General features: G+C 71.6%; 88 protein-coding genes and 1 pseudogene (1 of these 89 only partly in view). 47 read left to right on the top strand and 42 right to left on the bottom strand.

Annotated features, from left to right (window positions below; translation table 11 throughout):
* Positions 1-244: 244 nt before the first annotated feature.
* Positions 245-1,135 carry a LysR substrate-binding domain-containing protein gene (locus E0493_RS14795; RefSeq protein WP_160937900.1) on the bottom strand — a complete coding sequence of 297 codons (891 nt, stop codon included), beginning with the start codon at positions 1,133-1,135 and terminating at the stop codon, positions 245-247.
* 111 nt (positions 1,136-1,246) lie between these two features.
* On the opposite strand from E0493_RS14795, the gene E0493_RS14790 reads away from it, so the two are divergent.
* Complete coding sequence (locus tag E0493_RS14790; protein WP_160937898.1) at positions 1,247-1,483, top strand: DUF1127 domain-containing protein; 237 nt, start codon at positions 1,247-1,249, stop codon at positions 1,481-1,483.
* A 22-nt stretch (positions 1,484-1,505) separates the two neighbouring features.
* On the opposite strand, the gene E0493_RS14785 is transcribed toward E0493_RS14790, so the two are convergent.
* Positions 1,506-1,835, bottom strand: a complete 330-nt coding sequence (locus tag E0493_RS14785) for a hypothetical protein (RefSeq protein ID WP_160937896.1) — start codon at positions 1,833-1,835, stop codon at positions 1,506-1,508.
* 276 nt (positions 1,836-2,111) lie between these two features.
* Here E0493_RS14785 and serA point away from each other — a divergent pair, with 276 nt between their 5' ends.
* From serA to E0493_RS14765, 4 genes are all read left to right on the top strand, one after another.
* Positions 2,112-3,359 carry a phosphoglycerate dehydrogenase gene (gene serA, locus E0493_RS14780; RefSeq protein WP_160937894.1) on the top strand — a complete coding sequence of 416 codons (1,248 nt, stop codon included), beginning with the start codon at positions 2,112-2,114 and terminating at the stop codon, positions 3,357-3,359.
* A 128-nt stretch (positions 3,360-3,487) separates the two neighbouring features.
* A complete protein-coding gene (locus E0493_RS14775) occupies positions 3,488-3,670 on the top strand; it encodes a CsbD family protein (RefSeq protein WP_160937893.1) in 183 nt (60 codons plus the stop codon).
* A 111-nt stretch (positions 3,671-3,781) separates the two neighbouring features.
* Positions 3,782-4,723: a hypothetical protein gene (locus E0493_RS14770; RefSeq protein ID WP_235913791.1), complete on the top strand. Its 942-nt coding sequence runs from the start codon at positions 3,782-3,784 to the stop codon at positions 4,721-4,723.
* 48 nt (positions 4,724-4,771) lie between these two features.
* Positions 4,772-5,077, top strand: a complete 306-nt coding sequence (locus tag E0493_RS14765; RefSeq protein ID WP_160937891.1) for a CsbD family protein — start codon at positions 4,772-4,774, stop codon at positions 5,075-5,077.
* A gap of 83 nt (positions 5,078-5,160) precedes the next feature.
* On the opposite strand, the gene E0493_RS14760 is transcribed toward E0493_RS14765, so the two are convergent.
* From E0493_RS14760 to E0493_RS14750, 3 genes are read right to left on the bottom strand one after another with little or no spacing between them, the layout of a single operon-like run.
* Complete coding sequence (locus tag E0493_RS14760) at positions 5,161-6,051, bottom strand: polyphosphate kinase 2 family protein (protein WP_160937889.1); 891 nt, start codon at positions 6,049-6,051, stop codon at positions 5,161-5,163.
* 22 nt (positions 6,052-6,073) lie between these two features.
* Positions 6,074-6,544, bottom strand: coding sequence for an OmpA family protein (locus E0493_RS14755; protein WP_160937887.1), 471 nt, complete (start codon positions 6,542-6,544; stop codon positions 6,074-6,076).
* Entirely contained in the window at positions 6,541-7,764 is a 1,224-nt protein-coding gene (locus tag E0493_RS14750; RefSeq protein ID WP_160937886.1) for a cupin domain-containing protein, read from the bottom strand. The genes E0493_RS14755 and E0493_RS14750 overlap by 4 nt, the downstream gene beginning before the upstream one ends.
* Positions 7,765-7,928: 164 nt before the next feature.
* Between E0493_RS14750 and E0493_RS14745 the strand changes: the two genes are divergently transcribed.
* The 3 genes from E0493_RS14745 to E0493_RS14735 all read left to right on the top strand — a co-directional run bounded on the left by E0493_RS14745 (position 7,929) and on the right by E0493_RS14735 (position 14,724).
* Positions 7,929-12,605, top strand: coding sequence for an NAD-glutamate dehydrogenase (locus E0493_RS14745; RefSeq protein ID WP_160937884.1), 4,677 nt, complete (start codon positions 7,929-7,931; stop codon positions 12,603-12,605).
* A 128-nt stretch (positions 12,606-12,733) separates the two neighbouring features.
* The gene (locus tag E0493_RS14740) at positions 12,734-14,140 is read left to right on the top strand and encodes an MFS transporter (protein ID WP_160937882.1); all 1,407 of its coding nucleotides are present in this window, start codon (positions 12,734-12,736) and stop codon (positions 14,138-14,140) included.
* Positions 14,137-14,724 (top strand): histidine phosphatase family protein, encoded by a 588-nt coding sequence (locus E0493_RS14735; RefSeq protein ID WP_160937880.1) that lies wholly within the window; start codon positions 14,137-14,139, stop codon positions 14,722-14,724. The genes E0493_RS14740 and E0493_RS14735 overlap by 4 nt, the downstream gene beginning before the upstream one ends.
* A gap of 326 nt (positions 14,725-15,050) precedes the next feature.
* On the opposite strand, the gene E0493_RS14730 is transcribed toward E0493_RS14735, so the two are convergent.
* The 3 genes from E0493_RS14730 to E0493_RS14720 form a co-directional block, all read right to left on the bottom strand.
* On the bottom strand, positions 15,051-15,533 hold the full coding sequence (locus tag E0493_RS14730) for a PaaI family thioesterase (RefSeq protein WP_160937879.1): 483 nt from the start codon (positions 15,531-15,533) through the stop codon (positions 15,051-15,053).
* Between the two features lie 32 nt (positions 15,534-15,565).
* On the bottom strand, positions 15,566-16,288 hold the full coding sequence (locus E0493_RS14725) for an aspartate/glutamate racemase family protein (protein WP_160937877.1): 723 nt from the start codon (positions 16,286-16,288) through the stop codon (positions 15,566-15,568).
* 145 nt (positions 16,289-16,433) lie between these two features.
* Positions 16,434-17,819, bottom strand: coding sequence for a helix-turn-helix domain-containing protein (locus E0493_RS14720; protein ID WP_160937875.1), 1,386 nt, complete (start codon positions 17,817-17,819; stop codon positions 16,434-16,436).
* A gap of 150 nt (positions 17,820-17,969) precedes the next feature.
* Here E0493_RS14720 and aceA point away from each other — a divergent pair, with 150 nt between their 5' ends.
* From aceA to E0493_RS14675, 9 genes are all read left to right on the top strand, one after another.
* The gene (gene aceA / locus E0493_RS14715) at positions 17,970-19,307 is read left to right on the top strand and encodes an isocitrate lyase (RefSeq protein ID WP_160937873.1); all 1,338 of its coding nucleotides are present in this window, start codon (positions 17,970-17,972) and stop codon (positions 19,305-19,307) included.
* A gap of 26 nt (positions 19,308-19,333) precedes the next feature.
* On the top strand, positions 19,334-19,495 hold the full coding sequence (locus E0493_RS14710) for a hypothetical protein (RefSeq protein ID WP_160937871.1): 162 nt from the start codon (positions 19,334-19,336) through the stop codon (positions 19,493-19,495).
* Between the two features lie 133 nt (positions 19,496-19,628).
* Complete coding sequence (locus E0493_RS14705; RefSeq protein WP_160937869.1) at positions 19,629-20,516, top strand: DMT family transporter; 888 nt, start codon at positions 19,629-19,631, stop codon at positions 20,514-20,516.
* Positions 20,517-20,653: 137 nt separating this feature from the next.
* A complete protein-coding gene (locus tag E0493_RS14700) occupies positions 20,654-22,678 on the top strand; it encodes a DUF2075 domain-containing protein (RefSeq protein ID WP_160937868.1) in 2,025 nt (674 codons plus the stop codon).
* A gap of 87 nt (positions 22,679-22,765) precedes the next feature.
* A complete protein-coding gene (locus E0493_RS14695) occupies positions 22,766-23,536 on the top strand; it encodes an SDR family NAD(P)-dependent oxidoreductase (protein ID WP_160937866.1) in 771 nt (256 codons plus the stop codon).
* Positions 23,537-23,675: 139 nt separating this feature from the next.
* Positions 23,676-24,632, top strand: coding sequence for a sugar-binding protein (locus E0493_RS14690; protein WP_160937864.1), 957 nt, complete (start codon positions 23,676-23,678; stop codon positions 24,630-24,632).
* Between the two features lie 6 nt (positions 24,633-24,638).
* The gene (locus E0493_RS14685; protein WP_160937862.1) at positions 24,639-26,165 is read left to right on the top strand and encodes a sugar ABC transporter ATP-binding protein; all 1,527 of its coding nucleotides are present in this window, start codon (positions 24,639-24,641) and stop codon (positions 26,163-26,165) included.
* A complete protein-coding gene (locus E0493_RS14680; protein ID WP_160937860.1) occupies positions 26,162-27,145 on the top strand; it encodes an ABC transporter permease in 984 nt (327 codons plus the stop codon). The genes E0493_RS14685 and E0493_RS14680 overlap by 4 nt, the downstream gene beginning before the upstream one ends.
* Before the next feature lie 213 nt (positions 27,146-27,358).
* Complete coding sequence (locus tag E0493_RS14675) at positions 27,359-30,037, top strand: FtsK/SpoIIIE family DNA translocase (RefSeq protein ID WP_160937858.1); 2,679 nt, start codon at positions 27,359-27,361, stop codon at positions 30,035-30,037.
* 62 nt (positions 30,038-30,099) lie between these two features.
* Here the strand turns inward: E0493_RS14675 and E0493_RS14670 are convergent, their stop codons facing one another.
* From E0493_RS14670 to E0493_RS14630, 9 genes are all read right to left on the bottom strand, one after another.
* On the bottom strand, positions 30,100-31,218 hold the full coding sequence (locus E0493_RS14670; RefSeq protein ID WP_160937856.1) for a sensor histidine kinase: 1,119 nt from the start codon (positions 31,216-31,218) through the stop codon (positions 30,100-30,102).
* Positions 31,219-31,410: 192 nt separating this feature from the next.
* Positions 31,411-33,144 carry a glucans biosynthesis glucosyltransferase MdoH gene (gene mdoH, locus E0493_RS14665; protein ID WP_160937854.1) on the bottom strand — a complete coding sequence of 578 codons (1,734 nt, stop codon included), beginning with the start codon at positions 33,142-33,144 and terminating at the stop codon, positions 31,411-31,413.
* 221 nt (positions 33,145-33,365) lie between these two features.
* Positions 33,366-34,457 carry a malate/lactate/ureidoglycolate dehydrogenase gene (locus E0493_RS14660; RefSeq protein WP_160937852.1) on the bottom strand — a complete coding sequence of 364 codons (1,092 nt, stop codon included), beginning with the start codon at positions 34,455-34,457 and terminating at the stop codon, positions 33,366-33,368.
* 79 nt (positions 34,458-34,536) lie between these two features.
* Complete coding sequence (locus E0493_RS14655) at positions 34,537-35,295, bottom strand: SDR family oxidoreductase (RefSeq protein WP_160937851.1); 759 nt, start codon at positions 35,293-35,295, stop codon at positions 34,537-34,539.
* Positions 35,292-36,392, bottom strand: coding sequence for an ABC transporter ATP-binding protein (locus tag E0493_RS14650; RefSeq protein WP_160937850.1), 1,101 nt, complete (start codon positions 36,390-36,392; stop codon positions 35,292-35,294). Before E0493_RS14650 ends, E0493_RS14655 begins: the two co-directional genes overlap by 4 nt.
* 78 nt (positions 36,393-36,470) lie before the next feature.
* On the bottom strand, positions 36,471-37,367 hold the full coding sequence (locus tag E0493_RS14645; RefSeq protein WP_160937848.1) for a carbohydrate ABC transporter permease: 897 nt from the start codon (positions 37,365-37,367) through the stop codon (positions 36,471-36,473).
* 1 nt (position 37,368) lies between these two features.
* Positions 37,369-38,304: a carbohydrate ABC transporter permease gene (locus E0493_RS14640; RefSeq protein WP_160937846.1), complete on the bottom strand. Its 936-nt coding sequence runs from the start codon at positions 38,302-38,304 to the stop codon at positions 37,369-37,371.
* A gap of 91 nt (positions 38,305-38,395) precedes the next feature.
* Entirely contained in the window at positions 38,396-39,751 is a 1,356-nt protein-coding gene (locus E0493_RS14635) for an ABC transporter substrate-binding protein (RefSeq protein ID WP_160937844.1), read from the bottom strand.
* Positions 39,752-39,955: 204 nt separating this feature from the next.
* A complete protein-coding gene (locus E0493_RS14630) occupies positions 39,956-41,089 on the bottom strand; it encodes a helix-turn-helix transcriptional regulator (RefSeq protein WP_160937842.1) in 1,134 nt (377 codons plus the stop codon).
* 172 nt (positions 41,090-41,261) lie between these two features.
* On the opposite strand from E0493_RS14630, the gene E0493_RS14625 reads away from it, so the two are divergent.
* Positions 41,262-42,245 (top strand): threonine ammonia-lyase, encoded by a 984-nt coding sequence (locus tag E0493_RS14625; RefSeq protein WP_160937841.1) that lies wholly within the window; start codon positions 41,262-41,264, stop codon positions 42,243-42,245.
* Positions 42,246-42,260: 15 nt separating this feature from the next.
* On the opposite strand, the gene E0493_RS14620 is transcribed toward E0493_RS14625, so the two are convergent.
* On the bottom strand, positions 42,261-44,177 hold the full coding sequence (locus E0493_RS14620) for a sensor histidine kinase (RefSeq protein WP_160937839.1): 1,917 nt from the start codon (positions 44,175-44,177) through the stop codon (positions 42,261-42,263).
* Between the two features lie 140 nt (positions 44,178-44,317).
* Between E0493_RS14620 and E0493_RS14615 the strand changes: the two genes are divergently transcribed.
* Positions 44,318-44,779 carry a hypothetical protein gene (locus tag E0493_RS14615; RefSeq protein ID WP_160937837.1) on the top strand — a complete coding sequence of 154 codons (462 nt, stop codon included), beginning with the start codon at positions 44,318-44,320 and terminating at the stop codon, positions 44,777-44,779.
* 68 nt (positions 44,780-44,847) lie between these two features.
* Here the strand turns inward: E0493_RS14615 and E0493_RS14610 are convergent, their stop codons facing one another.
* The 8 genes from E0493_RS14610 to E0493_RS14575 form a co-directional block, all read right to left on the bottom strand.
* Entirely contained in the window at positions 44,848-46,017 is a 1,170-nt protein-coding gene (locus E0493_RS14610) for a GNAT family N-acetyltransferase (protein ID WP_235913790.1), read from the bottom strand.
* A 251-nt stretch (positions 46,018-46,268) separates the two neighbouring features.
* Positions 46,269-47,201 (bottom strand): DUF697 domain-containing protein, encoded by a 933-nt coding sequence (locus E0493_RS14605; RefSeq protein ID WP_160937836.1) that lies wholly within the window; start codon positions 47,199-47,201, stop codon positions 46,269-46,271.
* A 106-nt stretch (positions 47,202-47,307) separates the two neighbouring features.
* Entirely contained in the window at positions 47,308-48,702 is a 1,395-nt protein-coding gene (locus tag E0493_RS14600; protein WP_202397140.1) for a YcjX family protein, read from the bottom strand.
* Positions 48,703-48,795: 93 nt separating this feature from the next.
* Positions 48,796-50,397: a hypothetical protein gene (locus E0493_RS14595; RefSeq protein WP_160937835.1), complete on the bottom strand. Its 1,602-nt coding sequence runs from the start codon at positions 50,395-50,397 to the stop codon at positions 48,796-48,798.
* 26 nt (positions 50,398-50,423) lie between these two features.
* Positions 50,424-50,882: a GtrA family protein gene (locus tag E0493_RS14590; protein ID WP_160937833.1), complete on the bottom strand. Its 459-nt coding sequence runs from the start codon at positions 50,880-50,882 to the stop codon at positions 50,424-50,426.
* On the bottom strand, positions 50,883-51,917 hold the full coding sequence (locus E0493_RS14585; RefSeq protein WP_160937831.1) for a glycosyltransferase family 2 protein: 1,035 nt from the start codon (positions 51,915-51,917) through the stop codon (positions 50,883-50,885).
* Positions 51,918-52,140: 223 nt separating this feature from the next.
* Positions 52,141-52,614 carry a RidA family protein gene (locus E0493_RS14580; protein WP_160937829.1) on the bottom strand — a complete coding sequence of 158 codons (474 nt, stop codon included), beginning with the start codon at positions 52,612-52,614 and terminating at the stop codon, positions 52,141-52,143.
* Between the two features lie 59 nt (positions 52,615-52,673).
* Positions 52,674-54,197: a TSCPD domain-containing protein gene (locus E0493_RS14575; RefSeq protein ID WP_160937827.1), complete on the bottom strand. Its 1,524-nt coding sequence runs from the start codon at positions 54,195-54,197 to the stop codon at positions 52,674-52,676.
* Positions 54,198-54,417: 220 nt separating this feature from the next.
* On the opposite strand from E0493_RS14575, the gene E0493_RS14570 reads away from it, so the two are divergent.
* From E0493_RS14570 to E0493_RS14540, 7 genes are all read left to right on the top strand, one after another.
* Positions 54,418-54,777: an NADH-ubiquinone oxidoreductase subunit NDUFA12 family protein gene (locus tag E0493_RS14570; protein WP_160937825.1), complete on the top strand. Its 360-nt coding sequence runs from the start codon at positions 54,418-54,420 to the stop codon at positions 54,775-54,777.
* Entirely contained in the window at positions 54,770-55,300 is a 531-nt protein-coding gene (mlaD, locus tag E0493_RS14565; protein WP_367614519.1) for an outer membrane lipid asymmetry maintenance protein MlaD, read from the top strand. Before E0493_RS14570 ends, mlaD begins: the two co-directional genes overlap by 8 nt.
* Complete coding sequence (locus tag E0493_RS14560; RefSeq protein ID WP_160937823.1) at positions 55,297-55,536, top strand: hypothetical protein; 240 nt, start codon at positions 55,297-55,299, stop codon at positions 55,534-55,536. The genes mlaD and E0493_RS14560 overlap by 4 nt, the downstream gene beginning before the upstream one ends.
* A complete protein-coding gene (locus E0493_RS14555; protein ID WP_160937822.1) occupies positions 55,533-55,910 on the top strand; it encodes a DUF2155 domain-containing protein in 378 nt (125 codons plus the stop codon). The genes E0493_RS14560 and E0493_RS14555 overlap by 4 nt, the downstream gene beginning before the upstream one ends.
* Positions 55,911-56,054: 144 nt before the next feature.
* Positions 56,055-56,804 carry a trehalose-phosphatase gene (gene otsB, locus E0493_RS14550; RefSeq protein ID WP_160937820.1) on the top strand — a complete coding sequence of 250 codons (750 nt, stop codon included), beginning with the start codon at positions 56,055-56,057 and terminating at the stop codon, positions 56,802-56,804.
* On the top strand, positions 56,801-58,594 hold the full coding sequence (locus E0493_RS14545; protein ID WP_160937812.1) for a glycoside hydrolase family 15 protein: 1,794 nt from the start codon (positions 56,801-56,803) through the stop codon (positions 58,592-58,594). Before otsB ends, E0493_RS14545 begins: the two co-directional genes overlap by 4 nt.
* Positions 58,582-60,009 (top strand): alpha,alpha-trehalose-phosphate synthase (UDP-forming), encoded by a 1,428-nt coding sequence (locus E0493_RS14540; protein WP_160937914.1) that lies wholly within the window; start codon positions 58,582-58,584, stop codon positions 60,007-60,009. Before E0493_RS14545 ends, E0493_RS14540 begins: the two co-directional genes overlap by 13 nt.
* A gap of 135 nt (positions 60,010-60,144) precedes the next feature.
* On the opposite strand, the gene aat is transcribed toward E0493_RS14540, so the two are convergent.
* The 8 genes from aat to E0493_RS14500 all read right to left on the bottom strand — a co-directional run bounded on the left by aat (position 60,145) and on the right by E0493_RS14500 (position 69,250).
* Positions 60,145-60,795 carry a leucyl/phenylalanyl-tRNA--protein transferase gene (gene aat, locus E0493_RS14535; RefSeq protein WP_160937810.1) on the bottom strand — a complete coding sequence of 217 codons (651 nt, stop codon included), beginning with the start codon at positions 60,793-60,795 and terminating at the stop codon, positions 60,145-60,147.
* A gap of 38 nt (positions 60,796-60,833) precedes the next feature.
* Entirely contained in the window at positions 60,834-61,541 is a 708-nt protein-coding gene (locus tag E0493_RS14530) for a virulence factor family protein (protein WP_160937809.1), read from the bottom strand.
* Positions 61,538-64,180, bottom strand: coding sequence for a bifunctional lysylphosphatidylglycerol flippase/synthetase MprF (gene mprF / locus E0493_RS14525; protein WP_160937808.1), 2,643 nt, complete (start codon positions 64,178-64,180; stop codon positions 61,538-61,540). The genes E0493_RS14530 and mprF overlap by 4 nt, the downstream gene beginning before the upstream one ends.
* A gap of 157 nt (positions 64,181-64,337) precedes the next feature.
* A complete protein-coding gene (gene accC / locus E0493_RS14520; protein WP_160937806.1) occupies positions 64,338-65,681 on the bottom strand; it encodes an acetyl-CoA carboxylase biotin carboxylase subunit in 1,344 nt (447 codons plus the stop codon).
* 12 nt (positions 65,682-65,693) lie between these two features.
* Positions 65,694-66,164 carry an acetyl-CoA carboxylase biotin carboxyl carrier protein gene (gene accB, locus E0493_RS14515; RefSeq protein WP_160937804.1) on the bottom strand — a complete coding sequence of 157 codons (471 nt, stop codon included), beginning with the start codon at positions 66,162-66,164 and terminating at the stop codon, positions 65,694-65,696.
* A 51-nt stretch (positions 66,165-66,215) separates the two neighbouring features.
* Entirely contained in the window at positions 66,216-66,671 is a 456-nt protein-coding gene (gene aroQ, locus E0493_RS14510; RefSeq protein ID WP_160937802.1) for a type II 3-dehydroquinate dehydratase, read from the bottom strand.
* A gap of 156 nt (positions 66,672-66,827) precedes the next feature.
* Positions 66,828-67,160: a four-helix bundle copper-binding protein gene (locus tag E0493_RS14505; RefSeq protein ID WP_160937800.1), complete on the bottom strand. Its 333-nt coding sequence runs from the start codon at positions 67,158-67,160 to the stop codon at positions 66,828-66,830.
* Between the two features lie 116 nt (positions 67,161-67,276).
* Positions 67,277-69,250 (bottom strand): BCCT family transporter, encoded by a 1,974-nt coding sequence (locus E0493_RS14500; protein WP_367614518.1) that lies wholly within the window; start codon positions 69,248-69,250, stop codon positions 67,277-67,279.
* 290 nt (positions 69,251-69,540) lie between these two features.
* Between E0493_RS14500 and E0493_RS14495 the strand changes: the two genes are divergently transcribed.
* The 3 genes from E0493_RS14495 (at position 69,541) to E0493_RS14485 (ending at position 71,460) form a co-directional block, all read left to right on the top strand.
* A complete protein-coding gene (locus E0493_RS14495; protein WP_160937796.1) occupies positions 69,541-70,314 on the top strand; it encodes a hypothetical protein in 774 nt (257 codons plus the stop codon).
* A 134-nt stretch (positions 70,315-70,448) separates the two neighbouring features.
* Positions 70,449-70,661 (top strand): sulfur carrier protein ThiS, encoded by a 213-nt coding sequence (thiS, locus tag E0493_RS23915; protein WP_160937794.1) that lies wholly within the window; start codon positions 70,449-70,451, stop codon positions 70,659-70,661.
* A gap of 4 nt (positions 70,662-70,665) precedes the next feature.
* Complete coding sequence (locus E0493_RS14485; protein ID WP_160937792.1) at positions 70,666-71,460, top strand: thiazole synthase; 795 nt, start codon at positions 70,666-70,668, stop codon at positions 71,458-71,460.
* Between the two features lie 195 nt (positions 71,461-71,655).
* On the opposite strand, the pseudogene E0493_RS14480 reads toward E0493_RS14485, so the two are convergent.
* The 3 genes and pseudogenes from E0493_RS14480 to E0493_RS14470 all read right to left on the bottom strand — a co-directional run.
* A pseudogene (locus E0493_RS14480) lies at positions 71,656-72,027 on the bottom strand (YkvA family protein); the annotation flags it as partial.
* A gap of 157 nt (positions 72,028-72,184) precedes the next feature.
* The gene (locus E0493_RS14475) at positions 72,185-73,759 is read right to left on the bottom strand and encodes a DHA2 family efflux MFS transporter permease subunit (protein ID WP_160937788.1); all 1,575 of its coding nucleotides are present in this window, start codon (positions 73,757-73,759) and stop codon (positions 72,185-72,187) included.
* A gap of 13 nt (positions 73,760-73,772) precedes the next feature.
* Positions 73,773-74,936 (bottom strand): HlyD family secretion protein, encoded by a 1,164-nt coding sequence (locus E0493_RS14470; RefSeq protein ID WP_160937786.1) that lies wholly within the window; start codon positions 74,934-74,936, stop codon positions 73,773-73,775.
* 134 nt (positions 74,937-75,070) lie between these two features.
* Here E0493_RS14470 and E0493_RS14465 point away from each other — a divergent pair, with 134 nt between their 5' ends.
* From E0493_RS14465 to E0493_RS14455, 3 genes are all read left to right on the top strand, one after another.
* Positions 75,071-75,712, top strand: coding sequence for a TetR/AcrR family transcriptional regulator (locus E0493_RS14465; protein ID WP_160937784.1), 642 nt, complete (start codon positions 75,071-75,073; stop codon positions 75,710-75,712).
* A gap of 408 nt (positions 75,713-76,120) precedes the next feature.
* On the top strand, positions 76,121-77,251 hold the full coding sequence (locus tag E0493_RS14460) for a type III PLP-dependent enzyme (protein WP_160937782.1): 1,131 nt from the start codon (positions 76,121-76,123) through the stop codon (positions 77,249-77,251).
* Positions 77,252-77,329: 78 nt separating this feature from the next.
* Entirely contained in the window at positions 77,330-77,794 is a 465-nt protein-coding gene (locus E0493_RS14455; protein WP_160937780.1) for an Lrp/AsnC family transcriptional regulator, read from the top strand.
* A gap of 127 nt (positions 77,795-77,921) precedes the next feature.
* On the opposite strand, the gene E0493_RS14450 is transcribed toward E0493_RS14455, so the two are convergent.
* The 3 genes from E0493_RS14450 to E0493_RS14440 are packed head-to-tail and all read right to left on the bottom strand — an operon-like array spanning position 77,922 to position 80,749.
* On the bottom strand, positions 77,922-78,347 hold the full coding sequence (locus E0493_RS14450) for an AtuA-related protein (protein WP_235913789.1): 426 nt from the start codon (positions 78,345-78,347) through the stop codon (positions 77,922-77,924).
* A complete protein-coding gene (locus tag E0493_RS14445) occupies positions 78,344-79,750 on the bottom strand; it encodes an acyclic terpene utilization AtuA family protein (protein WP_160937778.1) in 1,407 nt (468 codons plus the stop codon). Before E0493_RS14445 ends, E0493_RS14450 begins: the two co-directional genes overlap by 4 nt.
* Before the next feature lie 3 nt (positions 79,751-79,753).
* The gene (locus tag E0493_RS14440) at positions 79,754-80,749 is read right to left on the bottom strand and encodes a Bug family tripartite tricarboxylate transporter substrate binding protein (protein WP_160937777.1); all 996 of its coding nucleotides are present in this window, start codon (positions 80,747-80,749) and stop codon (positions 79,754-79,756) included.
* Between the two features lie 114 nt (positions 80,750-80,863).
* On the opposite strand from E0493_RS14440, the gene E0493_RS14435 reads away from it, so the two are divergent.
* The 3 genes from E0493_RS14435 to E0493_RS14425 all read left to right on the top strand — a co-directional run bounded on the left by E0493_RS14435 (position 80,864) and on the right by E0493_RS14425 (position 82,930).
* On the top strand, positions 80,864-81,772 hold the full coding sequence (locus E0493_RS14435) for a LysR family transcriptional regulator (RefSeq protein ID WP_160937775.1): 909 nt from the start codon (positions 80,864-80,866) through the stop codon (positions 81,770-81,772).
* Between the two features lie 80 nt (positions 81,773-81,852).
* A complete protein-coding gene (locus E0493_RS14430) occupies positions 81,853-82,461 on the top strand; it encodes a cysteine hydrolase family protein (protein ID WP_160937773.1) in 609 nt (202 codons plus the stop codon).
* 175 nt (positions 82,462-82,636) lie between these two features.
* On the top strand, positions 82,637-82,930 hold the full coding sequence (locus tag E0493_RS14425; protein ID WP_160937772.1) for an HU family DNA-binding protein: 294 nt from the start codon (positions 82,637-82,639) through the stop codon (positions 82,928-82,930).
* A gap of 98 nt (positions 82,931-83,028) precedes the next feature.
* On the opposite strand, the gene nikR is transcribed toward E0493_RS14425, so the two are convergent.
* A complete protein-coding gene (gene nikR / locus E0493_RS14420; protein WP_160937771.1) occupies positions 83,029-83,493 on the bottom strand; it encodes a nickel-responsive transcriptional regulator NikR in 465 nt (154 codons plus the stop codon).
* Positions 83,494-83,650: 157 nt separating this feature from the next.
* Here nikR and E0493_RS14415 point away from each other — a divergent pair, with 157 nt between their 5' ends.
* The 6 genes from E0493_RS14415 (at position 83,651) to E0493_RS14390 (ending at position 89,632) form a co-directional block, all read left to right on the top strand.
* Positions 83,651-85,216 (top strand): ABC transporter substrate-binding protein, encoded by a 1,566-nt coding sequence (locus E0493_RS14415; protein WP_202397139.1) that lies wholly within the window; start codon positions 83,651-83,653, stop codon positions 85,214-85,216.
* A 10-nt stretch (positions 85,217-85,226) separates the two neighbouring features.
* On the top strand, positions 85,227-86,237 hold the full coding sequence (locus E0493_RS14410; protein ID WP_160937769.1) for an ABC transporter permease: 1,011 nt from the start codon (positions 85,227-85,229) through the stop codon (positions 86,235-86,237).
* 54 nt (positions 86,238-86,291) lie between these two features.
* On the top strand, positions 86,292-87,104 hold the full coding sequence (locus E0493_RS14405; protein ID WP_160937768.1) for an ABC transporter permease: 813 nt from the start codon (positions 86,292-86,294) through the stop codon (positions 87,102-87,104).
* 6 nt (positions 87,105-87,110) lie between these two features.
* Positions 87,111-87,905, top strand: a complete 795-nt coding sequence (locus E0493_RS14400) for an ATP-binding cassette domain-containing protein (protein ID WP_160937766.1) — start codon at positions 87,111-87,113, stop codon at positions 87,903-87,905.
* Positions 87,899-88,552 (top strand): ATP-binding cassette domain-containing protein, encoded by a 654-nt coding sequence (locus E0493_RS14395; protein ID WP_160937764.1) that lies wholly within the window; start codon positions 87,899-87,901, stop codon positions 88,550-88,552. Before E0493_RS14400 ends, E0493_RS14395 begins: the two co-directional genes overlap by 7 nt.
* A 252-nt stretch (positions 88,553-88,804) precedes the next feature.
* Positions 88,805-89,632 carry an ornithine lipid ester-linked acyl 2-hydroxylase OlsC gene (locus E0493_RS14390; RefSeq protein ID WP_235913788.1) on the top strand — a complete coding sequence of 276 codons (828 nt, stop codon included), beginning with the start codon at positions 88,805-88,807 and terminating at the stop codon, positions 89,630-89,632.
* A 172-nt stretch (positions 89,633-89,804) separates the two neighbouring features.
* Here the strand turns inward: E0493_RS14390 and E0493_RS14385 are convergent, their stop codons facing one another.
* The gene (locus E0493_RS14385; RefSeq protein WP_160937762.1) at positions 89,805-90,260 is read right to left on the bottom strand and encodes a MerR family transcriptional regulator; all 456 of its coding nucleotides are present in this window, start codon (positions 90,258-90,260) and stop codon (positions 89,805-89,807) included.
* A gap of 74 nt (positions 90,261-90,334) precedes the next feature.
* On the opposite strand from E0493_RS14385, the gene E0493_RS14380 reads away from it, so the two are divergent.
* The 6 genes from E0493_RS14380 to E0493_RS14355 form a co-directional block, all read left to right on the top strand.
* Complete coding sequence (locus E0493_RS14380; RefSeq protein WP_160937760.1) at positions 90,335-90,649, top strand: hypothetical protein; 315 nt, start codon at positions 90,335-90,337, stop codon at positions 90,647-90,649.
* A 304-nt stretch (positions 90,650-90,953) separates the two neighbouring features.
* The gene (locus tag E0493_RS14375) at positions 90,954-92,900 is read left to right on the top strand and encodes a PrkA family serine protein kinase (protein WP_160937758.1); all 1,947 of its coding nucleotides are present in this window, start codon (positions 90,954-90,956) and stop codon (positions 92,898-92,900) included.
* A gap of 20 nt (positions 92,901-92,920) precedes the next feature.
* Positions 92,921-94,228, top strand: coding sequence for a YeaH/YhbH family protein (locus tag E0493_RS14370; RefSeq protein ID WP_160937757.1), 1,308 nt, complete (start codon positions 92,921-92,923; stop codon positions 94,226-94,228).
* Positions 94,228-95,754, top strand: coding sequence for a SpoVR family protein (locus E0493_RS14365; RefSeq protein ID WP_160937755.1), 1,527 nt, complete (start codon positions 94,228-94,230; stop codon positions 95,752-95,754). The genes E0493_RS14370 and E0493_RS14365 overlap by 1 nt, the downstream gene beginning before the upstream one ends.
* A gap of 133 nt (positions 95,755-95,887) precedes the next feature.
* On the top strand, positions 95,888-96,850 hold the full coding sequence (locus tag E0493_RS14360) for a PfkB family carbohydrate kinase (RefSeq protein ID WP_160937753.1): 963 nt from the start codon (positions 95,888-95,890) through the stop codon (positions 96,848-96,850).
* A 1-nt stretch (position 96,851) separates the two neighbouring features.
* Positions 96,852-98,016, top strand: the 5' portion of a protein-coding gene (locus E0493_RS14355) for a glycoside hydrolase family 65 protein (protein ID WP_160937752.1). Its footprint extends 1,223 nt past the window's final position; 1,165 of the gene's 2,388 nt are visible here — the first part of the coding sequence; the start codon lies at positions 96,852-96,854; the stop codon falls past the right edge of the window.

Raw genomic sequence — 98,016 nt, 5'->3', positions numbered from 1 at the left:
GAAAACCCGATGCAATTTTCAATCAACATGCCTTCAGGAGCCAAACCCCTGTCAGGCAACCCCCAATCACCGAAAGCGAGACAAGGCGGCGTTTCACCACCAAATCCCTGCTTCGCATCAGCCAATCAGGAGCCGTTCGCCGTTTGGCCTTACCAACCGGCGGCGTGGGGCGGCTTATATGGCCGCTTCCCACACCCGTCAAACCCTTTTTTCCGGCGTTCCGCCTCCGAGACGGAACTCGCCCTCAGCTTGCGGAGGCCGGCAAGCCCCCTGCCTCTCGCCGGAAGCTATCGATGATATGCCGCTCCAATGCGCGGGCGGCCCCGCTGTCGCTGCCCTGCGCCAGCGCGATCTCGAATTCCGGCAAGGGTGGCAGTCCGTCGGAGGCATTCAGCACCCGCAGTCCTTCCGGCAAGGGTCCTGCCAGCCCCACCGTGATGGCCAGCCCCGCCAGCACAACCGCATGCGTGCCCATTTGCGACTTGGAGGTGTAGGTCACGCGCCAGGGCAGGCCCGCACCATCCAGCGCCGCCGTCGCCGCCCGGCGCCAGATGCAGCTTGGCTGCGCCAGCGAAAGGCGCAGCGGCACCTGCCGGTGCACGGAATGCGCCGCCGCGCCGACCCAGTGCAGCGGCCCCCGCCAGAGCGGCAGCCCGGCCTGCCCCCTCTCGTTGCCGGCGGAATAGAGGGTGAGGTCCAGTTCCTCACGTTCCAGCCGTTCCAGCAACTCGGTCGACGGCGCGCAGACCACCTCGATCTCCACCGCCGGGTGGCTTTCGGCGAAGCGCGCCAGGATCTCGGGCAGCCACGTCATGACGTAGTCATCGGGCGAACCGAGGCGCACCGGCCCTGCCACCTCGGCGCTTCGGAAGCTGGCGATGATCTCGTCATGCATGCTGAGCCAGGGCCGGGCACGTTCCAGCAGCCAGGCGCCATGCGACGTCACCGCCAGTCCCCGCGGACCACGCGCCAGCAGCTGGCGGCCAAGGAGTTCTTCCAGCCGCCGCATTTGCATGGAAACCGCCGACTGCGTCCGTCCGACCCTCTGCGCAGCGCGCGTGACACTGGCGCCCTCGGCAATCAGCACGAAGGAGCGCAGCAGGTCTGGATCAAGCCCGGGCGGCAGGGAAAGCATGGCTAAATATCAGCGCCATTGATGCTCACTGTCAAAACAATTCGTTTTTCTTATTTCCCTACCGAACCCATTCTGCGGCCGTTCCAGCTCGCCATTGGAAAGGCACGCCTCATGTCCGCCCTGCTCGGCTCCCCCTCCCCCGCCCGGCCTGCCAGGCTCGCGCACCAGCCCGCCCTGTTCCCGGAAGGCTGGACCGCCGTCCTGCACCACGCCTTGCGCGTGCTGGAGACCCGGCGCGAGCTCGCGTCACTGGACGAGAGGCTCCTGCGCGACATCGGGATGACGCGGGCCGAGGCGGCGCTGGAGGCACGCCGCGCTCCGTGGGACACACAGCGCCAGCGAGGCTGATCTCCCGCGGCGCCACAGGTTGTCAGGCTGCGCGCCGCAGTTCCGGCTCGGCGCGCAACAGCGCGGCGGCCCAACGCGGCCCTTCCGCCAGGAGGCGGTCCAGCTCTGCCGGGGGCAAGCCTTCCACGTGTTCGCGCGCGGTGATCGCCCTGGGATCCCAGCCGGCCATGCCCGCGGGCACCGGCAGCACCATGTCCACCATCTCAAGCGCGCCCCGCGCCGTGCGAAGCAGCCTTGCCGCGGCCTCCAGCCGTACCTCCTCGGCAAGCTGGCCTTGGGCGAGCTGCGCCAAGGCCTTCATCACCGCCTGCCGGCGCGCCGCCGGCGGAAGTCTCATCGACGTGGTCGCCATTTTGGGATCTCCGGATGCCGTCCCCGATTCATGCATGGCGGGGCGGGGTTGTCTTCCCGCGACAGGACCATGGCGGCCCGAAACAGCAAGACAGGATGGAAGCTTTTCCTTTTCGCCTGCCGCATGGGCTCCATGCGCCGCCACGGACTTGCCGGGGGCAGCCCCTGCAGCCTTCGCCCTGAAGCCAAAGCCGGTCCATGCGCCGCCTCCGGAACGCGGGACCGGCCTGCCAGTTTCGCACTTCACGAAACCGCTTCGCACAGGCATTGAACCGCCATGCCGAACGACCGCATCTCCCTCCCCAAAGACCGTATCCGCATCCTTCTGCTCGAAGGCGTGGCGGAAAGCGCCGACGCGCTGTTCGGCGCGGCCGGCTACGCCAGCATCCAGCGCGAGTCGAAGGCGCTTGAGGGCGAGGCGCTGAAGGCGGCGCTACAGGGGGTGCACCTGCTCGGCATTCGCTCGCGCACTCAGCTCACCCGGGAGGTGCTGGAGGCGGCGGACCGGCTGATCGCCGTCGGCTGCTTCTGCATCGGCACCAACCAGGTGGACCTCGGCACCGCCAAGCGGCTCGGCATCCCGGTCTTCAACGCGCCCTTCTCCAACACCCGCTCGGTGGCCGAGCTGGTGATGGGCGAGATCGTCATGCTGCTGCGCCGCATCCCCGACCGCTCCCGCGCCGCGCATGACGGCGGCTGGGACAAGTCGGCCGAGAACAGCCGCGAGGTGCGCGGCAAGACGCTCGGCATCGTCGGCTACGGCAATATCGGCAGCCAGCTCTCGGTGCTGGCCGAGGCCTTCGGCATGCGCGTCATCTATTATGATACTGTGCCCAAGCTGCCGCACGGCAACGCGGTAGCCGCCGCCAGCCTGCACGACCTGCTCGGCGCCGCCGACGTGGTCAGCCTGCACGTGCCCGAGACGACCGAAACCATCGGCCTGATCGGCGCCGCCGAGGTGGCGGCGATGCGGCGCGGCGCCATCCTCATCAACAACGCCCGCGGCCGGGTGCTCGACCTCGATGCCGTGGCCGAGGGGCTGCGCAGCGGCCACCTGCTCGGCGCCGCGGCGGACGTCTTCCCGGAGGAGCCGAAGCGCAACGGCGAGCGCTTCGTGAGCCCCCTGCAGGGCCTGCCCAACGTCATCCTGACCCCGCATATCGGCGGCAGCACCGAGGAGGCGCAGACCCGGATCGGCGAGGAGACCGCCCGCAAGTTGTCCGACTACTCCGATACCGGTGCGACGCTCGGGGCGGTGAACTTCCCCGAGGTGACGCTGCCGGCGCGGCCCAGCGGCACCCGCTTCATGCATGTCCACCGCAACGTGCCGGGCGTGCTGGCGGCGATGAACGAGGTGTTCAGCCGCTTCAGCGTGAACATCAGCGCCCAGTACCTGCAGACCGATCCCGAGATCGGCTACGTCGTGATCGACGCCGACGGCGTTCCCGACCCCGAGGCGGCGCTGGCGGCGCTGCGGCAGATCCCCGGCACCATCCGCGCCCGCCTGCTCTACGAGCGCAGCTGACCTGTGCGGCGGCCACGCAAGCGTGGCCGCAACCCTGACCTTCGCCGACCGTTTTCCCTGCATCCCCCGCATGCCGGGGAAAAGGACGGCAATCTCGCCGTCAAGGCATGAAGCGCAGGAGAAGGTCGATGGACAAGGATCGCGTCGAGGGCGTGGCCAAGCAGGCCAAGGGCGCCGTCAAGGAAGCCTTCGGCAAGGCGACGGGCGACACCAGCACCGAGATGGAAGGCAAGGCGGACAAGGCCGAAGGCAAGGTGCAGAACGCCGCCGGCGGCCTCAAGGACAAGATGCGCGACGCCAGCAAGCCCTGAGCGAACAGCGGCTCCGCCACGGCCGGGCACGGGCCCGGCCGTCAACCCGCGTGTCCGGGTGGGGCCGCCTTGCCGCGGCGCCTTCCCGCGAACTGCCTGAAGGCACTCCGCATGAGCACCGACTTCGCTGCCAACACCCCTGGCCGCAGCGCCTCCGCCGCATCGTTGGCCGTGGCCCCACGCCTGCTCAGCCGCGTTTCCTGGGGCGCCGTCTTCGCCGGCGCCGTGATCGCGGTGGTGGTCGGCGCCGGGCTGAACATCCTGGGCGCTGGCCTGGGCGCCAACCTGGTGGACGCCACCGCGCGCGACACCCCGAGCGCCAGCAGCTTCGGCATCGGCGCGGGCATCTGGATGCTCGTCTCGCACCTGATCGGCCTCGCCTTCGGCGCCTATGCCGCCGCCCGCCTCTCCGGCACCGCTGATCGCACGGATGGCATGCTGCACGGCCTGGCGATGTGGGCCACCGCGGTCCTTGTTGCCGGCTTCCTGGTGGGCAGCGCGGCTGGCAGCGTTGTCAGCACCGCCGCTTCGGGCATCACCGGCATGATCGGCAGCACCGCCCAGGGCCTCGGCAACCTCGCCGGCGCCGCGGCAGGCGAGGCGGCCGACCGCACCGATACAGGCACCATCCAGTCCCTGACGCAGTCGGCGGTCGACCGTGCGCGCGACGCGCTGACCGCCAGCAACGCCGACCCGGCGGCGATGACCAGCGACCAGCGCAAGGCCGAGATCGGTCGGCTGATCGGGCGGCGCATCACCGACGGCAACCTTTCCCAGCAGGACCAGGATCGCCTGGCGGCGCTGGTGGCGGCCGAGAGCGGGATGAGCCCGGATGAGGCGCGGGCGCGCATCGGCCAGGTGGAGCAGCAGGCGCAGCAGGCCGTGCAGCAGGCCGAGCAGCAGGCGCGCGAGGCGGCCGACGCCGCCGCGACCGCCGCCGCCACCGCCGCCTACTGGATCTTCGCCCTGCTGGTGCTGGGCGCCATCGCCGCCGTGCTGGGTGCCCGCGCCGGCACGCGCCGCGCCCTGGCGCCCGACTACGTCGCCCGCTGAGCCTGCCGCCAAAGGCAGCCTTCAACCCAAGCGAAAGGAGTGACAGCCATGAACAGTGATCGCATCGAAGGTTCCATGGAGGATTTCGCGGGCCGTGCCCAGGAGGGCATGGGCGACCTGACGGGCGACCGCGAGCAGAAGGCGCGCGGCGTGGTGCGGCAGATCGCCGGCCGCGCGCAGCACGCCTATGGCGACGCCCGCGACTATGCCCAGCACGCCTATGACGACGCGCGCCACTACGCGCAGGATGCCGGCGAACGGGTGGGCCGCGTGGTCGAGCACCAGCCGCTTACCTCGCTGCTGGTGGTCGGCATCCTCGGCTACATCCTCGGCCTGCTGACGCCCCGGCGCTGAGGCCTCGCAGCCGGCGCCGCGCCTTCGGGCCGGCGCCGGCTGGCGGCCCGAAGGCCTTCTCCGCCCTCAGGCCTTCTCCGCCCTCAGGCCTTCTCCGCCCGCAGGACCTCGCCCGCCGCCTCCAGCCGCTGCAGCCCGGCTTCGTCCAGTTGCGGATAGGCGGGCTTCAGCGCTTCCAGCGCCTCCAGCATCGCTTCCACCACCAGCAGCCGGGTCAGCCACTTGCGGTCGGCCGGCAGCACGTACCATGGCGCATGGGGCGTGGCCGTGCCCCGGATGGCCGCCTCGTAGGCTTCCTGGTAGGCGTCCCAGTGGTTGCGCTCGGCGATGTCGGAAGGATCGAGCTTCCAGTTCTTCGAAGGCGTCTCGATGCGGGCCAGCAGGCGCTTCCGCTGCTCCTTGCGGCTGACATGCAGGAAGAACTTCAGCACCACGTAGCCCTGGCGGCGAAGGTAGCGCTCGAAGGCGCAGATATCCTCCATGCGGTGCGCCCAGAAGTTCTCCGTCACCACTTCGGCCGGCAGCCGCTGGCGGTCCAGCACCTGCGGATGCACCCGCGCGACCAGCACCTCCTCGTACCAGGAGCGGTTGTGGATGCCGATCTGCCCCCGCGCCGGCAGCCGCAGGATGTGCCGGCGCAGGAAGTCCTGATCCAGTTCCTCGGGCCCCGGCGCCTTGAAGGAATGCACCGCGCAGCCCTGCGGGTTCACCCCGGAGAAGACATGCTTGATGGCGCCGTCCTTGCCGGCGGTGTCCATCGCCTGAAAGATCGCCAGCACCGCATGGCGGTCCTGCGCCGCCAGCCGGTCCTGCAGCTCGGCCAGTTGCAGCACCCCTTCGCGCAGCAGGGCCGGCGCATCCGCCTTGGAAAGGCCGTCGCCGCTGCCGCGGGTGGAGAAATCCGCCAGCCGGAAGCCCGCGCCATCCTCGACACGGCAGGCGGCGGCACGGACGCGGGCGATCTCGCGGGACATCGGCGCTTCTCCCAGAAGGTTCTCAAGGCGCGGGGGAGTCGGCGCCCCCGGCCGGCGCCCCCGGCAACACGACGATCACCACGCTGCGCGACTCCCGGTTGGCGGTGCGGTTGCTGAAGCCGGGATTGCGGGCCTCCGCACGGATGCGGTCACGCGCGATGCCGTATTCCACCGACAGCATTTCCGCCACCTCGCGGGCGCGGCGGGCGGCGAGCTGGGTCCTGGTGGTCTGCCCGCCCTCCCGCACCGCATGGCCGAGCACGCAGATGTTGCGCTCCGGCGCCTCCTTGGCCAGCGCCGCCGCCGCCGCCACGGGGGTGCGGGCCGCCTCGCCCGGGCGGGCGCTGCGGGCGGCGAAGGAAATCTCGAAAACGTCGTCCTCCAGCCGCTCGGCGCCCACGCAGTTGAACTCGCGCGGCTGCGCCCCTGCCGGCGGGGCAAGCCCGAGCAGCAGCAGACCGGCAAGCGCCGCCGGCAGCAGGGCATGGGTCATGTCGGGGCCAGCACCCCGGCGCCGGCCAGGCGCCGCAGCAGGGCCTCGGCATCCACCGCCGGATGCGCGGAGCGCAGCTCGGCGGCCGTGCCGTCCGGCCGCGCCAGCAGCCAGTTGGCCGCCTCCGCCTCGGCCGGGGCCAGCGAAACCGCGCCGGCGGGCGCCTTCAGCACCCATTCGGCGCCGCGGCGCACCGCCTTGCTGCCGGGCGCCACCACGCGGAAGGCCTCGCCGCCCTCTTCCGCCGCACCCCCGGGGGCGGTTGGCGCCGCCAGGCCGCGCGCGGCGAGCAGGTCGTTGCCGCCACGCTGGAAGCGGTAGTCCGCCACGAACTTCGCCAGCACATCCATCACCTTGGGGTCCCGCGTCAGTTCCGAAAGGCGCTGGCCGAGCTGGGCCGCGCGGCTGGTCAACGCGAAGCGGGCAGCGGCGGTTCCATCCTGGCGCGGAAGCGGCTTGCGGAACTCCACCTCATAGAGCACCCGTTCCAGCAGGATGTTCATCAGGTCCATCCCCAGTGGCGAATGCACGCCATAGGCGATATGGACGGAGGCCGGCGCCTCGGCCAGGGCGTCGTGGTACCAGCCGCGCGGCAGGTAGAGCAGGTCGCCCGCCTTCACCGTCACCTTGCCGCGCAGCTTGCCGCGGGCGCGGTCGTGATGCTCCTGCGGGAAGCGGAAGACGGGATGGGCGATCGGCCACTCGGCGCGGCCTTCCCAGATGTTCCAGGTCTTCTCGCCCTCGACCTGCACGGCCCAGACGTCATGCGTGTCGAAATGGCTGCCGAAGGCCTTGTGGCTCTGCCAGGAGATGTAGACGTTCGCCTGCGCCTTGCCGAGCCCGGCACTCTCCAGCGCACCGGAGACGGCGGCGAGGCCGGGGGTGAGGCTGTCCACGTCGTTCATCACGATGGAGGCGCCACGGGCGACCCATTGCGCCACCTTGGCGGCCTCGGGCTGCTGCACGGCAGCGCCGTCGCGCCCGGTGGCGCGGCCGCAATACTGCTCGGGCGGCACCGGCGTGCCGTCCAGCACCAGCTTCAGGGATTGGCTGGACCAGATATGCGTCTGGTCCAGCAGGCGGTTGATCTGGCGCCAGGAAAGCACCGAGGCGAACTTCGCCGCGCCGCCCTGCACATGCAGCGGCTGCTTGTCGTGGTACTCGGCGAAGAACTGCTCGGGCGTGACGGGCGCGAGGAGGTCGGCGAGGGTCAGGTTCATGGCGCCGCACGATAGCGCCGGAGCGGCAGCTTGGACACTCCGCCGGCGCACCATGCGGCCGCCGAAACTTTACGCAAGATGCCCTCGGTCAAGGCACAATGCGGCTTGATCCGGACCAGTCGCGACCCGATCCTCTGGCGCAGGATTCAAGAGAGGAGACCGGCATGCCGGATGGCCAAAAGGGCGCGGGCGGCGCCCGGGCGGAACTGCTGCGCGCGACGGCGGAGGCCTTGCGGCGGCAGGCGCCCGGCCTGCCCCCGGCTGCTGCCGGGCTGCTGCACGCCATGGCCGAGGCGTTGCCCACCGCCGAGCTGGCCGCCGAGCCGCCGGAGCGCCTCGCCGCCGCCGCCGCCAGCCTCTTCGCCCTGGCCAGCCAGCGCCGCCCCGGCACCGCCAAGGTACGGCTGCAGCCGCCCGGTCCCGGGCGCGGCGCCGTCGCGGTGGCGGAGATCGTCAGCGACGACATGCCCTTCCTGGTGGACAGCGTGCTGGCCGCCCTCGCCCTGTCCGGCCGCACCGTGCGCCGGCTGCTGCACCCGGTGATGCGCGTGACGCGCGATGCCGAGGGCCGGCTGCTGGACTTCAGCCCCGCCGGCGCGGCCGAGAGCATGATGCATGTCGAGATCGCCCCGGCCACCACCCGCCTGCTCGGCGGCGGCGCCCACGAGGCCGGCTGGGAGGCCACCGAGGCGGCGGTGGAGCGTGCGCTGGCCGAGTTGCGCCTCGCCGTGACGGACTTTCCCGCCATTCTCGGCCGCCTGCACGCCGCCGAGGCCGAGATCGGCTCCGATGCCGGCGGCGCGCAGTCCTTCCTGCGCTGGATGGAGGAGAACTTCGTCTTTCTCGGCCACCGGCTGATCCGCTTCGACGGCACGGGGATGGCGACGGGCGCGGAGGAGCACCTCGGACTGCTGCGCGACGAGTCGCTGCCGGTCTTCGACGCGCTGCGCGACCTCGGCGCCATCCCGCCCGGCATGCTCGCCTCGCTGCGCGGCGGCGGCCCGGTCGCGGTGGCCAAGGCCAACATGCGCGCCCGGGTGCACCGGCCGCAGCATGCCGACGTGGTGGCCACCCGCATCTTCGGCCCCGACGGGCAGGTGACGGGGCTGCGGCTCTTCCTCGGCCTCTTCGCCGCCTCGGCCTACAACCGCAACCCACGCTCGATCCCCTGGCTGGCCGACAAGGTGGCGCGCATCCTCGACATGGCCGGCGTCAACCCGGACAGCCATGACGGCCGGGCGATGCGCAACATCCTCGACACCTGGCCGCGCGACGAGCTGTTCCAGGCCGACGAGGCCGCCATCCTGGACGGCGCGCGGCGCGCGCTCGACCTCTCGATCCGCCCGCGCCCGGCGCTCTACCTCCGGCGCGACCCCTTCGAGCGCTTCGTCTCCGCCATCGCCTGGCTGCCGCGCGACACCTTCGACACCCAGCTGCGCGAGCGGGTCGGCGCCATGCTGGCGCGAGCCTTCAACGGCCGGCTCTCGGCCTTCCACATCGCGCTCGGCGACACGCCGCTGGCGCGCATCCACTACATCATCGGCACCGTGCCCGGCGCGGTCGGGCAGGTGGAGGACGCGGCGCTGGAGGCGGCGGTGGCGCAGGCCGCGCGCTCCTTCACCGACCGGCTGGGCGAGGCGCTGACCGCCGAGCTGGGCGAGGCGCGCGCCGCCACCGCCCTGGCACGCTGGGCCGACGCCTTTCCCGACGCCTATGCCGACCACGTCGCCGCCACCACCGCGGTCGCCGACCTGCACCTGGCGGAGACGGCGCTGGAGGCCGGCCGCCCCGCCGCGCGCATCGAGCGCGTGCCGGGCGCCGAGGCGCGGGCGCTCTGCCTGCGGCTGGTGCATCCCGGCGGGCCGCTGCCGCTGGCCGACGTGCTGCCGCTGTTCGAGAGCCTCGACCTGCGCGCCATCGAGGAGCAGCCCTTCCACCTGCGCGTCGGCGGCGCCACCGAGGCGGTGCTGCACGTCTTCACCCTCGATTCCGGCACGCCCCTCGAGGAGAACCGCTTCCCCGCCCTGCTGGAGGCGCTGGCCGCGCTGCAGGACGGCCGCGCCGAGGTGGACGGCTTCAACCGGCTGGTGCCGCGCGCCGGCCTCGCCTGGCGCGAGGCCTGGCTGCTGCGCGCCCTGTTCCGCTGGCTGAAGCAGGTCGGCTTCGCCTTCGCGCAAGGCTCCGTGGAGGCGGCGCTGATCGCCTATCCCCGCGCGGCGCGCCTGCTGGTGGACCTGTTCAACACCCGCTTCGACCCCGCCCGCGCCGGCCAGGCCGCGCTCGACGAGCCACGCTTCGACGCCGAATGGGCGGCGCTGATGGAGACGGTGGAGGATGCCGATGCCGACCGCATCCTGGCCCGCCTGCGCACCGCGATGGACGCCCTGCTGCGCACCAACTTCTTCCAGCAGAAGCCCTATCTCGCGCTGAAGTTCGACAGCGCGGCGGCCGGCGAGATGCCCCTCCCCCGCCCCTGGCGCGAGATCTTCGTCCATGCCCCGCATATGGAGGGCTGCCACCTGCGCGCCGGGCCGGTGGCGCGCGGCGGCATCCGCTGGTCCGACCGGCGCGAGGACTTCCGCACCGAGATCCTGGGCCTGATGAAGGCGCAGCGGCTGAAGAACGTCGTCATCGTGCCGACCGGCGCCAAGGGCGGCTTCGTGCTGAAGGGCCACGTGCCCCCGGCGAGCGACCGCGAGGCCTTCATGGCCACCGGCATCGCCGCCTACAAGACGCTGATCCGCGGCATGCTGGACATCACCGACAACCTGCAGGGCGAGGTGGTGCTGCCGCCGCCGCAGGTGGTCCGCCGCGACGGGGACGACCCCTACATCGTCGCCGCCGCCGACAAGGGCACCGCCACCTTCAGCGACATCGCCAATGGCCTGGCCAAGGAATACGGCTTCTGGTTGAACGACGCCTTCGCCTCGGGCGGCAGCCAGGGCTACGACCACAAGGCCATGGGCATCACCGCCAAGGGCGCCTGGGTGATGATCGCCCGGCACTTCGCCGAGATGGGCCGCGACATCCAGGCCGAGCCCTTCACCATGGTGGGCGTCGGCGACATGTCGGGCGACGTCTTCGGCAACGGCTTGCTGGTCTCCCGGCAGACGCGGCTGCTGGCGGCCTTCGACCACCGCCACATCTTCATCGACCCCGACCCGGACGCGGCGCGCGCCTATGACGAGCGGGCGCGGCTCTTCGCCCTGCCCCGCTCCTCCTGGGCCGACTACGACGTGCGGCTGGTGAGCGAGGGCGGCGGGGTCTATCCGCGCAACGCCCGCTTCATCCCGCTCTCGCCGCAGGCCCGCGCCCTGCTCGGCATCGAGGCCGAGAAGCCCGACCCGAGCACGGTGATGCAGGCCATCCTGCGCGCCGACGTGGACCTGCTCTATTTCGGCGGCATCGGCACCTACATCAAAGCCTCCACCGAATCCCAGGCCGATGCGGGCGACCGCGCCAACGACGCCATCCGCGTCGATGGCCGCGCGGTGCGCGCCCGCGTCATCGGCGAGGGCGCCAACCTCGCCGTCACCCAGGCCGGACGGATCGAGGCGGCGCGCTTCGGCGCCGAGGGGCGTGGCGTGCGGCTGAACACCGACGCGCTGGACAACTCGGCCGGCGTCTCCACCTCCGACCACGAGGTGAACCTCAAGATCCTGCTGGCCGACGCCATGGCCGAAGGCGCGCTGACCGAGCGCCAGCGCGACGACCTGCTGCGCGCCATGACCGAGGAGGTCGCCGCCCTGGTGCTGCGCGACAACGACCAGCAGTCCCTCGCCGTCACGCTGGAGGCCGAGGCCGGAGCCGAGGCGCTGCCGGCCCAGGCGGCGCTGATGGTGCGGCTGGAGCATGCCGGCCTGCTGGACCGCGCCGTGGCCGGCCTGCCCGACGGCGAAGCCATGGCCGAGCGCATCGCCACCGGCCTTGCCCTCACCCGGCCGGAGCTGGCCGCCCTGCTGCCCTTCGCCAAGCTCTGGCTGAACGAGGCGATCGAGCACAGCGGCCTGCCCGACGATCCGGCGCTGATGCCGCTGCTCGACGCCTATTTCCCGGCGCCCATCCGGCGGGACTTCGCGCCCTTCATCGCCCGGCACCGCCTGCGGCGCGAGCTGCTGGCCACCATCCTGGCCAACGAGATCGCCAACCGGCTCGGCCCGGCAGGCCTCGCCCGCCTCGCGGCCGATGCCGAGCCGGCCGAGGCGGCGCGCGCCGCCATCCTGGCCGAGCGGCTGCTTGACCTCGGCGCGGCGGCCGACGCCGCCGACACGGCCCCCGCCCCGGCGCCGGTGCGGCATGCGGCGCTGCTGGCCATCCGGCACCTGCTGGGCGCCACGGCGCGGGAACTGCTGAGCATGCCGGAGTCGCGCCAGGGCCTCGACCAGGCTCTGGCCGCATTGCAGCCCGGCATCGGGGCGCTGGTGGCAAGCGAGACCGAGGCGGCGCACCCCGTCGCCGAAGGGCTGCCGGAGAAGGTCGCCCGGCTGATGGCGGCGGCGCCGGCGCTGGAGGCCGCGCCGGCCATTGTGCGCCTGGCCAGCCGGGCCGAGGTGGAGCCCCGGCGCGCGGCGGAAGCCTGGCGACGGGCCGGCGAGCGGTTCCACCTGCTGGCGCTGCGCCAGGCCACGACGCAGGCACCGGGCAGCGGCCCCTTCGTCACGCGCGCCAAGGCGGCCCTTCTGGACGACCTCGCCGACCTGCAGGCGCGCCTCGCCACCGCCTGCCTGCGCGGCGCCCTGCCCGAGGCGGAAGGCGCCATCCGCGTGGCGCAGGAGGCGGCGGCCCGGCCCGACCTGGCCGGCGTGACGGTGGCCGTGCGGGAGATCGCGCGCGTCGCCTGAGGGCAAGCTCNGGCCCGACCTGGCCGGCGTGACGGTGGCCGTGCGGGAGATCGCGCGCGTCGCCTGAGGGCAAGCTCCCGGGGGAGAATGAATTCTCCCCCGGACCCTCTCTTCTTTTTCCTGTCAGTTTGGTCGCGCTTCCGGCATGCGCCCGCGCCGGGACGGAACCTGAACACGGACAGAAAAAAGAAGAGGGCTCGGGGGAATTCCTTCCCCCGAACTTTCTTTTGCCGCCTCGCCAGCCCCCGCCTGGCCGGGCACTCTGCCACCCCATGAAGCATCGCCTGCCGCGCAAGGCTTTGGCCTGGGCGCTCTACGACTGGGCCAACAGCGCCTTTCCGACGGTTGTCTCCACCTTCGTCATCGCCGCCTATTTCACCCAGGGCATCGCCGCCAGCCCGGCCGAGGGCCAGGCGCTCTGGGGCTGGATGCAGACGCTGGCCGGCATCGCCATCGCGCTGCTCTCGCCGGTGCTGGGCGCGGTGGCCGATGCGGGCGGGCGCCGGCGCACCATGCTGCTGCTCTGCACCGTGCTGACCGCCATCGCCACGGCGCTGATCTGGTTCGCCCGGCCGGAACCGGCCTATGCCGCCTGGGCGCTGGCCTGCGTCGGCCTCGCCACGGTGGGCTTCGAACTGGGCACGGTGTTCTACAACTCCATGCTGCCGCAGGTGGCGCCGCCCGAGCGGCTCGGCCGCATCTCCGGCCTGGCCTGGGGGCTGGGCTATGCCGGCGGCCTCGCCTGCCTGCTGCTCTGCCTGCTGGTGCTGGTGCGGCCCGATCCCTCGCCCTTCGGGTTGGACCGCGCCAGCGCCGAGCACGTGCGCGCCACGGCGCCGCTGGTCGCCGCCTGGATGCTGGCCTTCGGCTGGCCGGTGCTGATCGCCCTGCCCGATCCGCCGCCGCCGCGCCCGGCCTGGAGCATCGCCGTCCGCAAGGGCCTTGCCGAGATCGGCGGCGTGCTGCGGGGCCTGCCGCGCAACCCGACCCTCGCCCGCTTCCTGCTGGCGCGGCTGTTCTACACGGACGGGCTGAACACCCTCTTCGCCTTCGGCGCCATCTACGCCGCCGGCACCTTCGGCATGGGCTTCGAGGAGATCCTGGTCTTCGGCATCGCGCTCAACGTCACCGCGGGGCTGGGCGCCGCCGGCTTCGGCCTGGCGGAGGACCGCCTGGGCGCGCGGCCCACCATCCTTGTCGCCCTCTTCGCCCTGCTGCTGCTCGGCGGCGCGCTGGTGCTGACCGACAGCCGCCCGGTGTTCTGGGGGCTGGCGCTGGCGCTCGGCCTGTTCCTCGGCCCGGCGCAATCCGCCTCCCGCAGCTACATGGCGCACCTGGCGCCGCCGGGGGAGGTTTCGGCCTATTTCGGCCTCTTCGCCCTTTCGGGACGGGTGACCGGCTTCCTGGGGCCGGCCGCGCTGGCCGCCGTCACGAGCCTGACCAACAATCAGCGCGCCGGCATGGCGACGGTGCTGGCCTTCCTGGCCATCGGCGCCGGCATCCTGCTGACCGTCCGCGAAAGGCATCCCGCATGAGCCGCGTTGTCTTCATCACCCATCCCGAGGTGGCCCTTGACCCCGCCGTGCCGGTGCCGGACTGGACCCTGTCGGAGAAAGGCTTCGCCCGCATGCGGCGGCTGCTGGAACGCCCCTGGATCAGCGGCATCCGGCACATCGCCAGCAGCGCCGAGCGCAAGGCGCGCGATGCGGCCGGGATCCTGGCCGGCCATCTCGGCCTGCCCGTGCGGGTGATCGAGGATCTCGGGGAGAACGACCGCAGCGCCACAGGCTATCTGCCCAAGGCGGAGTTCGAGGCCACGGCCGATGCCTTCTTCGCCTGCCCTGAACGCAGCATCCGTGGCTGGGAACGCGCGGTGGATGCCCAGGCGCGCATTGTCCGCGCCGTGGAGGCAGCGCTCGCCGGAACGGAGGGTGACACCGCCATCCTGGCGCATGGCGGCGTGGGCGCGCTGTTGCTCTGCCACCTCGGCGGCCAGCCGATCAGCCGCGCGGCCGACCAGCCCGGGGAAGGCGGCGGCAACCTGTTCGCCTTCGGGCGGGAAGACCGGCGGCTGATCAGCGGGTGGCAGCGGATGGAGGAAGCAAGGCTGGGGGAATGAGTTCCCCCCCCTCCCCCGGGCCCGCTTCTTTTTCCTCGCCTTTGCCGCGCCGATGGAAAGCAGCCTCGGGGGCGTTGCCCGACGCCGTGCCTCGGACCCCGAGGCTTCCTCGCCTTTTTGCCGGATTTCAGCTCCCGCCAGTGGCGACATCATTCCGGCCAGCCTCGCGGAGGCCCTCGCCGGGACAGTTCCGGCACGGGCGCGTGCCGGCGGCACTGCAAGACTGACGGAAAGGAAAGAAGAGGGGGCTGCGGGGGAGAATTCGTCCTTCCCTGGTTCCGACTTCGAGCGACTTCGAGAACAGACCCTCCTTCCCCCGAATCCCTTCACTTTTCGACCGGGCTGCCCTCGACCGTCTCGCTGCCGGCGCGCCAGCGATGCGTGGAGGCGCCGAAGGCCACCAGCTTGCCGGCGGCGTCGAACACCTCGGTGCGGGCAAAGAAGATGTTGCGCCCGCGCGAGACCAGCTTGCCCTCCGCCACGATCCGCCCGCCCGTCACCTGGCCGGTGAAACGGCAGTCGAGGTCGATCGTCACGGCCTTGCGGGTGTTGCCGGGCACGCTGCACCACAGGCCGGCGAAGGCGGCCGCCTGGTCGATCAGCGACAGGATGACGCCGCCATGCACGATGTCGCTGCGGTTCAGGTGCTGCGGGCCGGTGTCGCAGGCCACGCGGGAGTAGCCATCCCGCCACTCGACCAGCCGGATGCCGAGCAGGTCGTGGTAGGGGGGCGCAGGAAAGGCCAAGTCGGAGGCCAGGTCGGAGGCCGGGTCGGAGGCCGGGTCGGAGGCCGGGTCTTGCTCGCTCATGCACAACTCCCTGCCGGGCAGCGGCGGCGGGGTCAAGATGCCAGCCGGGCGGCCAGCGCGGGCGCAAGGCCGGTTGTGGGCGTCCGGCCGGGGCCGGGCGGAACCGGCAGGGGCTCGGCGGCACCGCGCAGCAGGCAATCCAGGCTGTCCAGTACGGGAACGGGCACACGTGGCGCAAGCTGCGGCGCCAGCCCGGCGAGCCCCGCGCCCCCGAGCACAACCACCCCCGCCCCCTCGGCCGCCGCGGTCCGCGCGGCCGCGGCCAGCAACGCCAGCGCGCGCTCCGGCTCGCGGGCGATCATGTCGCCCGTCGGCGCCACGGCGCGGACCAGCACCTGCTCCGCCGCGTGGCCGCGCGAGCGGGCGAACTCCTCCAGCATCGGCACCCAGGGGGCACCGCCGGTGAGCAGGGCGACGCGCGGCGCCATGCGCAGCGCGATGCGCAGGCTGGCATCGGCCATGCCCGCCACCGGAAGGCCCGCCAGTTCGCGCGCGGCGTCCAGGGCCGGGTCGCCGAAGCAGGCGATGGCGATGGCGTCCACCGCGCCGGCATGCGCGGCGACCTGTTCCAGCACCGCATGGCCGGCAATGGCGGCGGCGGTGCGGCTGGCGATGTAGCGCGCGCCGAAGCGGGCGGTCGCCGACCGGAGCGCAACATGCGCGAGCCCCAGCCGCGGCAGCGCCTCCCGCGCCAGGCGCAGCATGCGCTCGGTCATGGCGGCGTCGGTGTTGCCGTTCAGCAGCAGGATGCGCATGGCATGCTCCGGAAAGGATTTCGCCCGAGGTCCCGCCTTCGCCTCGTGCCTCGCGGCGCCCGGCCGCAGCCGGCGCCACATTGGCAGCAGGAGGATGGGGATTGGGGGAACTCATTCCCCGCGAGCCGCGTTCGGCGCGAGCCGCTCACTTGCTGAACCGCCATGGCGCCGTGCTTTCCTCGTGAGGATCGAGGTTGAGCCGATGCTCCAGTGGCGGAAAGGCTCGGCTGCGGCAATCGGCGCGGTCGCAAAGCCGGCAAGAGAGGCCGATGCCGATGCGCGCCTGCTGATGGTCCAGCCCGTCGCCATAGGCGACCTCGGCGGCGCGGGCGATGTCGCAGCCCATGGCGATGACATGCACGGGCGGCGGCTCGCCCCAGCGCATCGCCGGCCCGGCGACGGTGCGGGCGAAGCAGAGGAAGGTGGCGCCATCCGGCAGTTCCGCGACCTGCACGCGCATGCTGCCGGGCGTGGCGAAGGCGGTGTGCGGAATCCAGCGCGGGCAGGAGCCGCCGAAGCGCGCGAAGGGAAAGCCCGCGGCGGAGAAGCGCTTGTCCACATTCCCTGCCGGATCGGCGCGCAGGAAGAAGAAGGGCACGCCGCGCGCGCCCTCGCGCTGCAAGGTGGAAAGCCGGTGCGCCACCTGCTCGAAGCTGACGCCGAAGCGCGCCGCCAGCAGATCGAGGTCGTGCCGCAAGGCGCGGGCCGCGGCGAGAAAGGCGTCATAGGGCATCAGCAGCGCGGCGGCGGCGTAGTTGAGCAGGCCAAGCCGGATCAGCGAGGCCGCCTCGGCGCTGCTCGGCACGGGCTGGAGCAGCGCCTCCGCGGCCTCGCGCGCTTCCAGCAGCATGAGCTGGAAGGCCATCTGGAAGCCGCGGCTCTCGCGCGGGAGGCTTTCCGAAAGCTCCAGCAGCCGGCTGGATGGATCAAAGCGCCGCAAGCTTCCTTCCAGCGGACCGACGCGCACGCGGACGTGGTGGCGGTGCCGCAGACGCTCGGCGATGGCATGGTTCAGCTCGGCGGGCGCGACGGCGAGCTCGGCCCCGATGGTGTCGGCCACCTGCTCCAGGGACGGAAAGACGTTGGCGCGGTCCTGGAAGAAGTCGCGCGCCTCCTCGGTCGGCAGGAGAATGCGCCGGCCGCTCGGCAGGGCGATGCCGCTGGCATCCTCGCGCGCGACGCGCAGCGCGCGGTAGAGCGCCAGCACGGCGCGCGCGGCGTTGGGGGCGCTGCCGGCCAGCGCCTGGATCTCCTCGTCCGGCGTGGCCTCCAGGCCGAGCAGCGGATCGGCCAGCACCTCCCGCAGGCTGTTCTCGAGCTGGTGCTCCTGCGCGCCGGAGAGGACGGCGAGGTCAACCTGAAGGATGTGGCCGAGCTTGATCAAAAGGGCGGCGGTGACGCCGCGCTGGTCGTGCTCGATCAGGTTCAGGTAGCTGGCGGAGATGCCGAGCCGCGCGGCCAGCGCCTGCTGCGTCAGCCTCTGATCCTGGCGCAGGCGGCGAATGGTGCGGCCGATCAGGGGGCGGGCCATTCTTTACAGCCTTTACAATTTTACGCCCTTCACCGTGAAGAACGCCACCATGTTGCAGCCAGGATCGCAGCATGAAGGCTGAACTTCGCACCGGCAATGTGAATTATTGACGCACGGCCGGATGGCCTCCACGACTTCCAGGAGACAAGCATGCGTCCCTCTCCCCGCCCCTGCTTCGCACCGGATGGCAGTTCCTCCGCCGGCGCGCCCGGGGACCGCTTCGCCGGCATCCGCCGCGACTACACGCCGGCCGATGTCGAGCGGCTGGCCGGGTCCTTCCGGATCCGGCACAGCCTGGCCGAGATGGGTGCGCGCCGGCTGTGGCAGCTCCTGCACAGCGAGCCCTATGTGAACACGCTTGGCGCGCTGACCGGCAACCAGGCGCTGCAGCAGGTGAAGGCCGGGCTGAAGGCGATCTATCTCTCCGGCTGGCAGGTGGCGGCGGACGCCAACTCCGCCGGCGAGATGTACCCGGACCAGTCGCTCTACCCCGTGGATTCCGTGCCCAAGGTGGTGCGGCGCATCAACGCCGCGCTGCGCCGCGCCGACCAGATCGCGCACATGGAAGGCAAGGGCGACGACACCGCCTGGATGGCGCCCATCATCGCCGATGCCGAGGCCGGCTTCGGCGGCGCGCTGAACGCCTACGAGCTGATGCGGGCGATGATCGAGGCCGGCGCCGCCGGCGTGCATTTCGAGGACCAGCTCGCCAGCGAGAAGAAGTGCGGCCATCTCGGCGGCAAGGTGCTGGTGCCGATCAGCCAGCACATCCGCACGCTGAACGCCGCCCGCCTCGCCGCGGACGTGGAGGGCGTGCCGACCGTCCTGCTCTGCCGCACCGACGCCGAGAGCGCGCAGCTGCTCACCGCCGATGTTGACGAGCGCGACCGCCCCTTCATCAGCGGAGAGCGCACGGCGGAAGGCTTCTTCCGCATCAAGCCCGGTGTCGGCAAGGACTACGCGATCGCGCGCGGCCTGGCCTATGCGCCCTATGCCGACCTGTTGTGGTGGGAGACCTCGGATCCCGACCTGGATGACGCCCGCGCCTTCGCCGAGGCCATCCATCGCGAGTTCCCGGGCAAGCTGCTGGCCTATAACTGCTCGCCGAGCTTCAACTGGAAGCGCAAGATGGGCGAGGAGGCTGCCGCGCGGTTCCAGCGCGAGATCGGCGCGATGGGCTACAAGTTCCAGTTCATCACGCTGGCCGGCTTCCACAGCCTCAACCACAGCATGTTCCAGCTCGCGCGCGGCTACCGGGAGCGCGGCATGGCCGCCTATTCCGAGCTGCAGCAGGCCGAGTTCGCCGCCGAGGCCGAGGGCTACACCGCCACGCGCCATCAGCGCGAGGTCGGTGTCGGCTACTTCGACGCCGTCGCCAATGCGGCCTCGGGCGGCACCTCCAGCACCACCGCCATGGCGCACAGCACCGAGACGGCGCAGTTCCACAGTGGCAAGCCCGCCCCCGCCGCCCCGGCGATGGCGAAGTGATCAGCACAAGGTAAGGAGCCCCCAGCATGACCGACGAACACGGTTTCGACGATGGCCTGGTGCATGGCCATTCCTGGGCCACCGAGCCGGCCATCGCGCCGGCGCAGCACGGGCGGAAGGGCCCGCCGGACGCCGAGGCCATCCCGACGCCGAGCACCGCCTTCCATGACGACCACATGCAGGGCTGAACCGGCCGGCTGACGGAGCAGGAAAGGCCGGGGACCTCGCCTCCCCCGGCCTTTTCCTGCGCGCGCCCCCCCTTGGCCCGCCGTCCCGCCCCTGCGACCTTGCCGTTCGGAGCTTGGGACGGCCTGGAGTCGGATGTTCACCGCCTATGCGCAGCTGGGGGCCGCCATGGCCCTTGTCGGGATCAATGTGGCGGTGGCGAAGTTGCTGGCGGTGGCGCTGCCGATCGCCATGATTGCCGGGTTGCGCTGCCTGCTGGCCTGTCTGGTGCTCTGGCCCCTGGCCCGCATGATCGAGGGCCGGGTGCACCCATCCGCCCAGGTGCTGCGCAACCTGGCGGGGCAGGCGGTGCTCGGCACCCTTCTCTACAATGCCGCGCTGCTTTCCGGCCTGCGCCACACCACGGCACTGGAGGCCGGCCTGGTGCTCGCCACCTTGCCGGCGGTGATCGCGCTCGGCTCAGCGGTCTGGCTGCGCGAGCGGCTGCCGCGGCGGCAATGGGCGGCGGCGGCGCTGGCGGTCTTCGGCATGGCGGCGATCACCCTGGCGCGGCTGGCGGGCGGCGAGCAGGCTGAGGGCAGCCTGCTCGGCAATGCGCTGGTCTTTCTCGCCGTCTGTGGCGAGGCCTCCTACGTGCTGCTGGCCAAGCGGATCGCAGGCCGCGTGCCTGTGATCACCGCCAGTTTCTGGATGCAGGCCTTCAGCACCGTCTTCCTGCTGCCGTTCTGGCTGCCGTTTCTGGGCGCCGCCGGAGCGCTCGCCGCGCCCGAACTCGCCGGGTTGCTGGTGTTTCACAGCCTCACCGCCTCGGTGCTCTGCCTGCTGCTCTGGTATGCCGGGCTGAAACGCGCTCCCGCGGGCGTGGCCGGCGTGTTCACCGCGCTGCTGCCGGCCGCCGCCGCGGTGGTGGCGGTCGCCCTGCTCGGGGAGGCCTTCCGGCCGATGCACGCGGTGGGCTTCGCGCTGATGCTCGCCAGCATCGGGCTCGCCACCTGGCCGGGAAAGAAGCGCCTGGGGGAATGAATTCCCCCCAGACCCCCTTCTTTCTTCTTCGAGTTTCTTCGCCAGCGGCCCACGCGTCCTTCAACTGAGAGAAAAAAGAAGGGGGGTTGGGGGGAATTCATTCCCCCGCCCTTTTGCAACCCCTAGGATTGCGCGTCATGCAAAGCTGGGTTTCCACCTCCGGCGCCGCGCTGCTGCGCGATGATGCGGCCGACTGGGCCGCACGGCTGGCTGCCGCGCAGTCGCGGCAGCTGCGGGAGGTGCAGCCGACGCAGCTCGCCTCCTGGCAGGCGCTGATCCATCTCCTGCAGCCGGCGCTGCGCCAGGCGGGCGCTTCCCGCTGGACCGTGCTGCTGGAATACGACCTGCTCCGGCTGGAGAAGCGGATCGATGCCATCCTGCTGACGGACCGCGCCATCCTCGTCATCGAATTCAAGCACAACGCCGCCACCTGGCTGCCGCAGGACGCGGCGCAGGTGGAGGATTACGCGCTGGACGTCTACGACTTTCACGCCGGCAGCCGGGAACACCCCGTGGTGCCCATCCTTGTGGCCAGCGATGCGCCGGCGCGCCCTGCGTCGCTGCCGCTGCTTTGGCATGGCGTGACGCCCGTGCTCCAGAGCAACGCCGCCGGCCTCGCCAGCTTGCTTCAAGACCTCCAGGCCGCCATCCCCGCGCCCGCCCGGCCGCTCGACGCGGCCGTCTGGACGAGCGCGCCCTATCGGCCGGTACCGACCATCGTCGAGGCGGCGCAACGGCTGTTCGACCGGCACGGGGTGGAGGACATCGCCGCCGCCCGCGCCGATGCCGCCAATCTGGGCCGCACCACCGCCGCCATCCGCCGCGCCATCGCCGAGGCGCGCCAGAAGCGGCGCCGCCTGGTGGTCTTCGTCACCGGCATTCCCGGCGCGGGCAAGACGCTGTGCGGGCTGAACCTCGTCTTCGGCGCGGCAGCGGAGGCCGGGGCAGCCTTTCTGACCGGCAACGCGCCGCTCGTCGCCGTGCTGCGCGGCGCGCTCGAGCGGGATGCCGCGGCGCGCCAGGGCCGCGGCAGCCGCCAGCCGCGCCGCGAGGCCCGAACCCTGCTGCAGAACGTGCACCGCTTCCTGGAACACCATATCCGCGCCGCCGACCAGGTGCCGCACGAGCACGTTGTGGTCTTCGACGAGGCGCAGCGCGCCTGGGACGCCGCGCAGGCCGGGCGCGACACCCGGCGCCGCCGCTCCATCCTGTCGGATTCCGAGCCCGCACACATGCTGGAGATCATGGGACGCGCCGCGGACTGGTCGGTGATCGTCGCGCTGATCGGCAACGGCCAGGAGATCAACACCGGCGAGGCGGGCCTGGCCGAATGGGGCCGGGTGATCGCCAGCAGCGGCGGGCGCTGGCAGGCGGTTGCGGCCCCCTGCGTCCTGGGCGCGGCCGAACCGGCACAGCGGCTGGTGGAAGCTCAGCCGAGCTGGCTGGCGCTCGATCCCGAGCTCGACCTGACGGTTCCGATCCGCTCGGTGCACCACGACCATGCGGCGCTCTGGGTGGACGCCGTGCTGAACGACCAGCCCGAGAAAGCCGCCGCCATCGCCGGCCGAGGCGACCTGCCGTTCCGCCTGACGCGCGACCTCGCCGCCTTGCGCGCCGCCTTGCGCCACCGGGCGCGCGGGCTGCGCCGCGCGGGGCTGGTCTGCTCCGCCAAGGCGAAGCGGCTGCGGGCCGAAGGGCTGGGCGCGCAGCTGCACGGCGCCGACGACGAGGTGGTGAACTGGTTCCTCCGCCGCTGGCCCGACATCCGCGCCTCCGACGCACTGGAGGTCTGCGCCACCGAGTATGCCTGCCAGGGGCTGGAACTGGATCTGGTCGGCCTCGCCTGGGGCGGCGACTTCGTCCGCCGGGGCGGGTGCTGGCAGGCGCGGCGCTTCGCCGGGAACCGCTGGACCACGGTCGGGCAGGACGAGACGCGCCGCCATATCCGCAACACCTATCGCGTGCTGCTGACCCGCGCGCGCTATGAAACGCTCATCTTCGTTCCCGCCGGCAGCACCGGGGATGCCACCCGGCCCATCGCGGAGGCGGACGCCATCGCGCGCTATCTCCTGGCCTGCGGACTGCCGCCGCTGGAGGCGATGCCGGACGCCGCCCCGTTTCCGCCGCCGCTTCTCGCCGGGCACGACCTCGCGCCGGCATGACCGCGCGGCGCATTGCGCCCTCCCGCGAAGCGGCCCACCGTAGGCATGGCGCCGGCGGCAGTGCCGCGGGAGCAGGGAGAAACATTCATGCAACAGAAAGCGATCTATCCGGACCTGGATGGGCGCAGCGTGTTCATCACCGGCGGCGGCAGCGGCATCGGTGCCGCCCTGACCCGCGCCTTCGCCCGCCAGGGCAGCAAGGTCGCCTTCGTCGACATCGCTGATGCGGACAGCGAGGCGCTGGTCCGCTCCATCCGGGAGGAAGGCGTCAGGCACGCGCCGCTGTTCCTGCATTGCGACCTGCGCGACATCGCCGCCCTGCGCGAATCGGTGGCCCGGGCGCAGCAGGCGCATGGCGACATCACCGTGCTGCTCAACAACGCCGCGCATGACGAGCGCCACGCCGTCGAGTCGGTGACGCCCGAATATTTCGACGACCGCATCGCCGTGAACCAGCGCCACGTCTTCTTCGCTTCCCAGGCCGTGCTGCCGCAGATGCAGCGTGCCGGCGGCGGCGCGATCGTCAATTTCGGCTCGGTGAGCTGGAAGCTGCGGCAGGGGGGCATGCCCGCCTACACCATGGCCAAGGCCTCCATGCAGGGCCTGACACGTGGCCTCGCGCGCGACTACGGCAAGCAGAACATCCGGGTGAACACGCTTGTGCCGGGCTGGGTGATGACCGAGCGCCAGCTCAAGCTCTGGGTGACGCCCGAGGCGGAGCGCGAGATCGACGCCGGCCAGGCGCTCGCCGGCCGCGTGCGGCCCGAGAACATCGCCGACATGGCGCTGTTCCTGGCGTCCGACGCGGCTTCCATGTGCTCGGCCCAGGAGTTCGTGGTGGATGGCGGCTGGACCTGATCCGGGCCCCGATCACAGCTTCGTGCAGGGGCGGGCACCGCCTGCCCCGTCGTGCCACGGCTCTGCTAGCCTCCCCGCCAACAGCCGGACTTTGGCTGAGGATCCGTCAGAGATCCACAAGGAAGCGACAGGAGAGATCATGAACCGGCGTTCATTGCTGGCCGCTCCCGCGGCGCTCGCACTCGCCACGCTGCCGCGCGGACTCGCCGCGCAGGAAAAGCCCACATTGGCCTTTGTGGTCAACGTTTCCGCCGACTTCTGGACCATTGCGCGGCGCGGCATCGAGAAGGCGAACCGCGAGCACCCCGATTACAACATGGAAATGATCGTGCCGGGCCAGGCCAGCGCCGCCGAGCAGCGCCGCATCGTGGACGCGCTGCTGGCCCGCAAGGTGGCCGGCATCGCCATCTCCGCCATCAATCCCGGCAACTCGACGGACATGCTGAACCGCGCCGCCGAGCAGTGCGTGCTGTTCACCACCGACAGCGACGCGCCGAAGAGCAACCGCGTGGTCTATATCGGCACCGACAACGTCGCCGCCGGGCGCGAGGCCGGCAAGCAGATGATGCGGGCGCTGCCCAACGGCGGCAAGGCGATGCTGTTCGTCGGCACCATGGACGCCGACAACGCGCGCGAGCGCGTTCAGGGCATCCGCGAGGCGCTGCAGGGCAGCAAGATCGAGATCGTCGACATCCGCACCGACGAATCGGACATCGCGCGCGCCAAGCGCAACGTTGAGGACACGCTGGCCCGCTACAGCGACATCAACCTGCTCACCGGGCTCTGGGCCTACAACACGCCGCAGATCTACCAGGCCGTGAAGGCGGCGGGCGCGGAGAGCAAGGTGAAGATCGTGGGCTTCGACGAGGACGCGCTGACCCTGCGCGGCATCGCCGACGGCACCATTCTCTCCACCGTGGTGCAGCAGCCCTACGAGTTCGGCTACCAGAGCATGGTCGGCATGATCAAGGTGCTGAAGGGCGACCGCGGCTTCATCCCCGAGAGCAAGCAGATCATCATCCCGACGCGGATCATCGACAGCTCCAACGTGAAGGAGTTCCAGGGGCACATGCGCGAGCTGCTGCGCGGCGCGTAGGGCAAGATGCAGCCGCTGCTGGAACTGACCGGGATCGGCAAGACCTATCCCGGCGTCCGCGCGCTGGACGGGGTCAGCCTGCACCTGGACCGTGGCGAGGTCCTCGGGCTGATCGGCGAGAACGGCGCCGGCAAGTCCACGCTGATGAAGATCCTGGGCGGCGTCGTGCCGCCCAGCGAGGGGCGGATCCGCATCGGCGGGATGGAATACCCGCACCTCGGCGTGGCGACGGCGACCCGCGCCGGCCTCGCTTTCGTCCACCAGGAGCTGAACCTCTTCGACAACCTCGACGTCGCCGCCAATATCCTGTTCGGGCGGGAGCCGCTGCGCGGCGGCCCGCTGCGCCTGCTGGACCGCCGCGCGGCGCATGAGCGGGTGCGGCCGATCCTGGCGCGGCTGGGCGCCGACTTCTCGCCCGACACGCCGGTGGCCGAGCTGTCCATCGCGCAGCGCCAGCTGGTCGAGATCGCCCGCGCCCTGGCGGCCGAGGCGCGCATCATCATCCTGGACGAGCCGACCTCCTCCCTCACCCTCTCCGAGACGGCACGGCTGCTGACCCTCGTGAAGGAGCTGCGCGCCGCCGGGGTCGGCCTCATCTACATCACCCACCGCCTGGGCGAGATCGTGGACTGCGCCGACCGCGTGGTCTGCCTGCGCGACGGCAGGCTGGTCGGCGCGCTGCGGCGGGAGGAGATCGAGCACGCGGCGATGATCCGCCTCATGATCGGGCGCGAGCTGCGCGCGCTCTACACGCCGCCGGCGCAGCCGCCCGGCGAGGGCGGGCTGGAGGCCGCAGGCCTCGTCACCGGCGCCTTTCCCGGGCGGGCGCTCGACCTGCACATCCGGCCCGGCGAGATCCTCGGCATGGCCGGGCTGGTGGGCGCCGGGCGTACCTCGCTGGCGCGCACCCTGTTCGGCATCGACCCGCCGCTGGCCGGCACGATCCGGCTGGACGGCCGCCCCCTCGCCATCCGCAGCCCGAAGGACGCGGTGGCCGCCGGCATCTACCTCGTGCCGGAGGACCGCAAGCGCGCCGGGCTGGTGCTGGAGATGCCGATCGTCGAGAACGTCACCCTCGCCAGCGCGCCGAACTATGCGCGGATGGGTCTGATGCACCGCGCCGCCGAATGGAAGGCGAGCGAGACGCAGCGCGCCGGGCTGCGCATCAAGGCGCCCTCCAGCGCGACGCGCGCCAACACCCTTTCCGGTGGCAACCAGCAGAAGGTGGTGCTCGGCAAGTGGCTGAGCATGGCGCCGCGGGTGATCCTGTTCGATGAGCCGACGCGCGGCATCGACGTCGGCGCCAAGGGCGAGATCTACGGGCTGATGCGCGCGCTGGCCGACCGCGGCGTCGCCATCCTGATGATCTCCAGCGACATGGAGGAGGTGCTCGGCGTGAGCGACCGGATCGTGGTGATGCATGAGGGCCGCATCAGCGGCGGGCTGGAGCGCGCCGGCTTCAGCGAGCAGGCCGTGCTGCGCCTGGCCATCGGCCATGGCGAGCCGGCGCGGGCGGAGGCGGCGCAGGCATGAGCAAGAAGGAGCTCGGCCTCGCCGTGCTGCTGATCGTCATCGGCGGCTTCACGGCGATCCTCAACCCGCTCTTCCTGTCCAGCGTGAACCTGCTGAACATGGCCAACCTGATCGGGCTGTTCGGGGTGTTCAGCATCGGCCAGGGCCTCATCATCATCACCGGGGGCATCGACCTCTCGGTGGGCTCGATGTTCGCGCTGCTCGGCGTGATCCTGGTGGACCTGCTGGTGAACTACGAGCTGCCCTGGCCGCTCGCCGTGCTGATCATCATCGGCGCCGGCACCACGCTTGGCCTGCTGCACGGGCTGCTGGTCACGCGGCTGCGGCTGCAGCCCTTCGTCGTCACGCTCTGCGGCCTGCTGATCTACCGCGGCATCGCCCGCTACTACACGGCCGATTCCACCATGGGCTTCGGCTATGCCGGGGATATCGACACCATCACCTGGCTGGCCTCCGGCCGCAGCTTCGGCATCCCCAACCCCTTCCTGTTCCTGGTGGTGGTGGCGGCCGTCATGGGGGTGGTGCTGCACCGGACGGTGTTCGGCCGCTACCTCTACGCCGTCGGCCGCAACGACGAGGCGGCGCGCCATTCCGGCATCAACGCCGACGCGGTGATCACCGGCGCCTACCTGCTGGGCGGCGGGCTGGCCGGCCTCGCCACCGTGCTGCTGGTCTTCTACACCAGCTCGGTCTCGCCCTCATCCTTCGGCAACTTCTACGAGCTTTACGCCATCGCGGCGGCGGTGCTGGGCGGCTGCTCCCTGCGCGGCGGCGAGGGCAGCATCCTCGGCATCGTGCTGGGCACCGTGCTGCTGCAGATCCTGCAGAACCTGGTGAACATCCTGGGCATTCCCTCCTCGCTGAACTTCGCGGTGATGGGCGGCGTGATCCTGCTGGGCGTGATCGCCGACCAGCAGCTCGGCCGGCGCAAGCAGAAGGCGCAGCTCCAGCGCAGCCAGGCGCTGGCAGCGGCCGAATAGGGCCGGGAGGAGGGCCTTTTTCCCTCCTTGTCCCCTTCTCCCGGCGTGCGGCGGGGTTCCAGGGGCGGCGCTCCTGGCTTGCTTCCACCGCGAGTCGCGCGGCCTGGTGCCGCGTCCGCCGCCAGGATCGTTGATCGTTGGCGTATTCCTTCTGCGCCAAGGCTTTGCCGTGCTAGGTTGAGGCCATTGCTCAGCAACAGATGACTGAGGCCCATGCCGCGCGCCCTTGCCGACCGCCATAACCCGTCTTCGCCTGCTTCCGCCGAGGGCCGCCTTGCCGCCAGCACGCGCCGCTTTGCCTCTCCCGCGCTGAGGGCCGCCCTGGCGCGGCGCCTTGCCGAGCTGACGGGCCTGCTGCTCGGCCTTGGCGGGCTGGGTCTGCTGGTCGCCCTGGCCAGCTACAACCCCGCCGATCCCTCGCTTTCCACCGCCACGGATCAGGCGCCCACCAACCTGGCGGGTCCGTCCGGCGCCATCACCGCCGACCTGCTGCTGCAGAGCTTCGGCTGGGCCGGCCTGCTGCCGGTCGCGGTGATGCTGGCCTGGGCCTGGCGCCTGGCGACGCACAAGGGGCTGGCGCCTTTCGCGGCACGGATCGCCGCCGTGCTGGCCGCGGTGCCGATGCTGGCCGCCGCCCTCGCCCTGGCGCCGCTGCCATCCGGTCAGCCCGCCCTGCCTGGCCCGGGCGGCGCCGCCGGCGCCTTGCTGGCGGAGCACATCGATGGAATCGCCGGCGCCGCGCTGGGGCCTTTCGGAAACATCGTCGGGCAGGTGGCCGTGCTGGCACTGGCCGGCTCGCTTTCCTTCGCCGCGCTCGGCATCCCGCTGCTCGCCTGGCGGCAGGCCGGGCGGGCGGCGGGCCACGCGGCGCGCGGCAGCGCCGGGCTGACCGCGCGGCTGATGCGCCGCAGCCTCGCCAGCGCCCCGCCGCCTCCGCAGTACGCCCGCTGGGAAGCGGAGGAGGCGGATGATGAGGAGACCGGGCCGAGCCTCGGCACCCGCCTCGCCGCTCCCTTCCGTGCGGTGGGCGGCGCCGTAGGCGGCGCCATGGGCGGCCTGTTCGCCCGCCGGGCGGAGGCACCCTCGCCGCAGCTTGCCGCCATGCTCCGAGCGGCCGACGCCGCCGCCGCCGAGGCGCCGCCGCCGCGTGGCCGCCAGGCGCCGCTGGTGCCGCCGCCCGGCCACGATGTCACGCCCCGCCGCTCCATTCCCGCAGCGGCGCCCGCTCCTGCGGCGGCCGAGACGGATGAGGGCGAGGACGAGGAGAATTTCGTCCCGGAGATGCCGGCGCCGCGCGCGGCGCCGCCCGCGGCCACGCCGCGCGTGATGGAGCGGCTGATGCCCCGCCGCGCCAGGCCGGAGCCCGAGCCGCAGCCGCACGGCCCCTTCAAGCTGCCGCCGCTCGACCTGCTGGCGCCCCCGCCCGCGCGCCGCGCCACCGGCCCCTCGGAGGAGCAGCTGCAGGGCAACGCCCGCCAGCTCGAATCCGTGCTGGAGGACTATGGCGTGCGCGGCCGCATCGTGGAGGTCCGCCCCGGCCCGGTGGTCACGCTCTACGAGCTGGAGCCGGCGCCCGGCACCAAGTCGGCCCGCGTCATCGGCCTGGCCGACGACATCGCCCGCAGCATGAGCGTCATGGCGGTGCGCATCGCCACCGTCCCCGGCCGCAACGTGATCGGCATCGAGCTGCCGAACGCCAAGCGCGAGATGGTCTATTTCAGCGAGATGCTGATCGCCGAGGACTGGGCGCGCCAGACCGGCAAGCTGCCGCTGGCGCTGGGCAAGGACATCGGCGGCGCGCCGGTGATCGCCGACCTCGCCCGCATGCCGCATCTGCTGATCGCCGGCACCACCGGCTCGGGCAAGTCGGTCGGCATCAACACCATGATCCTGTCGCTGCTCTACCGGTTCAGCCCGGACGAGTGCCGCTTCATCATGATCGACCCGAAGATGCTGGAGCTCTCGGTCTATGACCGCATCCCGCACCTCCTGGCCCCGGTCGTGACGGAGCCGCCCAAGGCGATCGGCGCGCTGAAATGGACGGTGCGCGAGATGGAGCGGCGCTACCGCGCCATGTCGCAGCTCGGCGTCCGCAACATCGGCGGCTACAACGAGAAGGTGCAGGCCGCCCAGGCGCGCGGCGAGGTGCTGAGCCGCCGCGTGCAGACCGGCTTCGACCCGGACACCGGCAAGCCGGTCTTCGAGGAGCAGCCGCTGGCCCTCGCCCCGCTGCCGCTGATCGTCGTGGTCATCGACGAGATGGCCGACCTGATGATCGTCGCCGGCAAGGAGATCGAGGCCGCCGTGCAGCGCCTGGCGCAGATGGCGCGCGCCGCCGGCATCCACGTCATCATGGCGACGCAGCGCCCCTCGGTGGACGTCATCACCGGCACCATCAAGGCCAACTTCCCGACCCGCATCTCCTTCCAGGTGACCTCCAAGATCGACAGCCGCACCATCCTCGGCGAGATGGGCGCCGAGCAGCTGCTGGGCCAGGGCGACATGCTGCACATGGCCGGCGGCGGGCGCGTCAGCCGCGTGCACGGCCCCTTTGTCTCGGATGCCGAGGTGGAGCGGGTGGTGGAGTGGCTGCGCGAGCAGGGCGAGCCCGCCTATATCGAGGAGGTCACCGAAAGCGATGAGGAAGAGGGCGATTCCGGCCTTTCCGGCATCGCCGGCGCCTCGGACGGCGAGAAGGGCCTGTTCGACCAGGCGGTGGCGCTGGTGACGCGGGAGGGCAAGGCCTCCACCTCCTTCATCCAGCGGCACCTCTCGATCGGCTACAACCGCGCCGCCAAGCTGATCGAGCAGATGGAGAAAGAAGGCGTCGTCGGGCCGGCCAATCATGTCGGCAAGCGCGAGGTGCTGGCCCGGCGCAGCGACGAGGACTGAGCCGCATCCCGCCCCGGAAGGCGCTGCCGCCCGGGGCTCGCCCGGGCGGCAGCGCCCCGCGGTCAGGCCGGCGCGCTGGCGGGCTGCTGCCGTGAGCCGGGAAAGCTGACCGACACCACCGTTCCCTGCCCCCTCGGCCCGGCTTCGACAGAGGCCGTCCCCTTGGCCTGCCGGGCGAGCAGTTCCACCAGCCGCAGCCCGAGCGAGCCCTCCCGGCGCTGCGCCGGCAGGCCGACCCCGTCATCCTCCACCCGCAGCATCATCCGGCCCTCGCCCTGCGCGGCGAGGCGCACCAGGATGTGGCCATGCCGGCCGTCGGGAAAGGCGTGCTTGAAGGCGTTGGTCAGCGCCTCGCCGACGATCAGCCCCAGCGGCACCGTGGTATCGGGGCCCCAGACCGCCTCCTCATCCGCCTCGACCTCCACCCGCACCTGGTTCGGGCCCGCGGCATGGCTTTCCTCCACCTCGCGGCAGAGCCGGCGCAGATAGTCGGCGGCCTGGATGCTGCGCGGGTTCTCGCTCTCATAGGTCAGCAGCGCATGCACTGCGCTGATGCGCCGCAGCCGCGCCATGGCGGTTTCCAGCGCTTTCCGGGTCGCCTCGTCGCGGGACTGGCGCGCCTGGATGGCCAGCAGGCCGATGGCGAGCTGCAGGGCGTTCTTGGTGCGGTGGTTCACCTCGCGCACCAGGAAGTCCCGGAAGCGGAGATCCTCCTCCCCCTGCGCCAGCGCGTCGCGCAGCACCGCCTCGGTGCGTTGCCGGCGCTCGGTTTCCTCCTTCAGCCTCGCATTGGCCTCGCGCAGCCGCCGCATGCGCGCTTCGGCACGCCGCTCCGCGACCTCCTTGCCTTCGCGCAGCCGGCGCTCCTGCGCGACGCGCTCCGTGATGTCCAGAAAGGTCAGGAGGTGCTCCGCCCTGCCCTCCCCTGGCGGGGCGAGAAAGACGACGCACCAGATCGCGTGTCCGTCGGCGGCCTGAATCGGCAGGGTCTCGGCGTGCCGGCGCCGCGCCGCCAGCGCCGACCGGAAGCGCTCCACCGCCGCAGGCTCCGCATCCGCGCCGAGCAGCGAGAGGCAGCTCCGGCCGAGAACAGCCGCCGCGGCATAGCCGCCCATCTCCAGAAAGGCGGGACTGGCGGCGAGCACCGGATGCTCCTCGGCCTGCGCGCCGGCCCGCAGCATCGGCAGGCCTGCCGCGCACGGGCCGTCGGCAACCGCACTTCCAGGCCCGAGGCCTTTCTTTTGCTTCCCCATCTGGCTGCGCTTCCACTCCGGCACCAGGGCGAGATTGGGTGTTCGCGGCGCCGCGCAATCCGGCTGCACCAAGGCCCGGCGCAGAATGGCGCAAGATCGCCGGAGGGCGGGGAAAAACCTCTACCCGGCGCCGGCGCCCACCAGCCTGCGCGGCGGCATCGCCGGGGGCGCGGGCGCTTCCTCGGGCGTGCGGCACAGGCCCTTGCGGCGCAGCCAGGCCGCGAAGGCAGGGCTGCTGGAAAGGACGCAGAAGGGAACCGCGGCCAGCAATGGCAGCAGGAACGGCGCGCCCCAGGCCCAGGCGGAGCCGCCGGCGGCCAGCAGCCCCGCCAGCCCGAGCAGGCCCAGCAGACTATGCGGCCAGAGCAGCCGCGCCGCGTCCTGCCAGGAAATGCCGCGCGCCACCCGGTTCTGCGGCAGCCAGCCGGCGCCACCGCCGAAGGGCAGGCGCAGCAGGAACAGCGCCTTGTCGGCCAGCGTCACCGGATCGAGCAGCATGGTGAACAGGATCTCCGCCCCGGCACCGCGCAGCACGGCGAGGCGGCCGCCATAGGGCGCCGCCCGTCCGGCGCAGAGCAGCAGTTCGGCATAGCCCAGCAGCTTCGGCGCGTAGAGCGCCGCCCAGCCTGCCAGCATCAGGCCCAGCAGCGGCCCGGCGGGCGTGGTGGCGCCGCCGCCGCTGGCGGCGTTCAGCACCGCCGCCCCGAGCAGCAGCAACCAGAACGGCGCGGCCAGGAAGAGCAGGATGGCCTGCAGCAATTGCATCCGGCCCATCGCGGTCAGGCCGGGCAGGCGCAGCAGCGCGAGGTACTGCATGTTGCCGGCGCCCCAGCGCCGATCGCGCGCCAGGAAATCCGGCAAGGTGGGTGGACTGCCCTCCAGGCTGCCTGCCTCCACCGGCAGGCAGCGCACCTTCCAGCCGGCGGCATGCAGGCGCACCGCCTCGATCTGGTCATGGCTCAGGATCGGGCTGCCGTCCGGCAGGGCTTCCAGCCGCGCATGGGCGCGGAAAGGCGCGATGCGCAGAATGGCGTTGTGGCCCCAGTATGGCCCCTGGTCGAGCTGCCACCAGGCCTGCCCGGTGGCCCAGATCCGCATGCCGGCCCGCATGCCGAACTGGAAGAGCCGCGGGAAGGCAGCCTCCGCCGGGCGGCCGACGATGAGCTGCTGCACGATGGCCAGGCCTGGGTCGGCCTCCATCAGGGCCACCAGCCGCAGCACGGCTCCAGCCGACATCTCGGAATCCGCGTCGAGGCTGATGAACAGCGCATGGTCCCCGGCATGGTGATCCAGGAAGTCCATCACGTTGCCCGCCTTGAACCCGGTGTTGCGGCGGCGGCGGCGATAGCGGACGGGAATCACGCGCCGTTCCCGCGCGGCGGCGAAGGCGGCCACGGCCCGCTCCTCCTCCGCGGCCAGCAGGGCATCCTGCGTGTCGGACAGCAGCCAGAGGGTGAAGCGGTGCCCCGCCCCGGCTGCCTCCAGCCCGTCGAGCAGCGGCACCAGGGAGGGCAGCACCACGCCCATGTCCTCGTTGCGGAGGCAAAGCGCCAGTGCCGTCCGCAGCCGCGGCGGGCCGGGCGGCAGATGCGCCAGTTGCGGCAGCACGGCCAGAGCGGGTTCCCCCTGGCGCAGCCGCAGGGCGAAACCGAGCAGCGCATTGCCGGCGCAGAGGCAGATCCAGGGCAGGAGACCCAGCCAGGCGAGCAGCGTCACCATTTCCCACACGGTCCAGCCGCCGGGCGCGAGCGCATGCCAGAGCAGGCTGCTCAACCCTGCACCGGCCAGCAGGCAAGGCAGCGGAAACACCACGCGGCGCAGGCGCGGCCGTTCGGCGGCAAGACGGGCGTCCAAAGTGGTCACCTGAACAAGGAAGCCGAGAATCGTGGCGAGATTTGGCTGGTCGGCAGCATGGAAGGAAGACCGGGGGAATGAACCCCCCTGGCCCCCTTCCTTTCCTTCAAGTTCCCAGGCGGGCAAGTTCCCAGGCGGGCAAGTTCCCAGGCGGGCCGGAAGCGCTGCGCCAAGGCCGGGAGAGAGGAGAGAGAGCTGGGGGAGGTCTTCCCCCGGCCTTCTCAGAGCTGCGGCGCCTGCACGCCGAGCGAGGCGGCGGACTGCACGATGCCCGTCCAGGTGTCGGGCTGCAGCGGAATGCCCTTGGCGAGGCGATCGGCCCGATATCGTGCCTCCGGATCGCCGGGCAGCAGCACCGGCTCGCCCGGCACGGCCGGCCGGCTGCTCGCCACCCACGCCACATACTCCTGCCCCATGCGCTGGAACTCCGCCTCGGTGCCGAAATGCGCCGGCGAGAGGTAGATGGAGAGGAGGCCGTTGCTGATGCGGGTGCGCCCCTCCACCGGGCCGGAGCAGCCCCCGGCGGTGAAGGCGCCCGCCAGCAGCTCGCACATCAGCGCCAGGCCGGAGCCCTTGTGGTCGCCGAAGGCGCGGATGGCGCCCGAGCCGCCGCCCGGCAGGCGCGGCCCCACCGGCTCGTAATGACCGTAGAGCGTGTGCGGATCGCCGGAGAGGCGCCCGTCCGGCTCGATCAGCGCATCCGGCGGCAAGGGCTTGCCGCCGTTGGAGGCGACCAGCACCTTGCCCTCCGCGACGCAGGAGGTGGCGAAGTCCAGCACCACTGGCCGCCCCTCCAGCGGGACGCCGATGGCGAAGGGCGCGGTGGAGAAGCGCCGCTCCACGCCGCCGAAGGGCGCCACCAGCGTCGAGCCGGCGACGTTCACCAGGTGGATGGAGATCAGCCCGGCCGCCATGGCCTGCTCGGCATAGTGGCCGATGCGGCCGACATGGCCCGCGTTGCGCAGCGCGATGACGGCGGCGCCGTGCTGCCGCGCCCGCTCGATGCCGAGGGCGGTGGCCCGCTTCGCCGCGCTCTGGCCGAAGCCATACTGCGCATCGAGCAGGGCGAAGGCGCCGCCATCGGTGACGATCTCCGGCTGCTTGCCGGCATAGACATAGCCGGCGCGCATCCAGTCGATGTAGCGCGGAACACGCACCACGCCATGGCTGTCATGGCCGGCAAGGTTGGCCCCGACCAGATGGCTGGCGATGTCGGTGGATTCCGCCGTGTCGCAGCCGGCGGCGGCGAACATGTCGTGCACCAGGCGCTCCAGCGCCTGGGCGCCGATCAGCACGGAGGATGGGGTATCCATGGGCGTTCCCGCTTGTGGTTCTTGGGCCGGCCAGCATGGCGCAGCCGGCGGCCCTGACAACCCATCCCGCCGGGAAAAGCTACGGCATCGCCGCCACCTGCTGCGCGAGCGGCGCCTGGAAGCGGTTCCAGGTGGGCGTGACGACGATCTCGTTGATGCAGACGCGGTCCGGCAGGCCGGCGACGAACATCACCGCCTGGGCGATGTCTTCCGGCTGCAGCATCCGTGCCCGCTCCTCGGCTGGCGGCGGCTCGGGCCGCAGGTCCAGGATCGGCGTCGCCACCTCGCCCGGGCAGATGCAGGTGGAGCGGATGTTGTGGATGCCGTTCTCGGCGTTCAACGAGGCCGAGAGGGCGACGAAGCCGCTCTTGGCCGCGATGTAGCCGGGCCCGGAGACGGCGGAGGTGCCCTTCCCCGCCACCGAGGCGATCTGCACGATCAGTCCGCCGCCGCGCGCCTTCATGCCCTTCAGCACCGCCAGGCTGGTGAGGAAGGGGGCGGTGAGGTTGGCGTTCACCAGCAGCTCGGCATCCTCCGCCGCGAGCTGGTGCCAGTGCCGGCGCGGCACGTTGCTGCCGGCGTTGTTCACCAGCAGGTCGAGCCCGCCGAGCCCCTCCTCCGCGGCGCGGGCGGCACGCTCCACGGCGACCGAGTCGGTCAGGTCGGCGGGCAGGATGAGCGGCTCGGCGCCGTCGGGCAGCATCGCGGCGGTTTCCCGCAGCGGCGCCTCCCGCCGGCCGCTGAGCGCCAGGCGCCAGCCGGCGGCGCCCAGCGCCTGGGCGACCGCCCGCCCGATGCCGGACCCGGCGCCGGTGATCCAGGCTGTGCGCCCGCTCACAGGACGCGCCCCGTCTGCGGATCGAGGATGTGCATGTAGTTGAGGTCGACGGCCATTGGCAGCGGCCGGCCGGGCTCCGCCGGCGCGGTCGGGTCGACGCGCGCGACGATCTCGGCGCCTTCCATCTTGAAATGCACGAGCGTCTCCATGCCCATCGGCTCGGTCACCTCCGGCGTGGCGGTGAGCGTGGCCACGTTGGGGCGATCGAGGTTCTTCGCCTCGGTCAGGTGCTCCGGCCGGATGCCGAGCAGCACCGGCTTGCCGGCCAGCCCGCTGTAGCGCGCCGTGCGATCGGCCGGGACCGGCAGCACGATGTCGTTCGGCAGGTGCACGCGCAGCGCGCCGGCGCCGTTCTCCAGCCGCCCGGGGATGAAGTTCATGCCCGGGCTGCCGATGAAGCCGGCGACGAAGCGCGTCTTCGGATTGTGGTAGAGCTCCTGCGGCGGCCCGACCTGCTCGATGATGCCGCCATTCATCACCACGACCCGGTCGGCCAGCGTCATCGCCTCCACCTGGTCGTGCGTGACGTAGATGGTGGTGGTCTTGACGGTCTGGTGCACCTTCTTGATCTCGGTGCGCATCTGCACGCGCAGCTTGGCGTCGAGGTTCGACAGCGGCTCGTCGAACAGGAACACCTTGGGGTCGCGCACGATGGCGCGTCCCATGGCGACGCGCTGCCGCTGGCCGCCCGAGAGCGCCTTCGGCTTGCGGTCGAGCAGCGGCGTGATGTCGAGGATGCGGCCGGCATTGTCGACGCGGCGCTTGATCTCCTCCTTCGGGAACTTCCGCAGCATGAGCCCGAAGGCCATGTTGTCGAACACCGTCATGTGCGGATAGAGCGCGTAGTTCTGGAACACCATGGCGATGTCCCGGTCGCGCGGCGGCACGTCGTTCACCAGCCGGCCGCCGATGGCGATCTCGCCGTCGGAGATCTCCTCCAGCCCCGCGATCATCCGCAGCGTGGTGGACTTGCCGCAGCCGGAAGGGCCCACCAGCACGACGAACTCGTGGTCGGCGATGTCGAGGTCGATGCCCTTCACCGCCTGCACACCGCCGTCATACGCCTTGACCACCTTGCGGAGTGTCACCTGCGCCATTCTTGAGCTCTCCCAGGTCTCTTTTGTCTTGTCAGGACGCGCCCCGCCCGGCCGCTTACGGCCGGGCGGGGCTGGCCCTCAGCCCTTGGTCGCGCCGGCGGTCAGGCCGGCGATGTAGTAGTCCATCAGGAAGGCATAGACGAGCAGCGGCGGCAGCGCCGCCATCAGCGCGCCGGCCATGATCTTGCCCCACTGGAAGGTGTCCGCCCGGATCAGGTCCGAGACGATGCCAACCGTCAGCACCATCTGGTCCGAGCTGACCAGGAAGGCCAGGGGATAGATGAAGGCCGCCCAGCTCACGGTGAAGGCGAAGATCATTGCCGCCAGGATGCCCGGCAGCGCGACGGGAATGAAGATCTTCCAGAGCATCTGCAAGTGCCCCGCGCCGTCGATCAGCGCCGCCTCGTCCAGCTCCTTCGGAATGGAAGCGAAGTAGCCGATCATGATCCAGGTGCAGAACGGCACCGTCAGCGTGGGAAAGAGCAGCACCATCGCCCACAGGTTGTTGTACATGCCGAGCTGCCCGACGATCTGGAACATCGGGATGAACAGCAGCGTCTCCGGCACCAGGTAGGTCAGGAAGACGCCGGTCGCCAGCGTCGCGCTGCCCCAGAACTTCATCCGCGCCAGCGCGAAGGCCGCCAGGGTCGAGATCACCATGGTGATGGCCACGGTGCAGGCGGTGACGATCACCGAGTTGCGGAAATGGATGACGTAGTTGCCCTGGGTCAGCAGCTCCCAGTAGTTCTGCAGCGTGGGCGAGCGGACGATCCAGGGATTGCCGGAGAGGTCGGCGATCTCGCCGCTGCTCTTCAGGCTGGTCATCAGCATGTGGAAGGGCGGGATCATGAAGAACAGGATGAACACCGCCAGCGCGATATAGGCGCCGATCATCGCCCAGCGGCGCTCCCGCCGGAGGCTGCCGTGCTTGCGCTCGGGCTCGACGTAGGTGGAGGAATCGGTGGTGGCGCTCATCTCAGGCCATCTCCTTGGTGCGCCGGTTCACCCCTCGCAGGATGAAGATGGCGAAGATCGCCAGCAGCGGGAACATGAACAGGCTGACCGTGGCGCCGAGCGGGATGTCGCCCGACTGGATGCCAACCTGGAAGGCGTAGGTGGCGAAGACATGCGTCTTATCCAGCGGACCGCCATTGGTCAGGATGCGGACGATGTCGAAGTTCGCGAAGGTGACGATCAGGCTGAACAGCACGGTGATCGAGATGATGTTGCGCATCATCGGGAAGGTCACGAAGCGCAGCTTCTGCCAGCCCGTCGCGCCGTCGATCGCCGCCGCCTCGTAGAGCTGGTCGGGCACCGACTTCAGCGCGGCGAGGTACATGATCATGAAGAAGGGCGAGCCGTACCAGACGTTCACCAGGATGACCGAGAAGCGCGCCCAGCCGGCCTGGCCGAGCCAGGGGACGGGGTCCACGCCGATGCCGGCCAGCGCCCAGTTGAAGGCCGAGTAGGAGGGGTCGAACAGCCACCACCAGGCGAGCGTCGAGATGGCGGGCGGGATCACCCACGGCACCAGCAGCATGCCGCGCCACTTGCGCTGCCCCTTGGCGGGCAGCGCGTGCAGCACATGCGCCAGGATGAAGCCGATCAGCGCCTTCACCACCACCGCCGTCACCGCGAAGAGCACCGACTGGAGCACGACGTCCCAGAAGGTCTGGCGGGAGAAGAGGAAGGTGAAGTTGTCGATGCCGATGAACTTCGTCATGCGCTTGTTCAGCGTGGCGAGGTACAGCGCGTAGAGGAACGGATAGACCACCAGCCCCAGCACCAGCAGGATCAGCGGCAGGGTCAGCAGGAAGGCGGTGGTTGAGTTGCGTCGCGCCAGGCGCCGCAGCGTGCTGTGCGGCGACACCGCGGCCGGCGCGGTCGGGGCGGAAAGCGTGCCTTGGGACATGTCAGGCTCCCTCGCGGTGGCGGGAGATACGGCAGCGCGCGCGGGACCCGTGTCCCCGCGCGCGCATCCTCACGGTTGGCGGGGCGCGGCGTCAGCCGCGCTGGAAGCCCTCCAGCTCGTTCTGCGCCCAGGCAATGGCGCTGTCGACGGATTCGCCGTTCTGCGACACGCGGGCGATCATCTTCGCCTGGATCGCCTGGTTGTACATCTGCACGGCGATTTCCGGCGGCGCCGGGTTGCAGGCGATGAACTGCTTGGAGTTGTGCTGCGGCCGGACGGGATAGTTGTAGACCACGCCCTTCGGCGGCCCTTCCGTCTCCCAGGTATCGAAGTCGGTCATGCTGCCGAAGGGCGGGATGTCGTAGCCGTTGCTGGCGGCAACCATCTGCTGCGCCTGCTCGCGCTGGCTGAGGTGCTCGATCAGTGCCTTACCCGCACTCTTGTTCTTGGAGAAGCTCCAGAGGCCCCAGAAATACGGCAGGTAGGGGGTGAAGCGCCCGTTGACGCCCTTCGGCGGCGGGAAGCTCCAGCACTCCTTGGCCACGTCCGGCGCATCGCGCTTGGCCACCGCCCACGCGCTCGGCGGGTTGAAGATCAGCGCCGACTTGCCGGAGATCAGCGCGCGGTTGTTGGAAGCGTCGTCCCAGGAGAACACGTCGCCCGGCAGCACCGAGCAAAGGCGCTTCGCGTAGTCGAGCACCTGCCGCACGTTGTCGGACTTGGCGGTGATGTCGCCCTTCTCGTTCACCAGCGTGGCGCCGAAGGAATGGAACAGGCTGCCGATCCAGTCGGTCGCGTCGGTGAACTGGCCGACCGGCAGGCCGAAGGGCACGCCGGCCTTGTGGCAGGCCTGCGCCGCCTTCAGGAAGGCGTCCCAGGTCCAGTTGTCGGCGCCCGGCCCGGCCTTGTTGGCCGCCGGGTACATTTCCCGCACATCCAGCCCGGCATGCTGCTTCAGCAGGTCGAAGCGGGCGAGCGCCGGCTTGTTCTGGCTGCCCGAGATGGCCGGCACCGCGCGCCACTTGCCCTGCACTTTCGCCAGGTACTCGGTGATCGGGTTCAGGTCGCCGTACTTCTGCTGCAGCCGGCCCATGACGTCGTCCATGGGCTCCAGCAGGTCGGACTTGGCGTGCACCTCCCAGGTCGGGAAGGCGAGCACGTCATGCCCCTGCTTCGCCTGCGATTCCGCGGCGATCGTCAGCAGGTTCTTGTTGCCGACCGAGGTAATGAAGTCGAGCTCGATCTGAACCTTGTTCTTCTCACCCCAGTCCATGACGATCTTGCGCATGGCGTCGTTGCCGGTGGGAACCCAATGGTCCCAGAGGCCCAGCGCCAGCCTTCCGCCGGCGTTCTGGCCATGCACGTTCACCAGGGGCAGGGCGCTGGCCACAGCGCCCAGGGCACCAGCGCGCAGCACAGTACGACGGGAGAACCCGTTGCCTTCCATGATCCGTAAACCTCCTCCGCACGGGCGACATGCGTCGCCTCGGGCCTTGTGGCCACTCGTTGCGAAAGGAACGTTAGGCGTTGCGACAGCGTTCTTGCAACGGTTCCCGCACGATCCCCGTAATCTTGCGTATTTTTTATCCTGCGGCGCACCGCGCGCGGCAATGCGGTGCCCGCTGCAATTCATATCTTTATTGCAACGTCCTCACGCGCAGGTTTGCAGCACCAGCGCCACAAGTTCCGCCTGCCGGCGGCAGCCGGTCTTGCGGCGGATGGCGGCCAGGTGCGACCGCAGGGTCTCCGGCGAGACGCCGCGCCGCCGCGCCTGCTGCCTGAGGTCCTGGCCTGCGGCCAGGCCCGCCGCCAGCCTCGCCTCGGCCGGCGTGAGGCCCAGCAGGCGCTGCAGCAGCACGGCGGAGGGCGGCCGCCGCCTGGTGCGGTCGGCCACCAGCACCACCGCGCCGGCGAGGTCGGCGAAGGGGCCGCCGCTTCCGGCGCGCAGCGGCAGCGCCTGCGCCACCCAGGCAGGAGCGCCGGAAGGCCGCGGGATGCTCAGCCCGGTGCCGTCGGGCAGCAGGCGGACACGGCCGGACCGCACCGCCAGCACCAGGTCGAGGGCGTGCCGCAGCGCCTGCCGCGCCGCCGGGTCGGCCAGGTCCAGCCCGGCGGGGGTCAGCGCCAGCCCGTCCCGCAAGGCCGCCATGGCGCGCAGCGCCGCATTGGCGTGCAGCAACCGCCCATGGCGGCCGATCACGGCGATGCCCTGCGGCAGCGCCTCCAGCCCCGCCTCCAGCACGGCCGCCCGCGCCTGCGCCAGCCGCAGCCGCGACTCCGCCTGCAGCGCGCCCCGCAGATGCGGGTAGAGCGCCGCCAGGAACGCCTCCTCCTCCGCCCCGAACGGTTCCCCCCCTTGCGGCCGGTGCACGCTCAGCACCCCGATCGTGTCGTCCGGTTCGGTGACGCTTGCGCTGAGCGTGTGGAAGCCGGAGCCGGAGATCCGCCTGCGCCCGAACTCGTTCCAGAACATCGACCGCGCGAAGTCGCGCGGCGGGCAGAGCCGGTTGAAGCTGAGCACCCCGCGCGGCTGCCGCAGGGCGACCGCCACGCGCGGGTCATGGCGCAGCCAGTCCGTTTCGTATTCGGCAAGAATGTCCGGGTCGATGGCGTACAGCGCCGTGGCGCGCGTGCCTGGCGGCGCGTCACTGGCGAGCGGGATGCGGCTGATGAAGCCGGTTTCCGCCTTGAGCGCCCGCGCCACCGCGGCGAGTTGCGGCTCCAGCGAACCGCCTTCCAGAACGGCGCCATAAAGCTCCAGCGCCAGGTCGCGGGGGTCGAGCATATCGTTTCACTTCCCGCACAGGGTTTTCCTTGCCCGGCCAGCTTATAGGGCGCCCTGGAACGAAAGGGGTTCACCCAAACGGGTGAGTATCCGGAGGGGCTTGCCCAAGCCCCGAGGGGGCGCGAGGCTGCACGCCCCGGCCGCGCGCCGGCGCAGCCCCCGGAGGTGCCCGATGAACGCCACGACGCTCCCCGCCCACGCCGATGTCCTCGCCGCCGCCGAGCGGCTGCGCGGCCGCGTGGTCCGCACCCCCATGCTGCGCCACCCGCTGCTCGACTCGCTGACCGGCGGCACCGTGCTGGTGAAGCCGGAGCCGCTGCAGCGCACCGGCAGCTTCAAGTTCCGCGGTGCCACCAATGCCGTGCTGAGGCTGGACCCGGAGCAGCGCGCCGCCGGCGTGGTGACGCATTCCTCCGGCAACCACGGTCAGGCGGTGGCCTGCGCCGCGGCGGCGGAGGGGGTGAAGGCGTTGATCGCCATGCCGAAGGACGCGCCTTCCATCAAGGTCGAGAGCACCCGCCGCTGGGGCGCCGAGATCACCTTCTTCGACCGCGCCAGCACCGACCGCGAGGCGCTGGCCCAACGGCTGGCCGAGGAGCGTGGCGCCAGCCTGCTGCCGCCCTTCGACCATCCGGACGTCATCGCCGGCCAGGGCACGCTGGCGCTGGAGCTGGCCGAGGACGCCCGCGCCGCCGGGCTGGCGATGGACGCGCTGGCCGTCTGCACCGGCGGCGGCGGGCTGATCGCCGGCTGCGCGCTGGCGATGGAGGGCGCCTCCCCCGGCACCGAGGTCTGGGCGGCGGAGCCGGAGGGCTGGGACGACACCGCCCGCTCGCTGGCCGCCGGGGAGCGCCTGGCCAATGACGGCAGGGGCGCCCTGCTCTGCGATGCGCTGCTCTCCATGCGTCCTGGCGCGCTGACCTTCGCGGTGAACCAGCCGCGCCTGAAAGGGGGCGTCGCGGTGACGGAGGCGGAGGTGTTCCGCGCCATGCGCCTGGCCTTCGAGGCGCTGAAGATCGTGGTCGAGCCGGGCGGCGCCGTGGCGCTCGCCGCGCTGCTGGCCGGCAAGATCCCGGCGCGCGGCCGCACCGTGGGCGTGGTGCTCAGCGGCGGCAACGTGGACCCGGCCGTCTTTGCCCGCGCCCTGGCGGGCTGAGGGCGCGGGGCGGCCTCAGGCCAGGAGGTCGGGCGCCGGCTGGCGGCTCACGGGCTCGGACGAGGCCGCCTGCGCCTCCAGCAGCGGGACCGCCGCATCCGCGGGTCCGGCGCCGGCTCCCCGGAACCGCACCCGCGCCTGCAGGCCCTCCGGCGCGAACTCCATCGCCACCTCGGTTCCCGCCCCGAGATCCGGCGCGAGCGCCCGCTGCAGCAGCCGCGAGCCGAAGCCGCGCCGGTCCGCCGGCGGCGCCGTCACCGGCGGGCCACCGCTTTCCGCCCAGTGCAGGTGGGTCCAGCCCTCGGCATCGGTTCGCCAGCGGAGCCGCACCTGGCCCTCCTCGGCGGAGAAGGCGCCGTATTTCGTGGCGTTGGTGGCCAGTTCGTGCAGCGCCAGCACGATCGCCTGCGCTTGGCTCGGGCGCAGCAGCACGCCTTCCGCCCCTTCCAGCAGCAGGCGCGGCGGCGTTTCGTTCAGCCAGGGGTCCAGGGCGGCTTGCGCCACCTCGGCGAGGTCGGTGGGCTCCCAGTCATGCGCCGTCAGCAGGTCGTGGCCGCGCGCCATGGCCTGCAGCCGCGCCCGCAGCGCCGCCTTCATCTGCTCCGGCTCGCCCCCGACGCGCCGCAGGGTGATGTCGATGATCGCCAGCACGGCGGTCAGGGTGTTCTTGACGCGGTGGTTCAGCTCCCGCACCAGCAGGTCGCGCCCCGCCTCGGCGCGCAGCCGCGCCGTGACGTCCTGCAGCACCACGCCCACCCCCTCGATCCGCCCGCTGGCATCCTCGATCGGGTGGAAGCTGGCGCGGAACTGCCGGAGGTTGCGCACGGCGCCCGGCGCCTCCGCCGTCATCGGCACGTCCAGCACGGGCTTGCCGGTCCTGAACACCTCGCGGTGCGCATCCTCCAGCGGCTCTCGGAGAGCGGCGGGGAAGACCTCCGAAGGCGGCCGTCCGATGTGGTCCGCCGGCGGCAGGCCCGCAAGCGCCGCCAGCCGGGCATTGACCGAGACGAAGCGGAAATCGCTATCCAGCAGCGCCAGGCCGACGGGGACGGTGTCGTGCAGCACCCGCAGGTCGGCGAGGGCGCGAAGGGCGGCCGCGTCGCCCGGCGGCTGCCGCAGCGCCCAGATGGCCATCAGCGCCGCGGCCAGGGCCGCGAGGCCGCCGATGGCGAGGCGGGAAGGCGGCACCGCGCCGCTCTTCACCGCGGCCGGCGGGCGCACCGCCACCAGCCGCCAGTCTGGCGCCATCCGCAGGGGCCAGGCCGCCCGCGCGAAGGCTCGGCCTTCCGCCGGCCCCGCGCCCGGCGCGCCCGCCGCCTCGGCGGGGAAGGCCATCTGGGTGGCGGTGGCGACCAGCGTGCCGTCCGGCTCCACCACCGCCGCGGCCATGCCGGGGGGAAGGACGTTGTCCAGCACGGCCGCGATCACTTCCGGCTGGAGTTCCGTGATCAGGACGGCGATGCGCCGCTGCGCCCGCTTCACCGGCACGGCGACCGCCAGACGGATCCGCTGCTCCGGGCCGATGGTGGAGCGCATCACGGCGGTGCCGCCGCTTTCCAGCGCGCGCAGCGCGGGTGCGGCATCCTCCAGCGCCGGAAGGATGGTGCCGAAGGGCAGCCTGGTGTTGATAAGCTGGGCCAGCGACAGGTCGGCCAGCATGACGGGGGCCTCCAGCACGCCGGCGGCGGCCAGTGCGTGGCCGTACAACGCCCGCAGGTCGGCGTCAGGCCGGTCCAGCACGGGCGAGGCTGCCAGCGCGGCGAGGATCTGCGCCCGGTGCTCCAGCTCGGTGTCCACCGCCGCGGCGAGGATGCGGCTGGTTTCGGTCAGGGCGGCGGCGCGGCGTTCGGCGTCCTGCCCATCCGGACTGCCGGGCAGCAGCAGGGCCAGGACGGCAGCGGCGGCGGCGGCGCAGGCGGCCAGGAGGGCCATGATCCGGCTCCCCTGCCACCGCCTCGAAAGCTGCCCGCGCTCAGATCGCATTTCCCGCATTTCCCGCTATGGTGCTATGGCTCGCCGGCCTTGGGTACCAGCCAGCAGGTGTCCCGCAGCTTTTTCAACCATCGGTTATAATGCGCCTCCACCCGACAATCATCCTGGCAGTCTTCCTCGCATCCTGCGCCGGCCAGCCATCGCCATATGGCTGGTCCCCCGCCGGGGGATGGCGCACGGGCAGCGGCTCGGAGGTCTCGCCGGCCTCCCGGCAGCGCCGGCCGAATCCCTCCCGCGCCGCGCCGGCGCCGGAAAGCCAGGAGCCGACGGCCTACCGAGTCGCCTCCGACGGCACCGTCGGCTGTGCCGACCCGCAGGCGTTGCGCGCGCTGCGCGAGCTGCGGAGTTCGGACAACGGCACGCCCCGCGCCTTGGCGGAGGCGCACCGCAACGGCCATTGCATGACCGTCTTTCAGGTCAGCCGATGGAGGCTGGACAGCGCCGAGGGCGACATGATGCGGCTCAGCCTGCTCCATCCCAATCCCGGCCAGCGCGAGACGACGCTTTACTTCATGCGCGGCGAGGTGGAGGCGCAGCCCTGAATCCTTTTCTTCCTGCGGCGAAGGCCTGACGAAACGTCAAGGTTCCGCCGGGGTTCCGGCGGCGTGGATCAGTCCTCTACCCGGAACGGGGAGGCTTCCGCCAGTTCCGCCATCTCTCTTTCCATGGCGGGGCGTTCGGCGTCGAGGAACTCCGCCACCGCGCGGCGAAGGCCGCGATGCGCGATCCAGTGCGCGGAATAGGTCGGCACCGGCAGGTAGCCGCGCTGGATCTTATGCTGCCCCTGCGCCCCCGCCTCAACCCGCTGCAGGCCCTGCGCGATGGCGAAGTCGATGGCCTGGTAGTAGCACAGCTCGAAATGCAGGAAGGGCGTCTCCACCGTGGTGCCCCAGTTGCGGCCATACAGCGCGTCGGGGCCCATCAGGTTCAGCGCGCCCGCCACCGGCTGGCCGTCCCGCTCGGCCATCATCAGCACCACGCGGTCGCCCAGGCGCTCGGCAAGCAGGGGCCAGAAGCGCGCGTTGAGGTAGGCGCTGCCCCATTTGCGGTCCACCGTGTCCAGGTAGAAGCGGTGGAAGGCGGTCCAGTGCCGCCGGGTGATCTCGGCGCCGCGCAGGGTGCGGAAGGTCAGGCCGGCGGCCTGGGCGTCGCGCCGCTCCCGCCGCAGCTGCTTGCGCTTGCGGCTCGAAAGGGCGCCCAGGAAGTCCTCGAAGCTGCGGTAGCCCGGATTCGTCCAGTGAAACTGCGTGCCGAGGCGCCGCAGCCAGCCGACCTCGCCCAGCGCCTGCCACTCCGCCTCAGTGCAGAAGGTGACATGCGCGGAGGAAAGGCCGAGTTGCTCCACCACCTGCGCCAGCGCCTCGCCCAGCGCCGCCGGGCCGATGCCCGAATCGGGCCGGACCAGCAGCCGCCGCCCCGGCACCGGGCTGAACGGCACCGCCACCTGCAGCTTGGGATAATAGCGGCCGCCGCTGCGCTCCAGCGCATGGGCCCAGGAGTGGTCGAAGACATACTCGCCGTAGGAGTGGCTCTTGGCATAGGCGGGCGCGACCGCCACCAGCCGCTCCGAAGCGTCGCGCAGCGCCAGATGCTGCGGCAGCCAGCCGGTGCGCGGGCCGGTCGAGCCGCTTTCCTCCAGAACCGCCAGAAAGGCGTGGCTGACAAAGGGATTCTCCGCGCCGGCGCAGGCGTCCCACTCGGGCGCGGCAATCTCCGCGATCGAGGAATGCAGGCGCAGGGTCAGTTCCTGGGGAGCACCGTCGGACATGATGCGCAGCATGTGCGCTGCTTCGCGGAAGCTGCAAGCGGGCAGTGCAGCATAGCAGGCCGGCCGCCGCGGAACGAAACGGGCGGCGAGAATGGCGACCCAGCAAGCGGAGGCGCCGGCGGGAACCGCGGCCAAGGCGCCGCCCCCAGATCTCTGCCTCCAGCCCTCTGCCCTCTGCCCTCTGCCCTCTGCCCTCTGCCCTCTGCCCTCTGCCCTCTGCCCTCTGCGGCGTGGCCGGGTAACCCCGGACCCGCCAATCGCCCTCAGCGCAGCGCGCGCGTCGGCCGGCAGCATTCCGCCGTGGCGCCGGCCAGCCGCAGCATCCGCCGCGCCGCCACCGCGGCCCCCGCCGCGCCGCCGGCGAGCTTCGCCGCGTGCCCTTCCACGAACTGCTCCACGCCCGCCTCGGCCACCAGATCGGCCCCCGCCGTCAGCCCGGCGGAAAGCGCCAGGCGCCGCAACAGCCGCCACAGCACCGCCGCTCCCGGCCGCACGCCATGCAGCACCGCCACCTGGCGCATCAGCCGCAGCCCGATCAGCGCCATCGCACCGGCATCCAGCGCCGGCGAGGGCAGCACCGCCGCGGTCAGGAACACCTGCGCCGCCGCCTGCCGGCCCATGGCCTTCACCCGCGCGTCCAGCACGGGCAGGAGGCCGGTGGCCAGCAGGCCTCGGGCCTCGGCCATGCTGCCGGCCCGGTGGAGTTCCGCCACGGCGGCCGCCGCTTCCGGCAGGCGCCGCGCCACGCCCTCCGCCCAGCGCAGCAGCGCGGCCGGCGGCCTGGCACCGTCGGGCGTCTCGCGCACTGCCTCGGCAAGCGCATCCAAGGCATCGAGCCGGCGCAGCGCCCGCCATTCCCGGCCAAGCGCCACCAGCATCAGCCCGCCGACGCCCGCACCCAGCGCCGCGCCCAGCCAGCCCAGCACCGGCGAGGCGGCGAACAGGTCGTCCAGCATGAGCCCCAGGCCGAGCCCGAAGCTGCCCAGCACCAGCAGGCCCGCCGCGGCCCCGAAGGTGCCGAAGGAGGCGAGCCAGCCGGCGCCCTTCGCCCTGGCTTGCGGCACGGCGAGGTCAACGGGCGCGCCATGGCGGATCAGCCCGCCCGCCTCCGGCTCCAGCAGGGCGGGGCCAAGCGAAGGATCGACGGTCTTGGTGGGGCGCGAGGGCTCGTCGGCCCATCCGGGATCCGTGCTCATCGGGCACAAGCCTGGGGCAAGGTGTTTCTCCCCAGACCCTTCTTCTTCTCTTTCTGACAGAAAGAAGATGGGGGTTTGGGGGAATTCTTTCTCCCGAGCTTTTCGGTCACAGCGCGTCCTCCAACAGCCAGGCGAGCAGCCGGTCCATTCCCAGGTTCGGCAGGCCCTCGCGCCCTTCGGGGTCCACCACCGGCGGGCGGAACACGGGCAGCGCGAAATAGGGCCGCTGCCAGAACGGGTCGCCCGGCGCCGGAGGCGCGGCCGGAACATGCCCCGGCCGGAAGGGGCGCCGCCGTGCCTCGCCAAGCGGCACGCCATAGACGACCGGCGCCTCCCCGGCCGGGCTGCCCCCCTCTTCCGTGCAGCGCAGCGCCGCAAGGGTGAAATGGTTCGCCGCGCGCCCGCCATCCCCGCCGCCGACCATGCCGCGGAACAGGCTCTCGAAGGCCGGCCGCTGCGCCTCCGGCACATAGTCCGCCTTGGTGGCGACAAAGGCCACCCGCTTCAGCGTGGAAAGGCGGAACCAGCGGGAGCGGGAGCGCGCGTCGTAGGCTCGGGCGATCTGCGCCACCGCCTGCCGCGCATCCTCGAAGGCCCCCTCCCCGGCGCAGAGCGCGCCCAGCGCGTCCACCAGCACCACCTGCCGGTCGAAGCGGGCGAACCAGGGATCGAAGTAGCTGCGCCGCATGTCGTCCCGATAGGCGTCGAAGCGGCGCGCCAGCAGTTCGCGCAGCGAACCCGGCGCCGGGGCGCCGCTCCCCGGCAGCGGAAAGAACCACATCATCGGGCTTTCGCCCTTCGGCCCCGGCACCAGGAAGCGGCCAGGCTGCAGCCAGCGCAGGCCGAGGCGGTCACGCAGCGCCACCAGCAGGTCGCGGTAGAGCATGAAGCCGCGGCGCGCGACCGCCTCCTCCGCCGGGGCGGCGGCATCCAGGCTGGCCAGAAAGGCCAGGAACTCCCCGGCCAGCGCGGCGCGCGGCGGCTGGCGCAGCAGGGCGAGGGTATGGGCCGACCAAGCCGCGTGGTCCTCGTCCAGCAGCGGCAGGTCCAGCAGCCACTCGCCGGGATAGTCGAGCAGTTCCAGCCGAACCCGGCGCGGCGGCAGCCAGCGGCCGAAGCGCCCGCGCCGCGCCACCACCAGCGTCAGGCTGACCGTGGCGAGATCGCTGGTGCGCGGCGGCCAGTGCGGGTCCGCCCCGGCCAGGTCGCGCAGCTTGTCGGCGGCATCGAACCAGTCCAGCGCCTGCGTCCCGGCCGGCTCCAGCCGCACCGCCTCGATGCGGGTGCCCGTCGCGGCGAGTTGCCGCCGCAGCGCCGGCAGCGCGTCCCGCCCCCGCCCGAGCGCCAGCAGGTTGGCGATCATCGAGGTGATGAACACCGTCTTGCCGGAGCGGCTGAGGCCGGTGATGGCGACGCGAAGCGTGGTTTCGTTGAAGGCGCGTTCCGCCTCGCTGGTGAGCCGGGCGATTCCGTGCCCGATCTGCTCAATCCCTGCCGCCATGATCCTCCGCCTCGGTATTCCGCCACCGATGTGGGGATTGGCGGCGGCAGGCGCGAGACGTCCGGCCGCGGCTTCGACGCCCCTTGGTCCCTCTCAGCGCAGCTGACTTGTTATTCGCGCCCGCGGCAGGCGCAACAGCTGCGCGAAGCCCTGCTGCGCCACCACCTCGACCCCTTCCGGCAGTTGCACCGGGCCGTTGCGGTCGGGCATGTCGGTGTTCAGCACCAGCGCGAAGTCGAAGCGGTCCCGCCAGTGCCGGACATAGGCCTCGCTCTGCGGCAGCGGATAATCCGGATCCGACAGCGCCGCCACCGAGGCGATCTCGCCCTCCGGCACGGCGATCTGCTCGAAGGCGGGCGCCACCATCAGCGGCTGCTTGCCGCGGGCGGTGAAGAGGTTGGGCACGAAGGACTGCCGCCACAGGGTCGCGAAAGCGCCGGACTGCGTGAAGGAAGGCATGCGGTCGGCGAAGTAGCGGCCGAGCGGCGCGCCGGCCATGGCCTCGCGCGGCGCATCATGCTGCAGCGGCAGAACCGCGCTGTGCGGCGGCAGGGCGGCCAGCACCGTCCGGATGGCGGCGGCATCCGCCTCCAAACGCACCCAGTGGCGGGCGACATCGGCGGTGCGCAGCCCGCTCAGGGCCGCCAGCGCCACCGCCGCCCCGATCAGCACCGGCCGGCGGGCGAAGTCGATGCGGATGGCGGCGGCGGCGGCCAGCAGGGCCATGATCGGCAGGCGCAGTTCGATGACGCTGGTGCCGGCCATGGCGGTCGGCATGAAGAGCGAGACGAAGGCGAGGATGGCGGCAACGGCCAGCAGCCCCTGGTGCACATGCAGGCGACGCCGCAGCAGGGCATAGGCGGGCACCAGCGCCAGCAGCAGCATGAAAACGGCATCCACCCGCATGGTGTAGGTGCGGAAGGGCGAGAGCAGCGCCGCGATGCGGCTGGCGATGCCGTGGTTCCAGATGGTGCCGGTGCTGCCCGCCGCCTGGTCCTCGCCGGGCAGATGCGCGGCGGTGAGCGCCAGCACGAGCACCGGCAGCGAGCAGACCACCACCAGCAGCAGGCCGGAGCCCAGGAAGCCGGTGACGGCTCGGCGCGAGGCGAAGCGGTCGGCGATGCGCGGCCCGATGGTCAGGCCGCCAAGCAGCGCGGCATAGAACAGCAGCGCGAAGGGATGGACGACGAGGAGCGCGGCGCTGAAGGCCAGCCGCGCCGCCCAGCGCAGCGCGGAGGGGCGCATGGCGGCGTCCAGGGCGGCGAGCATCAGCGCCAGCGCCAGGCCCATCTGGAAGGTGATGAAGCCGAAGATCAGCGTCATCGTCCAGGCCAGCGCGGGCAGGGCGAGCTGCCAGACGTTCCACCCCAGCAGCCGCCGGTTCAGCAGGAAGCAGCCGAGCGGCGGGCCGATGATGGCGAAGGCCAGGATGCCCTGCGCGACATGGTCGCCCGGGACCGAGCCTGCCAGCGCGCGGGCGATGAGGTCGCCGCCGATATTGGTGAAGGCACGCGACCAGTCCGCCCCATACATGCCCGGCATCTGCGCCATGCCGCCGCCGAGCAGCCAGAAGCGCGCCGCATGGTTGGGGAAATCCCCCAGGATCGGCATCGGCGCCAGCATCAGCGGCACGAGGAGCATCACCGCGAACAGCGCGACCAGGCCGCTGCGCGTCAACCCACCAAGAGGGCGCATCACGAGAACTCCGGAATAGCCGCGGTTCAGCCTTCCGGCCGCGAACCGTAGACGACGAGACTGTTGAGGACGTAGCCGAAGGCGAATGTGGCCACCACCGAGCCGAGCTTGGCCGCCAGCAGAGGCATGAAGCCCGAGAGCACCGCGAGCGAGGCCAGCGACACCGCGAGACAGGCGAGGTTCACCGCCACGAAGCGCAGCACGCGGCTCAGCGAGGCCAGCCGCACCTGCCGGCTGCGGAAGGTCAGCCTGCCGTTCAGCAGGTAGCTGTTCAGCGCGCCCAGCGAATAGCTGAGGGTGTTGGCGGCGAGCGGCGGAACCGGCGTGAAGGTCACGAGAAGGGTGAAGGCCAGCAGGTCAACCGCCGTGTTCACCACGCCGACACCGGCGAAGAGCAGCATCTCCCGCAGGCGCGTGGCCCGCGCGGTCGCCCCGCCGAGGGGAACCGCGCCCGCCGGAGGAACGGATCGAAGCCGTGCAGGCACTCAGCGCTCCCCGGACCAGGCCGCCACGACGTCGTCGCGCATCCCCGGCTCGAGGCGGGAGAAGTTGCTCGGCACCTCGTGCAGATGCTTGCCGGCGCGGATCGACTTCACCATGAAGAGCGGACGCCCCTTCGTCTCCTGCACCAGCCGGCCGAGATATTCGCCGAAGACGCCGAGCATCAGCATCTGCAGTCCGCCGAGGAAGGCGATGGCGGTGATGATGCTGGCCCAGCCCGCCACCACGACGTTCTGCGACCATTGGTAGAGCGCGTAGAGCAGCAGCAGCATCGAAAGCCCGGCGGTGACGAGCCCGACCCAGACGGCGATCCGCAGCGGAACGGTCGAGAAGCTCGTGATGGCATCCACCGCGAAGCGGATCATCTTGCTCAGCGGGTATTTCGACGAGCCGGCGAAGCGCGCATGCCGCTCATAGGGCAGCGCCACCTGGTTGCCCCCGATCCAGCTCACCATGCCGCGGATGAAGCGCTGCCGCTCCGGCATCAGCAGAAAGAGGTCCACGACGCGCCGGCTCATCAGCCGGAAGTCGCCGGTGTCGCGCGGGATCGGCACGCTCGTCAGCTTCGTCAGCATGCGGTAGAACAGCCCGGCCGTCGCCAGCTTGAACCAGGTCTCGCCCTCGCGGGAGACGCGCTGGCCATAGACCACGTCGGCGCCCTCATCCATGCACGCCATCATCGCGCCCAGCAGCTCCGGCGGATCCTGCAGGTCGGCGTCGATCAGCATCACCCGCTCGCCGTTGGCGACATGCAGGCCGGCGGTCGCGGCAAGCTGGTGGCCGTGGTTGCGCAACAGGCGGACACCGACGACGTGGGGGTCATCGTCGGCGAGGGCCTCGATCACCTGCCAGGTGGCATCCTTCGAACCGTCATCAACCAGGACGATTTCGTAGGACCCGGTCAGTCCGCTACAGGCTGCTGCGACCCGCCCGTGGAATTCCCGCAGGCTTTCCTCTTCGTTGTAGCAGGGAGCAACCACGGAGACGAGCGGCCGGAGCTTGGTCCGGATTGTTTCCATGCAGCGCGGGATCCTCTGACGGGGCGTCTCCTTTATAGAGGCCACTTCGCCAAAAAAAGATCACGACTCCGCGCGAGCCTCTCACGCCGCCGTCAAAGCCGCAGCCGCGTGCACATTTTCCGGGCAGGAGGGTGGCAGGGAATAGTCTTATGCCGCGGAAATAGTCATTTGCTGCCGGAAGGGGAGAATTTCCACGCCTTCCCCCTCCGGCAGCCGAGGGTGCTCAGTCGAGCTCGAACATGCCTTCGACCTCCACCGCCGCATCCATGGGCAGCGAGGGAACCCCGATCGTGCTGCGGGCATGTCGCCCCGCCTCGCCGAACACCGCCACCGCCAGGTCCGAGGCGCCGTTCATCACCATCGCATGCTGGGTGAACTCCGGTTGGCAGGCGATGAAGCCGCCCAGGCGGGCCACCCGCGTGACCCGGTCGAGGTCGCCGCTGGCCGCAACCCTGAGTTGTGCAAGCACGTTGATCAGGCAGAGCTGCGCCGCCTGCTGCCCCGCCTCGACGCTGACCGTGTTGCCGAGCTTGCCGGTATAGGCGACCACGCCCTCGCGCATCGGGACCTGGCCCGAGACCACCACCAGCTTGCCGCCGGCCAGGCTGGTGAAGGGTACGTAGTTGGCCACCGGCGCGGCGGGGGTGGGCAGGGTGATGCCGAGCTCGGCAAGGCGCGCTTCAATGCGACCGGCCATGGGTCGTCTCCTCGGGCAAGGGAAGGATCGGGCGGCGGGCAGGTCGGCGCGGCGGCGCCTCAGCCGACCAGTCGGAAGGTTCGGCGCCGCGCCGCCGGCGAAGGCTGCACCGGCAGGTTCAGCGGCAGCATCGGGCCACGGTCGGCCGGCGTGCCGGTCGCCTCGGCCGCGCACTCGTCGAGCGACGGGTCGGGCCAGAGCTGCCGCGCCGCCGCCGCGTCCAGATAGGCCATGGCCAGGCGGCGAAAGGTCCAGTCGAGCACCGAGGTGGCGCAAAGGATCTCGCCGTCGCCTTCCACCACGCCGGCCGGGCCGAAGCGGGTATAGGCGAAGGCGGACACATAGTCGGACAGCGGCACGCCGCGCGCGAGGCCGATGTTCACCGATTGCAGGAAGCCTTCCAGCAGGCCGCGGAAGCCGCTGCCCTCCTTGCCCATGGAAAGGGTGATCTCGGCCAGGCTGCCATCCGGCGCCTCGGCGGCGCGCAGCGTCACGCGGTGGCCGCCGACCAGCACCTTCCAGACCGTGCCCCCGGCCAGCGCCGGGCGCGGCGCCGGCAGCGGGCGGGCCGGCTCGGGGCGCGCCATCGGCGCAGGGCAGGCGGCATGCAGATACGGGGCGACGGCCCGCTCCATCGCGGTGCGGGCCGAGTCGGGCGCAGGTGCCAGCAATGCGGCGGCGCGCTCGCCATGCAGCGCGCCGGCGCGCAGGGCGGCGCGGGTCGGCCGCTCCGTCACGCCGCCATCCTGCGCCTGCACGTAGCGCGTGGCGCCCTGGGCGGGGGCGAAGCCTCCCGTTTCGGCGCCAAGCAGCGCCTCGGCGGCGTCGGGCGCGGTCAGCACGAAGCAGCCCTGGTGGCGCAGCCCATGGGTGGCGCCGGCGGCGTCCAGCGCGCGACGGGCGGCCAGGGCGAGGCCCGGCACCGCGCAGCGCGCCGGCGGCGCCGGCCAGAGCAGGGCGGCCGGTTCGCGCGCGCCCAGCCGCTCGGCCAGGCGCGCGCTGGCGCATTCGGCGGCGCCGCGGGTCAGGGCCGCGAGGCAGCCGGCAACGTCACGCGCCGGCTCCGAGTCGTAAGGCAGCCCCAGCGCCGCCAGCAGCCCCGCCAGGTCGGCGAAGCCGAGGCGCAGCCGGGCGGCCTTGCCGCCGGTCAGGATTTCCAGCACCAGCACGGCCGTGCCGGCGGCCGCCGTGTAGGCGCCCGCGTCGAACCCGCCGACTTCGTCCAGGAAAGCGGGCAGGTTCAGCACGAAGCGCGGCTCCCCCTTGCCCTCGCCCCGCCAGGTGGCGGCACCCGGCGCACCCCGGCGGGAGAGCACCAGCCGGCGCAGCGACTCGGCCAGCCCGGGCGCCTCGGCAGGCTCCAGCAGTCCGGCCTGCAGGCCGCGGCCGACCAAGCGGCCGATCCAGCCTTCCGCCAGGGCCGGCAGCGCCGCCGGCCCGGTGCCCGGCGCCAGCAGGGCGAGCGCCGCGGCGGCCTCGTCCTCCCAGGTGGCAGGCAGCGCCACGTTGCGCGGTTCGGAATCCGGATCTGCCGCCGCGCGCGTGCGCCGCAGCGCGATACCTTCCCAAGCGGTGCCAGCCATGCGTGCCATGCGCCCAGGCTAGACCGGCCGCGCGTGGCGTGAAAGGCGCATCCGGTGGCAAATCGGCAAGCCCTTCGCCAATATGATGCCGGATGCCGGCGCACCTTCCCCCAGCCCCCCGCATGTGCGAAGGAAGCGCCCGCAAGAGCGCTCCCCCTCCCCCGCGTGGCGCGGCTCCCCGCATGAGCCTGCCGCGCAGCCTTGATGGAAACGACCGAGCATGTCCTTCCTGCAGCGGCTGACCACTGGCCTCTCCGCCAGCAAGATCGGCACCGACCGCTTCGGCAACACCTACTGGGAGAGCCGGAAGTCCTGGCTCGGCTATGGCCGCAAGCGCCGCTTCGTCCTGTACAACGGCGCCCCCGAGCCGACGAAGGTGCCGCCCGAGTGGCACTGCTGGCTGCACCACATCACCGAGGCCCCGCTGCCCGAGCGGCCGCTCTATGCCTGGCAGAAGGAGCCGCGCCCGAACATGACCGGCACGCCGCAGGCCTACCGCCCGCCCGCGCACAGCCGCGCCGCCGCCGTCCAGCGCCCGCCCACGGCCGGCGACTACGAGGCCTGGACGCCCGGTGCCTGAGCAGGCGATGCAGCAGCGGAACTGGGCCGAGGTCGCGACCGGCGCGCTCATCCTGCTGGTGGCGGCTGCCTTCCTGGTCTTCGCCATCGGGCAGTCCGGGCGCAGCCTGAGCACCAATGGCGGCATGACCCTGACCGCCCGCTTCGACCGCATCGACGGGCTGGCGCCCGGCGCCGACGTGCGCATCGGCGGCGTGAAGGTGGGCTCGGTGCTGGAGCAGCGACTCGACCCCAGGACCTACCTCGCCGTGCTGCGCCTGAGCCTGCAGCCCGGCATCGAGCTGCCGACCGACAGCTCCGCCGAGATCACCTCCGAGGGCCTGCTGGGCGGCAAGTATGTCGCCCTGGTGCCCGGCGGCGCGGCGGACATGCTGCGGGACGGCGGCACCATCACCATCACCCAGTCCTCGGTGAGCCTGGAGGCGCTGCTCGGCCGCTTCATCTTCTCGGTGACGCAGATGAACGCTTCCGGCGGCGGCCAGGAACAGGACGGCGAAAAGGCGCCGGCGCCCGCGCCGCGATGAGCCCGACCCCCCCCTCTCACTGGCCGGGCGCCGACGGACAGCCCGTCTCCTGCCGCGAGAAGCTGAAGGTGCTGGCCGAGAACTACGAGGAGGCCGCCACCGTGCTGCGCGACATGTTCGAGGACGCGCTCCTGATGGGGGTGGACGAGGCGGCGATGCGCCGCATCCTGGCCGAGATGGTGGCGTCGTTGCCCAGCCCGCGCCGCCCAGGCGGCGGAACGGGCGGCGCGGCATGATCCGCCGCCTTCTCGCCGCGCTGCTGCTGGCCCTCGCGCTCGCTGCTCCGGCCATGGCGCAGCAGGATCCGGGCTGGGTGCCCAAGAACACCGCCAGGCTGCAGGCGCTGGACAAGGTGACGGCCCGTGTGACCGTGCTCGACGTGGCGCTCAACCAGCCGCTCCGGTTCGGCACCCTGCGGATCATCGTGCGCGCCTGCAACGCCCGGCCGCCTGCCGAGGTGCCGGATGCCGCCGCCTGGCTGGAAGTGCTGGAGACCCGCAAGGACCCCCGCGGCGTGCCGGTGTTCCAGGGATGGATGTTCGCCAACGCACCCGGTGTCTCGATGCTGGAGCACCCGGTCTATGACCTGCGCGTGCTGGAGTGCCACTGAGGCGGTTTCAGGCGAGCGGTTTGTCACAAAACTGTGATTCTTCCCTGTGATCGGCAACGAATTCCTGCCCCGGCGTTCGTTTATGGCTTTTTCGAGGCGCCAGAGGGTTCCCCTCGCCGCAGAGGGGGTCATATCAGGGACATCATGGAGCAAACCGCCTTTTCCGACGGCCCGCCCGTGCCTCCGCCGCTGCCTGGAAGCCAGGCAGCCCTTTTCCTGGACCTCGACGGCACGCTGATCGAGATCGCGCCACGGCCGGACGCCGTGGTGGTGCCGCCCCACCTGCCCGGGCTGCTGGGCCGGCTCTCCGCCAGCCTTGGCGGCGCGGTCGCCATCGTCACCGGCCGCGGGCTGGAGGTCGCCCGCGGCCTCACGCAGTCCCCGCCCATCGCCTTCGCCGCCGAGCATGGCACCATCATCGAGGGCGCCGGCGCCACCGCGGGAATCCCGCCGATGCCGCCGCCGCCCTCGCCGCCGCGCGGCTGGCGGAAAGACGCCGAAGCCTTTGCCCGCAGCCATCCCGGCCTGCTGCTGGAGGAGAAGCGGCATGGCTTCGTGCTGCATTTCCGCGCCGCTCCCGAGCTCGGCCCGATGGCCACCGCCTTTCTGGAGGACATGGTGCGGAACAGCGACTTCCAGGTCATGCCCGCGCATGCCGCTGCCGAGCTGCGGCCGCGCAGCGCCGACAAGGGCACGGCGGTCCGCTGGCTGATGCAGCATCCGCCCTTCGCCGGCCGCACCCCGCTCTTCATCGGCGACGACGTCACCGATGAATACGGCATCACCGCCTGCAAGGAGCTGGGCGGCACCGGCTACCGCATCCCCCGGGACTTCCCCGGTCCCTCCTCCGTGCATGACTGGCTCCTGCGGCTGGCCGACGACCTGGCCGCATGACCCAGCCGCTCGACCTGGCGCCGGTCGGCAATGGCATCATTGCCGGCCTGTTCGACCGTCGCGGCCGCTGTTCCTGGCTCTGCTGGCCGCGCTTCGACGGCGATCCCATCTTCTGCGCCCTGCTCGGCGGGGAAGAGCCGCAGGACGGCTTCATGGAATGCGCGATGATCGGCCTGCGGGAATCACGGCAGGCCTATCGCCGCAACACCGCCGTGCTGGAAACCGAGCTGGAGGACGAGAACGGCAACCGGCTGCGCATCATCGACTTCGCGCCGCGCTTCCGCCGCTTCGGCCGCAGCTTCCGCCCACCCATGCTGGTGCGGCGGATCGAACCGCTTTCCGGCACGCCGTTGATCCGGCTGCGCATCCGCCCGCGTGGCCATTGGGGGCGGGACGTGCCGGAGCGCCGCGCCGGTTCCAACCACCTACGCTACTTCTCCACCGAATCGGCACTGCGCCTGACCACCGACGCCCCCCTCGCCTGCGTGGCCGAGGAGGCGCCCTTCCTGCTGGACCAGCCGGTGACGCTGCTGCTCGGGCCGGACGAAACCATCGCGGGAGCCGTGGAGGACCTTGGCGACGAGTTCCTGCGCGAGACGGAGAACCACTGGCTCGACTGGACGCGCGGCCTGCACCTCCCCTTCGAATGGCAGGAGGCGGTGATCCGCGCCGCCATCACGCTGAAGCTCTGCACCTTCGAGGAGACCGGCGCGGTGGTGGCGGCGCTGACCACCTCCATCCCCGAGGCGCCGGACACCGAGCGCAACTGGGACTACCGCTACTGCTGGCTGCGGGACGCGCTGTTCACCGTGCAGGCGCTGAACCGCCTCGGCACCACCCGCACCATGGAAGAGTACATCCGCTACGTGACCAACGTGGTGGCCATCTCCCCCGGCGGCGAGCTGAAGCCCTGCTACCCGCTGGTGCCCTCCCTCTCCATGCATGAGCGGCTGGCGGAATCGCTGCCGGGCTTCCTCGGCATGGGGCCCGTGCGGGTGGGCAACCAGGCCGCCGACCAGGTACAGAACGACGTCTACGGCTCCGTCATCATGGCGGCGGCGCAGATGTTCTTCGACAAGCGCCTGCCCCGGCCGGCCGGCGAGCCGCTGTTCCGCCTGCTGGAGCGGCTGGGCGAGCAGGCCGAGACGCGCGCCCTGACGCCGGATGCCGGCATCTGGGAATATCGCGGCCGGGCACGCGTCCACACCTTCTCCGCCGCCATGTGCTGGGCCGGCATGGCCCGGCTGGCCGGCATCGCGCGCCATCTGGGCCTGCCCGACCGCGCCGAGCGCTGGGCGAAGTCGGCGCGCGAGTTGCACGCGGTGATCTGCGAGCGCGCCTACCGGCCCGCGCTCGGCTGCTTCGTGGAAAGCTTCGAGAGCGACGGCATGGACGCCTCGCTTCTCCTCCTGCCGGAGATCGGCTTCCTGCCCGCCAACGATCCCCGCTTCATCGGCACGCTGGCGGCGGTGGAGAAACGCCTTTTGCACGATGGCTTCATTTATCGTTACGATATGGCGGATGATTTTGGGAAACCTGAAACCGCCTTCCTCGTTTGCTCGTTTTGGTACGTGGATGCGCTCGCCGCCGCCGGTCGCATGGAGGAGGCGCGCACGATGTTCGGGAGCATTCTATCGTGCCGGAATCACCTGGGACTGCTGGCGGAGGACTTGAACCCGAAACGGAATCAACTCTGGGGGAATTTTCCTCAGACTTATTCCCATGTTGGTCTGATTCTCTCGGCGATGCGTTTGAGCCGTTCGTGGGAGCACGGTCTGTGGGGCGGGTAGTTGTCGTCTCCAACCGTGTGGCGGTGCCACGGCGAGGCGAACCGACCGCCGGTGGCCTCGCCGTCGCCCTGAAGGACGTGCTGAAGGCCAGTGGCGGCCTTTGGTTCGGCTGGAGCGGCGAAACCCGCAAGGAGCCTTCGCCGGAGGCCAAGCAGCTTCGCTCGGGCGGCATCGACTACGCCACCATCGACATCGCCGATGCCGACCACCAGGGCTTCTACGCCGGCTATTCCAACAACACGCTCTGGCCGCTGTTCCATTTCCGGCTCGGGCTGATGGAGTACGACCGCGGGGAGGCCGCCGCCTATCGCCGGGTGAACCGCCAGTTCGCCCAGGCGCTGATGCCGCTGCTCGGCCCGAAGGACACCATCTGGATCCATGACTACCAACTGATCCCGATGGCGGCGGAGTTGCGCGCGCTCGGCGCCAAGCAGCGCATCGGCTTCTTCCTGCACATCCCCTTCCCGCCCTTCGCGGTGCTCTCCGCCCTGCCGGACGCCGAGCAGGTCCTGAAGGACCTGCTGGCCTATGACCTGGTGGGCGTGCAGACCAAGCACGACCTCGGTGGGCTGATCAACTGCTTCCAGGAAGGGCTGGGCCTGAGCCCCGATGCGACCGGGGGCGTGCGCGGAGAGGTGGCCGGCACCATGCGGCGCACCCAGCTTTCCGCCCACGCCATCGGCATCGACACCCGCGGCTTCGCCACCATCGCGCGCAAGGCGGCCTATGGGCCTGACACCCAGCGCCTGGTGGCCAGCATGGGCGACCGCTCGCTGATCGTCGGCGCCGAGCGGCTGGACTATACCAAGGGCCTGCCGCACCGGATGCGCGGCTTCGCCGCCCTGCTGGCGCACTTCCCGGAGCACCTGAACCGCGTCACCTACCTGCAGGTGGCGGCGCGCAGCCGCAACGAGGTGGCCAGCTACCGCAACCTGCGGCGCGAGCTGGACCAGCTCGCCGGCCGGATCAACGGCGACTATGCCGAGTTCGACTGGACGCCGGTGCGCTACGTCGCCCGCGCCGTGGCGCGCGACACCCTGGCCGGTTTCTACCGCGTGGCGCGGGTCGGGCTGGTCACGCCGCTGCGGGACGGCATGAACCTGGTGGCCAAGGAATATGTGGCGGCACAGGACCCGGAGGATCCCGGCGTGCTGATCCTGTCGCAGTTCGCCGGTGCCGCCGAGAGCATGGAAGGCGCGCTGATCGTCAATCCGCTCGACGCCGTGGCGATGGCCGAACAGCTCGACCGCGCGTTGCGGATGCCGCTCGACGAGCGCAAGGAGCGCTGGGAAAGCATGATGCGCGGCCTGGAGGAGCAGACCGCCACCCGCTGGGCCGAAAGCTTCCTGGCCGAGCTGGAGGAACTGCCCCTGCCGGAGCAGAACCTGCTCTGGGCCTCGCCCACGCGCAACTGAGGGAAAAGGCCGGGGAAAGGAATTCCTCCGACCTCCCTTCTTTGCTTTTTCGCGGTCCCGCGCTGGTGACCCGCGCGCCGCCAGGCCGACGGAAGAAGAACGGGGGTCCGGGGGAACTCCTTCCCCCGGGCTTTTTCAGCCCCGCAACGCGCGGATCGCCGCTTCCAATCCCTCTGGCGCCGGCAGCCAGCGGGCGGGCGCGGCCAGCGCCGCATCCAGCCGGCGCTTGTATTCCACGCGCGGAATCTCAACCGTGCCGAACTGCGCCAGGTGCTCGGTGATGAACTGGGTGTCCAGCAGCGTGAAGCCCCCCAGCCGCAGCCGCGCCACCAGGTGCACCAGCGCCACCTTGGAAACGTCGCGCGCCCGGCTGAACATGCTTTCGCCGAAGAAGGCGCCGCTCAGCGCCACGCCATAAAGCCCGCCCAGCAGCTCGCCCCCACTCCAGACCTCGATGGAATGGGCGTGGCCCATGCGGTGCAGCTCGGTGAAGAGGCGCTCGATCTCCGGGTTGATCCAGCTGTCCTCCCGCCCGGGCGCGGGCGCGGCGCAGCCGGCGATCACCCCGGCGAAATCGGCGTCGGCCGTCACCGTGAAGGCACCGGAAAGGACGGTGCGGCGCAGCCGCCGCGGCAGGTGGAAACCGTCCAGCGGCAGGATGCCGCGCAGTTCCGGGTCCAGCCAGTAGAGGCGCCGGCCTTCCCGCGATTCGGCCATGGGGAACAGCCCGGCGCGATAGGCGCGGAGCAGCAGGTCGGGGGTGATTTCCACCGGGCGGCGGGGCATGCGCGCCATCATGACCGCGCCGCCGCCCCGGCGCCAGCCTAGCCGGCGGGCCTCGGCAGCCGCGCCAGGATGCGCTCGGCCAGCGCATCGTAGTTCTCGTCGAAGTGGTGCCCGCCGCTGGTGCGGATGATCTCCGCCGCCGTTCCCTTGAAGGCGAGGCAGGCGGTCTCGTCCTCCTCGTCCGAGCCATAGACGCATTGCACCAGGGCGGGCGGGAGGCCGGCGATCTCGGGCGCGGTCGGCAGGGCGCTGGGCCGCGCCATGCCGATGAAGTCTCCCACCTTGATCTCGAAGGCGGCGTCCTTGGCGAAGGCGAGCAGCGAGATCAGCACCACCCGCTCCCTGCTGGCCGGCTTCATCCGGTTCCAGGCGAAGGGCATCACGTCCGCGCCGAAGGAATAGCCGATCAACGCCACCTTGGGCGTCTGCCACTTCTCCGCGTAGAGGGCGATGACGCGGTCCAGCTCGGCGGCCACCTCTTCCGGAGAACGGCGGGTCCAGAACCAGTTCAGCGTATCGAAGCCCAGCACCGGCACGCCGTGGTTGCGCATGTAGCGGCCGATGGTGCGGTCCAGGTCGCGCCAGCCGCCATCGCCGGAGAGGATGATGCCGAACACGTCGCCGCGCTTCTGCTTCGCCGGCAGTTCCACCAGCCAGGAGGAGGTGTCGCGCTGCGCCCAGGCCGACTGGATCAGCGCGGGCAGCGCCAGCGCGGCGGCCGCCCCCAGCATCAGGCGTCGCTTCATTTGCCGATCACTCCCCGCAAGCCGCCGGCCTGCAGCGCCGCCACGTCGGCCAGGACGACCCAGGGGTCGAGCCCGCCCGGCGTGCAAAGGTAGCGCGGCTCCCAGACCGGCTCGAACTTCTCCTTGAAGGCCCGCAGGCCCCGGAAGTTGTAGAAGCGCTCCCCTCGGCGGAAGACCAGCCCGCCCAGCCGGTACCAGACCGGCGCCAGGCGGTGGGCCGCCAGGCCGGAAAGCGGCGCCATGCCCAGGTCGAAGAAGTCGTAGCCCAGCTCCTTGGCGCGCAGGATCAGCCGCAGGAACAGGAAATCCATGGTGCCGGGCGGCACTTCCGGCATCTGGCGCATCAGGTCGATCGACATTTCCCGGCGCTGCTCGGGCGTCTCCAGCAGCGTGGCGAAGGCGATCGCCTGCCCTTCCCGGTCGCGCACCACGGCGACGGATTGCGCGGTGACGTAGTCCGGCTCGAAGGCGCCGAGGGAAAAGGCCTTCTCCCGCGCCTTGTGCTGATCCAGCCAGGCGCGCGAGACCGCCTCCAGCTCCGGCAGCAGCGATGCCACCGCCTCGGGCGGCAGCACCTCGAAGGTCAGCCCCTCGCGCTCGGCCCGGTTCAGCGCGCTGCGCAGGGGCTGTCGGGACTTGCCCTTCAGCTCGAAGGCGGCGAGCGGCACCCGCGCGGCCTCGCCCAGCTTCAGCGGGCGCAGCCCGGCATCGATGTAGAGCGGCAGGCTCTCCGGCCGCACCTGATAGAAGGCGGCGCGGCCACCCTGGGCATCGGCCATCTCGACGAAGCGCCAGACCAGGTCCACCCGCCGCTCGCGCGCCCCCACGGGATCGAACAGCCCGATCCAGGAACGGCCGCGGCGGCCATACATGATGAAGGCGTCGCCCTCGGGAGCGAAGAGCAGCGCCTTGTCGCCCATCCGCACGAGGTTGGCGTCCGCCCGGCCCTGCGCGGCGACAATGGCGGTGGCGCGCGCCAGCTCCTCCGGTGTCGGCGGGTGCACCCGGCTGCGGGCGGGGCGCAGCAGCGTCCAGAGCCCCGCGACGAACAGCGCCAGCACCGCGCCGAGGGTGGCGCGCATGTTGCGCGGCGTGCTGGCGTCCAGCTCGAAGCGCCACCAGAGCTGGCGGGAATACTCGACGTCCCGGTGGGCGAAGAACAGCAGCCAGGCGGCGGCGGCAACCACGCCGATCACCGCCAGCCACCAGCCCGGCGTCAGGCTGGGGGTCAGCATCCGCGCCCGGCGGTCGAAGCGCTGGCGCGAGACCACCAGGGCGACGCCGAGCAGCACCAGCAGCGGCAGTTCCAGTTCGCCGCCGCCGCGGGCGATGGAAAGCACCAGGCCCGCGCCGGTGAGGCAGGTGGCCAGCCACCAGGCGCCGTCCAGCCGGTGCACCAGCCCGTGGGCGACAAAGATCAGCGCCAGCCCGCCGACGCTGGCCAGCAGGTGCGAGGCCTCGAAGAGCGGCAGCGGCAGGGCGGGCGCAAGCAGGCCGGGCGTCACCCCGACCGGCGGGGTGACCCCCCCAAGCAGCAGCGCCGCTCCGGCGGCGAAGGCCCCGGCGCCCAGAAAGCGCGGCATCAGCCGGGTGGCGGCGCGCACCGCGCGGGTGCCGCCCTCCAGCAGGTGGGCGCGGCGGCTGACCTCGAAGCCGGCCAGCAGCAGGATGGCCAGGCAGAGCGGCAGGGCGAAGTAGATCACCCGGTAGAGCACCAGCGCCGCCGCCACCTGGTCCAGCGGCACGGCGCTGTTGTGGAAGGCGAGCAGCACCACCGCCTCGAAAACGCCGATGCCGCCGGGCAGGTGGCTGGCGGCACCGATGGCGATGGCCACGGCGTAGAGCGCCATGAAGGAGGGCAGGTCCACCGCGCCAGGCGGCAGCAGCAGCCACAGCACCGTGGCGGCGCCGCCGATGTCCAGCAGGGAGATCACCCCCTGCAGCAGGATCAGCCGCGCCGGCGGCACCCGCAGCACAAAGCGGCCGAGCCGCAGCCCCTTGCGCAGCCGCCCCAGCACCGCCACGCCGGCCAGCGCCGCCAGCAGCGCCGCGGCGACCAGGCGCAGCAGCGTGGCGGAGAGGCCGAACCAGCCGGCCAGCGCCTCCGCCTCCAGCAGCAGGCCGAGCGCCGCCACCGCATAGAGCCCGAGCACGAAGCTGGCGGTGACGAAGACCAGCACGCGGCCGATCCGCGTCGGCTCCAGCCCGGTCGCCGCGTAGATCCGCCAGCGCACGGCGCTGCCGGTGAAGGCGCCGACGCCGAGCGTGTTGCTCAGCGCGAAGCCGCAGAAGGCGGCCAGCGCGCCGATGCGCGGCGGCACCGCGCCCGGCGCGAGGTGGCGCAAGGCGGAAAGGTCGTAGCCCATCATCGCCACGAAGCTGAGGGCGGCGGCGCCGGCGGCGGCGGCCAGCACCGCCGGGCGCGCCGACTGCAGCGCGGCGACCACCTGACTGTAGTTCAGCTCGCGCGAAAGGGCCTGCAGGGCGCCCAGCGCCAGGATGGCGAGGAGCACGCCGCCGGCCAGCAGCAGCCATGGCCGCAGCACCGCCAGCCACCGCCTGTCGCGCATCCCGGCGGGCGGTGCGCCCTCGGATTGGGCGGGCGCCGGCTCAGGGGTTTCGGCGGTGAGGCCGTTCATCAGCTTTTCTCGAAATACCGGGGCATGCACGGGGCAGTCTGCCCGCGGGCCGTAGCGAAACAATGATGACGCTGTGGCAGGGTTGCCATGAATCAGGCGCTGGCCCCGGCGCCTGCGCGCCAGGGTCAGCCCTTGTCCGATCCTGTTCCGGCGGCCTTCAGTCGCGCAGGCCGACAAAGCGCTCCAGCCAGTGGATCGTGTAGTCGCCGGCCTGGAACTGCGCATCCTCCATGATGCGCTGGTGGAGCGGCAGGGTGGTCCGGATGCCGTCCACCACCATCTCGGACAGCGCCCGGCGCATGCGGCCGATGGCCTCGGCGCGGGTCTTGCCGTGCACCACCAGCTTGGCCACCAGGCTGTCGTAGTGCGGCGGCACGGCGTAGCCGGAGTAGAGCGCGCTATCCACCCGCACGCCGAGCCCGCCCGGCGCGTGGTAGGTGTTCACCCGCCCGGGGGAGGGCGCGAAGCTCTCCGGGTCCTCGGCGGTGATGCGGCACTCGATGGCATGGCCGCTGAAGGTGATGTCCTCCTGGCCATAGCCGAGCTTCTCGCCGGCGGCGACGCGGAGCTGCTCCTTCACCAGGTCGATGCCGCAGACCATCTCGGTCACGGGATGCTCGACCTGCAGGCGGGTGTTCATCTCGATGAAGGCGAACTGCCCGTCCTGCCAGAGGAACTCCAGCGTGCCGGCATTGCGGTAGCCGAGCTGGGAAAGGCCCTGCGTGACCTGGGCACCGAGCGCGTCGCGCTCCTCGGCGGTGAGCGCGGGGGAGCCGGCCTCCTCCACCAGCTTCTGGTGGCGGCGCTGCAGCGAGCAGTCGCGCTCGCCGAAATGCACCACGTTGCCATGGGTGTCGGCCAGGACCTGCAGCTCGATGTGGCGCGGCCGGTCCAGGTACTTCTCCATGTAGACGGCGTCGTTGCCGAAGGCGGCCTTGGCCTCGGTGCGGGCGACCCGCCAGGCCTCCTCCAGCTCCTCGGCGGAGTGCGCCACCTTCATGCCGCGCCCGCCGCCGCCGGCGGCGGCCTTGATCAGCACGGGATACATGATCCGCTCGGCGACCTCGCGCGCCTCCTCCAGGCCGGCCAGCTCGCCCTCGCTGCCCGGCACCAGCGGCACGTTGAGCGACTTCATCGCCTGCTTGGCGGCGATCTTGTCGCCCATCATGCGGATATGCTCGGGCGAGGGCCCGATGAAGGTGAAGCCGTGCGCCTCCACCATCTCGGCGAAGCTGGCATTCTCGGACAGGAAGCCATAGCCGGGATGGATCGCCTCCGCGCCGGTGATGCTGGCGGCCGAGAGGATGTTGGCGACGTTCAGATAGCTGTCGCGCGCCGCCGGCGGGCCGATGCAGACGCTCTCATCGGCCAGCCGCACATGCATGGCGGTGGCGTCGGCCGTGGAATGCACGGCCACGGTGCGGATGCCCATCTCCTGGCAGGCGCGATGGACGCGCAGCGCGATTTCGCCGCGATTGGCGATCAGCACCTTCTTGAACATGGCTTGGCGCCTTTACTCGACCACCATCAGCGGCTCGCCGAACTCGACCGGCGCCCCGCTCTCGACCAGGATGCGCGTCACCGTGCCGGCCTTCGGCGCCTTGATCTGGTTGAAGGTCTTCATCGCCTCGATGAGCAGCAGGGTCTGCCCGGCGGCCACCTTGGCGCCCGGCGTGACGAAGGGCGCCGCGCCCGGCTCGGACGAGAGATAGGCGACGCCGACCATGGGCGAGGTGACGGCACCGGGGGTGCTGGCATCCACCGCCGCCTCGGCGGCCGGGGCCGCGGCCTGCACCATGGCCGGCGCGGCGGCCGGCACCGCCGCGACGGGCGCCGCCGCCATGGCCACCGGCGCCATCGCCACGCTGCGGGTGACGCGGACGCGGCTGTCCTTGTCGGCCAGTTCGATCTCGCTGAGGTCGGTCTCCCGCAGGATCTGCGCGAGCGCCCGGATCGCTTCCGGGCTGAAGGAAATGCCGCTCATAACGTTTCTCTGGGAACCTCTCGGATACGCCGCCGCATGCGGCCCTGCAGTTCAGTCCTGCTCGGCCTGGGCCAGGATGCCGGCGATGCCGCGCAGCGCCAGCGCATAACCATGCGGGCCAAGGCCGCAGATGACGCCCTGCGCTGCGCGGGACACATAGGACAGGTGCCGGAAGGATTCCCGGCGATGGATGTTGCTCAGGTGAACCTCGACCACCGGCAGGTCGGAGGCCAGCAGGGCGTCCATCAGGGCGATCGAGGTGTGGGAATAACCGGCCGGGTTGATCACGATGCCCGCCGCCATGCTGCGCGCCTCCTGCACCCAGGAGATCAGCTCGCCCTCCACATTGGTCTGCCGGAAGTCGATCGCCAGGTCGAGCGCGTCCGCCGTCTCGGCGCAGAGCGCCTCGATGTCGTCCAGCGTCTCGTGGCCATAGATTTCCGGCTGGCGGGTGCCGAGCAGGTTCAGGTTGGGGCCATTCAGCACGAAAATCAGCGGCGGGTTCACGTGGGGCTTCCGTCCGGTCCGATCGGCGCGCGTAGCACGGGGGGTTTCCGCCCCGCAAGCGCGGGCGCGGCATGGCGTCCCCCTGGCCGACCGGCCCGGCTCCCCTCCCCATCCGGCATCCCGCTGATTTACAAGGGAAACCGGCGGCAGAGTGTTTCAGGCGGCCATGGCGGCGCAGCTCTCGGCGCAACGCTGGCAAGCCTCGACACAGGCCTCCATCCCGTCAAGCCCGGCGCAATCCTGGGCGCATTCGCGGCAGATCTCGGCGCATTCCCGGCAGGTATGGCGGTGGTGCGGCGAGCCGATCAGCATGAAATGCGCGGCGGTGCGGCAGATCTCGGCGCAGGCGAGCATCAGGCGGAAATGCCCGGGCTCGGTATGCTTTCCACCGGCTTCCAGGCAATGCCCGGCGGCCATGGAAAGACAGGTGCTGTAGCAGCGCAGGCACTCGTCAACGCAGCGCTGCATCTCCGGGGAAAGCTTGCCCATGGTTCCGGCTCCTTCCGATGGTTGCGGGAGCAACGGGCCCGCCTCCCATCGGTTGCCGGGCGGAAGCCGGGGGACCGGGTCTTTCTTGCCCGGCCGCCGGCTCCCTGCGGCCCGCCTCAGAGGCTGTGCACCGCGTGCAGGTACTGGAAGTGGCGATCGTACTGGGCCAGCACGTCCTGGATCATCTCCTGCCGGGAGAAGCCCATCACGTCATAGTCCTGGCTGCCGTCCTCCAGGAACACCTCGGCACGGTAGTAGTGCTCATGCCGCTCACGCTCCGGGGCGCTCTCGAAATAGTTGAAGCTTGGCATGGCATATTCGCGCATGCGAATGCCGTAGTGGAACTCCTCCGGCGCGCCCGGCATGGAGATCAGCCGCAGCCGCCCTTCCCGCCGGTGCACCTCCGCGCCCAGGCCGCGGCCGCGCAGCTCGGCGGCGACGGCCTCAAGCGCCGGGGCGGCCGTCTCCTCCAGGAAGCGCAGCACCTCGTCCTTGCGCGGATGCGCCAGGATGCCGTGCAGCTGGCGCTGCCAGGAAAGCCCCTGCCGCGGCGGCAGGTTGGTGGCCAGGGCGTTCTGCCGCAACCCTTCCCGCTGCAGCCCGCGCCACAGCCCGTAGCAGATCAGCAGCATCACGATCGCGAAGGGCAGCGCGCTGGCGATGGCCGCCGTCTGCAGCGCCTGCAGCCCGCCCGAGGCCAGCAGCACCGCGGCGATCACGCCGGACGAGACGGCCCAGAAGATGCGCTGCAGCACCGGCACGTCGTCCCGCCCGCCGGCCGCGATGGTGCTGACCACCAGGGCGGCGCTGTCGGCCGAGGTGATGAAGAAGGTGACGATCAGCACCATCGCCACCCAGGAGCTGATCGTGGCCAGGGGGTACTGCTCCAGGAAGACGAACAGCGCCAGCGAGACGTCGTTCTGCACGGCCTGCGAGACGGCCTGGGTGGCGCCGGTCATGTGCAGGTAGATGGCGCTGTCGCCGAAAACGGTCATCCAGGCGAAGGTGAAGCCCGCCGGCACCAGCAGCACGCTGAGGGTGAACTCGCGGATGGTGCGCCCGCGCGAGATGCGGGCGATGAACATGCCGACAAAGGGCGACCAGGCGATCCACCAGCCCCAGTAGAACAGCGTCCAGTCGCGCAGCCAGTCGTTCGGGTCATAGGCATACATGTAGAGGCTGCGCTGGGCGAACTGGTCGATGTAGCCACCCAGGTTCTGCACGAAGGTGCGCAGCAGGAAGGTGGTCGGCCCGACGGCGAAGACGAAGACCAGCAGCGCGCAGGCCATGATCAGGTTGGCGTTCGACAGCAGCTTGATGCCCTTGTCGAGCCCGGAGACGACCGAAAGGGTGGCCAGCGCGGTGATCACCGCGATCAGCACCACCTGCACGCCGAAGCCCACCGGCACGCCCAGCACATGCGCCAGGCCGGCGTTCACCTGCAGGGCGCCGAGGCCCAGCGAGGTGGCCACGCCGAACATGGTGCCGAGAATGGCGAAGATATCCACCGTGTGCCCGATCCAGCCATGGATGCGCTCGCCGATCAGCGGGTAGAGCGCCGAGCGGAGGCTCAGCGGCAGGCCGTGGCGGAAGCTGAAATAGGCCAGGCTGAGGCCGATCACCGAGTAGATGGCCCAGGCATGCAGCCCCCAGTGGAAGTAGCTGAGGCGCATGGCGGCGCGGGCGGCGGCGATGCTGGCCGGCTCGCCCTCCGGCGGCACCATGAAGTGCGTCACCGGCTCGGCCACGCCGAAGAACACCAGCCCGATGCCCATGCCCGCGCTGAACAGCATGGCGAACCAGGCGCCATAGCTGAATTCCGGCTCCGAGTGGTTGGGCCCGAGGCGGATTCGCCCGTAGCCGCTCACCGCCAGCGCGGCCACGAAGATCAGGAAGCCGGTCACCACCAGCAGGTAGAACCAGCCAAGCTCATCGGTGATCCAGCGTTGCACGGCGCTGAAGGTCGCGGCGGCGGCCTGCGGCGCCAGCACGCCGAACAGCACGAACAGCAGGATCAACGCCGCCGAGCCGATGAAGACCGTCGGGTTGACGGCGGCGCGGCCGGTGGTCGGGGAGGCAGGTTCGCTCACGATGCGTCTCCTCGGAAGTCTGAGCCTTGGCCGTGCCCGCGGTGGGTGCCTGCGCGCGTCGCCCGGGGCAGGCGGGCGCCAGACGGCGACCGTGCGGAGCGCAGGCATGGCCGCGCCCGCCCTAGGTGGTCCCAAAGCCGTCAATGACAACTCGGCAGACCCGCTGAAGTTCTGCCGCCTCCCGCGGGTTGCATGCCGCGGCATGGAAGCTTTGCCCAGAGCACGGGATGACACCGCGCCCCCGCTTCCCTAGTTTGCGCCGCAGCGTTCCACCCTGGAGGGAGGCCGAAATGACCCCGCTTGCCAGGTTCGGGCTGCCGGCGCTGCTGCTGAGCGGCCTGCTGGCGGCCTGCAGCCCGAGCTATTCACCCGATACCTATGCCAGCCGGGCGGTGCAGCAGGCCAACAAGGTCGAGCAGGGCGTGGTCGTCGGGCGGCGCGCCATCGAGATCGCGGCGGACGGCACCACCGGCGTGGCCAGTGGCGCCGCGGCCGGCGGCGTGGCCGGCAGCCGGATCGGCGGCGGCGACATCACCTCCGCCTTCGGCGGCATCGGCGGCGGCCTGATCGGCGGCCTGCTGGGCGCGGCCGCGGAAAAGGGCGCCGGCTCCCAGCAGGGCTACGAATACATCGTGCGCAAGCCCAGTGGCGACCTGGTCTCGGTGGTGCAGCGGGACGACACGCCGCTGGCGCTCGGCCAGAAGGTGCTGGTGATCGCCGGCGCGCAGGCCCGCATCGTGCCGGACTACACCGTGCCCCACGAGAACCCGCCTGGCCCACCCCCCGCCGCCGTGTTCTCGGCCCCGCCTGCCGCCTTCGGCGCCGTGCCGCAGCCTTCCGCCGCCCCTCCGGCGCCTCCCAGGGAGGAAGCCCTGCCCCCGCCCGCGGCTTCCGATCCCCCTGCCGAGCCCGCGCCGGGCGGATCGCCGGCGGCCGGCACTCCCCAGGCCATCTCCCCCCAGGCCATCTCCCCTCAGGCCGTCTCCCCCCAGGCCGTCTCGCCTTCCGCCAACCCGGTCTCCGGCACCCCGCTGAACGGCGTTTTGCCTGGCATGGCTATCTGAGGGAGGAAACGCGGGCAGCCGGAGGGCACCGGGACGTGCGGCTGCGGCCGCCCTCCCGGCGATCTGCGCGCGGAGCGGAGCATTCGCCGCCCCGCCCCCTTTCCCCCCGGCCCGCCGCGCGCCACATTCGCGCCATGGCGGACAGCATCGAGATCACCATCAACGGGGAAACCCGCATCATCCAGAACCCGGCGACGGTGGCCGACCTGCTGGCGACGCTCAGCCTGGACACCCGCAAGGTGGCGGTCGAGCGGAACCTGGAGATCGTGCCGCGCTCCGCCTACGGCGCCACCACGCTCGCCGCGGGGGACACGCTGGAAATCGTGCACTTCATCGGCGGGGGCTGAGCCCATGGATGGCTATCAGAATCAGGCGGACGATACCTGGGAGGTCGCGGGCCACCGCTTCCGCTCCCGCCTTGTTGTCGGCACCGGGCGCTACAAGTCGCTGGAGGAGACCGCCGCCGCCATCGAGGCGAGCGGCGCCGAGATGGTCACCGTCGCGGTGCGGCGGGTGAACCTCTCGGATTCCAGCGCGCCCATGCTGCAGGATTTCGTGGACCCGAAGCGCTACACCTACCTGCCCAACACCGCCGGCTGCCACACCGCGCAGGACGCCGTGCGCACCCTGCGCCTGGCACGCGAGGCCGGCGGTTGGAACCTGGTGAAGCTGGAGGTGCTCGGCCCGCCGCCCTTCCTCTACCCGGACATGCCCGCCACCTTCGAGGCCGCCCAGGCGCTCATCAGGGATGGCTTCCAGGTGATGGTCTACTGCGCCGACGACCCGCTGGCGGCCAAGCGCCTGGAGGAGATGGGCTGCGTCGCCGTCATGCCGCTCGGCGCGCCGATCGGCTCCGGCATGGGCCTGACCAACCCCTTCATGCTGCGCTCCATCATCGAGCAGGCCAAGGTGCCGGTGCTGGTGGATGCCGGCATCGGCACCGCCAGCGAGGCCGCTGCCGCCATGGAGCTGGGCTGCGACGCCGTGCTGCTGAACTCGGCCATCGCCCATGCCAAGGATCCGGTGCGCATGGCGCAGGCCATGAAGGCGGCGGTGGAGGCAGGACGCCACGCCCACCTGGCCGGACGGATGCCACGCAACTACAACGCCGATCCCTCCAGCCCGCTTTCCGGGTTGATCCGCTAGCGTCCGGAGGGGGCTCCGCCCCCTCCGGACCTCGCGTAAGCGTCTCGCCCAGAGGGGGCTCCGCCCCCTCCGGACCTCCCCGGCTGGGGGAACAGCGTCCCCCCAGACCCCACCATCAACGGCCCTTGCACCGTTCCGCGCCGAGGCCGAGAACGCAATCAGCCGCCTCGGCGCAGGCTTGCCCTCGTCGCGGGGTCACCGCACGACGCGGGGCCAGAGCCACCAAAGCAGCGCCGCCGCCGCCGCTAGCCAGAGCCCCACGATGAACGCGGCGGCCGAACGGCTGATCGGCCGCCCCTCCGCCCTGTCGGCCGCCGCCCGGTGCTCGGCCATGACGTCGGCAGGAACCAGCCGGACGGCCAGCAGGATCGCCAGCGGCAGCAGGATCGCGTCGTCGAGGTAGCCGAGGACCGGAATGAAGTCAGGAATGAGGTCGATCGGCGAGAGGGCGTAAGCGGCAATCGTCAGCGCGAGCGCCTTGGCGTACCACGGCGTCCGGGGATCGCGGGCGGCGAGGTAAAGCGCGTGCACGTCCCGCTTGATCGCCCGCGCCCAGGTCCTGATCCGTCGCAGCCCTTGCCTCGTTCGCATCTCGTCCGCCCTGTTCTACCTGAGTCTTCATCCCAGGTGTCAGGCGCGCCAGAACCGATGGCGGGTCCGGGGTGACACTGTCACCCCGGCGGGAGGGGCCTGGGGAGGGCGGCGCCCTCCCCGAGCCAACCGATCAATGCGCCTCCCCGCCCCCGCCCGCCTTCTTGGGCCGTTGCAGCAGCAGGACCAGCGGCAGGGAGAGCAGGAAGCAGCCCGCCATCAGCAGCAGCGTGTCGTTGTAGGCGAGCACGAGGCCCTGCTGCACCACCAGGCTCTTGATCCGCCCCAGCGCGGCGACGTCCGAGGCGTCGCCCAGGCGCCCGGCCATGGCGGCGCTCAGGGTGGACTGGTATTCGCCGACATAGGGCCGTGCCCAGTTCAGCGACTCCGCCAGGTGGGTGCGGTGGGCGTAGGAGCGGTCGGTCACCAGCGTGTTGATCATGGCCAGCCCGATGGCGCCGCCGGCATTGCGCATCAGGTTGTACAGCCCGGCGGCGCCCTTGAGCTGGGCGGGCGGCATGGTGCCGAGGGCGATCTGGTTCACCGGTGCCATGGTCAGCATCATCGCCACGCCGCGCAGGCCGAGGGGAAAGGCCAGTTCGGGGAAGGCGCTGTCGGCGGTGAGCTGCGCCGTCTGCCAGATCGCCACGAAGAACAGCAACAGCCCGGCGGCCAGCATCAGCCGCGGATCGGTGCGGGCGAGGAGACGTCCTGCAAAGGGCGCGGTGAGGAACATGCAGACGCCGGTGATGAACATCACCTCGCCGATCTGCATGGAGTTGTAGCCGCGCACCCGGCCGAGGAAGAGCGGCAGCAGGTAGACCGAGCCGTAGAGCCCGATGCCGACGGTGAAGCTGAACAGGCAGCCGATGGCGAAGTTGCGGTTGCGGAAGGCGCGCAGGTCCACGATCGGCTCGGCCTGGGTCAGGGCGCGCCAGAAGAACAGCACGCCGGCGACGGCCGCCAGCAGGCTCAGGTTGCGCACGCCCGCGTCGGCCAGCCAGTCCCAGCGCGGGCCTTCCTCCATGACGTATTCCAGGCTGCCCAGAAAGGCGGCCATGAACAGCAGGCCCCACCAGTCGAAGCGGGCCAGCAGGCTGCGGTCGGGGCGGTCGATGTCCACCGTGCTCCACACCGCGAAGGCGATGAGCGCGCCGATCGGCACGTTGATCAGGAACAGCCAGTGCCAGGAGAAGCTCTGCGTCAGCCAGCCGCCGAGGGTGGGGCCGATGGTGGGCGCCAGCGTCGCGGTCAGGCCGATGATGACGGTGGCGCCGGCCCGCTTGTTGCCGGGAAACATCAGGAAGCTGGCGGCGAAGACCGTCGGGATCATGGCGCCGCCGATGAAGCCCTGCGCGGCGCGGAAGACGATCATGGTGCCGAGGTTGGACGCCATGGCGCAGGCCAGCGAGAAGAAGGTGAAGCCGGCGGCCGAGGCGGTGAACAGCACCCGGGTGGAGAGCAGGCGCGAAAGGAAGCCCGAGAGCGGGATCATCACGATCTCCGCGATCAGGTAGCTGGTCTGCACCCAGCTCGCCTCGTCCGGGCTGGCGGCGAGGCCGGCCTGGATCTCCGAGATGGAGGCGGAGACGATCTGGATGTCCAGGATCGCCATGAACATGCCGAGCACCATGGCCATGAAGCCGAGGCGTGCGCGCAGCGGCATCTCGGTCGCCTGTGGGGCGGGCATGGCGCGGGTGGCGCTCATGGGGAATGTTTCCTCAGCGGCCGCCCAGGCCGAGCGTCGCCGCGGCGGCGGCCAGCACGCCGCGCGGCGCCTCCGGGTCGGCGCGGGTGTCCACCTCGGCCACCACGGAAAGCCCCGGGCGCAGCCGGGCGATGGCCTCGGCGTCCTGTTCGGGCTCCAGCACCAGCTTCACCGGCACGCGCTGCACCACCTTGGTGAAGTTGCCGGTGGCGTTTTCCGGCGGCAGCAGGCTGAACTGGCTGCCGGTGCCGGGGGCGAAGCTGTCCACATGCCCGCGCAGCGCATGGCCAGGAATGGCGTCCACGGAAATCTCGACCGGCTGGCCCGGCCGCATGGCGGCGAGCTGGGTTTCCTTGAAGTTGGCGACGACGAAGAGCGCCTGCGGCAGCGGCGCCACGGCGATGAGCCGCTGGCCCGGCCGCACGCGCTGGCCGAGCTGCGCCGCGCGGTTGCCGGCGATGCCGTCGAAGGGCGCGCGGATCTCGGTATAGGTCTGCGCGATGCGGGCCTGCTCCAGCGCGGCGGCGGCCTGGTCGCGCCGGGCCTCTGCCTGGGCGAGCTGCGCCTGCTGCACCGGCACGGCCTGGCGGCGCACCGCCAGCTCGGCCTCGGCGGCCTGCACGGCGGCGGCGGCCTTGCGCTGGTCGGCCACCGCGGTCTCGGCCGCCTGGCGCGAGGAGTAGCCGCTGCCGGAGAGCGACTGGGTGCGGCGCGCCTCGGCGTCGGCGCGGGCCTGCTCGGCGCGGGCCTGCTCGACCTGCGCCTCGGCGCTGCCGATCTGCGCCTGCAGCTGCGTGACCGTCTGGCGCGCGGTCTGGATGGCGGCCTCGGCCTCCGCCAGCGCCGCCGCGTCCTGGCGCACCAGCAGGCGGGCGTCGCGGTCGTCAAGCCGCAGCAGCACCTGGCCGGCCTCGACGCGCTGGTTGTCGGCCACGGCGATCCCGGTGACATCAGCCTCGATGCGGGGGGTCAGCACCGAGATGTCGCCCTGCACGTAGGCGTCGTCGGTTTCAACCAGGAAGCGGCCGGTGTGCCAGTACCAGTTGCCGCCCAGGGCAGCCGCAGCCAGCGCCACCACCGGCAGCACGCGCAGCAGCCAGCGGCGGCGGCGCTTCGGCGGCGGCAGAGTGGCTTGCGTGGCGTCGGCAGGGGGAGCGGAGGAGACGGGAGCGTTCATGGGCAATCCTGGAACTGAACGGTTCAGTTCAGTGAGGCGCTTCAGGTGCGCCTTTCCATTCCGGAAGTCAAGACTGAACTGAACCGTTCAGTTTACTCTTGCATCCGGCCGCCGCCCCGCCCTAGTGATCCCCCATGTCCCACGCCGCCGAAGCCCCGGAATTCTCTCCCAAGCGCCGCGCCATTGTTGATGCGGCGGCGGCGCTCTTCATGGCGGAGGGCTTCGGCGCCGTCTCGATGGATGCGGTGGCGCGCGCGGCACAGGTTTCCAAGGCCACGCTCTACGCCCACTTCCCCGGCAAGGAAGCGCTGTTCCTGGAGATCATCGGCAGCAACTGCCGCAAGATGCAGGCGATGATGGACGTGGCGCTCTCCGCCTCCGGCCTCACGCTGGAGGGGGCGCTGACCGAGCTTGGCCAGCAGTGGCTGCGCTTCCTGCTGCGTCGGGAGGTGCGGGCGCTGCACCGGGTGGTGATCGGCGAGGGCGTGCGCTTTCCACACCTGGCGCGGGACTTCTACGCCGGCGGACCGCAATCGGTGCGCCGCTGGCTGGCGGGCTGGCTGGCGAGCCAGCAACAGGCCGGCCAGTTGCAGGCGGATATCGACCTTCTGCTGGTGGCGGAGCAGTTCCTCTCCCTGCTGCGCGGCGATCTTTTCCTGCGCGCCACCCTGGGCCTGGTGACGGAGGGAGAGGAGGACGAGATCGCGGCGCTCGCCGCGCGGGCCGCGCAAGCCATTGTCCGCCTCTACGGCACCGTGCCGGACGGGGCCGCCTGAGGCGCCACCGGCCTCCCCCTTTTCCGGCATCGCGGGCCGGAGGGATTCGTCTTCTTTCCCGCTGCCGCACCGGAGGCTTCCCGCCCATTCGCCTTCGCTTCGGGATGTTTCCGCCGCACCTACAAAGCACACGGAAAAAAAACGGCCCGACCCTGAGAAAGGGCTTTGCGTCACGGCGCGACATCTCTATATGCGCGCCCAGACGCAGTACGCACGTGCCTCTGGCCCCAGGCCGACCATGCTCGGCCAAAGGTTTACGCAACGACGTCAAGCGTTCTGGCAACCCCGGCGAAGGCGCGAGCCTGACACCGGCCTCTTTTGGTCGCTGGTTCGTTCGACCGTTTCGTCAACTTGGGGCCGCCGCCCGCAGAGGGCCGGTCCTTTCCTTTCGGATTGGAGGGTGGTGCGATGACCCCCAAGGTCTCCCGCTTCCTGCATGACGTCGCGCCCGCGACGCCTTGCCTCGTCGTCGACGTGGACCGCGTCGCCGAGAACTACGCCCGGCTGAAGGCGGCGCTGCCGCTCGCCCGGATCTACTACGCGGTGAAGGCCAACCCCGCCGCCCCGATCCTGAGCCGGCTGGTCGATCTCGACTCCTGCTTCGACGCCGCCTCGCTGGAGGAGGTGAACCTCTGCCTGGCCAACGGCGCCCGGCCGGAGGCGATCTCCTTCGGCAACACGGTGAAGAAGGAAAGCGCCATCAAGGCCGCCTACGATGCCGGCGTGCGCATGTTCGCCTTCGACTCGGAGCCGGAGCTGCGCAAGCTCGCCCGCTCCGCGCCGGGCTCGAAGGTGTATTGCCGCATCCTGGTCGGCAATGTCGGCGCCGAGTGGCCGCTGTCGAAGAAGTTCGGCTGCGAGGTCGAGATGGCGCGCGAGCTGATGGTGCTGGCCGGCGAGCTCGGCCTCGATCCCTTCGGCATCTCCTTCCATGTCGGCAGCCAGCAGACCCGCACCGACGCCTACGAGGCGGCGATCGCCAAGGTCGGCCTGCTCTTCACCGACCTGAAGAATGCCGGCGTGAACCTCCGCATGATCAACATCGGCGGCGGCTACCCGGTGCGCTACCGCTCCGAGGTGCCGGAGATCGGCGCCATCGGCGATGCCATCATGGGCGCCATGGTCGAGGCCTTCGGCAATGCGCTGCCCGAGATGGTGGTGGAGCCGGGCCGCTTCATCGTCGGCGATGCGGGGGTGGTGTCCTCCGAGGTCGTGCTGGTCTCGCAGAAGGGCAAGGACGACCCGGTGCGCTGGGTTTACCTCGACATCGGCCGCTTCGGCGGGCTGGCGGAGACCGAGGGCGAGGCGATCAAGTACGCTTTCCGCACGCCGCACGACGGCGGCGCGGAAGGCCCCGTGACCATCGCCGGCCCGACCTGCGACAGCACCGACACGCTGTACGAGAAGTCGAACTACCGCCTGCCGCTGGCGCTCGACAGCGGGGACCGCGTGGAGCTGCTCGCCACCGGCGCCTATGTCACCACCTATGCCAGCCAGGGCTTCAACGGCTTCGCGCCCCTGGCCGAGCACTACATCTGAGGGCCCGGGCGGGGAGATAACCACTCCCCGCCTGCCTTTCTCGTTTGCCGGCCGCCGGTGGCCGGATAAACTCGCGCGATGGACGCGATTGACCGGAACATCCTCGTCGCCTTGCAGGACAACGGCGCGGCAGGCCTGGCCGAGCTGGCCAAGGTGGCCGGCCTCTCCGTCTCCGCCACCGCCGAGCGGGTGAAGCGGCTGGAGGAGCGCGGCACCATCCGCGGCTGGCGCGCCGACCTCGACCCCGCCGCCATCGGCTGCCCGCTGCTCGCCTTCGTCTTCGTCTCCATGCGCCCGGGGCGGGAGGAGAACGCCTTCCGCATCGCCATGCGCGCGGCCGAGCCGGTGCTGGAGTGCCACGCCGTCACCGGCGCCTGGACCTTCCTGCTGAAGCTGCGCCTGCCCGACCTCTCCGCCCTGGAGCGCTTCGTCGCCGACCAGGTGCGCGGCCAGGCCGGGGTGGAACGCACCGAGACGGTCCTGGCCATCACCTCGGCGAAGGAAACCGCGATCCTTCCCGTGGCGGAGGCGACGGAAGAGTGAAAGAAGGTCGGGGGAAGGAATTCCCCCGAACCCCCATCTTCATTTTTCAGTTCGGCGCAGCGCTTTCCGCCAGCCCGGGAAACGCGAAGAAAAAGGAAGGGGGCTTGGAGAACTCATTCCCCCAGCCCTACGCGACCTCGACCGTCATCCCCAGCAGCAGGAAGGACAGGCTCTTGCCGTGCCCATCGAGGTTCAGCGCGCCGTTCACGCCACCCTGCAGCACATCCTCGATGACGAAGTTGAAGGCGCCCAGCGCCGGCAGGTCGTAGCGCCGCACCGCCGTGGCGCCGCGATGCGCGAAAAGCGCCAGCACGCGCGCCTCGGTCACTTCGCGCGCCAGCAGCGGCCAGTCCTCGGCGCGATGAGCGATCAGCGAGAGGTTCAGCCGGTTGCCCTTGTCGCCGGCGCGGGCATGCGCGAGCCGGTGCAGCGGGACGCTGCGGGACGGATCTTGCAGCGGGACGCTGCGGGACAGATCTTGCAGCGGGACGCTGCGGGACAGATCTTGCAGCGGGACGCTGCGGAACGGATCCTGCGGCAGAACGGCGCTCATGCCGCCTCCTCCAGCGAAAGCAGCGACACGCGCGGCGCCAGCCGCTCGCGCGGCACCAGGAAGGACAAGGTGCGGATGCGGTCCGTCACGCGGGTGCGCACGCCGCCGCCGCCCGCCGGGCCACAGCAATAGAGCGACAGCACCTCGCGCGCCGCCCGCTCCGCCGCCGCGCGGCCCTCGCTGGCGAAGGCCAGCCGCAGGCGCAGGTCGGCGGGGCTGTGGCCGCTGGCCTCGCGCAACGCGCCCGCGTCGCCGTCGAACACGCTGACCACGCCGATCAGGTCGAGCCGCGCCTGGCCCTCCAGCCCCAGCAGCTTCAACCGCTCCAGCAGGGTGCGGCCGGCAAGCTCCGCGCGGGCGCGGGCATTCGGCCCGGCATAGGAGATCTCGCCCTCGCCCAGCCAGCCGCCGGGCAGGCTGACCGTGGCCTTCAGCCGCTCCGGCCGGGGGCGGCCGCGGGCGCCGGCCAGCCGCACGCGGTCCGGCGCCTCCTCGGCGGCGGTGACGCCCGTGATGTCCAGCACCACGTCGGGCGTCAGGTAGGCGGCGGGATCGTGCAGCTCGTAGAGGAGCTGCTCGGTCACGGTCTGCCGGTCCACCCGGCCGCCGGTGCCGGCGGGCTTGGTGATCAGCACGCTGCCCTCGGCGCCGATCTCGGCGATCGGGAAGCCCAGCGTCGCCATGCCCAGGGCATCCCCGGGAACGTCCTTCACGCCGGGGTCGGCGAAGTAGCCGCCGGTGACCTGCGCGCCGCATTCCAGCAGGTGCCCGGCCATGGTGCCGGCGGCGAGCCGGTCCCAGTCGTCCTCTGCCCAGCCGAAATGCGCCAGCATCGGGCCAAGCGCCAGGGCGGGGTCGGAGCAGCGGCCGGTGACCACCACCTGCGCGCCCCGCCGCAGCGCCTCGGCGATCGGCGCGGCGCCGAGATAGACGTTGGCGGCGATCACCTTGTCCGGCTCCAGCACCGCGCCCGCATCGCCCTCCCAGGGGTCGAGGTCGGCCAGCGCGCCGGTGCCGCGGATGTCGTCGCCCTCCACCACGCCGACGCGCAGGTCGGGCAGGCCCAGCTCGCGCGCCAGCCCCAGCACGGCCCGCGCCGCGCCGCGCGGGTTGGCGGCGCCGCCATTGGTGACGATGGGAATGCCGTGCGCGGCGCAACGCGCCAGGACCGGCCACAGCAGGTCGAGCAGCGCCGGCTCGAAGCCCGCCTCCGGCCGGTGCAGCCGCTCGCGCTGGGCCAGAGCGAGGGTGCGCTCGCCCAGCACCTCCAGCATCAGCGCGGCGGGGCCGGCGGCGGCGACCAGCGCCTCCACCACCGGCCCCGGCGCATCGAGCCGGTCGCCCGAGAAGCCGGAGCCGCAGCCGATGCGCAGCAGGGCGGAGGAGGGACGGTCGAAGGCCATGCCTCAGTCCGCCCGCGCGCCGGAGACGCGCACCACCTCGCGCCACTTGGCGATGTCCGCCTCCAGCCAGGGGCGGAACTCGGCCGGCGGCAGGGCGATTGGCACCAGCCCCTGCTTCTCCAGCTGCGCCTTCATCTCGGGTGCGAAGAGCGACTCGCGCAGCGCCGCGTGGATGCGGTCGCGGACCGGCTCGGGCAGCTTCGCCGGGCCGAACAGCCCGTGCCAGGCGGCGACGTCGAAGTCGGCCACGCCCTGCTCGATGGCGGTGGGGATCTCCGGCACCACGTCCAGCCGCTTGGCCGAGGTGGTGGCCAGCGCCCGCAGCCTGCCCTCCTGCACGAAGGGCAGCACGGCGGCGACCTGGTAGATGGTCATCGGCACCGTGCCGGCGATCACGTCCGTCACCGCCTGCGCGCCGCTGCGGTAGGGCACGTGCACCAGCGGCGCGCCGGTCTTCAGCTTCAGCAGCTCGCCGGCGAGGTGGCTGGAGGTGCCGTTGCCGGCCGAGGCGTAGCTGACGCCGTCCCGCTGCTGTTTGGCCCAGGCGACGAACTCGGGCAGCGTCCTGGCCGGCACTCCGGGCGAGACCACCAGCAGGTTCGGCGCCTCGGTGACCAGCGAGATGGGCGTGAAGTCGCGCATCACGTCGTAGGGCATCGAGGGCATCAGCGACATGTTCACCGAATGCGAGGCGATGCTGCCGAGGCAGAGCGTGTAGCCGTCGGGCGCCGCCTTGGCGACGGCGTCGCTGCCCACCACGCCGCCCGCGCCAGCGCGGTTCTCCACCACGATGCTCTGGCCCAGGATCTCGGACATGCGCGGCGTCATCAGCCGCGCCACCATATCGGTGCTGGTGCCGGCGCCGAAGGGCACGATCAGGCGGATCGGCCGGTCCGGCCAGGCCTGCTGCGCCCGGGCACGGGGCGCCAGGAGCGGCGCCGCCAGGGTGGCGAGGGCGCCGCCCAGCAGGGCGCGGCGAGGGGTTGTGATGCGGGGCATGTCCGTCTCCTCATCGGGCGCGGCATCTTCGGCCGGCCGCTTTGAGGGAATTGGAGCGGCGGATTGCTCCATTATGCAAATTGTAAGATTCTGGAGCAGTCATAGAGGTTTCTTATGGCCATCTCCCTGCGCCAGCTCCGCGCCCTGGTCGCCGCCGTGGAAACGGGCAGCTTCGGCCGCGCCGCCGCCCGGCTCCACCTGTCCCAGCCTGCCCTGACCGTGCAGATCCGCGGGCTGGAGGAGGCGCTGGGCCTCACCCTGTTCGAGCGTTCAGCGCGCGGCGTGCGGCCGACCGCGGCGGGGCTGGGCACGGCTCAGGCCTTCCGCCGCGTGCTCGACGCGCTGGACGAGGTGGTCGCCGGAGCGCGGGAGCAGGCGGCCGGGCGCTCGGGGACGGTGCATCTGGCGGTGCTGCCCTCGGTGGCGGCGACGCTGCTGCCGGCGGCCCTCGTCCGGCTGCGGCAGGCGCATCCCGGCATCCGCGTGCTGGTGCAGGATGTCGTGGCCGGGCGGGTGGCGGAACGGGTCAAGGCCGGCGAGGCGGAGCTGGGAATCGGCACCCTGCCTGGCCCGGATGCCAGCCTGGAGGCCGAGCCGCTCTTCGAGGACGACCTGGTGGCGGTGCTGCCGCCCGGCCATGCGCTGGCCGCGGCGGCCTGCCTGACGCCGGCCATCCTTTCGGCCGAGCCGCTGGTGCTGACCGACCCCGGCAGCAGCGTGCGGGCGCTCGCCGAGCGTGCCTTCGCCGAGGCCGGGCTGGTGCTGCGCCCGGCCTATGAGGCGACCTACATGAGCACCGCCGTGGCGCTGGTGCGCGCCGGGCTGGGCATCGGCGTGCTGCCGGCCGCGGCCCTCGACCTGCGGCTGGCGCCGGTGCTGCAGACCCTCCCGATCGCGGCATCCGCGATGCGCCGCGGCATCCTGCTGCTCCGCCGGCGCGGCGGCAGCCTTTCCCCTGCGGCCGAGGCACTGGTGGAGGCGGTGCGGCACACCCTGCCCGGCAGCGGGGTGGCGGCAAGCTGACGGGGCGCGGATTGGCGGCCCTGCATCCTTCTTCCGCCATTCCAGTTCCTTCTGCCGGATGATGGAGAGAGGAAGCCGCCATGCCGCCACAGGAGCACCTGAAGCACGGACCGCTGACGGAAAGCTGCGTGCATCTTTGCATCGACATGCAGCGCCTGTTCGCCGAGGGCCCCTGGGAGACACCCTGGATGAAGCGGGTGCTGCCGATGGTCGAGCGACTCGCCAGGGCCTTTCCCGCGCGCACCGTCTTCACCCGCTTCATCCCGCCCGAGCGCCCGGATCAGCGCAGCGGCACCTGGCGCCGCTACTTCGAGCGCTGGTCGGAGATGACGCTCGCGCAGCTTCCCCCTGGCGCCACGGAGCTGCTGCCGCCGCTGGCCAAGCTGGTGCCGCCGGCCGAGATCGTGGACAAGCCGGTCTACTCGCCCTGGACCGCCTCCGGCCTGCATGAGCGCCTGCGGGCACGCGGCGTCGACACGCTGGTGATCAGCGGCGCGGAGACGGATGTCTGCGTGCTGGCCACGGTGATGGGGGCGGTGGACCTGGGCTACCGGGTGGTGATCCCGACCGATGCGCTCTGCTCCTCCTCCGACCGCACGCACGACGCCTTGCTGACCCTCTACAACGAGCGCTTCGGCCAGCAGATCGAGGCGGTGAGCACGGAGGAGATCCTCCGCTCCTGGCGCTGAGCCAGGCCCGGCGGACGGGCGGGGATGTCACCTTTCTGCCGCAACCCACAATTTCCGGTGGAAAACCCGGCCGAAGGGGCGGCTTTGCTCCCTGCCGGCGGGGAGCTTGGCTTGACCGGGCCAACTGAAGCGTGTCTCTCCTGCGCCTTGCCAACCTCAGCTTTCGGAGCGCAACTTGACCGAAGAATCCCGCCCCCTCAGCCGCCAGGATCTGATCGACGCCGCGGCCTCGGCCACTGGCCTGCCGAAGACCCAGGCCGATGCCCTGCTGAAGGCCGCGCTGGCGACGATGGCTGACGCCCTCGGCGCGGGCCGCGAGGTTCGCCTGGCCGGCTTCGGCAGCTTCGCCATCAGCGAGCGCGCCGCGCGCCAGGGCCGCAACCCCGCCACCGGCGAGGTCGTGCAGATCGCCGCCAGCAAGGGCGTGAAGTTCAAGCCCGCCAAGGACCTCAAGGACCGCCTGGGCTAAAAGGACCGCCTGGGCTAAGCCGGGGCCGCACGGCCTTCCCCGCCCGGGAGGGGGGGGGTCCGGGGGGAAGCTATCCCCCCGGCGGCGTTCCCCGAGGGCTAACCCCGGGGGCGGCGCCCCTGGCCTTCTCCCCCGGCCTTTTCCCGGGCCTTCTCCTCCGCGGCGGCGTCCGGCAGCAGCACCAGCCGCCCGTGGCGCACGCCGCGCTCGGCCATGACGTGCTCGGCGAAGTGCCGCAGCGCCCCCGCCTCTCCCCGGAGCACCGCGATCTCCAGGCACATGTCTTGGTCCAGGTGCAGGTGCAGCGAGGAGACGGAAAGGTCGTGGTGGTGGTGGAAGGCGCCCGTCAGCCGCCGCGCCAGGTCGCGCTGCTCATGCGCGTAGGTATAGACCAGGGCGCCCAGGCTTGCTCCTTCCTCGCCGGCGGCGGCCGCACTCTCCCTCAGCCCGTCGCGCAGCAGGTCGCGCACCGTCTCGGAGCGGTTGCCGTCGCCCCGCCGCGCCACCAGCCGGTCCAGCTCGGCCACCAGGTCATCGTCCAGCGTCACCGTCACCCGCTGCATGCGGCGCTCTCCCCCCGCGCCCAGGGGGCGCTCTCCCCCCGCGCCCAGGGAACGCTCTCCCACGCGCCGCGGGGCCGACGAGTATGAAGTTTCGCCCTGGACGTCATACTGCTTCCTGCCCAAACTGTTGCGGCCGCCACGCACCGGAGCGACCGCCTTGTTCCTCACCCTGCGCCGGCTGGCCGCGCCCGGTCCAGCCCTGCTGCTCGCCCTTTCCCTCGCCGCGCCCGCCGCCGCCGCGCCGCGGACCGCGCTGGTGCTGGCGCTGCCGGGCGAGCCGGAGCGCGGCTACGACCCGATCCAGGGCTGGGGCGAGTACGGGCATCCGCTGTTCCAGTCCACCCTGCTGCGGCGTGACGCCGACCTCGCCACCCAGCCCGACCTGGCGACGCGCTGGCAGCTTTCGGACGACCGGCTGAGCTGGGACATCGCGCTGCGCGAGGACGCCCGCTTCTCCGACGGCGCGCCGCTCACCGCGGAGGACGTCGCCTTCACCTTCAACACCGCCGCGAAGGCCGGCGGGGCGGTGGACCTCTCCGCGCTGCGCGAGGCGCGCGTCACCGGGCCGCACAGCCTGCGCCTGGCGCTGAAGGCGCCGCAGATCACCTTCGCGGAAAGCTTCTTCACCCTCGGCATCGTGCCGTCCGCCAAATACGGGCCGGACTATGCGCGCCACCCCGTCGGCTCCGGCCCCTACCGGCTGGTGCTCTGGTCGCCCGGGCAGCAGCTGATCGCCGAGGCCAACCCGGAATACTACGGCCCGAGGCCGGCCTTCGCCCGGCTGACCTTCCTGTTCACCGGCGAGGCCGCCAGCCATGCCGCCGCCATGGCCGGGCAGCTCGACCTCCTGGCGGTGCCGCCCAGCCTCGCCACCCGCGTGCCGGCAGGGATGCGCCGGGTGGTGGTCCGCTCGGTGGACAACCGCGGCATCGTCTTCCCCATGCAGCCGGCCGAGGGCGCCACCGGCAACGACGTCACCGCCGATCCCGCCATCCGCCGCGCCATCAACATCGCGCTCGACCGCCGCGCGCTGGTCCAGGCGGCGCTGCTCGGCTTCGGCACGCCCGCCTATGGCCCGGCGGACGGGCTGCCCTGGTCCAACCCTGAGGCGCGCCTGCCGGATGCCGACCCGGAGGGCGCCGCCCGCCTGCTGGACGAGGCCGGCTGGCGTCCCGGCCCGGACGGCATCCGCGCCAGGAGCGGCCAGCCCGCGCGCCTCCCGCTGATCTACTTCGCCGGCGACAGCACCCGGCAGGCCCTGGCGCTCACCGTGGCGGAGATGCTGCGCCCGCTCGGCATCGCCATCGAGCCGGAGGGCCGCAGCCGGGAGGACACGCGCCGGCTGATGGCCAGCCGCCCCGTGATCTTCGGCTGGGGCAGCCACAACCCGGCCGAGGTCCACAACCTCTATTCCGCCGCCGGCATCGGGCACGGTTTCTTCAATGCGGGGCGCTACACGAGCCCCGCCGTGGAGGCGCATTTCGCCGCCGCCCAGGCCGCGCCCTCGCTGGAGGCTTCGCTGCCGGAATGGCGCGCCGCGGAATGGGACGGCACCACCGGATACGGCATGAAGGGCGACGCCGCCTGGGCCTGGTTGGTCAACCTCGACCACATCTACCTCGCCAACCGCTGCTTCGACCTCGGCAGGACGCAGATCGAGCCGCACGGGCATGGCTGGCCGGTCACCGCCGGTATCCTCGGCTGGCGCTGGACCTGCCCGTGAGCGCGCCTGCATGAACGTGGCAGGCGCCGCCCGCCCGGCCCTCCCCCCGCTCCTCGCCTTCCTGCTGCGCCGGCTGCTGCGGCTGGCGCTGCTGCTGCTCAGCGTCGCCGCCCTGGCCTTCGCCCTGGCGCGCGCCGCGCCGGTGGACCCGGTGGAGGCCTTCCTCGGCCCGGCCGCCGCCACGGTCGGGCCGGCGCAGCGCGCCGCCATCGCCGCGCACTGGGGCTTCGACCAGCCGGCGCCGGCGCAGTTCCTCCGCTGGCTTGGCCAGGCGCTGCGTGGCGACCTCGGGGAGAGCAGCATCTACGCCGCGCCGGTCGCGCAGGTGATCGGCGAGCGCTTCGCCGCCTCGCTGACGCTGATGCTGCCGGCCTGGCTGCTGGGCGGCGCGCTCGGCTTCGGCCTCGGCCTCGCCGCCGGGGCGCGCGAGGGCGGCTGGCCGGACCGCGCCATCCGGCTCTACGCCTATCTGCTGGCCGCCCTGCCCGGCTTCTGGCTGGCCATGCTGCTGCTGATCGTCTTCGCCGTCTGGCTGGGCTGGGCGCCGGCCTGCTGCGCCGCGCCGCCCGGCCTGCTGCCCGAGCAGGTCTCGCTTGGCCAGCGGCTGGCGCATCTGACGCTGCCGGTGGCGGCGCTTTCGGTGCTCGGGGTCGGTCCCATGGCGCTGCACACCCGCGCCAAGGTCGCCGAGGCGATGCGCGCCGACTTCGCCCTCTATGCCTTCGCCCAGGGCGCGCGCCGCGCCGAGGTGGCGCTGCGCCACGCCGCCCGCCACGCCGCGCTGCCGGCACTGGCCATCCTCTTCGCCGGCATGGGCGAGCTGTTCGGCGGCTCGGTGGTGGCCGAGCAGGTCTTCGCCTGGCCCGGCCTCGGCCGTGCCGCCATCGAGGCGGGGCTGCGCGCCGACGTGCCGCTGCTGCTCGGCATCGCGCTCGCCACCGCGCTCCTGGTCGGCTGCGGCAACCTGGTCGCCGACCTGCTGGCCGAGGCAGTGGATCCCCGCCAGCGGGGGCAGGCGTGACCCCGCGCGCGTCAGGACGGCACGCGTGACCGCGGGTGCTGCAGGCCGGCGCGCATGAACGCGCGCGGGCGCCTGGTCCTGGCCGGCACGGCGGCGGCGGCGCTGCTGGGCGGCGCGCTGCTGGCCGGGCACGGGATGGACGCCGCCCTGCTGCGCCCGCGCTTCGGCCTCGCCGCGCTGCCGCCCGGCCCCGGCCATCCCTTCGGCACCGACGCGCTCGGCCGCGACCTGCTGGCGCGCAGCCTGCGCGGGCTGGAAACCAGCCTTCTCGTCGGCCTGCTCGCCGCCGCCGCCAGCACGCTGATCGCCCTGCTGCTGGCCGGGCTCGCCATGCTCGGCCGCGCCGCCGACGCCGCGGTGGGGCTGGCGGTGGAAACCTGCATCGGCCTGCCGCATCTGGTGCTGATGATCCTGGTGGCCTTCGCGCTGGGCGGCGGGGTCGGGGCGGTGGTGGCGGCGGTCGCCCTCACCCACTGGCCGGTGCTGACGCGCATCCTGCGCGCCGAGTTCCGCGCCGTTCTGGCGGCCGACTACGTGCGCCACGCGCGCCGCTTCGGGCGGGGCCGCTGGTTCATCCTGCGCCGCCACCTGCTGCCGCACGCCCTGCCGCAACTCGCGGTGGGCTTCCTGCTGATGCTGCCGCACGCCATCCTGCACGAGGCGGCGCTGACCTTTGTCGGCTTCGGCATCGCCCCGGCGCGGCCCTCGATCGGCGGCCTGCTGGCCGAGTCGCTGGGCTCGCTCAGCGCCGGCTGGTGGTGGCTCGGCGTGCTGCCCGGCGCGCTGCTGCTGGTGGCGGTGCTCTGCCTCGACGGCCTCGCCCAGGGCCTGCGCGCCTGGCTCTCGCCCCGCGCGGCGGAGGCCTGACCGGCGATGCTGGAACTCTCGCGGCTTTCCATCGGCTTCCGGCGCCCGGCCGGCCTGTGGCGGCGGGAGGTCGTTCCGGCGCTGCGCGGCGTCTCGCTCGATGTCCGCGCCGGCGAGGTGCTGGCGGTGATCGGCGCCTCCGGCGCGGGCAAGAGCCTGCTGGCCCAGGCGGTCCTTGGCCTGCTGCCGGCCAACGCGGTGCTTGCGGGCGCGATGCGGTTCCAGGGCGCGCCGCTGGACCCGGCCATGCTGCGCGGCCGTCGCATCGCGCTGGTGCCGCAGTCCATCGCCTGGCTGGACCCGCTGGTGCGCGCGGGGCGGCAGGTGGAATGGGCGGCCGGCCGGGCGGGGCTTCCCGCCGCATTGCGCCAACCCGCCGCGACGGCGGCGCTGGCCCGCTTCAACCTCGGCGCGGCGGCCTCGCGGCGCTTCCCGCACCAGCTTTCCGGCGGCATGGCGCGCCGGGCGATGCTGGCCATCGCCACGCTGGGCCAGGCCGATCTGCTGGTCGCCGACGAGCCGACCAACGGGCTCGACCCGGAGAATGCCGCGCGTGTGCTCGGCCACCTGCGCGCCCTGGCCGATGCCGGGCGCGGCGTGCTGGTGATCTCGCACGACCTTTCGGCGGTGCTGCCGCAGGCCGACCGCGTCGCCATCCTGCGCGACGGCGCCCTGCAGGAGACCGCGCCCGCCACCGCCTTCCGCGGGCGCGGCGAGGCGCTCGCCTCCTCCTACGCGCGGGCGCTGTGGCAGGCGCTGCCGGAGTCCGGGTTCCACCCGGCGGAGGCCAGCCCATGCTGACGGCCCGGGACCTGCACCATGCCAGGGGCCTGCTCGCCGGGGTTTCCCTGACCCTCGCGCCAGGGCAGGTGGTGGGGCTGGCCGGTCCCTCCGGCGCCGGCAAGACGACGCTCGGGCGCCTGCTCGCCGGCCATTTGTCGCCGGAGCACGGCACGGTCCGGCTGGACGGCGCGCCGCTGCCCGCGCACGGCTTCTGCCCGGTTCAGCTCCTGCCGCAGACGGCCGAGCTGGCGGTGAACCCGCGCTGGCGGGTCGGCCGCATCCTGGAGGAGGCCCATACGCCCGGCGCGGCGGCGCGGCGCGCCTTCGGCATCCGGGACGCCTGGCTGCGCCGCTACCCGCACGAGCTTTCCGGCGGGGAGCTGCAGCGGGTGGTGATCCTGCGCAGCATGGCGCCGGGCCTGCGGTACCTGATCGCGGACGAGATTTCCGCCATGCTGGACCCGCTGGCCCAGGCGGGCCTCTGGCATCGCCTGCTGGATCATGTTGCGGACCGGGGGCTCGGTATCCTGGCGATCAGCCACAATGCCGCCCTGCTGCGGCGACTGGGCGGCGCGGTCTGGCACCTGGAGAATGCACGGCTTCGCGACGCCACGCCCGTGCCGGCCTCCGGCCGGGCCGCCGGCCTGCCGCTGGAGACGGCCTGACCCGGCGAAGCCGGCTCCACGCCGCCGCCCCTTGAAGATATTGCGAATTGTTCGCATCATGGCGGACGCTGTCGCGCGGGCGCCGCCGGGCCGGCGCGCACGGCCACGCCCAACGGCCACGCCCAACAACGTGATGCGCGCGGGTGGCCGCCTGCAGCATCACCCGCCCTCTCCGACGGCGGCCGGGTTGACCCGCCGGCGCCCCGCACCCAGGAGAGAGCGCACCATGACCCCGTTCAGGGAGACCACGCCTTGCATCACGGAGCCACGCAACCCGGAAGGCCGGACGAGCCGCGGCAGACTTTCGGCACGGCCGACATCGCGCCGATGGCCCGGCCCAGCCTGACCACCCGCTTCTTCATGTCGGTCGTCGCCATGGCCGAGCGGCTGAACCTGAAGCACTCCAGGGTCGGCAACCCGCCGGTCCACGACAACGCCACCTTTCCCTGGGTGGCGGCGATCGAGCGCGAATGGCCGCTGATCCGCGCCGAGCTGAACAAGGTGCTGCTGCGCCAGGAGGAGCTGCCGAGCTTCCACGACATCTCCACCGACGTGCAGACGATCAGCAAGGACAAGCACTGGAAGACCTTCTTCCTGACCGGCTACGGCCTCTCCTCGGAGCAGAACATCCGCCAGTGCCCGGAGACCTGGCGCATCGTCCGGCAGATCCCCGGCCTGAAGACGGCGATGTTCTCGATCTTCGAGCCGGGCAAGCACCTGCCGGCGCATCGCGGCCCCTACAACGGCGTGCTGCGGCTGCATCTCGGCCTGATCGTGCCGGAGCCGCGCGACAAGCTCGGCATTCGCGTGGACCAGACCCTCTGCCACTGGGAGGAAGGCAAGGCGCTGGTCTTCGACGATGCCTACGAGCACGAGGCCTGGAACCACACGGACAAGACCCGCGTGGTGCTGTTCGTGGACTTCGTGAAGCCGCTGCGCTTCCCGGCGCGGCTGGTGAACTGGCTGCTGCTGAACCTGGCCGTCTTCACGCCCTTCATCCGCGAGGGGCTGGACAATCACAAGGCCTGGGAAAAGAAGTTCTACGCCGAGGCCGAGCAACTGCGGAACCGGCCCCGCTGAGGGGGGAGGAAGCGGGAGAAATTCTTCCCCCCACCCTGGCGCCCGTTTGAGAATGGCTGCGGGTCGGTCTGACGGATCTTTTCCGCGCCGGGGGCGGCAGGATCTTCCTGCCCGGCACGAGAAATCCCTCGCCAGCCCTCCGCCGCCCCATTCTCAAACGGGCTCTCAGGTCTCACCCCACTTCCCGCTCGTGGTGCTGGCAGTGCCCGTGCTCGAAATCCGCCAGGGTTTCGAGGATGCGGCAGTCCTGCGCCGCGCCGCCCGCGCAGGCCTCGGCCATCCCGGCCAGCTCCGCCCGCAACGCTTCCAGCCGGCGCAGGCGGGAGTCGATCTCGGCGATCTGTGCCTTTGCCAGCGCATGCGCGGTGGCGCAGTCCTCGCGCGGGCGCCCGGCCAGCCCCAGCAGCCTGCGAATGGCCGGCATGGCGAAGCCCAGCTCGCGCGCGTGGCGGATGAAGCCCAGCCGCTGCAAGTGGTCGTCGGTGTAGAGCCGGTGGCCGCCCTCGCTGCGCGTCGGTGGCGGCAACAGGCCCTCCTGCTCATACCAGCGGATGGTCGTGGCCTTGACGCCGGTGCGCCGCGCCAGCTCGCCGATGGGGTGGCGCGCAGCGGTCGCGGAGTGCTCCATCTGCTTCTCCATGTCCTGCCTTTCGACCCAATCTAGGCATTTCCTCCTCAGATCTCCAGTGACTGGAGGTTTCCATGGCTGAAACCGCGGCGATGCGAAGCCAGGCGACGGCGAGCAGCGAGCGCGCAGCCCGGCAGCCCGGCAGCCCGGCAGCCGAGCGGGTCATCGGCATGGATTGCCGCGTCTGCGTGGACGGCCACGCGGGGGTTGGCCCTTCCCGCTCCACCCTGGCCAAGATGCGGCGGAACCTGGCGCCGGCGGTCGGGCTGAAGCTGGTTTTCCCGGCCACGACGCCGGTGCGGGCGGCCGTCATGGCCGGCACGGGCGCGATGGTGCGGGCAACGGTGAGCGCGCGGCGGCGGCTGCCGTGGCGGCCGCCGACGGCCTGAAACGGTGGGCGACGACTCGGTGCCGTGAGGACGCGGCGAACATGCCGCCGGGGGGAGCGGCACGACGCTGCCAGCGCCCTTGTTTGCAGCGCCCGGAGCGGCCCGGCGGACAGCTTGGCGACGCTGTTTCTCCGCTCGGTGCCGCGCGGATTTTCAATGGCATCTCCAATAATTTTTTTGAGTAACAGCCGAATGATTCGCGTGACTTTTGCGCGCGTGAAAGCGGAAACTGATCCAGGCAGGCCGTGACGTTGCCGCCGGCAAGAGTTCCGCCCTGCCCTTGAGAAGCAAGCCAGGAGCGCGAATGGCCCAGCTTGATACCGTCTTCTCCCTCCACACCGCGATGCGCGATCAGCGGCGCGAGAGCGAGATGAGCCTCGCGCAGTTCCTTGAACAGTGCCGGACGGACCCGGGGTGCTACGCCTCGGCCGCCGAACGGATGCTGCGCGCGATCGGCGAACCACAGACCATCGACACCGCCAAGGATGCCCGCCTGGGGCGGATCTTCCTCAACCGGACCATCCGCACCTACCCCGCCTTCGCCGACTTCCACGGCATGGAGGACACGATCGAGCGCATCGTGGGCTTCTTCCGCCACGCGGCGCAGGGGCTGGAGGAGCGCAAGCAGATCCTCTACCTGCTCGGCCCCGTGGGCGGCGGCAAGTCCTCGCTCGGCGAGCGGCTGAAAGCGCTGATGGAGCAGGAGCCCATCTACGTCCTGAAGGCCGGCAAGCAGGTCAGCCCGGTTTTCGAGAACCCGCTCGGCCTGTTCGATCCCGAGCGCTTCGCCCCGATGCTGGAGGAGCAGTACGGCGTTCCCCGCCGCTACATCACAGGCCTCGCGAGCCCCTGGGCCCTGAAGCGGCTTGAGGAGTTCGAGGGCGACCTCGAGCAGTTCACCGTGGTGAAGCTCTTCCCTTCCCGCCGCCGGCAGATCGCCATCGCCAAGACCGAGCCGGGCGACGACAACAACCAGGACGTGTCGGCCCTGGTCGGCAAGGTGGACATCCGCCAGCTCGAGACCTACAGCCAGAACGACCCGGACGCCTACGGCTTCTCCGGCGGGCTGAACCGCGCCAACCAGGGCATCCTCGAATTCGTCGAGATGTTCAAGGCGCCGATCAAGATGCTGCACCCCCTGCTGACCGCCACGCAGGAGGGCAACTATGTGGGCACCGAGAACATCGGCGCCATTCCGTTCCAGGGCATCATCCTCGCCCATTCGAACGAGGCGGAATGGCAGAGTTTCCGCAACAACCGGACCAACGAGGCCTTCCTCGACCGGGTGAGCGTGGTGAAGGTGCCCTACTGCCTCCGGGTGACGGAGGAAACCAAGATCTACGACAAGCTGATCAGCACCTCCGCGCTCGCCGAGGCGCCCTGCGCGCCGCACACGCTGGAGATGCTGGCCCGCTTCGCCGTGCTGTCGCGCCTGAAGCCGCACCCGAACTCGCGGCCCTTCATCAAGATGCGGGTCTATGACGGGGAGAACATCCGCGACACCGATCCCAAGGTGAAGTCGATGCAGGAGTACCGGGATGCCGCCGGCGTGGACGAGGGCATGGACGGCATCTCCACCCGCTTCGCCTTCAAGGTGCTCTCCGCCACCTTCAACCACGACCCGAACGAGGTCGCGGCCGACCCGGTGCACCTGATGTACGTGCTGGAGCAGGCGGTGCGGCGCGAGCAGTTCCCGCCCGAGGTGGAGCAGAACTACCTCACCAGCATCAAGTCCGAGCTGGCCTCGCGCTACGCCGAGTTCATCGGCAACGAGATCCAGAAGGCTTACCTGGAGAGCTACCACGACTACGGGCAGAACCTGTTCGACCGGTACCTCGAATACGCCGATGCCTGGATCGAGGACCAGGACTTCAAGGACCCCGACACCGGGCAGCTGCTGAACCGGGAGTTGCTGAACGCCGAGCTGACCAAGATCGAGAAGCCGGCCGGCATCGCCAACCCGAAGGACTTCCGCAACGAAGTGGTGAAATTCGCGTTGCGGACAAAGGCGAGCAGCGGCGGGAGGAACCCGAGCTGGACCTCGTATGAGAAGATCCGCGACGTCATCGAGAAGCGGATGTTCTCCCAGGTCGAGGACCTGCTGCCCGTCATCAGCTTCGGCTCGAAGAAGGATGGCGAGTCGGAGCGCAAGCACAACGACTTTGTCGAGCGCATGGTGTCGCGCGGCTACACCGAGCGCCAGGTGCGGCGACTGGTCGAGTGGTACATGCGCGTGAAGCAGTCGGCCTGAGGCGCAAGGGACCCATCGGCTTGGACATCATCGACAGACGTCCCAACCCGCACGGCAAGAACCTGGAGAACCGCCGCCGCGTCCTGGCGCGGGCCCGGCAGGCGGTGCTGCGGGCGGTGCGGAATGCGGTGGACGACGGCACGCTGCGCGAGGTCGGCCACGGGGAGGCGGTCACCATCCCCGCCGACACGCTGCACGAGCCGTCCTTCCACCAGATCTTCACGTCGGGCAGCCGGCAGTTCGTGCTGCCGGGCAACAAGGAGTTCTCCGTCGGTGACCGCCTGAAGCGCCCGGACGGCAAGGGCGGCGGAGGTGGCGGCGCCGGAGCCGGAGCCGGCGAGGGAGACGGCGGCGGGGAGGACAATTTCCGCTTCGTCCTCACCCGCGAGGAGTTCCTTGAGCTGTTCTTCGAGGACCTGGAGCTGCCGGACCTGGAAAAGCGGGACATCCTCGACACCGAGACCACCTCGCCCACCCGCACGGGCATCAGCACGGATGGGCCGCCCTCGCAGATCGACCTCTCGCGCAGCATGCGCCAGTCCATGGCGCGCCGCATCGGCCTGAAGCGGCCCAGGTCCCAGGCGATGCGGGCGCTGGAGGAGGAGATCGCCGCGCTGGAGGAAAGCGGCGAGGAGCCCGAGCGCCTCGCCGCGCTGCGCGCCGAGCTCGTCGAGGCGCGGCGGCGGCAGTCCCGCATCCCCTGGGTGGACCCGGTGGACCTGCGCTACCGCCGCTTCACCCCGGTGCCGAAGCCCTCGGCGCGGGCGGTGATGTTCTGCCTCATGGACGTCTCCGGCTCCATGACGGAGAACATGAAGGATCTCGCCAAGCGCTTCTTCCTGCTGCTGCATGTGTTCCTGGAGCGCCGCTACAAGCGGGTGGACCTGGTCTTCATCCGGCACACCGAGTCGGCGGAGGAGGTGGACGAGAACACCTTCTTCACCGACCCGCGAACCGGCGGCACGGTGGTCTCCTCGGCGCTGGCCGAGCTGGTCCGCATCCAGCGGGAGCGCTATCCGGCGGCGTCCTGGAACATCTACGCCGCCCAGGCCTCGGACGGCGACAACTACAGCGGCGACACCGGCCGCGCCGTCGGCCTGCTGGAAAACGACATCCTGCCGCTGGTGCAGTACTTCGCCTATATCGAGGTGGCCTCCTCCGGCGCCCTGATCCATGGCGACACCGACCTCTGGCGCGGCTATGAGCCGCTTTCGCGGCGGGCCGCCAACCTCGCCATGCGCCGGGTCTCGGAGCGGCGCGACATTTTCCCGGTGTTCCGCGACCTCTTCGGCAAGCGCGCCGCGGCGGGTCTCGGGGGAGCTGGCTGATGGCGGAAACCGGCACCCTGCCCCTGCTCTACGAAGGCACCCACTGGGACTTCGCGACCCTGCGGCGCTGCTACGACGCCATCGAGCGCATCGCCGAGAAAGAGCTCAAGCTTGACGTCTATCCCAACCGGATCGAGGTGATCACCGCCGAGCAGATGCTCGACGTCTATACCGCGCACGGCATGCCGCTGACCTACCGGCACTGGTCCTATGGCAAGCACTTCCTGCTGCACGAGACGGAATACAGGAAGGGCTACTCCAACCTGGCCTATGAGGTGGTGATCAACTCCAACCCCTGCATCTCCTACCTGATGGAGGGGAACAGCGCGACCATGCAGGCGCTGGTGATCGCCCATGCCGCCTTCGGCCACAACCATTTCTTCAAGAACAACCACCTGTTCCGCCAGTGGACGGACGCGACGGCGATCCTCGACTACCTCGAATTCGCCCGCGCCTTTGTCGGCCGCTGCGAGGACCGCTACGGCATCGCCGCCGTGGAGCGGGTGCTGGACGCCGCGCACGCGCTGTCCCGCCACGGCGTCCATCGCCATGGCGGCAAGCGCCCGCTCAACCTGAAGTCGGAGGAGCAGCGCGAGCGCGAGCGGCGCGCGTATGACGAGAGCGTCTACAACGACCTCTGGCGCACCGTGCCCTCCGGCAAGCCGCAGCCCGGCTTCGACAGCGCCGCGGAGCGCCGCCGGCGCCTCGGCCTGCCGGAGGAGAACCTGCTCTACTTCCTGGAGAAGATCTCCCCGGTGCTGAAGCCCTGGGAGCGCGAGATCATCCGCATCGTGCGGCTGATCGCGCAGTATTTCTACCCGCAGCCCCAGGCCAAGGTGATGAACGAGGGCTGCGCCACCTGGGTGCACCACCGGATCATGACCCGTCTGCACGAGACCGGGCAGATCGACGACGCCGCCTATCTGGAGGCCATCCACTCCACCACCAACGTGGTGACGCAGATGGGCTTCGAGCATGCAGGCCCCAACTTCAATCCCTATGCGCTCGGCTATGCCGTGATGGAGGACATCGCCCGCGCCTGCACCGATCCATCCGAGGAGGACCGGCGCTGGTTCCCCGACTTCGCCGGCAACGGTGACCCGGTCGGCACCCTGCATGGCGCCTGGGCCAACTACCGGGACGAGAGCTTCATCCTGCAGTTCCTGTCGCCGCGCGTGATGCGGCGCTTCCGCATGTTCCGGCTGCTGGACGACACCGCCGACCCCACGCTGCTGGTGGACGCGATCCACGACGACCACGGTTACCGCGAGATCCGCCGCACCCTCGCGCGCAGCTACGATCCTGGCCTGGGCACGCCGGACATCCAGGTGGTGGACGTGGACCTGGGCGGCGACCGGCGCCTGATGCTGGAGCACCGCACCCACCCCGGCGAGCTGCTGCACGCCAAGGACACGGCGGCCACGCTGCGCTACCTCGCCCGGCTCTGGGGTTACGAGGTGCGGCTGCAGGAGGTGGACCAGGCCACCGAGAATGTGCTCGCGGTGCACAGCGCCAGCCCAAGCTGACAGAAGGACGATGGGGGTTTTGGGAGGGGGTTCCGGGGGAGTTCCTTCCCCCGGCCTTGTCCCTCCGCGCAACCCGGGCGGCCGCGCCGTGGTTGAGGAGGCATCCGGCGCATCAAGCCAGGAAGGCCTCCGCTTGCCCCAGCCTCTCATCCTTTCCCTCGGCAGCGTCAATGCCGATTTCCAGGTTCGCGTGCCCGAGCCGCCGGCCACCGGCAAGACCCTGCCCGCCACGGACTTCGCCCGGCTCGGCGGCGGCAAGGCGGCCAACATTGCCTTTCTAGCCCGCAGGCTCGGCCATCCGGCGCTGCTGCTGGGCCGCACCGGGGATGACGAGCTGCGCGAGCAGGCACTGAAGCCGCTGCGCGCCGCCGGCGTGGACCTCTCGGCCGTTTCCGTGGCGTCCGGCACCGCCACCGCGGTCTCCATGATCGCCGTCCCGCCGGACGGCAAGAAGAGCATCATCCTGGCCGGCAACGCCAACGACGCCTGGGACGAAAGCTCCATGCGCATGGTCGCGGCGCGCATCGCGGCGGCGCCGGAGGGCTCCGTCCTGGTGGCGGACTACGAGGTGGCGCCGGAGCTGGTCGCGCGCGCGATCGAGGCGGCGCGGAGGCGCGGGCTCCGCGTGGTGCTCGACCCCTCCCCCGCGCCGCGCGCCGTGCCGGAGGTTTTGGGGCGCGCCACCGCCCTGTCGCCCAACGCTTCCGAAGCGCAGGACATCACCGGGGTGGCCGTCGGGGACCCCGGCTCGGCGGCCGAGGCCGCCGCGCGCCTGGCGGCCCTGGGCGCCGCCATCGTCTGCGTGAAGCTCAGCGATGGCGGCTGCGTCCTGCGCCACGAGGGACGCACGAGCCTCGTGGCGGCCCTCCCCGTCGAAGTGGTGGACAGCACCGGCGCCGGGGATGCCTTCACCGGAGGCCTCGCCGTCGCCTTGCTGGAAGGGCGCCCGCCCTTGCAGGCCGCGCTCTTCGCCGCGGCGGCCTCGCATCTCGCCGTTACCGCCTATGGCTCGCAGGAGGCCTATGCGGCGCGCGACCGCACGGAAGCCCTGGCGGCCAGGCTGGAGACGCAGGTCCGGCCGCTCGGGACAGGCTGACATGGCCGGCGGCCATCGGTGGGATGTCGTTTTCGACCACTACGCGCCGGAGGACGAGCGGCGGCGCGAGACCTTGCTGGCGCTCGGCAACGGCGTGCTCCTGGTGCGCGCCACCGCACCCTGGGCCGCGGCGGACGGCACCCACTATCCCGGCACCTACCGCGCCGGCCTCTATGACCGCCTGACGGACCGGATCGAAGGCGAGGAAGCCGCCAACGAATCCGTCCCCAACCTGCCGAACTGGCTGCCGCTCACCTTCCGCATCGCCGACGGGGAGGGCTGGTTCCGCTTCGGCCGGATGGAACTGCTGGACTACCGGCACGCGCTGGACATGCGCCATGGGCTGACCTGCCGCATGCTGCGGCTGCGCGACGCCAGCGGCCGCATCACGCGCCTGCGCGAGCTGCGGCTGGTGAGCATGGCCCGCCCGCATCTCGCCGCCCTGCGCCTGGAACTGACGCCGGAGAACTGGTCCGGCGCGGTGGCGTTCCACGGCGGCATCGACGGCGGCGTGGCGAACACCAACGTGGCCTCGGACCGCCGCCATGACGGCCGCCATCTGACCGAGCAGCAAGGCGAGCGCGCCGCGCCCGGCCTGCTGTTGCTGCGCGCCCGCACGCGGCAGTCCCGCATCGGCATCGGCATCGCCACCCGGACCACGCTGGAGGCCGGCGCCACCTTCGCCACGAGCGCCGCGCTGCCTTTCGGCATCGCCGAAAGCCTGGGCGCCACCGCGTGGGAGGGCGAGGCGCTGGCCGTCGAGAAGGTGGCAGCCATTCGCTGCGACCTGGACGGGGCGGCGGACGAGCCGGGCACAGCCGCGCTGGCCGAGCTTCGCGCGGCGCCCGGCTTTGCGGCGCTGGCGGTGGAGCAGGCCGCGGCCTGGGCGCCGCTGCGGGCGAGCATCGGGCTGCGGGCCGCGCGGGCGCCGCTGGACCGCGCCCTGGGCTTCCACGGCTTCCACCTGCTGCAGACCGCCTCGCCCCATGCGGCGGCCATGGATGCGGGCTTTCCCGCCCGCGGCTGGCAGGAGGCGTATCGCGGCCAGATCTTCTGGGAGGACTGCCTGGTCCTGCCCTTTCTGGAGCTTCGCTTCCCCGCCACGGCGCGGGCGGCGCTGCTCTACCGCTGGCGCCGGCTGGAGGCGGCGCGCCAGGCGGCGCGGC

This window comes from Teichococcus coralli (assembly GCF_009829925.1).
Taxonomy (GTDB): Bacteria; Pseudomonadota; Alphaproteobacteria; order Acetobacterales; family Acetobacteraceae; genus Pseudoroseomonas; species Pseudoroseomonas coralli.
The sequence above is the reverse complement of the archived record's forward strand: the minus strand, read 5'-3'. Positions and strand labels throughout refer to the sequence as shown.

Bases quoted from the DNA above. Each gene is read 5' to 3' on its own strand.
- E0493_RS14610 (WP_235913790.1), bottom strand. From the start codon at position 46,017: ATGCTGCGCATCATGTCCGACGGTGCTCCCCAGGAACTGACCCTGCGC.
- E0493_RS14545 (WP_160937812.1), top strand. From the start codon at position 56,801: ATGACCCAGCCGCTCGACCTGGCGCCGGTCGGCAATGGCATCATTGCC.
- E0493_RS14730 (WP_160937879.1), bottom strand. From the start codon at position 15,533: ATGAGCGAGCAAGACCCGGCCTCCGACCCGGCCTCCGACCCGGCCTCC.
- E0493_RS14485 (WP_160937792.1), top strand. From the start codon at position 70,666: ATGGATGGCTATCAGAATCAGGCGGACGATACCTGGGAGGTCGCGGGC.
- E0493_RS14640 (WP_160937846.1), bottom strand. From the start codon at position 38,304: ATGTCCCAAGGCACGCTTTCCGCCCCGACCGCGCCGGCCGCGGTGTCG.
- E0493_RS14635 (WP_160937844.1), bottom strand. From the start codon at position 39,751: ATGGAAGGCAACGGGTTCTCCCGTCGTACTGTGCTGCGCGCTGGTGCC.
- E0493_RS14385 (WP_160937762.1), bottom strand. From the start codon at position 90,260: ATGGAGCACTCCGCGACCGCTGCGCGCCACCCCATCGGCGAGCTGGCG.
- E0493_RS14530 (WP_160937809.1), bottom strand. From the start codon at position 61,541: ATGAAGCGACGCCTGATGCTGGGGGCGGCCGCCGCGCTGGCGCTGCCC.
- E0493_RS14395 (WP_160937764.1), top strand. From the start codon at position 87,899: ATGCTGACGGCCCGGGACCTGCACCATGCCAGGGGCCTGCTCGCCGGG.
- E0493_RS14725 (WP_160937877.1), bottom strand. From the start codon at position 16,288: ATGCGCATCCTGCTGCTGAACGGCAACACCGACGCCGCCATGACCGAG.
- E0493_RS14380 (WP_160937760.1), top strand. From the start codon at position 90,335: ATGGCTGAAACCGCGGCGATGCGAAGCCAGGCGACGGCGAGCAGCGAG.
- E0493_RS14410 (WP_160937769.1), top strand. From the start codon at position 85,227: ATGAACGTGGCAGGCGCCGCCCGCCCGGCCCTCCCCCCGCTCCTCGCC.
- E0493_RS14475 (WP_160937788.1), bottom strand. From the start codon at position 73,759: ATGAGCGCCACCCGCGCCATGCCCGCCCCACAGGCGACCGAGATGCCG.
- E0493_RS14375 (WP_160937758.1), top strand. From the start codon at position 90,954: ATGGCCCAGCTTGATACCGTCTTCTCCCTCCACACCGCGATGCGCGAT.
- E0493_RS14595 (WP_160937835.1), bottom strand. From the start codon at position 50,397: ATGCGCCCTCTTGGTGGGTTGACGCGCAGCGGCCTGGTCGCGCTGTTC.
- E0493_RS14450 (WP_235913789.1), bottom strand. From the start codon at position 78,347: ATGAGCGCCGTTCTGCCGCAGGATCCGTTCCGCAGCGTCCCGCTGCAA.
- accC (WP_160937806.1), bottom strand. From the start codon at position 65,681: ATGTTCAAGAAGGTGCTGATCGCCAATCGCGGCGAAATCGCGCTGCGC.
- E0493_RS14765 (WP_160937891.1), top strand. From the start codon at position 4,772: ATGAACAGTGATCGCATCGAAGGTTCCATGGAGGATTTCGCGGGCCGT.
- E0493_RS14365 (WP_160937755.1), top strand. From the start codon at position 94,228: ATGGCGGAAACCGGCACCCTGCCCCTGCTCTACGAAGGCACCCACTGG.
- E0493_RS14470 (WP_160937786.1), bottom strand. From the start codon at position 74,936: ATGAACGCTCCCGTCTCCTCCGCTCCCCCTGCCGACGCCACGCAAGCC.
- E0493_RS14660 (WP_160937852.1), bottom strand. From the start codon at position 34,457: ATGGATACCCCATCCTCCGTGCTGATCGGCGCCCAGGCGCTGGAGCGC.
- E0493_RS14720 (WP_160937875.1), bottom strand. From the start codon at position 17,819: ATGGCCCGCCCCCTGATCGGCCGCACCATTCGCCGCCTGCGCCAGGAT.
- E0493_RS14690 (WP_160937864.1), top strand. From the start codon at position 23,676: ATGAACCGGCGTTCATTGCTGGCCGCTCCCGCGGCGCTCGCACTCGCC.
- E0493_RS14675 (WP_160937858.1), top strand. From the start codon at position 27,359: ATGCCGCGCGCCCTTGCCGACCGCCATAACCCGTCTTCGCCTGCTTCC.
- E0493_RS14775 (WP_160937893.1), top strand. From the start codon at position 3,488: ATGGACAAGGATCGCGTCGAGGGCGTGGCCAAGCAGGCCAAGGGCGCC.
- E0493_RS14685 (WP_160937862.1), top strand. From the start codon at position 24,639: ATGCAGCCGCTGCTGGAACTGACCGGGATCGGCAAGACCTATCCCGGC.
- E0493_RS14625 (WP_160937841.1), top strand. From the start codon at position 41,262: ATGAACGCCACGACGCTCCCCGCCCACGCCGATGTCCTCGCCGCCGCC.
- E0493_RS14750 (WP_160937886.1), bottom strand. From the start codon at position 7,764: ATGAACCTGACCCTCGCCGACCTCCTCGCGCCCGTCACGCCCGAGCAG.
- aceA (WP_160937873.1), top strand. From the start codon at position 17,970: ATGCGTCCCTCTCCCCGCCCCTGCTTCGCACCGGATGGCAGTTCCTCC.
- E0493_RS14615 (WP_160937837.1), top strand. From the start codon at position 44,318: ATGCGCCTCCACCCGACAATCATCCTGGCAGTCTTCCTCGCATCCTGC.
- E0493_RS14620 (WP_160937839.1), bottom strand. From the start codon at position 44,177: ATGGCCCTCCTGGCCGCCTGCGCCGCCGCCGCCGCTGCCGTCCTGGCC.
- E0493_RS14465 (WP_160937784.1), top strand. From the start codon at position 75,071: ATGTCCCACGCCGCCGAAGCCCCGGAATTCTCTCCCAAGCGCCGCGCC.
- E0493_RS14630 (WP_160937842.1), bottom strand. From the start codon at position 41,089: ATGCTCGACCCCCGCGACCTGGCGCTGGAGCTTTATGGCGCCGTTCTG.
- E0493_RS14650 (WP_160937850.1), bottom strand. From the start codon at position 36,392: ATGGCGCAGGTGACACTCCGCAAGGTGGTCAAGGCGTATGACGGCGGT.
- E0493_RS14645 (WP_160937848.1), bottom strand. From the start codon at position 37,367: ATGAGCGCCACCACCGATTCCTCCACCTACGTCGAGCCCGAGCGCAAG.
- E0493_RS14705 (WP_160937869.1), top strand. From the start codon at position 19,629: ATGTTCACCGCCTATGCGCAGCTGGGGGCCGCCATGGCCCTTGTCGGG.
- E0493_RS14580 (WP_160937829.1), bottom strand. From the start codon at position 52,614: ATGGCCGGTCGCATTGAAGCGCGCCTTGCCGAGCTCGGCATCACCCTG.
- E0493_RS14440 (WP_160937777.1), bottom strand. From the start codon at position 80,749: ATGCCCCGCATCACAACCCCTCGCCGCGCCCTGCTGGGCGGCGCCCTC.
- E0493_RS14755 (WP_160937887.1), bottom strand. From the start codon at position 6,544: ATGACCCATGCCCTGCTGCCGGCGGCGCTTGCCGGTCTGCTGCTGCTC.
- E0493_RS14790 (WP_160937898.1), top strand. From the start codon at position 1,247: ATGTCCGCCCTGCTCGGCTCCCCCTCCCCCGCCCGGCCTGCCAGGCTC.
- E0493_RS14745 (WP_160937884.1), top strand. From the start codon at position 7,929: ATGCCGGATGGCCAAAAGGGCGCGGGCGGCGCCCGGGCGGAACTGCTG.
- E0493_RS14505 (WP_160937800.1), bottom strand. From the start codon at position 67,160: ATGGGCAAGCTTTCCCCGGAGATGCAGCGCTGCGTTGACGAGTGCCTG.
- E0493_RS14670 (WP_160937856.1), bottom strand. From the start codon at position 31,218: ATGCTGCGGGCCGGCGCGCAGGCCGAGGAGCATCCGGTGCTCGCCGCC.
- accB (WP_160937804.1), bottom strand. From the start codon at position 66,164: ATGAGCGGCATTTCCTTCAGCCCGGAAGCGATCCGGGCGCTCGCGCAG.
- E0493_RS14560 (WP_160937823.1), top strand. From the start codon at position 55,297: ATGAGCCCGACCCCCCCCTCTCACTGGCCGGGCGCCGACGGACAGCCC.
- aat (WP_160937810.1), bottom strand. From the start codon at position 60,795: ATGCCCCGCCGCCCGGTGGAAATCACCCCCGACCTGCTGCTCCGCGCC.
- E0493_RS14785 (WP_160937896.1), bottom strand. From the start codon at position 1,835: ATGGCGACCACGTCGATGAGACTTCCGCCGGCGGCGCGCCGGCAGGCG.
- E0493_RS14795 (WP_160937900.1), bottom strand. From the start codon at position 1,135: ATGCTTTCCCTGCCGCCCGGGCTTGATCCAGACCTGCTGCGCTCCTTC.
- E0493_RS14760 (WP_160937889.1), bottom strand. From the start codon at position 6,051: ATGTCCCGCGAGATCGCCCGCGTCCGTGCCGCCGCCTGCCGTGTCGAG.
- E0493_RS14680 (WP_160937860.1), top strand. From the start codon at position 26,162: ATGAGCAAGAAGGAGCTCGGCCTCGCCGTGCTGCTGATCGTCATCGGC.
- E0493_RS14710 (WP_160937871.1), top strand. From the start codon at position 19,334: ATGACCGACGAACACGGTTTCGACGATGGCCTGGTGCATGGCCATTCC.
- E0493_RS14400 (WP_160937766.1), top strand. From the start codon at position 87,111: ATGCTGGAACTCTCGCGGCTTTCCATCGGCTTCCGGCGCCCGGCCGGC.
- E0493_RS14735 (WP_160937880.1), top strand. From the start codon at position 14,137: ATGAGCCGCGTTGTCTTCATCACCCATCCCGAGGTGGCCCTTGACCCC.
- serA (WP_160937894.1), top strand. From the start codon at position 2,112: ATGCCGAACGACCGCATCTCCCTCCCCAAAGACCGTATCCGCATCCTT.
- E0493_RS14495 (WP_160937796.1), top strand. From the start codon at position 69,541: ATGACCCCGCTTGCCAGGTTCGGGCTGCCGGCGCTGCTGCTGAGCGGC.
- E0493_RS14430 (WP_160937773.1), top strand. From the start codon at position 81,853: ATGCCGCCACAGGAGCACCTGAAGCACGGACCGCTGACGGAAAGCTGC.
- otsB (WP_160937820.1), top strand. From the start codon at position 56,055: ATGGAGCAAACCGCCTTTTCCGACGGCCCGCCCGTGCCTCCGCCGCTG.
- E0493_RS14555 (WP_160937822.1), top strand. From the start codon at position 55,533: ATGATCCGCCGCCTTCTCGCCGCGCTGCTGCTGGCCCTCGCGCTCGCT.
- E0493_RS14455 (WP_160937780.1), top strand. From the start codon at position 77,330: ATGGACGCGATTGACCGGAACATCCTCGTCGCCTTGCAGGACAACGGC.
- E0493_RS14605 (WP_160937836.1), bottom strand. From the start codon at position 47,201: ATGAGCACGGATCCCGGATGGGCCGACGAGCCCTCGCGCCCCACCAAG.
- nikR (WP_160937771.1), bottom strand. From the start codon at position 83,493: ATGCAGCGGGTGACGGTGACGCTGGACGATGACCTGGTGGCCGAGCTG.
- mprF (WP_160937808.1), bottom strand. From the start codon at position 64,180: ATGAACGGCCTCACCGCCGAAACCCCTGAGCCGGCGCCCGCCCAATCC.
- E0493_RS14700 (WP_160937868.1), top strand. From the start codon at position 20,654: ATGCAAAGCTGGGTTTCCACCTCCGGCGCCGCGCTGCTGCGCGATGAT.
- thiS (WP_160937794.1), top strand. From the start codon at position 70,449: ATGGCGGACAGCATCGAGATCACCATCAACGGGGAAACCCGCATCATC.
- E0493_RS14435 (WP_160937775.1), top strand. From the start codon at position 80,864: ATGGCCATCTCCCTGCGCCAGCTCCGCGCCCTGGTCGCCGCCGTGGAA.
- E0493_RS14770 (WP_235913791.1), top strand. From the start codon at position 3,782: ATGAGCACCGACTTCGCTGCCAACACCCCTGGCCGCAGCGCCTCCGCC.
- E0493_RS14460 (WP_160937782.1), top strand. From the start codon at position 76,121: ATGACCCCCAAGGTCTCCCGCTTCCTGCATGACGTCGCGCCCGCGACG.
- E0493_RS14585 (WP_160937831.1), bottom strand. From the start codon at position 51,917: ATGGAAACAATCCGGACCAAGCTCCGGCCGCTCGTCTCCGTGGTTGCT.
- E0493_RS14695 (WP_160937866.1), top strand. From the start codon at position 22,766: ATGCAACAGAAAGCGATCTATCCGGACCTGGATGGGCGCAGCGTGTTC.
- E0493_RS14405 (WP_160937768.1), top strand. From the start codon at position 86,292: ATGAACGCGCGCGGGCGCCTGGTCCTGGCCGGCACGGCGGCGGCGGCG.
- E0493_RS14570 (WP_160937825.1), top strand. From the start codon at position 54,418: ATGTCCTTCCTGCAGCGGCTGACCACTGGCCTCTCCGCCAGCAAGATC.
- E0493_RS14445 (WP_160937778.1), bottom strand. From the start codon at position 79,750: ATGGCCTTCGACCGTCCCTCCTCCGCCCTGCTGCGCATCGGCTGCGGC.
- E0493_RS14575 (WP_160937827.1), bottom strand. From the start codon at position 54,197: ATGGCTGGCACCGCTTGGGAAGGTATCGCGCTGCGGCGCACGCGCGCG.
- E0493_RS14600 (WP_202397140.1), bottom strand. From the start codon at position 48,702: ATGGCGGCAGGGATTGAGCAGATCGGGCACGGAATCGCCCGGCTCACC.